This window comes from Micrococcus sp. (assembly GCF_034179925.1).
GTDB lineage: Bacteria > Actinomycetota > Actinomycetes > Actinomycetales > Micrococcaceae > Micrococcus.
The window spans coordinates 1-84775 of sequence record NZ_JAXFPG010000004.1 but is presented as its reverse complement, the minus strand read 5'-3'; the positions used below and the strand labels follow the sequence as shown (position 1 = coordinate 84775).

The 84775-nt window shown below is 72.6% G+C and carries 70 protein-coding genes and 1 tRNA gene; 18 read left to right on the top strand and 53 right to left on the bottom strand.

Translation table 11 applies throughout. The annotated features are described in order from the left end of the window. Positions 1-78: 78 nt before the first annotated feature. From SPI96_RS01130 to SPI96_RS01100, 7 genes are read right to left on the bottom strand one after another with little or no spacing between them, the layout of a single operon-like run. A complete protein-coding gene (locus SPI96_RS01130) occupies positions 79-480 on the bottom strand; it encodes a metal-sulfur cluster assembly factor (protein ID WP_321080526.1) in 402 nt (133 codons plus the stop codon). Further along, a complete protein-coding gene (gene sufU / locus SPI96_RS01125) occupies positions 477-923 on the bottom strand; it encodes a Fe-S cluster assembly sulfur transfer protein SufU (RefSeq protein WP_321080525.1) in 447 nt (148 codons plus the stop codon). The genes SPI96_RS01130 and sufU overlap by 4 nt, the downstream gene beginning before the upstream one ends. 1 nt (position 924) lies before the next feature. Beyond that, entirely contained in the window at positions 925-2169 is a 1245-nt protein-coding gene (locus SPI96_RS01120) for a cysteine desulfurase (protein WP_321080524.1), read from the bottom strand. Next, positions 2166-2924, bottom strand: a complete 759-nt coding sequence (sufC, locus tag SPI96_RS01115) for a Fe-S cluster assembly ATPase SufC (protein WP_321080523.1) — start codon at positions 2922-2924, stop codon at positions 2166-2168. The genes SPI96_RS01120 and sufC overlap by 4 nt, the downstream gene beginning before the upstream one ends. Positions 2925-2963: 39 nt before the next feature. Continuing rightward, positions 2964-4196 (bottom strand): Fe-S cluster assembly protein SufD, encoded by a 1233-nt coding sequence (gene sufD, locus SPI96_RS01110; RefSeq protein ID WP_321080522.1) that lies wholly within the window; start codon positions 4194-4196, stop codon positions 2964-2966. A gap of 1 nt (position 4197) precedes the next feature. Beyond that, positions 4198-5670, bottom strand: coding sequence for a Fe-S cluster assembly protein SufB (sufB, locus tag SPI96_RS01105; RefSeq protein ID WP_321080521.1), 1473 nt, complete (start codon positions 5668-5670; stop codon positions 4198-4200). Between the two features lies 1 nt (position 5671). Further along, entirely contained in the window at positions 5672-6400 is a 729-nt protein-coding gene (locus SPI96_RS01100) for a helix-turn-helix transcriptional regulator (RefSeq protein ID WP_321080520.1), read from the bottom strand. 116 nt (positions 6401-6516) lie between these two features. Here SPI96_RS01100 and SPI96_RS01095 point away from each other — a divergent pair, with 116 nt between their 5' ends. Genes SPI96_RS01095 through SPI96_RS01085 form a run of 3 tightly spaced genes read left to right on the top strand, consistent with a single transcriptional unit; the run spans position 6517 to position 9297 of the window. Further along, the gene (locus SPI96_RS01095; RefSeq protein WP_321080519.1) at positions 6517-7524 is read left to right on the top strand and encodes an ABC transporter ATP-binding protein; all 1008 of its coding nucleotides are present in this window, start codon (positions 6517-6519) and stop codon (positions 7522-7524) included. After that, a complete protein-coding gene (locus tag SPI96_RS01090) occupies positions 7521-8264 on the top strand; it encodes an ABC transporter permease (protein WP_321080518.1) in 744 nt (247 codons plus the stop codon). Before SPI96_RS01095 ends, SPI96_RS01090 begins: the two co-directional genes overlap by 4 nt. A gap of 52 nt (positions 8265-8316) precedes the next feature. Further along, entirely contained in the window at positions 8317-9297 is a 981-nt protein-coding gene (locus tag SPI96_RS01085; protein ID WP_321080517.1) for a COX15/CtaA family protein, read from the top strand. A gap of 97 nt (positions 9298-9394) precedes the next feature. Here SPI96_RS01085 and SPI96_RS01080 read toward each other — a convergent pair whose 3' ends face one another. After that, a complete protein-coding gene (locus SPI96_RS01080; RefSeq protein ID WP_321080516.1) occupies positions 9395-10390 on the bottom strand; it encodes a heme o synthase in 996 nt (331 codons plus the stop codon). 198 nt (positions 10391-10588) lie between these two features. Between SPI96_RS01080 and tkt the strand changes: the two genes are divergently transcribed. Genes tkt through SPI96_RS01055 form a run of 5 tightly spaced genes read left to right on the top strand, consistent with a single transcriptional unit; the run spans position 10589 to position 18097 of the window. Beyond that, entirely contained in the window at positions 10589-12754 is a 2166-nt protein-coding gene (tkt, locus tag SPI96_RS01075; RefSeq protein WP_321080515.1) for a transketolase, read from the top strand. 58 nt (positions 12755-12812) lie between these two features. After that, positions 12813-13961, top strand: coding sequence for a transaldolase (tal, locus tag SPI96_RS01070; RefSeq protein ID WP_321080514.1), 1149 nt, complete (start codon positions 12813-12815; stop codon positions 13959-13961). Between the two features lie 41 nt (positions 13962-14002). Further along, positions 14003-15607 carry a glucose-6-phosphate isomerase gene (locus SPI96_RS01065; RefSeq protein ID WP_321080513.1) on the top strand — a complete coding sequence of 535 codons (1605 nt, stop codon included), beginning with the start codon at positions 14003-14005 and terminating at the stop codon, positions 15605-15607. Then, the gene (zwf, locus tag SPI96_RS01060; protein WP_321080512.1) at positions 15597-17159 is read left to right on the top strand and encodes a glucose-6-phosphate dehydrogenase; all 1563 of its coding nucleotides are present in this window, start codon (positions 15597-15599) and stop codon (positions 17157-17159) included. The genes SPI96_RS01065 and zwf overlap by 11 nt, the downstream gene beginning before the upstream one ends. Next, positions 17156-18097: a glucose-6-phosphate dehydrogenase assembly protein OpcA gene (locus SPI96_RS01055; RefSeq protein ID WP_321080511.1), complete on the top strand. Its 942-nt coding sequence runs from the start codon at positions 17156-17158 to the stop codon at positions 18095-18097. The genes zwf and SPI96_RS01055 overlap by 4 nt, the downstream gene beginning before the upstream one ends. A gap of 104 nt (positions 18098-18201) precedes the next feature. Here SPI96_RS01055 and secG read toward each other — a convergent pair whose 3' ends face one another. From secG to uvrA, 11 genes are all read right to left on the bottom strand, one after another. Next, complete coding sequence (gene secG, locus SPI96_RS01050; protein WP_321080510.1) at positions 18202-18453, bottom strand: preprotein translocase subunit SecG; 252 nt, start codon at positions 18451-18453, stop codon at positions 18202-18204. Positions 18454-18510: 57 nt separating this feature from the next. Continuing rightward, entirely contained in the window at positions 18511-19299 is a 789-nt protein-coding gene (tpiA, locus tag SPI96_RS01045; protein ID WP_321080509.1) for a triose-phosphate isomerase, read from the bottom strand. A 2-nt stretch (positions 19300-19301) separates the two neighbouring features. After that, positions 19302-20549: a phosphoglycerate kinase gene (locus SPI96_RS01040; protein ID WP_321080508.1), complete on the bottom strand. Its 1248-nt coding sequence runs from the start codon at positions 20547-20549 to the stop codon at positions 19302-19304. Between the two features lie 167 nt (positions 20550-20716). Continuing rightward, positions 20717-21724: a type I glyceraldehyde-3-phosphate dehydrogenase gene (gene gap, locus SPI96_RS01035; protein WP_321080507.1), complete on the bottom strand. Its 1008-nt coding sequence runs from the start codon at positions 21722-21724 to the stop codon at positions 20717-20719. Between the two features lie 123 nt (positions 21725-21847). Beyond that, positions 21848-22474, bottom strand: coding sequence for a superoxide dismutase (locus SPI96_RS01030; protein WP_321080506.1), 627 nt, complete (start codon positions 22472-22474; stop codon positions 21848-21850). Between the two features lie 135 nt (positions 22475-22609). Beyond that, positions 22610-23581 carry a DNA-binding protein WhiA gene (whiA, locus tag SPI96_RS01025; protein ID WP_321080505.1) on the bottom strand — a complete coding sequence of 324 codons (972 nt, stop codon included), beginning with the start codon at positions 23579-23581 and terminating at the stop codon, positions 22610-22612. 32 nt (positions 23582-23613) lie between these two features. Continuing rightward, a complete protein-coding gene (locus SPI96_RS01020) occupies positions 23614-24657 on the bottom strand; it encodes a uridine diphosphate-N-acetylglucosamine-binding protein YvcK (RefSeq protein ID WP_321080504.1) in 1044 nt (347 codons plus the stop codon). Continuing rightward, positions 24654-25550 (bottom strand): RNase adapter RapZ, encoded by an 897-nt coding sequence (rapZ, locus tag SPI96_RS01015; protein WP_321080503.1) that lies wholly within the window; start codon positions 25548-25550, stop codon positions 24654-24656. The genes SPI96_RS01020 and rapZ overlap by 4 nt, the downstream gene beginning before the upstream one ends. Beyond that, positions 25547-27478 carry an excinuclease ABC subunit UvrC gene (uvrC, locus tag SPI96_RS01010; protein ID WP_321080502.1) on the bottom strand — a complete coding sequence of 644 codons (1932 nt, stop codon included), beginning with the start codon at positions 27476-27478 and terminating at the stop codon, positions 25547-25549. The genes rapZ and uvrC overlap by 4 nt, the downstream gene beginning before the upstream one ends. Next, the gene (locus SPI96_RS01005; RefSeq protein WP_321080501.1) at positions 27471-28142 is read right to left on the bottom strand and encodes a lysophospholipid acyltransferase family protein; all 672 of its coding nucleotides are present in this window, start codon (positions 28140-28142) and stop codon (positions 27471-27473) included. The genes uvrC and SPI96_RS01005 overlap by 8 nt, the downstream gene beginning before the upstream one ends. 63 nt (positions 28143-28205) lie before the next feature. Further along, positions 28206-31088 (bottom strand): excinuclease ABC subunit UvrA, encoded by a 2883-nt coding sequence (gene uvrA, locus SPI96_RS01000; RefSeq protein ID WP_321080529.1) that lies wholly within the window; start codon positions 31086-31088, stop codon positions 28206-28208. 211 nt (positions 31089-31299) lie between these two features. On the opposite strand from uvrA, the gene SPI96_RS00995 reads away from it, so the two are divergent. The 3 genes from SPI96_RS00995 to SPI96_RS00985 all read left to right on the top strand — a co-directional run bounded on the left by SPI96_RS00995 (position 31300) and on the right by SPI96_RS00985 (position 32736). Continuing rightward, on the top strand, positions 31300-31974 hold the full coding sequence (locus SPI96_RS00995) for an MBL fold metallo-hydrolase (RefSeq protein WP_321080500.1): 675 nt from the start codon (positions 31300-31302) through the stop codon (positions 31972-31974). Between the two features lie 148 nt (positions 31975-32122). Next, positions 32123-32350: a FitA-like ribbon-helix-helix domain-containing protein gene (locus SPI96_RS00990; protein WP_321080499.1), complete on the top strand. Its 228-nt coding sequence runs from the start codon at positions 32123-32125 to the stop codon at positions 32348-32350. A 5-nt stretch (positions 32351-32355) separates the two neighbouring features. Further along, positions 32356-32736 carry a VapC toxin family PIN domain ribonuclease gene (locus SPI96_RS00985; RefSeq protein ID WP_321080498.1) on the top strand — a complete coding sequence of 127 codons (381 nt, stop codon included), beginning with the start codon at positions 32356-32358 and terminating at the stop codon, positions 32734-32736. A gap of 8 nt (positions 32737-32744) precedes the next feature. Here the strand turns inward: SPI96_RS00985 and SPI96_RS00980 are convergent, their stop codons facing one another. The 4 genes from SPI96_RS00980 to SPI96_RS00965 all read right to left on the bottom strand — a co-directional run bounded on the left by SPI96_RS00980 (position 32745) and on the right by SPI96_RS00965 (position 36888). After that, positions 32745-33659 (bottom strand): methyltransferase domain-containing protein, encoded by a 915-nt coding sequence (locus SPI96_RS00980; protein WP_321080497.1) that lies wholly within the window; start codon positions 33657-33659, stop codon positions 32745-32747. A gap of 115 nt (positions 33660-33774) precedes the next feature. After that, positions 33775-35394, bottom strand: a complete 1620-nt coding sequence (locus SPI96_RS00975; protein WP_321080496.1) for a DUF6056 family protein — start codon at positions 35392-35394, stop codon at positions 33775-33777. Further along, positions 35391-35891: a GtrA family protein gene (locus SPI96_RS00970; RefSeq protein ID WP_321080495.1), complete on the bottom strand. Its 501-nt coding sequence runs from the start codon at positions 35889-35891 to the stop codon at positions 35391-35393. Before SPI96_RS00970 ends, SPI96_RS00975 begins: the two co-directional genes overlap by 4 nt. After that, positions 35878-36888, bottom strand: a complete 1011-nt coding sequence (locus SPI96_RS00965) for a glycosyltransferase family 2 protein (RefSeq protein ID WP_321080494.1) — start codon at positions 36886-36888, stop codon at positions 35878-35880. The genes SPI96_RS00970 and SPI96_RS00965 overlap by 14 nt, the downstream gene beginning before the upstream one ends. Positions 36889-36970: 82 nt before the next feature. On the opposite strand from SPI96_RS00965, the gene SPI96_RS00960 reads away from it, so the two are divergent. Then, positions 36971-39604: a DEAD/DEAH box helicase gene (locus SPI96_RS00960; RefSeq protein ID WP_321080493.1), complete on the top strand. Its 2634-nt coding sequence runs from the start codon at positions 36971-36973 to the stop codon at positions 39602-39604. Between the two features lie 23 nt (positions 39605-39627). Then, complete coding sequence (locus SPI96_RS00955; protein WP_414601883.1) at positions 39628-41052, top strand: alpha/beta fold hydrolase; 1425 nt, start codon at positions 39628-39630, stop codon at positions 41050-41052. Positions 41053-41316: 264 nt separating this feature from the next. Here the strand turns inward: SPI96_RS00955 and SPI96_RS00950 are convergent, their stop codons facing one another. The 8 genes from SPI96_RS00950 to coaE (SPI96_RS00915) form a co-directional block, all read right to left on the bottom strand. Beyond that, positions 41317-42570 (bottom strand): TerC family protein, encoded by a 1254-nt coding sequence (locus SPI96_RS00950; RefSeq protein WP_321080491.1) that lies wholly within the window; start codon positions 42568-42570, stop codon positions 41317-41319. Between the two features lie 250 nt (positions 42571-42820). Then, positions 42821-43606, bottom strand: a complete 786-nt coding sequence (locus SPI96_RS00945) for a hypothetical protein (RefSeq protein WP_321080490.1) — start codon at positions 43604-43606, stop codon at positions 42821-42823. After that, positions 43603-44313, bottom strand: a complete 711-nt coding sequence (locus SPI96_RS00940; RefSeq protein ID WP_321080489.1) for a SatD family protein — start codon at positions 44311-44313, stop codon at positions 43603-43605. The genes SPI96_RS00945 and SPI96_RS00940 overlap by 4 nt, the downstream gene beginning before the upstream one ends. Before the next feature lie 45 nt (positions 44314-44358). Next, positions 44359-45681, bottom strand: a complete 1323-nt coding sequence (locus tag SPI96_RS00935; protein ID WP_321080488.1) for an MFS transporter — start codon at positions 45679-45681, stop codon at positions 44359-44361. A 3-nt stretch (positions 45682-45684) separates the two neighbouring features. Further along, complete coding sequence (gene uvrB / locus SPI96_RS00930) at positions 45685-47829, bottom strand: excinuclease ABC subunit UvrB (RefSeq protein WP_321080487.1); 2145 nt, start codon at positions 47827-47829, stop codon at positions 45685-45687. 37 nt (positions 47830-47866) lie between these two features. Further along, positions 47867-48514, bottom strand: a complete 648-nt coding sequence (gene coaE / locus SPI96_RS00925) for a dephospho-CoA kinase (protein ID WP_321080486.1) — start codon at positions 48512-48514, stop codon at positions 47867-47869. A 91-nt stretch (positions 48515-48605) separates the two neighbouring features. Then, complete coding sequence (gene coaE / locus SPI96_RS00920; RefSeq protein WP_321080485.1) at positions 48606-50978, bottom strand: dephospho-CoA kinase; 2373 nt, start codon at positions 50976-50978, stop codon at positions 48606-48608. A 231-nt stretch (positions 50979-51209) separates the two neighbouring features. After that, a complete protein-coding gene (gene coaE, locus SPI96_RS00915; protein WP_321080484.1) occupies positions 51210-53582 on the bottom strand; it encodes a dephospho-CoA kinase in 2373 nt (790 codons plus the stop codon). A 63-nt stretch (positions 53583-53645) separates the two neighbouring features. On the opposite strand from coaE (SPI96_RS00915), the gene SPI96_RS00910 reads away from it, so the two are divergent. Further along, positions 53646-54344: a YigZ family protein gene (locus tag SPI96_RS00910; RefSeq protein ID WP_321080483.1), complete on the top strand. Its 699-nt coding sequence runs from the start codon at positions 53646-53648 to the stop codon at positions 54342-54344. Positions 54345-54354: 10 nt separating this feature from the next. Further along, positions 54355-55752, top strand: a complete 1398-nt coding sequence (locus SPI96_RS00905) for a class I SAM-dependent methyltransferase (protein WP_321080482.1) — start codon at positions 54355-54357, stop codon at positions 55750-55752. Between the two features lie 149 nt (positions 55753-55901). Here the strand turns inward: SPI96_RS00905 and rpsA are convergent, their stop codons facing one another. Genes rpsA through polA form a run of 4 tightly spaced genes read right to left on the bottom strand, consistent with a single transcriptional unit; the run spans position 55902 to position 60922 of the window. Continuing rightward, positions 55902-57356, bottom strand: coding sequence for a 30S ribosomal protein S1 (gene rpsA / locus SPI96_RS00900; RefSeq protein WP_321080481.1), 1455 nt, complete (start codon positions 57354-57356; stop codon positions 55902-55904). Next, positions 57353-58021 carry a GNAT family N-acetyltransferase gene (locus SPI96_RS09935; protein WP_414601882.1) on the bottom strand — a complete coding sequence of 223 codons (669 nt, stop codon included), beginning with the start codon at positions 58019-58021 and terminating at the stop codon, positions 57353-57355. The genes rpsA and SPI96_RS09935 overlap by 4 nt, the downstream gene beginning before the upstream one ends. After that, positions 57988-58140, bottom strand: a complete 153-nt coding sequence (locus tag SPI96_RS00890) for a hypothetical protein (RefSeq protein ID WP_321080480.1) — start codon at positions 58138-58140, stop codon at positions 57988-57990. Before SPI96_RS00890 ends, SPI96_RS09935 begins: the two co-directional genes overlap by 34 nt. Beyond that, a complete protein-coding gene (gene polA / locus SPI96_RS00885) occupies positions 58124-60922 on the bottom strand; it encodes a DNA polymerase I (protein WP_321080479.1) in 2799 nt (932 codons plus the stop codon). The genes SPI96_RS00890 and polA overlap by 17 nt, the downstream gene beginning before the upstream one ends. A gap of 40 nt (positions 60923-60962) precedes the next feature. Between polA and SPI96_RS00880 the strand changes: the two genes are divergently transcribed. Continuing rightward, on the top strand, positions 60963-61475 hold the full coding sequence (locus tag SPI96_RS00880; protein WP_414601881.1) for a hotdog fold thioesterase: 513 nt from the start codon (positions 60963-60965) through the stop codon (positions 61473-61475). Between the two features lie 51 nt (positions 61476-61526). Here SPI96_RS00880 and SPI96_RS00875 read toward each other — a convergent pair whose 3' ends face one another. The 7 genes from SPI96_RS00875 to SPI96_RS00845 all read right to left on the bottom strand — a co-directional run bounded on the left by SPI96_RS00875 (position 61527) and on the right by SPI96_RS00845 (position 67898). Continuing rightward, positions 61527-61904, bottom strand: coding sequence for a monovalent cation/H(+) antiporter subunit G (locus tag SPI96_RS00875; protein WP_321080477.1), 378 nt, complete (start codon positions 61902-61904; stop codon positions 61527-61529). A gap of 10 nt (positions 61905-61914) precedes the next feature. Continuing rightward, positions 61915-62205, bottom strand: a complete 291-nt coding sequence (locus tag SPI96_RS00870) for a monovalent cation/H+ antiporter complex subunit F (RefSeq protein WP_321080476.1) — start codon at positions 62203-62205, stop codon at positions 61915-61917. After that, the gene (locus SPI96_RS00865) at positions 62202-62657 is read right to left on the bottom strand and encodes a Na+/H+ antiporter subunit E (RefSeq protein ID WP_321080475.1); all 456 of its coding nucleotides are present in this window, start codon (positions 62655-62657) and stop codon (positions 62202-62204) included. Before SPI96_RS00865 ends, SPI96_RS00870 begins: the two co-directional genes overlap by 4 nt. Before the next feature lie 29 nt (positions 62658-62686). Further along, positions 62687-64372 (bottom strand): monovalent cation/H+ antiporter subunit D family protein, encoded by a 1686-nt coding sequence (locus SPI96_RS00860; protein ID WP_321080474.1) that lies wholly within the window; start codon positions 64370-64372, stop codon positions 62687-62689. Then, positions 64369-64845: a cation:proton antiporter subunit C gene (locus SPI96_RS00855; RefSeq protein WP_321080473.1), complete on the bottom strand. Its 477-nt coding sequence runs from the start codon at positions 64843-64845 to the stop codon at positions 64369-64371. The genes SPI96_RS00860 and SPI96_RS00855 overlap by 4 nt, the downstream gene beginning before the upstream one ends. Further along, positions 64842-67703 (bottom strand): DUF4040 family protein, encoded by a 2862-nt coding sequence (locus SPI96_RS00850; protein ID WP_321080472.1) that lies wholly within the window; start codon positions 67701-67703, stop codon positions 64842-64844. The genes SPI96_RS00855 and SPI96_RS00850 overlap by 4 nt, the downstream gene beginning before the upstream one ends. A gap of 113 nt (positions 67704-67816) precedes the next feature. Next, positions 67817-67898 (bottom strand) — tRNA-Leu (locus SPI96_RS00845). 138 nt (positions 67899-68036) lie between these two features. Here SPI96_RS00845 and SPI96_RS00840 point away from each other — a divergent pair. Further along, the gene (locus SPI96_RS00840) at positions 68037-68633 is read left to right on the top strand and encodes an ANTAR domain-containing response regulator (protein WP_321080471.1); all 597 of its coding nucleotides are present in this window, start codon (positions 68037-68039) and stop codon (positions 68631-68633) included. Positions 68634-68669: 36 nt separating this feature from the next. Here the strand turns inward: SPI96_RS00840 and pyk are convergent, their stop codons facing one another. The 11 genes from pyk to hisI all read right to left on the bottom strand — a co-directional run bounded on the left by pyk (position 68670) and on the right by hisI (position 83447). Further along, the gene (pyk, locus tag SPI96_RS00835) at positions 68670-70151 is read right to left on the bottom strand and encodes a pyruvate kinase (RefSeq protein WP_321080470.1); all 1482 of its coding nucleotides are present in this window, start codon (positions 70149-70151) and stop codon (positions 68670-68672) included. Between the two features lie 122 nt (positions 70152-70273). Next, complete coding sequence (locus SPI96_RS00830; RefSeq protein ID WP_321080469.1) at positions 70274-71734, bottom strand: glutamate synthase subunit beta; 1461 nt, start codon at positions 71732-71734, stop codon at positions 70274-70276. Continuing rightward, positions 71727-76385, bottom strand: a complete 4659-nt coding sequence (gene gltB, locus SPI96_RS00825) for a glutamate synthase large subunit (protein WP_321080468.1) — start codon at positions 76383-76385, stop codon at positions 71727-71729. Before gltB ends, SPI96_RS00830 begins: the two co-directional genes overlap by 8 nt. Positions 76386-76517: 132 nt before the next feature. After that, positions 76518-77438, bottom strand: a complete 921-nt coding sequence (lgt, locus tag SPI96_RS00820) for a prolipoprotein diacylglyceryl transferase (RefSeq protein WP_321080528.1) — start codon at positions 77436-77438, stop codon at positions 76518-76520. Between the two features lie 18 nt (positions 77439-77456). Next, positions 77457-78263: a tryptophan synthase subunit alpha gene (gene trpA / locus SPI96_RS00815; protein WP_321080527.1), complete on the bottom strand. Its 807-nt coding sequence runs from the start codon at positions 78261-78263 to the stop codon at positions 77457-77459. Between the two features lie 8 nt (positions 78264-78271). Then, complete coding sequence (trpB, locus tag SPI96_RS00810) at positions 78272-79582, bottom strand: tryptophan synthase subunit beta (RefSeq protein ID WP_321080467.1); 1311 nt, start codon at positions 79580-79582, stop codon at positions 78272-78274. A gap of 33 nt (positions 79583-79615) precedes the next feature. Beyond that, complete coding sequence (gene trpC, locus SPI96_RS00805) at positions 79616-80428, bottom strand: indole-3-glycerol phosphate synthase TrpC (RefSeq protein ID WP_321080466.1); 813 nt, start codon at positions 80426-80428, stop codon at positions 79616-79618. Then, on the bottom strand, positions 80428-80730 hold the full coding sequence (locus SPI96_RS00800; RefSeq protein WP_321080465.1) for an HGxxPAAW family protein: 303 nt from the start codon (positions 80728-80730) through the stop codon (positions 80428-80430). The genes trpC and SPI96_RS00800 overlap by 1 nt, the downstream gene beginning before the upstream one ends. A 115-nt stretch (positions 80731-80845) precedes the next feature. Then, complete coding sequence (locus SPI96_RS00795) at positions 80846-81508, bottom strand: Trp biosynthesis-associated membrane protein (protein WP_321080464.1); 663 nt, start codon at positions 81506-81508, stop codon at positions 80846-80848. Next, on the bottom strand, positions 81508-83064 hold the full coding sequence (locus SPI96_RS00790; protein ID WP_321080463.1) for a chorismate-binding protein: 1557 nt from the start codon (positions 83062-83064) through the stop codon (positions 81508-81510). Before SPI96_RS00790 ends, SPI96_RS00795 begins: the two co-directional genes overlap by 1 nt. Further along, positions 83061-83447, bottom strand: coding sequence for a phosphoribosyl-AMP cyclohydrolase (gene hisI, locus SPI96_RS00785; RefSeq protein WP_321080462.1), 387 nt, complete (start codon positions 83445-83447; stop codon positions 83061-83063). The genes SPI96_RS00790 and hisI overlap by 4 nt, the downstream gene beginning before the upstream one ends. A gap of 341 nt (positions 83448-83788) precedes the next feature. Here hisI and SPI96_RS00780 point away from each other — a divergent pair, with 341 nt between their 5' ends. Further along, the gene (locus SPI96_RS00780; protein ID WP_321080461.1) at positions 83789-84607 is read left to right on the top strand and encodes a DUF1648 domain-containing protein; all 819 of its coding nucleotides are present in this window, start codon (positions 83789-83791) and stop codon (positions 84605-84607) included. The last annotated feature ends 168 nt before the right edge of the window (positions 84608-84775 follow it).

Here is an 84775-nt window from a genome sequence, read left to right as displayed (position 1 = left end):
CCGGAATTCACCTGGAATTCCGGCCCCTTTCGCCCCCGGAGTGCTGGTGGGGCTGAGCGGTGGTGCTGCGAGCCAGGCTCAGATGTTGAAGCCCAGGGCCCGCATCTGGTCCTTGCCGTCCTCGGTGATCCGTTCGGGGCCCCACGGCGGCATCCACACCCAGTTCAGGCGCCACTCATCCACCATCGTGCCGATGGCACGGGACACCTGCTCCTCGATCTCATCGGTGAGCGGGCACGCCGCCGTCGTGAGGGTCATGTCCACGAGCAGGGCGCCGTCCTCGGCATAGTGGAGCCCGTAGAGCAACCCGAGGTCAACGACGTTCACGCCCAGCTCCGGGTCGATCACGTCCTTGAGGGCCTCGCGGACATCCTCCACGGGGGTCTGCCCCGCAGCAGAGGCAGGGGCATCGGCAGGGGCCTGGCCCTCCGGGGCGGCAGTCTTCCCTTCGGGGGTGTCGGGGCGGGGGTCGGCGGTCATGGCTTCTCCTTCGCTTCGGCCCGCAGGACGGCGTCTCGCACAGCGGACCATCCCAGCAGAGCACATTTGACGCGGGCCGGGAACCGTCCGACGCCGGTGAACGCGATAGCGTCCTCGAACCGGTCCTCGTCCAGGCTCTCCCGGCCGCGCGAGTGGATCATGTGCAGGAACTCGTCGTACATGGCCAGGACCTCCTGGGCCGAACGTCCGATCAGCAGGTCGGACATCACGGACAGCGAGGCCTGGGAGATGGAGCACCCCTCGGCCTGGTAGGACACGTCGGTGACGACGTCGTCCTCCACCTGCACGCGCAGGGTCACCTCGTCCCCGCAGGTGGGGTTCACATGGTGCACCTCCACGTCGAACGGCTCACGCAGTCCGCTGTGGTGCTTCTCCCGGTAGTGGTCGAGGATGATCCCCTGGTAGAGCTGGTCGACGTCCACCTCAGCCCCTCGCCCTCGGCGCGAAGTAGTCGCGCGTGTACACCAGGGCCTCGGCCAGCGCGTCGATCTCCTCCGGGCTCGTGTACAGGTACGAGCTGGCACGGGAGGTCGACTGCACCCCGAACCGGCGATGCAGCGGCCGGGCGCAGTGGTGACCGCCGCGCACGGCGACCCCCCGGCTGTTGAGCAGCTGCATCACATCGTGCGGGTGCACATCCGCCAGGGTGAACGCCAGCGCCGAACCACGGTCCACAGCCTCGGTCGGGCCGAGGATCCGCAGCCCCTCGATCGCCTGCAGGCGCTCGAGCGCGTAGGCGGTGAGCTGCTGCTCGTGAGCGGCCACGGCCTCCATGCCGAGTCCGTCCAGGAAGTCGCAGGCCGCGGCCAGGCCGACCGCCTGGGCGATCGGCGGGGTGCCGGCCTCGAACCGGTACGGCGGGGCCGCGAAGGTGGAACGCTCCATCTCCACGACCTCGATCATCTCCCCGCCACCCAGGAACGGCGGCAGGGTCTCGAGCAGCTCGTGCCGGCCCCAGAGCACTCCGATGCCGGTGGGCCCGCACATCTTGTGGCCGGTGAACGCCAGCAGGTCCGCACCCAGGGCAGTGACATCCGTGGGCTGGTGTGGCACGGCCTGAGAACCGTCGACGACGACCCTCGCCCCCACCGCATGGGCGCGGCGGGCGATCTCGGCCACCGGGTTGCAGGTGCCCAGCACGTTGGACACCCAGGTGAGGGTCACGATGCGGGTGCGCTCGTTGATCAGTCCCTCGGCCTCGGCCCCCTCCAGGTCGAGCCGGCCGTCCTCGGTGACATCGAACCAGCGCAGCCGGGCACCGGTGCGCTCGCACAGCAGCTGCCACGGCACGATGTTGGAGTGGTGCTCCATGACCGTGGTGACGATCTCGTCCCCCGGGCCGAGCCCGGCGCCGAGGGTGTGGGCGGCGAGGTTGAGCGCCTCGGAGGCGTTCTTCGTGAAGACGATCTCCTCGGGGCTGGCGGCACCGACGAACCGCCCGATGCGGGCCCGGGCCCCCTCGTAGGCGTCCGTGGCCTCCTCGCCGAGCATGTGCATGGCCCGGGCCACGTTGGCGTTGTGCCGCAGGTAGTGGTCGGCGACGGCGTCGACCACCTCCTGGGGCTTCTGGGAGGTGTTGGCCGAGTCGAGGTAGACCAGGGGCCGGTCCCCCATCTGACGGCGCAGGATGGGGAACCGGTCCCGGACGGCCTGGAGGTCGTAGGTCACTGTGCCGCCTGCTCGAAGCGAGCGTAGCCCTCCGCCTCGAGCTGGTCGGCGAGCTCGGGGCCGCCGGACTCCACGATGCGGCCGGCGACCATCACGTGCACGTGCTGCGGCTTGATGTAGTTGAGGATGCGCGTGTAGTGGGTGATCAGCAGGGTGCCCATCTCGTTGGCCTCCTGAGCGCGGTTCACGCCCTCGGAGACGATGCGCAGGGCGTCCACGTCGAGGCCGGAGTCGGTCTCGTCGAGCACCGCGAACTTCGGCTTGAACAGCTCGAGCTGGAGGATCTCGGCGCGCTTCTTCTCGCCGCCGGAGAAGCCCTCATTGACGTTGCGGTTCATGAACGCCGGGTCGATCTGCAGGGCCTCGAAGGCACCCTTGACGTCCTTCGTCCACGTGCGCAGCGAGGGTGCCTGGCCGTCGATCGCGGTCTTGGCGGTGCGCAGGAAGTTGGTCATGGTGACCCCGGGGATCTCCACCGGGTACTGCATGGCCAGGAACAGGCCGGCCTGGGCGCGCTCGTCCACGGACATCTCCAGCACGTCCTCGCCGTCGAGGGTGATGGACCCGGAGGTCACCTCGTAGCGGGGGTGGCCGGCGATGGTGGAGGCCAGCGTGGACTTGCCGGAGCCGTTGGGGCCCATGATGGCGTGGGTCTCGCCGGTGTTGATGGTCAGGGTGAGGCCCTTGAGGATCTCCTTGGGGCCGTTGTCGGTCTCGATCTGCACGTGCAGGTCGGTGATCTGCAGGGTTGCCATGGGGTGTGTCTCCTTGGGAAGGCGTGGGTGGGGCGGGGCTCAGAGCGCGGCGATGCGCAGCTCGGCCTCCATGACGTCGGTGAGCTCCTGCTCCACGTCGGCGATGCCGATCTTCTGCAGGATCTCGTTGAGGAAGCCGCGCACGATCAGCTTGCGGGCCTCGTTCTCCGGGATGCCCCGGGCCATCAGGTAGAACAGCTGGGTCTCGTCGAACCGGCCGGTCGCGGAGGCGTGTCCAGCGCCCTCGATCACCCCGGTCTCGATCTCCAGGTTCGGCACGGAGTCGGCGCGGGCGCCGTCCGAGAGCAGCAGGTTCTCGTTCTTCTCGTACGAGTCCGTGCCCTCGGCCTCCGAGCGGATCAGCACGTCGCCCACCCACACGGTGTGCGCGTCCTCGCCCTGCAGTGCGCCCTTGTACAGCACGTTGGAGACGCAGTTCGGGCGGTTGTGGTCCACGAACAGGCGGTTCTCCAGGTGCTGGCCGGCGTCGGCGAAGTACAGGCCGTACATCTCAGCCTCACCCCGCTCGGCCGCGAACCGGGCGGTGGGGGTCAGGCGCACGAGGTCGCCGCCGTGGGTCACGGTGACGTGCTTCAGGTGGGCGCCGGTGTCCACGGAGGCCTGGTGCGCGGCCACGTGCACGGCCTCGCGGTCCCAGGCCTGCACGGAGACGACGTTCAGGCGGGCGTCGCGGCGCACGTCGAACTCGACATTCGCGGCCACCACGGCGGTGCCGCGGTGGGTGATCACGACGTCGGCCTGTGCGTCGGCCTCGGCGATCACCGTCAGGTGCGCGGCGGCGGGCTCGCTGCCGCTGCCGGTCACCTCGATGCGCACGGGCTCGGCCGGACGGCCGACGACGGTCACGACGAGGGCCTGCTCGAACGAGGCCCATGCGGCGGCCGAGACGCGGTCGTCCGGGGTGAGCACGGAGCCCACGCGGGAGTCCTCGCGACCCACGGTCTCCACGGTCACGCCCTCCTGGGCGGCCACGGTGACCTCGGGGGCGGCACCGGTGAGGCGGGCGTCGTCGCCCTCGGGCAGGTGCAGGCCTCGCAGGCGGTCCAGCGGGGTGAAGCGCCAGTCCTCCTCCCGGCCGGTGAGCACGGGGAAGTCGGCGAGGTCCTTCGAGGCCACTCGGTCGGCACGGGACTGGCCGGCGCGGCGCGTGGCCACGCGGGTGCCGGCGTCCTGGCCGCCGGCGAGCTTCTCGCCCTCCTCCCCCATGCCGGGGATGAGGTGGCGGTCGGTGTTCTCCACGGTGTCGGTCAACTCAGCCCACCGATCCTTCCATCTGCAGTTCGATCAGCTTGTTCAGCTCGAGGGCGTACTCCATGGGCAGCTCGCGCGCGATCGGCTCGATGAAGCCGCGCACGATCATGGCCATGGCCTCGTCCTCGGAGAGGCCGCGGCTCATCAGGTAGAAGAGCTGTTCCTCGGACACGCGGGACACGGTGGCCTCGTGGCCGAGGGTGACGTCGTCCTCGCGGATGTCGATGTACGGGTAGGTGTCCGAGCGGGAGACGGTGTCCACGAGCAGGGCGTCGCACACCACGGAGTTCGCCGAGCCGTGGGCGCCCTCGTTCACCTGCACGAGCCCGCGGTAGGCCGCGCGGCCGCCGTTGCGGGCGATCGACTTCGAGACGATCGAGCTCGACGTGTTCGGGGCCATGTGGACCATCTTGGAGCCGGTGTCCTGGTGCTGGTCCTGGCCGGCGAAGGCCACGGAGAGGGTCTCGCCGGTGGCCCGCTCACCGGTGAGGTAGACCGCCGGGTACTTCATGGTGACCTTGGAGCCGATGTTGCCGTCCACCCACTCCATGGTGCCGCCGGCCTCGACCACGGCGCGCTTGGTCACGAGGTTGTACACGTTCGTGGACCAGTTCTGGATGGTGGTGTACCGGACGCGGGCGTTCTTCTTGACGACGATCTCCACGACCGCCGAGTGCAGCGAGTCGGTCTTGTAGATCGGCGCGGTGCAGCCCTCGATGTAGTGGACATAGGAGTCCTCGTCCGCGATGATCAGCGTCCGCTCGAACTGGCCCATGTTCTCCGTGTTGATGCGGAAGTAGGCCTGCAGCGGGATCTCCACGTGCACACCCTTGGGCACGTACACGAAGGAGCCGCCGGACCACACGGCGGTGTTCAGGGAGGCGAACTTGTTGTCCCCCACCGGGATCACGGTGCCGAAGTACTCCTCGAAGATCTCCGGGTGCTCCTTGAGGGCGGTGTCGGTGTCCAGGAACACCACGCCCTGGGCCTCGAGGTCCTCGCGGATCTGGTGGTACACCACCTCGGACTCGTACTGGGCGGCGACGCCGGCCACGAGGCGCTCACGCTCGGCCTCCGGGATGCCCAGACGCTCGTAGGTGTTGCGGATGTCCTCCGGCAGGTCCTCCCAGGTCTTGGCCTGGCCCTCGGTGGAGCGAACGAAGTACTTGATGTTGTCGAAGTCAATCCCGGACAGGTCCGGACCCCAGGCGGGCATCGGCTTGCGGTCGAAGTACTTGAGCGCCTTGAGGCGGAGCTTGGTCATCCACTCCGGCTCGGACTTCTTGGCGGAGATGTCGCGGACGACGTCCTCGTTGAGGCCGCGCTGCGCCGAGGCGCCGGCGGCGTCCGGGTCGGCCCAGCCGTACTGGTACGCGCCGATGGCGTTCAGTTCGGGGTTCTTCTCGAGGATCTCGTGGATGACGCCGGGGTCGGCGCCCTCCGCGGTGTCCCGCTGGACGATCTGGTCGGTCATCTCAGCCTCTCTGGTTCTCGGTCGGGTCTGATCGGTGGGAAGTGATGGTCTCGTCGCGGCCCAGGGGCACATGGGCGGTGCACACGTGCCCGCCCGTGGCCAGCGTGGACAGCCGGCGCACGTCCACGCCGAGCAGTCGCGCGAACAGCGCGGTCTCCTCCTCGCAGAACTGCGCGTGACGCTCGGGGATTCCCTGGAGCGGGCAGTGGCCCTGGCACACCTGGTCCGCTCGCAGCGTGGGGGCCAGACCGGCACCCACATGACGCACGAACCCGGCGTAGCCGTGGGCCTCCAGGACCTCGGCCAGCACGCGGGTGCGCTCGGGCAGGTCCGGGTCAGTCTGCCCGACGGCGGCCCGGTAGTCGCGCTCGACGGGGGCGAACGCTTCGCGCGCCAGGCGGCGCACCTCGTCCTCGCCGCCGAGCTCGGCCAGACGGTCGATGGCCTCCAGGGCCACGGTGAGGTGGTCGTCGCCGAGGCGGCGCTGGGCCTGCTCAGTGACCACATACCGGCGGGAGGGCCGGCCGGCCCCCCGGGAGGCGGTGACGGCCTTGACGGCCACGAGGCCCTCCTCCTCGAGCGCGTCGAGGTGGCGGCGCACTGCGGCGGCGGTGAGGTCGAGGTCTCGGCCGATCTCGGCCGCGCTCACGGGTCCGGCGGTGAGGACCTGCTCCAGCACGCGCTCGCGTGTGCCCGAGGGGGCAGGGGCGAGGGTCTGGTCGGAATACACAATCCCACTATGTCCTATTCATCTGGACCCGTTCAAGTCAGTCGATCCTCACCGGACAGCCCCGTTCTCCCCCGTCACGGAGCGGTCGGGGCGGGCTCCCGGCCTAGACTGGCCCGGTGCTCCCGACGACCTCCCCGACCGCCGCGACCGAGGCGCTCGCCCTCGACGGGGTCCACCGCACCCTGGGCCGGGGTCGTGCCGCCACACCCGTGCTGCGCGGGGTGGACCTGACCGCCCGCGCCGGCGCCGTCACGGTGCTCCTGGGCCCCAACGGGGCCGGCAAGTCCACGACCCTCGGCCTGTGCCACGGCCAGGACCGGCCCGACGCCGGCACCGTGCGCGTGCTCGGCCGCGACCCCTGGCACGCCCCCGCCGAGCTGCGCGCCCGGATCGGCGTGATGTGGCAGGAGGGCGGGCTGCCGCCGTCGGTGTCCGCCCGCCGCTTCGTACGCCATGTGGCCTCCCTGCACCGCCGGCCCGAGGACCCGGACGCCCTGCTCGAGCGGCTGCGGATCGCGGATGTGGCCCACCGCCCCCTGCGGCGGCTCTCCGGAGGGCAGCGCCGGCGCGCAGCCCTGGCTGCGGCCCTCGTGGGCCGTCCGGACGTGCTCTTCCTCGACGAGCCCACGGCCGGCCTGGACCCCGAGACCCGCCCCGTGGTGCACGAGGTGGTCCGCGAGCACACCCGGCGAGGGGCCGCCGTCGTGCTGACCACGCACCTGCTCGACGACGCCGAGCGCCTCGCGGACGACGTCGCCGTACTGCGGGCCGGGCGGATCGTCCGCTCCGGCCCCCTGGCCGAGATCACCCGGGTGGGCGGGGACGACGTCGTGGACGTGGACTTCGGCGACGCCGACCCGGCCGCCGTCGCCCGCTGGGCTGCCATGGCCGCCCCGCAATTCACCGTGCAGGTGACCCCTGCGGGGCATGGTGCCCGGATCACCGGCGTGGCCGACCCCGCCGACCTGACCGCCCTGGCCGAGGGCTGGAGCGCGCAGGGGCTGCTGCCGGTCCGCTGGGAGCGGGCCGTGCTCAGCCTCGAGCAAGTACTGCGTGAGCAGGCCGCCCCGGCCGGGTGCGAGACGCCCGTTGGGCCCGAAGAGTACGGACGGGGGCGCCCATGACCGCCTCCCCCACCGCCCGCGCGGCCTCGCTGCCCGTGCGGATCGCCCGCCAGAGCCTCTACGAGACCGGCGCCGCCCTGCGCAACGGTGAACAGCTGCTGGTGACCGTCCTGCTGCCCCTGCTGACCCTGGTCGGTGTGCACGCCTCCGGCCTTCTCGACAGCCCCGGCCGCTCCGGTCTGGACCTGGCCGTGCCCGGCGTGCTCGCCCTGGCCGTGGTCAGCTCCGGGTTCACCGCCACGGCCATCGCCACCGGCTTCGAACGCCGCTACGACGTGCTCGCCGCCCTGGCCACCACCCCGCTGGGCACCGGCGGGCTCGTCGCCGGCAAGGCCGTCTCCGTGGCCCTGCTGCTGCTCGTGCAGACCGCCCTGATCGGCGGGACCGGCCTGGCCCTGGGCTGGCGCCCGGACCCGGCCGGACTGCTGCCGGCCGGCCTCGCCCTCGTGCTGGGAGCCGCCGCCTTCACCGCCCTGGGCCTGCTGCTGGCCGGCACCGCCCGCCCCGAGGCGACCCTCGCGCTCGCCAACCTGCTGTGGGTGCTCGTCGGCGCCGTCGGCGGCACCGTCTTCCCCGCCCGCTGGCCCGCCCTCGAGCTGCTGCCACCCGGCGCGCTCGGGGCCGCACTGCGCGCCGGGCTGACCGAGGGCGCCTGGCACCCCGGCGCCCTGCTCGTGCTGGTCGCCTGGACCGCACTGGCGCTGCTGGCCGCCCTGCGCTGGTTCCGCTGGCGCCCCTGACCTCCCCTGAACCACCCCCGCCGACCCCTCCCCGACCGATCGGAGACCCACCGTGTCCGCCCCCTCCCCCGCCGAGCCCCGCACCGCCGACGCGGCACCGGAGTCCGCCGGCCTGCACCTGCCCGAGAGGATGGGCCCCTTCGCCCACCTGCTGGCCTGGCTGAACCTGCTGGCCAACATGACCATCGTCGTCACCGGCGGCGTGGTGCGCGTGACCGGCTCCGGGCTGGGCTGCCCCACCTGGCCCACGTGCACCCCCGAGTCCCTGACCACCACCCCGGAGATGGGCTGGCACGGACTCATCGAGTTCGGCAACCGCACCCTCACCGGCGTCCTGGCCGCGTTCGCCCTGCTGATGGTCCTGGCCGTGGTCCGCATGCGCCGCACCCACGGGGAGGTCGTCGCCCTGGCCTGGGCTGTGCTCGGCGGGGTCCTGTTCCAGGCCGTGCTCGGCGGCATCACGGTCCGCATGGGCCTGAACCCGTGGATCGTGGCCGCGCACTACATCGCCTCCGCCGTCATGATCGTTCTGGCCGCCATGCTGCTGCTGCGCGTGCGCACCGAGCTGCAGCACGGCCCCGGTGCCCGCGTGGCCGACGGCGCCACCACCCCCGCCAGCCGGGCCGCAGCCTGGACCGTGTTCCTGGCCGGGGCCGTCGTCGTGGTGCTGGGCACCGTGGTGACCGGCACCGGCCCCCACTCCGGCGACCCGGACGCCGCCCGCCACGCCTTCGACGCCCTCGTGATCACCCGCGCCCACGCCCTGCCCGCCTACCTCGTGCTCGGCGCGGCGATCGTGCTGCTCGTGCTCACCCGCCGCCAGCCCGGAGCCTCCGCGGCCCAGCGCTCCTCCGCCGTGTTCCTCGTGGCCGCCGTGGTGGCCCAGGCGGCCGTGGGCTACTGGCAGCACTTCACCGGTCTGCCCGTGGGCGTGGTGATCCTGCACCTGCTCGGCTCCACGCTCGTGATCCTCGCCTCCACCCTCGCCTGGCAGCGCCAGACCAGCCGGTACACCGTGCCCGCCACGGCCTGAGCCCCGGACCGCTCGGCCCACCACCGCGGCCACAGGCGGCGGCGCCCCCTCCACGTGGAGGGGGCGCCGTCGTCGTACGGGGCGGAGGACCGGGCCCTCAGCGCCCGGACGGGGAGGGCATCAACGGCTGCCCGACGAACGGGTCCACCGCCAGCGCGATGAACAGCAGCGTCAGGTACGTGATGGACAGGTGGAACACGCGCATCGCTCTGCGATCCTCGAAGTCCTCCCGCTGGGCCTGCCGCTGCAGCACATGCGACTCCCACACGAACCAGCCGCCCGCGGCCAGCGCCACCGCCGTGTACACGATCCCCGCCCAGCCCATCGGCACCAGCAGCAGCGAACACGCCACCGTGGCCCAGGCATACAACACCACCTGGTTGGACACCAGCCGGGCCGAGGCCACCGCACCCAACATCGGCACCCCGGCGTTCTGGTAGTCCCGCTTGTACTTCATGGACAGCGGCCAGTAGTGCGGCGGCGTCCACAGGAAGATCACCGTGAACAGGACGATCGCCGGCCACTCCACCGTGCCGCGCACCGCCGCCCAGCCGATCACCACGGGGAAGCATCCGGCGATCCCGCCCCACACGATGTTCTGCTCCGTGCGGCGTTTAAGGATCAGCGAGTACACCACCACGTAGAAGAAGATCGCCGCCACGCCCAGGGCCGCGGCCAACCAGTTCGCCCCGAACCCCAGGATCACCACGGACAGCACCGCCAGCGTCCACGCGAACACCAGCGCCTCCCTCGGGCTCACCTCCCCGGTGACCAGCGGACGCCGCTCGGTGCGCTTCATCACGCGGTCGATGTCCCGGTCGATGTAGCAGTTGAACGCCCCCGACGCGCCCGCCGCGAACGCCCCGCCGACGAGCGTGGCCGCCATCGTCAGCACGTCCGGGAAGCCGCGCTGGGCGAAGATCATGGTGGGCAGCGTGGTCACCAGCAGCAGTTCGATCACCTGCGGCTTGGTCAGCTGCAGATAGGCACGAGCCTTGCGGGCCAGGGGGACGCGCGGACGCGAGGACGCCGCGTCGGCGCGGTGGGCGCCGCGGGCGGGAGCGGGAGAGGGTGACTCCACGGAGGATGACATCGGGAACTCACGGTGAGGGGACGGGGCGCGCCGCGGACGGACCGGGCGTCGGCCCATCCTACTGGCCCCGACCCGTTCGCCGCCGGGGGAATCGCCGCGGAGGCCCCGGCAGCGCTCGCGGCACTAGGCTGGGGACCGGCGCCGTCCCGCCCGCCGGCGACCGCCGACCTCCCCGCCCCCACGCCAAGGAGCCACACCGTGACCGACGCACGCCAGGACACCTCGCTCGACCGCACCGCGCCTGCCCGGGAGTTCGTGTACGACGACGCCGACCAGCGGATGGTCGACACTCTCAAGGTGCTGGCAGCGGACGCCGTGGAGAAGGCCGGCCACGGCCACCCGGGGACGGCCATCTCCCTGGCGCCGGTGGCGTGGCAGCTCTACCAGAACGTGATGCACCTGGACCCGGCCGACGCCCGCTGGGCCGGCCGCGACCGCTTCATCCTCTCGGCCGGTCACGCCTCCGTCCTCCAGTATCTGCAGCTGTTCGCCGCCGGCATGGGCCTGGAGCTCGAGGACATCAAGGCCCTGCGCACCGAGGGCTCCAGGACCCCGGGCCACCCCGAGCACTTCATGACCGACGGCGTGGAGATGACCACCGGCCCTCTGGGTCAGGGGCTGTCCTCCGCCGTGGGCTTCGCCTACGACCAGCGCCGCGTGCGCGGCCTGCTGGACCCGGACGCCGCCCCGGGCACCTCGCCCTTCGACCACCACGTGTTCGTGATCGCCTCCGACGGCGACCTCCAGGAGGGCGTGTCCTCGGAGGCGTCCTCGCTGGCCGGCCACCAGGAGCTGGGCAACCTCGTAGTGATCTACGACGCCAACCGCATCTCCATCGAGGAGGACACGGACGTCGCCTTCACCGAGGACGTCGCCGCCCGCTACGAGGCCTACGGCTGGCACGTGCAGGAGGTCGACTGGACCCACGGCGCTGAGGGCCACGAGGTCACCGAGTACACGGAGGACGTGCGAGCCCTCTACGACGCCGTCGCCGCTGCCAAGGCCGAGACCGGCCGCCCCTCCCTCATCCGGCTGCGCACCGTGATCGGCTGGCCCTCCCCCACCAAGCAGAACACCGGCGGCATCCACGGCTCGAAGCTGGGCACGGACGAGGTCGCCGCCCTCAAGGAGCACCTGGGCTTCGACCCGCAGGAGAGCTTCGCCGTGGACCCGGATCTGCTCGCCCACGCCCGGTCCGTGGGTGAGCGCTCGGCCCGCTACCGCGCGGACTGGGAGCAGGCGTACCAGGCGTGGCGGCAGGCCCACCCCGAGCGGGCCCGCCTCTACGACCGCCTCCTCGCCCGTGAGTTGCCCGAGGGCTTCGCCGAGGCCTTCCCCACGTGGGAGCCGGACGAGAAGGGCGTGGCCACCCGTGCCGCCTCCGGCACCGTGCTCAACGCCCTGGCCCCCGTGATGCCCGAGCTCTGGGGCGGGTCCGCGGACCTGGCCGGCTCCAACAACACCACCATGAAGGGCGAGCCGTCCTTCCTCCCCGCGCATCGGTCCACCGCCACGTGGCAGGGCGACGAGCACGGCCGCGTGCTGCACTTCGGGATCCGCGAGTTCGCCGCCGGGGCGATCGTCAACGGCATCGCTCTGAGCGAGCTGACCCGCCCCTACGCCGGCACGTTCCTGCAGTTCTCCGACTACCAGCGCGCCGCCGTGCGCCTGGCCGCGCTGATGGGCACCCCCAGCGTGTACGTGTGGACCCACGACTCCGTGGGCCTGGGCGAGGACGGGCCCACCCACCAGCCTGTGGAGCACCTGGCCGCCCTGCGCGCCATCCCGGGGCTCGACGTCGTCCGCCCCGCCGACGCGAACGAGGTCGCCTGGGCCTGGCGCACCGTGCTCGAGCGCCACGAGCGCCCGGCCGGCCTGGTGCTCTCCCGCCAGAACGTGCCCGTGCTCCCCCGCGAGGAGGCCGGGTTCGCCTCCGCCGAGGGCGTGGCCCGCGGCGCGTACGTGCTGGTCGACGCCGCGGACGCCTCGGGTGCTGCGGCCCCGGCTCGCGTGGTGCTGATCGCCACCGGCTCCGAGGTGTCGGTGGCCGTGGCCGCCCGCGAGCTGCTGCAGGCCGAGGGCGTGCCCACACGGGTGGTCTCCGCCCCCTGCCTGGAGTGGTTCGAGGACCAGGACGAGCAGTACCGCGAGAGCGTGCTGCCCTCCGGTGCCGATGCCCCGGTGCGGGTCTCGGTGGAGGCCGGGATCGCCATGCCCTGGTACCGCTGGACGGCCACGGCAGGCTCCCTCGGCGCCCGTGTGAGCCTGGAGCACTTCGGCGAGTCCGCAGACGGCCCGGCGCTGCTGCGCAAGTACGGGTTCACCGCGCAGAACGTGGCCGAGACCGCCCGCGGACTCCTCTGAGCCCGCACCGCCACCCGGCAGCCCATCCCCGCAGACCCCCGCTGAGGAGCATCCGGACATGACCGACCAGAATCCCGCCGCCGCCGCCGTCCAGAGCCCCGCGACCACCGCCCTCGCCGAGGCCGGCGTGTCCGTGTGGCTGGACGACCTCTCCCGCACCCGCCTGGATGAGGGCTCCCTGGAGACCCTCATCCGCACCCGCACCGTGACGGGCGTGACCACCAACCCCTCGATCTTCGCCGCCGCCCTGGCCCATGCGGACGCCTACGAGGCCCAGCTGGCCGAGCTGGCGGCTGCCGGCGCGGACGTGGAGGAGGCGGTGACGGCGCTGACCACCACGGACGTGCGCCGCGCCGCCGATCTGCTCGCCCCCGTGCACGAGGCCACCGGCGGCCGGGACGGCTTCGTCTCCATCGAGGTGGACCCCCGCCTGGCGCGGGACACCGAGGCGACCGTGGCCCAGGCTCGCGCGCTGGCCGAGGAGATCGACCGCCCCAACCTCATGGTGAAGATCCCGGCCACCCGCGAGGGCCTGCCGGCCATCACCGCCGTGCTGGGCGCGGGCATCAGCGTCAACGTCACCCTGATCTTCTCCCTGCCCCGCTACCGTGAGGTGGTCAACGCCTGGCTGGCCGGGCTCGAGGAGGCCCAGCGCAACGGCCACAGCCTGGCCGGCATCCACTCGGTGGCCTCGTTCTTCGTCTCCCGCGTGGACACGGACGTCGACGCCCAGCTGCGCGCCCTGGCCGCCGAGGGCCACACGGAGGCGGCCGGGCTCACCGGCCGGGCCGGCCTGGCCAACGCACGCCTGGCCTACCGGATCTTCGAGCAGGTGCAGGACACCGAGCGCTGGCGCCTGCTGCAGGCGGCCGGCGCTCCCGTGCAGCGGCCCCTGTGGGCTTCCACGGGTGTGAAGGACCCGGCCCTGCCGGACACCCTGTACGTGACCGGGCTGGTGGCCCCGGACACCGTGAACACGATGCCGGAGAAGACCCTGCAGGCCTTCGCCGACCACGGCGAGGTCGTCCGCGGCGCCGTGACGGACTCCTACGCCCAGGCTGAGGCCGACCTGGACGCGATCGGCGCGCTCGGCGTGTCCTACGACGAGCTCGTGGAGCGCCTCGAGGCCGAGGGCCTGGCCAAGTTCGAGGATGCCTGGGCCGAGCTACTCGCCTCCGTCCGGGCCGGCCTGGCCGCCCACTCCTGATCCGACACCCCGACACTCCCGCCGCACCGGAAGGACCCCCCATGAGCTCTCTCGGCCTCACCGCCGCCGGATCCGCCCTCGAGGCGATCGACCGCCACGTCCCCTCCCTCGTGGAGGACCGCGTGGCCTCGCGCCTGGCCGCGCAGGACCCGGACCTGTGGGGTCCGGCCGCGCGGGACGAGGCCTCCCGCCGCCTGGGCTGGATCAGCCTGTTCGACGAGTCCCGCGAGGTCGCCCGCCGGGTCACGGACCTGGCCGAGCAGCTGCGCGCCGAGGGTCTGACCCGCGTGGTCCTGGCCGGCATGGGCGGCTCCTCCCTGGCCCCCGAGGTCATCGCCGCCACCGCCGGGGTGGAGCTCGAGGTCCTCGACTCCACGGACCCGGACCAGGTGGCCGCCGTCGTCGCCGAGGACCTCGAGCGCACCGTGCTGGTGGTGTCCTCCAAGTCCGGCTCCACCGTGGAGACCGACTCGCAGCGGCGGATTGTGGAGCACGCCCTCAAGGCCGCGGGCATCGACCCGACCCGCCGGGTCGTGGTGGTCACCGACCCGGGCTCGCCCCTGCACGAGGCCGCGCAGGAGGCCGGGTACCGGGCCGTGTTCACCGCGGACCCGACCGTCGGAGGCCGCTACTCGGCGCTCACCGCCTTCGGGCTGGTGCCCTCGGCCCTGGCCGGGGTGGACGTGCTGGCCCTGCTCGACGAGGCCGAGGACGCCCTGGGCGTGCTCGTGGAGGACGACGACGCCAACCCGGGCCTGCAGCTCGGCGCCGCCCTGGGCGGCACCACGCCCCTGCGGGACAAGGTGGTGCTCGAGGACCGCGGCTCCGGCATCGTGGGCCTGGGTGACTGGATCGAGCAGCTCATCGCCGAGTCCACGGGCAAGGACGGCACCGGCCTGCTGCCGGTCGTGGTGCAGGCCGGGGACCCGGAGACCACGTGGGACGCCGCGGACCTGCTGCAGGTGGCACTGGTGGCCGAGGAGGACGACGCCGAGGCCCCGGCCGACGGCGTGCGCCTGTCCGGCTCCCTCGGGGCCCTGCTGCTGACCTGGGAGGTGGCCACCGCCGTCGCCGGCCGCCTGCTCGGCATCAACCCGTTCGACCAGCCGGACGTGGAGGCCGCCAAGGCCGCCGCCCGCGGCCTGCTGGACGCGCCCGCCCAGGAGCGCTCCGCCGACGCCGTCGTCGAGGGCGTGGAGGTGTCCGGCCCGGCCGAGGTGGCCGGCGCCGAGGACCTCGCCGGGGTGCTCGCCGCCGCCGGCGCGCTCGTGCCCGAGGACGGCTACCTGGCCGTGCACGCCTACCTGGACCGCCACGCCGACGCCGACCTGGCCGAGATCCGTGCGGACCTCGCCCGGACCTTGGGCCGGCCGGTGACCTTCGGCTGGGGCCCCCGGTTCCTGCACTCCACCGGTCAGTACCACAAGGGTGGGCCTCGCACCGGTGTGTTCGTGCAGATCACCGGTGAGGCCGGCACCGACGTGCCCGTGCCCGGGCGCCCGTTCACCCTGGCCCAGCTGATCGCCGCCCAGGCCGCCGGTGACGCCCGTGTGCTGCGCGGGCAGGACCGTCCGGTGGTGACCCTGCACCTGCACGACCGCGCCGCCGGTGTGGCCGCGCTGAGGACCGCCGCCCGTGGCCGCTGAGCAGGGTGGGCGGCCGCGCAACCCGCTGCGCGACCCCCGCGACCGCCGCCTCACCCGGATCGCCGGGCCCTCCGCGCTCGTGCTCTTCGGCGTCACCGGGGACCTGGCGCGCAAGAAGCTGCTGCCGGCGATGTACGACCTCGCCCACCGCGGGCTGCTGCCGCCCTCGTTCTCCGTGGTCGGCTTCGGCCGCCGGGACTGGTCCGATGACGAGTTCGCCGAGTACGTGCGCGCCGCCGTGGAGGCCGGCTCCCGCACGCCCTTCGACGAGACCGTGTGGGACCAGTTCCGTGGGGGCCTGCGGTTCGTTTCCGGGGCCTTCGACGAGGCCGCCGCCTACGCGCGCCTGGATGAGGTCCTCACCGAGCTGGAGGCCTCCCGGGGAACCCTGGGCAACACGGCGTTCTACCTGTCCATCCCGCCGGACTGGTTCGAGGACGTCTGCCGGCACCTGGCCGACCAGGGCCTGGCCGACCGCCAGCAGCCCGACGACGGCCCCTGGCGCCGCGTGGTGATCGAGAAGCCCTTCGGGCATGACCTCGCCTCCGCCCAGGAGCTGAACGCGGTGATCGAGCGGGTGTTCCGCTCCGACGCCGTGTTCCGGATCGACCACTACCTCGGCAAGGAGACGGTCCAGAACATCCTGGCCTTCCGGTTCGCCAACCGGATCTTCGAGCCGCTGTGGAACGCCGAACACGTGGACCACGTGCAGATCACCATGGCTGAGGACATCGGCATCGGAGGCCGCGCCGGCTACTACGACGGCGTCGGCGCCGCCCGGGACGTCATCCAGAACCACCTGCTGCAGCTGCTCGCGCTCACCGCCATGGAGGAGCCGATCTCCTTCGCCGCGGACCACCTGCGGGCCGAGAAGGAGAAGGTGCTGGCCGCCGTCGCCGTCCCGGACACCCCGGAGGAGCTGGAGGCGGCCTCGGCCCGCGGCCAGTACGCCGGTGGCTGGCAGGGCGGCGAGGAGGTGACCGGCTTCCTCGAGGAGGAGGGGTTCAACCCGGAGTCCACCACGGAGACCTTCGCCGCGCTCAAGGTGGGCATCCGCACCCGCCGCTGGCAGGGCGTGCCGTTCTACCTGCGCGCCGGCAAGCGCCTGGGCCGGCGCGTCACGGAGATCGCCGTGGTGTTCAAGCACCCCCCGCACCTCGTGTTCCCGGCCCACCCGAGTGAGGGGTACGGGCAGAACGTGATCGTGATCCGCGTCCAGCCGGACGAGGGCGTCACCATCCGTTTCGCTTCGAAGGTGCCGGGCACCCAGTCCGAGGTGCGGGACGTGACCATGGACTTCGGCTACGGCCACGCCTTCACCGAGGACTCCCCCGAGGCCTACGAGCGGCTGATCCTCGATGTGCTGCTGGGCGAGCCCCCGCTGTTCCCCCGGCAGGAGGAGGTGGAGCTGTCGTGGCGGATCGTGGATCCCTTCGAGCTGCACTGGGCGTCCCTGCCGACCCCGCCGGAGCCCTACGCTCCGGGCACCTGGGGCCCGCCCTCGGCGGACGCGCTCATGGCCCGCGACGGACGAACCTGGAGGCGACCGTGAAGATCCGCATGCACGACACCGCCACCTCGCAGGTGGCCAAGCGCATCAGCGCGGTGCGCGAGGACTCCGGCGTGGTGGCCCTGGGCCGGGTGCTGACCCTGCTGATCGCCACAGACGACGCCGGCATCGAGCAGGCCGTGGACGCGGCCAACGCCGCCTCCCTCGAACACCCCTGCCGGGTGATCGTGCTGGCCCTGGGCGACCCCGAGGCCCCCACCCGCCTCGACGCGGAGATCCGCGTGGGCGGCGACGCCGGTGCCTCCGAGGTGGTCGTGCTGTGGTGCCAGGGCGCCAACGCCCGCGCCGACGAGTCCCTCGTGGCGGCCCTGCTGCTGCCGGATGCGCCGATCGTGGTGTGGTGGCCCGGGACCCCGCCGGCGGTGCCCTCGGAGACCCCGTTGGGCCGGCTGGCCCACCGCCGCATCACGGACTCCAGCAGCTGCGCGGACGCCGAGAAGGCCCTGTGGAGCCTACGCGAGGGCCACCGCGACGGCGACACCGACATGGCCTGGACCCGCCTGACCCTGTGGCGGATCCAGGTGGCCGGGATCCTCGACCACCTGGACCTGGACCGGGTCCGCTCGGTGACGGTGGACGGTGCCCCGGACTCCCCCAGCACCATGCTGCTGGCCGCCTGGCTCACCCGGGGGCTGCACCTGCCGGTGACGATCACCCACTCCAAGGCCGGCCACGGGATCCGCGCGGTCCGGCTGCGCTGCCCCGAGGGGGACGTGGTGCTCTCACGCTCCCAGTCCCAGGTGGCCCGCCTCTACCAGCACGGCCGCCCAGTGCAGCGCATCGCCCTGCCCCGGCGCACGGACCAGGACTGCCTGGCCGAGGAGCTGCGCCGGCTGGACCCGGACGAGGTCTACGGCGCCGTGCTCGCCGAGGGCCTGCCCATGGCGGACCTGGCGGCGGTGCAGGCCAGCGAACGCTGAGCCCGGCATCCCCCGGACACCACGACGGCCCCGACGCATCAGCGTCGGGGCCGCGGTGTCGGCGGGACCGGATCGGTGTGCGGCCGGTCAGGACTCGCCGTCGATCAGAACTCGAGGGAGAGCCGGGCGATCAGGCCGATGGCCACGATCGTCGCGCCCCACAGGACCGCGGTGGTCACGGTGACGCGGGTCAGCAGGCGCTGAGCGGAGCCGGAGGAGCTCATGGAGGAGGTCACCCCGCCGCCGAACATGTCCGACACACCGCCGCCGCGCCCCTTGTGCAGCAGCACGAGCAGGATCAGCACCACGCTGAGCAGGACGACGAGGATCTGCAGGATCAGCGTCACAACGTCCATGGGACCTCTTCTCGGGGTGTGCCGTCCGGCCCCGCGGTGCGGGCGCCGGGGCCCGCGTCAGCGGGCCGCGTCGAACCGGACGATCGTAGCAAACTCGTCGGCGTCGAGGCTGGCGCCGCCGACGAGCGCGCCGTCGACGTCCTCCTGGGCCAGCAGCTCCGGGGCGTTGGCACCCTTCACCGAGCCGCCGTAGAGGATCCGCAGACCCTCGGCGGTCTCGGCCCCGTGCAGCTCGGCCACACGGGCCCGCAGGGCCGCGCACATCTGCTGCGCGTCCTCGGGTCCGGCGACCTCGCCGGTGCCGATCGCCCACACCGGCTCGTAGGCGACGACGGTGCGGGCCACCTGCTCGGCGGAGAGCCCCTCGAGGGAGCCCTCCAGCTGAGCCACGGTGTGCTCCACATGGCGGCCGGCCTGGCGCACGTCCAGGCCCTCGCCCACACAGAGCACCGGGGACAGGCCGTGACGCAGCGCGGCGGCGGCCTTGGCGGCGACGACGTCGTCGGTCTCCGCGTGCAGGGTGCGGCGCTCGGAGTGGCCCACGATCGCATAGGTGCAGCCCAGGGCGGCCAGGAACGCGCCGGAGATGTCCCCGGTGTAGGCACCGGAGTCCTCCGGGGAGAGGTCCTGGGCGCCGTAGGCCAGGTCGATCCGGTCCCCCGTCACCAGGGTCTGCACGGCGCGCAGGTCCGTGAACGGCGGGAACACCGCCACCTCCACGGCCGTCTGGTCGTGGCCGGCGTCGCCCAGCAGCCAGGCCAGGCGCTGCACGAGGGTCACGGCCTCGCGGTGGTCCAGGTTCATCTTCCAGTTGCCCGCGATCAGCGGGGTGCGTGCGGCGGTCATGCTCAGGCCTCCACGCCGTCGGACAGGGCGCTCACGCCCGGCAGGGTCTTGCCCTCGAGGTACTCGAGGGAGGCACCGCCACCGGTGGAGATGTGCCCGAAGGCGTCGTCCTCGAAGCCCAGGGAGCGCACGGCGGCCGCGGAGTCGCCGCCACCCACCACGGAGAGCCCGCCGGCCGCCGTCGCCTCGGTGAGGGCGCGGGCCACAGTGGCGGTGCCCTCGGCGAACGCGGGGAACTCGAACACGCCCATCGGGCCGTTCCAGAACACGGTCTTCGCACCGGCGATGCGCTCGGCGAACGCGGCGGCAGACTCCGGACCGATGTCCAGGCCCATCGCGTCCGCCCCGTGGGCACCGGTGATGAGCGCGTCCACGGCCAGGACCTCGTGCTCGGCGTCCTTGGCGAAGCCGGAGGCCATGACGATGTCCGTGGGCAGCACGATCTCGGCGGCGTCCTTCCCGGAGCGGTCGAGGTAGCCGCGCACGGTGCCGAGCTGATCCTCCTCGAGCAGGGAGGCGCCGACCTCGTGGCCCTGGGCCTTCAGGAAGGTGTAGACCATGCCGCCGCCGATCAGCAGGGTATCGGCCTTCTCGAGCAGATTGTCGATCACGGCGAGCTTGTCCGAGACCTTCGAGCCGCCCAGCACCACCACGTAGGGGCGCTCAGGGGACTCGGTCAGGCGGGTGAGCACCTCGAGTTCGCCAGCCACCAGCGGGCCCTGGTGGGCGGGCAGCTGCGCGGCGATGTCGTATACGGAGGCGTGCCTGCGGTGCACGGCGCCGAAGGCGTCACCCACATAGGCGCCGTCCTCACCGGCCAGGGCGGCCATCTCGGCGGCGAGCTCGGCGCGCTCGGCGTCGTCCTTGGAGGTCTCACGGGCGTCGAAGCGCACGTTCTCCACGAGCAGGACCTGCCCCTCCTCCAGGGCGGCCGCCTTCTGCTGCGCGGACGGCCCGGTCACGTCCTCGGCGAGGTCCACCTCGGTGCCGAGCAGCTCCGCCATGCAGGCCGCCACCGGGGCCAGGGAGAACGCCGGGTCCGGCTGGCCCTTAGGACGCCCGAGGTGGGCCATGACGACGACCTTCGCGCCGGCGTCGGCGAGGTCCTTGATGGCCGGCAGCGAGGCGCGGATGCGCCCGTCGTCCGTGACGACGCCCCCGTCCAGCGGCACGTTCAGGTCCGAACGGATCAGCACGGTGCGTCCGCGCACTCCGGCGGAGAGCAGGTCGTTCAGGGTCTTGGCGGTCATCGGGCGTCCTCCTTGGCGCGACGGGAACCGGGGTGGGGTCTGTCCGGGCACGCACGCACGCACAGGGGCGGCGCCGGTGCCGTCATGTCGATTCTAGGCACCTGCGGACAGCGTGACGGCCCGCGCCGACGCAGTGTCGGTGCGGGCCGGGGCGGTCACGGGGCAGCTCAGAGCTTGGAGGCGATGAGCGCGGTGAGGTCCAACAGCTGGCAGGTGTAGCCGTACTCGTTGTCGTACCAGCCGATGATCTTCACGGTCTGGCCGATGGACTTGGTCAGCGGGGCGTCGAAGGTGCACGCGGCCTCGGTGGTGACGATGTCCGAGGAGACGATCGGGTCCTCGGAGTACACCAGGCGGCCCTTCATCGGGCCGGACTCGGCGGCCTTGCGGAAGGCCTCGTTCACCTCGTCCACGCTGACGTGGCGGGTGAGCTCCACGGTGAGGTCGGTGGCGGAGCCGGTGATGGTCGGCACGCGCATGGCGAAGCCGTCCAGCTTGCCCTCCAGCTCCGGGATCACCGCACCGATGGCCTTGGCGGCGCCGGTGGAGGTCGGGACCATGTTCTGCGCGGCCGCACGGGCACGGCGACGGTCCTTCTTGTGGACGTTGTCGTGCAGGTTCTGGTCACCGGTGTACGCGTGGATGGTGGTCATGATGCCGTCCACGATGCCGAACTCGTCGTTCAGCACCTTCACCATGGGTGCCAGGCAGTTCGTGGTGCAGGAGGCATTGGAGACGATGTGCATGGTCTCCGGGTCGTAGGTGTGCTCGTTCACACCCATCACGAACGTGCCGTCCACATCCTTGCCCGGGGCGGAGATGATGACCTTCTTCGCTCCGGCCTCCAGGTGGGCCCGGGCCTTCTCACCGGAGGTGAAGATGCCGGTGCAGTCGATCACGATCTCCACGCCCAGCTCACCCCACGGCAGCTTCGCCGGATCCGACTCAGCGAGCATCCGCACCGTCCGGCCGTTCACCACGAGGCCGTCCTCGGACATCTCCAGCTCGCCCGGGAAGGTGCCCAGGATGGTGTCGTACTTCGTCAGGTAGAACAGGTCCTCATTGTCCGCCAGGTCGTTGACGGCCACGAGTTCCAGCTCCGGGGTGCGCTCCAGGATGACGCGCAGCGCGTTGCGCCCGATGCGTCCGAATCCGTTGATGGCGATCTTGGTCATGGCAGGTCTCCCTCTCGTCGGTGTGTCGTCGGATGGGCAGGCGGCCACGTCGTTGGGGCGCACCCGGTTCAGTCCGGGGCCGCGGCGGACACTGCTGCCGCGGCCCCGGGCGGGTTCATTCGCTCAGGCAGGCAGAACCAGGGCGGAGGCACCGGAGCGGGCGGCCTCGAAGCGCCGCTGCACGTCCTCCCAGTTCACGATGTTCCACACGGCCTTGACGTAGTCGGCCTTCACGTTCTGGTAGTCCAGGTAGAAGGCGTGCTCCCACATGTCCAGCTGGAACAGCGGGATGGTGGCCACGGGCACACCGTTCTGCTGGTCGTAGAACTGCTCGATCACGAGGTTGCCGCCGATCGGCTCGTAGGCCAGCACGGCCCAGCCGGAGCCCTGGATGCCCAGGGCGGCGGCGGTGAAGTGCGCCTGGAACCTGTCGAAGGAGCCGAAGTGCTCATCGATCGCGGCGGCCAGCTCGCCGGTGGGCTTGTCCCCGCCGTCCGGGGAGAGGTTCTTCCAGAAGATCGAGTGGTTGGTGTGGCCGCCGAGGTTGAAGGCCAGATCCTTGGAGAGCTGGTTGATCGCGGAGAAGTCCTCGGCCTCACGGGCGGCGGCGAGCTTCTCGAGGGCCGTGTTGGCACCCTTCACGTAGGTGGCGTGGTGCTTGGAGTGGTGCAGCTCCATGATCCGGGCCGAGATGTGCGGCTCGAGCGCGGCGTAGTCGTAGTCCAGCTCCGGCAGAACGAATTCCGTCATGGTTCCTCCTAGGTCAGCCGAGGCCCAGCCGGTGCGCCGGGCCCTCGGTGGGGCGAACCCTGCCACCGGCAGGGGTATTCCACACCTGCACCATTGTGGCCGCACGGCCCGCCGGGGCGCCATGCCCGGGCGACCCTACCCCTGGGAGCCCGCCGCCGACGTCGTGCCCGGGATGCCCCTCGCGGCCGCCTGGCGATCCGCCAGCGCGAGCAGGCGACGGATCCGCCCGGCCACCGCATCCTTCGTCATCGGCGGGTCCGCGAGCCGGCCGAGCTCATCCAGCGAGGCCTGCTTGTGTTCCAGCCGCAGCCGCCCGGCATACCCCAGGTGCTCGGGGACCTCATCGCCCAGGATCTCCAGGGCCCGCTCCACCCGCGCCCCCGCCGCGACGGCGGCCTGGGCCGAACGCCGCAGGTTCGCGTCGTCGAAGTTCGCCAGCCGGTTGGCCGTGGCCCGCACCTCCTTGCGCTCGCGGCGCTCCCGCCACAGCGTGGCGGTCTGCTCGGCACCGACCTGGCTGAGCAGGGACGCGATAGCCTCGCCGTCCCGGACCACCACGCGGTCACCCTGGCGCACCTCCCGCGCTTTGGCCGCCACACCCAGACGACGCGCGGCCCCCACCAGGGCCAGGGCGGCCTCCGGGCCCGGGGTGGAGACCTCCAGGCAGGAGGAGCGGCCCGGCTCGGTGAGCGAGCCGTGGGCGAGCAGGGCGCCGCGCCACAGGGCGGCGGTCTCGGCGGTGCTGCCGCCCACCAGGGCCGCGGCCAGACCCCGCACCGGGCGGCCGCGCTGATCCAGCAGGCCGGTCTGGCGGGCGAGGTCCTCTCCCCCGCGCACCACCCGGATCACGTAGCGCTGACCGCGGCGCAGGTTGCCCCCGGAGATCACCACGATCTCCGTGACGTGGCCGTAGACCTCCGTGATCGACGCACGCAGACGCCGGGCGGAGGCACCGTGGTCCAGCTCGGCCTCGATGACGACCCGCCCCGAGACCAGGTGCAGGCCGCCGGCGAAGCGCAGCATGGCGGCCGTCTCCGCGCGTCGTTCGCCGAGGGTGCTGACCGGGACACGGGCCAGCTCCTCCTTGAGGGTCATCGTGAGCGCCAAGGGGCGCCTCCTTCGGATCGGTGCGCGGCGGCTCAGCCCTCCATCGCCTCCGCGAGGGCCACGGCGAGCCGCAGAGGATCGTGGACCTGGGGGTCGTGGGCGCTGCTCACTCTACTGAACGCCACCCGGGCGCCCAGCCGCCGGGCCTCCTGGACCACCGCGGCCCGGTCCGTCACGGCCTCGGCATCCGCGACGACGACGTCCAGGCCCAGCCCCGGAGCATGCGCACGCAGGGCCCGCAGGTGGTCCGCATGGGTCATGCCCGTGGTCTCCTGGGTGCCGGTGTGCAGGTTCAACACGAAGATCCGGCCGGCCGGGGTGCTCGTGAGCGCCTCGCGGACGTCCGGCATGAGCAGGTGCGGCAGCACCGAGGTGTACAGGGAGCCCGGCCCGATGACCACCCAGTCGGCCAGCTCGATGGCCGATAGCGCCTCCGGGGTGGCCGGGGCGTCCTCCGGGATCAGACCCAGCCCGGCCACCCGGCCCTCCCGGGCGGCCCGGGCCAGCGCCACCTGCCCCTGGACGCGCCGGGTGCGCAGGGCGCCGTCGGCGTCCGTGGTGAGCACGTCCCCGCCGATGGTCAACGGCACACGCGAAACCGGCAGCACCTCCCCGTGGGCGCGCAGCAGCGCCCCAGCCCAGCGCAGCCCGTCCACCGGGTCCCCCAGCAGCTCCCACAGGGCCACGATCAGCAGGTTGCCCAGGGCGTGGTTCTCCAGCGTGGACTCGTCCGAGGCCACCGCGGTGGCCCGGAACCTGTGCTGCATCACCTGGGCCCACGTGCGGCCCCAGTCGGTGTCATCGCACAGGGCGGCCAGGGCCATGCGCAGGTCCCCGGGCGGGAGCACGTCCATCTCCCGGCGGATGGTGCCGGAGGAACCGCCGTCGTCGGCCACCGTGACCACCGCAGTGAGGTGACCGGCCACCAAGCGCAGGGCCGTGAGTGAGGCCGACAGGCCGTGTCCGCCGCCCAGGGCGGTGACCCGCAGGTCCGGACGTGCGCTGCCGGTGGCACCGGGGCTGCGACGGATGATCGCCGGAGGCACCGGGAGCTGGCCGGTGAGCGGGGCGGTCATTCCCGCCCCACATCCCGGTGCTGCAGGTGCACCGTGACCCGGGGCCACTGGCCGAGGCGGCGGGCGATCTCCTCGGCCACCGCCACCGAGCGGTGCTTGCCGCCCGTGCAGCCGATCGCGAGGGTCGCGTAGTGCTTGTTCTCCCTCCGGTACCCCTCCAGCACCGGGCCGAGGGCCTGCAGGTAGGAGCCGATGAACTCCTCCACCCCGGGCCGGCCCAGCACGTACTCCGAGACCGGGGCGTCCAGGCCGGTGAGCGGGCGCAGCGCCGGCACCCAGTGCGGGTTGGGGATGAACCGCATGTCCGCCACGAAGTTGGCGTCCGAGGGCAGCCCGTACTTGAAGCCGAAGCTCATCACGTTCAGGCGCAGGGTCACCGGGCCGGACTCGGTGAACAGCTCGGTGATCTCCGTGGCCAGCCCGTGCACGTTGAGGTCACTGGTGTCCACGATGACGTCCGCGTTCTCGCGCAGACCCTCCAGGAGGTCCCGCTCGGCCTGGATGCCGTCCAGCAGGCGTGCGCTGCCCTGCAGCGGGTGCGGGCGTCGCCCGGCCTCGAAGCGGCGCACGAGGGTGTCGTCGTCCGCCTCGAGGAACACGATCCGATAGTCGATCCCGGTGGCGGCCAGCTGCGACAGGGCATGGTGCAGGTCCCCCGAGTAGGAGCGGGAGCGCACGTCCACCACGATGGCCAGGCGCTCGAAGGCCTCCGGGCTGCGGATCACGAGGTCTGCGAGGGTCACGAACAGCTGCGGCGGCATGTTCTCCACCACGTACCAGCCGTGGTCCTCGAGAGCATGGGCGGCGGTGGTGCGCCCCGCCCCGGACATGCCAGTGATCACGAGGATTTCCGTGGTCGGCGGTTTCTCGGGCTGCAGGGACTCCACATTCATGGGGACACTGTAGCCTCGCCCGCGGCGGGCTCCGCGAGGGCGTCGTACACCGCCTGCGCCAGGGCCGGGCCGATGCCGGCGACCTCCGTGAGCCGGTCCACCCCGGCGGTGCGGATGCGCTCGACGGATCCGAAGTGCGTCAGCAGCGCCTGGCGGCGGGCCGGGCCCAGGCCGGGGACGCCGTCGAGCGCCGAGCGCGTCATGGAGGTGCTGCGGCGGGCGCGGTGGCCGGCGATCGCGAACCGGTGGGACTCGTCGCGGATGCGCTGGAGCAGGTACAGGCCCTGCGAGGAGCGCGGCAGCACCAGCGGGAACTCGTCTCCCGGCAGCCAGACCTCCTCGAGGCGCTTGGCCAGGCCGATCACCGGAAGGTCGTCCAGCCCGAGCTCCTCGAGCACCTGCGCGGCCGCCGCCACCTGGGGCGGGCCGCCGTCGACGACGACGAGCGAGGGCGGGTACGCGAAGCGTCGTTCGGTCTCACCGGCCTCCTCGGCGTCCACCGCCCCGGAGAGCACCGCGCCGTCCTGCCGCTCGGCGGCCAGCCGGGCGAAGCGGCGGCGCAGCACGTCCCGCAGGGAGGCGGTGTCGTCCCGGGCGGCCTCCCCCGTGACGTTGAAGCGGCGGTAGTCCCGCTTCTTGGGCAGGCCGTCCTCCACCACCACCATGGAGCCGACCACGTTGGTGCCCTGGGAGTGGGAGATGTCGTAGCACTCGATGCGCAGCAGCGGCTCGTCCAGCTCGAGGGCCTCCTGGAGTTCGCGCAGCGCGGCCGAGCGGGCGGTGAGGTCCCCGGTGCGGCGGCTCTTGTGCAGGGCCAGGGCCATCTGGGCGTTCTCCCGCACGGTGTCCATGAGCTCCTGCTTGGCGCCGCGGCGGGGCACCCGGATGCTCACGCGGGCCCCGCGCAGCCCGGACAGCCACTCCTGGAGGGCCTCGGCGTCCGCCGGCTCGACCGGCACGAGCACCTCGTGGGGGATGCGGTCGTCCCCGGCGTGCTCGCCGTAGACCTGCTTGAGCAGCTCCTCCACCATGACGTCCTCGCCGACGTCCTCCACACGCTCCATAACCCAGCCGCGCTGGCCCCGGATGCGGCCCTGGCGCACGTGGAACACCTGCACGGCGGTCTCCAGCTCGTCCGAGTGCAGCGCGAAGATGTCCGCCTCGGTGTTCTCCGGCAGCACCACGGCGTTGCGCTCGAACACGCGGCGCAGGGCGGCGATGTCGTCCCGGAGGCGGGCGGCGTCCTCGTAGCGCAGCTCGGCGACGGCCTCGCCCATGGCCCTCTCCAGCCCGGCGATGAACCGGCCGGCGTCCCCGGCCATGAAGTCGCAGAAGTCCTGGGCCAGTGCGCGGTGCTCGGCCGGGGAGATCCGCCCGACGCACGGGGCCGAGCACTTGCCGATGTACCCCAGCAGGCAGGGGCGATCCTGGGCGCGGGCGCGCTTGAACACCCCAGCCGAGCAGGTGCGCACGGGGAAGACCCGCAGCATGAGGTCCACGGTCTCGCGGATGGCCTTGGCGGGGTGGAACGGGCCGAAGTACTTCACGCCGGGGCGGCGGTCCCCGCGCATCACCTGCACCCGCGGGAACTGCTCGTTCATGGTGACGGCGAGGTACGGGTAGGACTTGTCGTCCCGGTACATGATGTTGAACCGGGGCCGGTACTCCTTGATCCAGGTGTACTCGAGCTGCAGGGCCTCCAGTTCAGAGGCGACCACCGTCCACTCGACCGCGGCCGCCGTGAACACCATGGTGCGGGTCTTGGTGCTCAGCCGCGCCGGGTCCTGGAAGTAGGTGCTCAGCCGGGCCCGCAGGTTCTTGGCCTTGCCCACGTACACGACGCGGCCGTCGGCGTCCCGGAACCGGTATACGCCCGGGGACGTGGAGATCTCCCCCGGTGCCGGGCGGTAGGTGCGCGGATCAGCCACGCCGGGCGGGGGCGGCGTTGTAGGTGTCCACCCGCTCCTGCCCGGAGAGCGCGGCGATGGCCGCCATGATCGCCTCCGTGGCCTCCCGGCGCTGGGGCAGGCTGTGACGCCGGCCCGGGTGCCCGAAGTGCAGCGGCTCCCCCGCCGTCACCGTGAACCGGTGGGTGCGGAAACCGGAGGTGCCCGGCGGCTGCAGGCGCTCGGTGCCCGTCACGCCCACCGGCACCACGGGAGCGCCGGTGGTGAGCGAGAGCCAGGCCGCGCCCGTGCGCCCCCGGTAGAGGCGCCCGTCGCGGCTGCGCGTGCCCTCCGGGTAGATCCCCACACCCTGGCCGGCCTCCAACAGCTCCACCAGGGCGTCCAGGGCGGCCACGGCCTCGGCCTGCTCGCCGCGGCACACCGGGATGGAGCCCACGGACTCGAAGAACAGCCGCTGGGCGCGCCCGCGCACCCCCGTGCCGGTGAAGTACTCCGCCTTCGCGAAGAAGTGCACGGGCCGGGGGCACAGCGCCTGCAGAATCGGCGAGTCGAAGAAGGAGAGGTGGTTGGAGGCCAGGATGAACGGCCCCTGCGCGGGGACGTTCTCCAGGCCGCGCACCTGCGGGCGGCAGGTCAGGCGGAACAGCGCCGCGGCGGTGCGGCGGATCGGCTCCGAGGTGGCCATCTCTCCTCCAGTCTCGTGCACCCCGGACGGCCCGCGGACACGGGTGGGGGTGGGTCCTCCAGACTACGCGAGCAGCTCCGCCAGGAAGCGGCCGGTGTGGCTCTCGGGCACCTGCGCGACCTCCTCGGGCGTGCCCGTGGCCAGCACCGTGCCGCCGCCGGAGCCGCCCTCCGGGCCGAGGTCGATCACATGGTCCGCGCTCTTGACCACATCGAGGTTGTGCTCGATGGTCAGCACCGTGTTGCCCTTGTCCACGAGGGACTGCAGCACCTGCAGCAGCTTGCGGATGTCCTCGAAGTGCAGGCCCGTGGTGGGCTCGTCCAGCACGTAGATGGTCCGCCCGTTCGAGCGCTTCTGCAGCTCCGCGGCCAGCTTGACGCGCTGGGCCTCGCCGCCGGAGAGCGTGGTGGCCGGCTGGCCCAGGCGCACGTACCCCAGGCCCACGTCCACCAGGGTGGTCAGGTACCGGGAGATCCGCGTGTAGGCGCTGAAGAACTCCGCGGCCTCCTCGATCGGCATCTCCAGCACCTCGGCGATGTTCTTGCCCTTGTACCGGACCTCCAGGGTCTCCCGGTTGTACCGGGCCCCGTGGCACACCTCGCAGGGCACGTAGACGTCCGGCAGGAAGTTCATCTCGATCTTCAGCGTGCCGTCACCCGAGCACGCCTCGCAGCGCCCGCCCTTGATGTTGAAGGAGAACCGCCCCGGCTGGTAGCCGCGCACCTTCGCCTCCGGGGTCTGCGCGAACAGTTGGCGAATCGAGTCGAACACGCCGGTGTAGGTGGCCGGGTTGGACCGCGGTGTGCGCCCGATCGGGCTCTGGTCCACGTGGACTACCTTGTCCAGGTGCTCGAGCCCGTCCACGCCCCGGTGCCGGCCGGGCACCAGCTTGGCGCCGTTGAGCCGGTCCGCGAGCACCTTGTAGAGGATCTCGTTGATCAGCGTGGACTTGCCCGAGCCGGACACCCCCGTCACCGCCGTGAGCACACCCAGGGGGATGTCCACGGTGACGTCCTTGAGGTTGTTCTCCCGGGCCCCGCGCACGGTCAGCTTCCGCTTGGGGTCCAGCGCCCGCCGCTGCTCCGGCACCGGGATGCTCCGCCGCCCGGCCAGGTAGTCGCCGGTGATCGACCGCGTGTTCGCCTTCAGGTCCTCGAGGGAGCCGGAGTGCACCACCTCGCCGCCGCGTTCGCCGGCCATCGGGCCGATGTCCACGATCCAGTCGGCCTCGGCGATCGTGTCCTCGTCGTGCTCGACGACGATCAGCGTGTTCCCGAGGTCGCGCAGCCGCACGAGGGTCTCGATCAGGCGACGGTTGTCCCGCTGGTGCAGGCCGATCGAGGGCTCGTCCAGCACGTACAGCACACCCACGAGCCCGGAGCCGATCTGCGTGGCCAGGCGGATGCGCTGGGCCTCCCCGCCCGAGAGCGTGCCCGCCGGCCGCTCCAGGTTCAGGTACTCCAAGCCGACGTCGAGCAGGAACCGCAGGCGCGCACGGATCTCCTTGAGCACCTGGTCCGCGATGGCCCGCTCCCGCTCGGTCAGTTCCAGCGCCTCCATGAACGCCAGGCACTCGCGCATGGGCAGCGCGGCGGCCTCCGCGATGGACAGCCCGCCCACACGCACGTTCAGCACGGTCGGGTTCAGTCGTGCCCCTGCGCACACCGGGCACGGGATCTCGCGCATAAAGGACTCGTAGCGTTCACGGGCGTTGTCCGACTCGGTCTCCCCGTGCTTGCGCATCACGTACGGCAGCACGCCCTCGAAGCCCGTGGTGTAGCGACGCTCACGGCCGAACCGGTTGCGGAAGGAGACCTCCACCTTGAAGTCCTTGCCGTTGAGGATGGCGTCGCGCTGGGCCGCGGTGAGATCCCGCCAGGGTGTGGTGAGGCGGAAGCCCATCTCCTTGGCCAGCCCGCCGAGCACACGCAGCCAGTAGTCCGAGGTGGACTTGCCCAGGGACCACGGCACGATGGCTCCGTCCTGGAGGCTGAGCTCGTCGTTGGGGACCACGAGGTCCGGGTCCACCTGCAGGCGCGAGCCGATGCCGGTGCACTCCGGGCACGCGCCGAAGGGGTTGTTGAAGGAGAACGAGCGCGGCTCGATCTCGTCCACGGTCTGCTCGTGGCCGTTGGGGCAGGAGAGCTTCTCCGAGAACGTCCGGAACCGGGGGTTGCCCTCGGAGTCCCGGCCGCCCCACTCCCCCGTGTTCTTCTTGCCCTTCTGATCGACCACCTCGACGTCCACGAACTCGACGGCCACCAGGCCGTCGGCGAGCTTCAATGCCGTCTCCACCGAGTCGGTCAGACGCTGGCGGATGCCCTCCTTCATGGCCAGGCGGTCCACGACGACGGCGATGGTGTGCTTGACCTGCTTCTTCAGCGTGGGCGGGTCGGCCAGCTGCACGAGCTCGCCGTCCACGAGGGCACGCGAGTAGCCCTGCTGGGACAGCTGGGCGAACAGGTCCACGAACTCGCCCTTGCGGCCGCGCACCACGGGCGCGAGCACCTGGAAGCGGGTGCGCTCGGGCAGCTGCTCGAGCTGGTCCACGATCTGCTGAGGGGTCTGCCGGCTGACCACCTCCCCGCACTCGGGGCAGTGGGCCACGCCCACGCGGGCCCAGAGCAGGCGCATGTAGTCGTAGATCTCGGTGATCGTGCCCACCGTGGAACGCGGGTTGCGGTTGGTGGACTTCTGGTCGATGGAAACCGCCGGGGACAGCCCCTCGATGAAGTCCACGTCCGGCTTGTCCACCCGACCCAGGAACATGCGAGCGTAGGAGGACAGCGACTCCACGTAGCGGCGCTGGCCCTCGGCGAAGATCGTGTCGAAGGCCAGGGAGGACTTGCCCGAGCCGGACAGGCCGGTGAACACGACCATCGCGTTCCGCGGGATGGAGACGTCCACGTCCTTGAGGTTGTGCTCGCGGGCCCCCTGGACCACGATGCGGTCGTGCTCGGCGGAGCCCCGGCCCCGGCTGCCGGGCCCGGAGGCGAGCCCGCCGGCGTGGGCGGGGCCGGCGTCGTGACCGGTGGTGGCGGCGTCGGGACGGGCGGTGGCCTGGTTCGCGGAGGTGTTCTTCGGCACCGCGCCAGTCTAGGCGGAGGGGCGGACACGGTCCCGGGCCGGCCGGCGGCGTCTCCGTAGACTGTCCCCCATGTCCGACGCCGCTCCCCGCCTGCTGCATGATCTGCCCGCCGTGACAGTGCGTGCCGTCTCCGTCTCGGAGATGGACAACAACGTCTACCTGATCACGTCGAAGACCACCGGCACCCAGGTGCTCGTGGACGCGGCGGACGAGCCGGACACCCTGCACGCCCTGCTGGACTCCGCGGCGGCGGACACGCCTTGCCGCACCCGTCTGGAGCTGATCGTCACCACGCACCGGCACTGGGACCATATCCGGGCTCTGCCGGCGCTGGCCGAGGGCACCGGGGCATCCACCGCCGCCGGCGCGCAGGACGCCGCCGCGATCGCCGAGGACACCGGTGTCGCCCCGGACCTGCGGCTGCGGCACGGGGACACCGTCGGCGCGGACGGGATCGAGCTCGAGGTGATCGCCCTGCGCGGGCACACCCCCGGCTCCGTGGCCCTGGCGTACCGCCCCGAGGCGGACGAGCCCACGGTCCTGTTCACCGGGGACTCCCTCTTCCCCGGGGGCGTCGGCAAGACCGACAGCGACGACGACTTCCGCTCCCTGCTGGCCGACGTCACCGAGCGCCTGTTCGACGTCTACGAGGACGACACCCTCGTGCACCCCGGCCACGGCGACTCCACCACCCTCGGGGCCGAGCGCCCCCACCTCGACGACTGGGCCGCGCGAGGCTGGTGACACGGCGGCGGCCATAGGGCCGCATCGTCCCCGCCCCCTCATGTCGAGGCTGAGAGGTGGCATGTTCTCTGATGCATACGTCGCGACGGTCGTCGCGCGCCCAGACGACGTGCTAGCAAAGTGATTGCAGTGGTGATAGCGTCCTCGCATGCCCACGCTCTACATCCGTGACGTGCCCACCTCTGTGGTGGACACCCTCAAGGACCGCGCCGCCGCAGCCGGCCGCTCCCTTTCCGTCTACGTGGCCGGCGAGCTGACCCGGCTGGCCACCCGCCCCACCAACGCCGAGATCGTCGCCCGCCTGCGCGAGCGGGACCGGGGCGAGGGCCCCGACACCGCAGCCATCCTCGCCGAGCTCGGGCAGCGCGGCCGATGATCGTCGTGGACGCCTCCGCACTGCTGACCGCCCTCGTCGGCGCCGAGCCCTCCGCCGCCCTGCTGTCCGGGCTCGCCGGGGACGTGCACGCAGCCTCCCCCGTGGACCTCGAGGTGGTCGAGGCCCTGCGCGGGCTCGAAGCCTCCGGGGCGCTCAGCTCGGAACGGGCCGCGCAGGCCCTCGAGGACCTGCAGGGACTGGACCTCGTACGCCACGACCTCAGCCCCCTGCTGGAGCGGATCTGGGCCCTGCGGGACCGGTTCACGGTCTCCGCCGCGGCCGCAGCAGCCCTGGCCGAAGGGCTCGCCGCCCCGCTGTTCACCTGCGACCGTTCCCTCGCCACCGGCGGACACCGTGCCGCGGTCTGCCTGGCCGCCGAGGCCTGAGTCGACCGTCAGGCCCCGGGCTTGCGCCCCACCATGAAGAGGCGACGGGACGGGAAGATGGTGAGCGGGCCGCCGTCGTGCGCGGCGACCCCCGGAACCGGCGGGTAGGCCTCGCGCATGAGGGCCTTGTAGCGGGCAACGAAGTGCTCCAGCAGCCCGGCACCCTCAGCCGCGGCCTCCTCAGCGTCCCAGCGGGCCAGCGCCTGCAGGGACGGGCGCAGCGCCGCCCCCGAGGTCCACCGGTACACCGGGTCCTCACCCGTGAGCACCTGCTGATACTCGGTCTCCCACACCACCGGCGCCCAGCCGGCCTCCAGGAACAGGCGGGTGTACTCCTCCGGCGGGGCCACCGTGCGCGTGGACTCCACACCGTGCAGCGCCTCCGAGAACACCGGATCCTCGGCCAAAGCCAGGATCGCGGCGTGCGAGGGCTGCTGGTACGGGCGCGGGATCTGCGCGGCGAACCACGCCCCCGGCGCGAGGTCACCCAGCCAGCGGCGGATCAGGCGACGGTGCGTGGGAATCCACTGCAGCATCGCATTGGACACGACGACGTCGATCTCCGCCCCCGGCCGCCACACCGAGGCGTTCACCCGGTCGAAGCGCAGGTTAGCGGGGGCGCCGGGCTCCTCCAGGGAGGCCCGGGCGGTCTCCAGCATGGCCGGGGAGTCGTCCAGGCCGATGACCTCCGCCTCCGGCCAGCGCTCGGCGAGGGTCCGCGTCAGCGAGCCGGGCCCGCAGCCCAGATCCACGACGACGCGCGGCGCTTCCGCCCGGATGCGCCCCACGAGATCGTGGAATGGGCGGGCGCGGTGCTCCGCAAAGCCCTCGTACCGGGCCGGGTCCCACGTGAACCCGCCCGACTCCCGCCCGGTGGGCTCCTCGGTGGCGGTGGGGCTCGGCTGCACGTCGGTCTGACTCATGCCCGCAACCTATCCCGGATGGGACGCGGACCGTGCGCGGACACGACTTCCCCCGCAACGAAGCAGGGACCCCACGCGACGGTGCACGGTGAGCTCCGGCGCGGTGCCGCCGCGTTCACCGGGAGGTGGGGGCCGAGCGGTGGCGGATCTCCACGTCGGCGGGGATCTCGTAGTAGGAGCGGATGTAGCCGAACCGGGCCTCGTTCCACCCGTTGTGGTACACCAACGCCGGGGCGGGCATGCGCCGGGCATCGGGCAGGAACACGACGTCCCGTTCGCCCTGCCTGGCCTGCTCGATCTGCCGGGCGCTCACCTCCCACACGCGCGCGTTCGCGGCCAGACCGCGGTCGGTCTGCACCCCCGTGACGACGACGGTCCCCGCCGCGGCCAGGCAGGCCAGAGCAGCCAGCCCCAGCACCGGACCTCGACGGCCGGCCGCCCAGGCCTCGGTGAGCACAGGCAGGGCCAGGGCGAGAGCGAACGCGTAGGCGAAGAACGCCGCCGGCACGTGTCCGCGGTCCCAGGCGCCCAGCGCCACGGGGATCGCCGCCGCGCCCGCGGTGGCCGCCAGCAGCAGGGCCGGGGTGCGGCCGAGCTCGGCACCCACGCCCACCGCGTACCAGACCAGCAGGCCCAGCACCACGGCGAACAGGTACGGCTGGGCGCGGTCGATCCCCTCGGGGGCGTAGAGCTGGGCGGGGGTGGCCGCACCCAGGTGTCGAACGAGGGCCCACACCAGCAGCAGCACGGTCCCGGTCAGCAGGCTCAGCCCGGCGACGGTGCGTCGGGTGAGCAGGCGCACTGCCACCACGAGGGCGATGAGGACCAAGGCGGGCCAGACGAGGTTCAGCAGGACGATGGCGCCCCGCTCGACGTTCGCCAGATGCTGGGCCAGGCCGCCCTCGGCGGGCTCGGAGTCGTACCGGCTGAACCGCGAGAGCGCCCCCGGGGCAAGGGCGTTGGCCAGGAAGGCCGCCACGGACACCCCCGAGATCAGCAGGTTCTGACGGGTGCGCACGGCACGCCCGCCCAGGAGCCAGAACGCCGCCACGATCGCCATCAGCGCGAAGGAGGCGGTCTCGTGGAACAGATGGGTCAGCACCACGGCCGCCCCGGCGGCCACGGCCCATCCGCGGGCCACGGGCCGGCGCAGCGCCGTGGCGAAGTACAGCCCGGAGATCAGCGTGAGCAGGATCGCCGTGAGGTAGCCGATGGCCGCCGTAACCCAGAAGAACACCTGTCCACCGACCACAGGACGCACGGCCAGCAGGGCGAACGGGACCGCCGCGGCCAGCAGCAGGGCGGGCACCATCTGCACGCGGCGCAGCCCGCGGGGTGCGCCAAGAGTGGCCCAGAGGCCGATGCACGCGGTGATCGCGGTGATGACCACCGGGCCGAGGACCTGCCAGGTGTGGACGTCGTTCTGCAGGATCAGCCGTGCGAAGGCGTCAGCGGCGCGACCGTTCACCTGGGTGTAGTCGGTCACGTAGCTCTGCCAGATCTCGCCGGCGCTCATCCGCCCGCCAGGGTGGCCGCCGCGGCTGACGTGGTTGAAGTCGTCGCCGGTGAACAGCACGTTCCGGTACAGCAGTGCCCAGCCGAGCAGGGTCAGTGCGAGCACCGCCGCACAGGCTCCGCCGAGCAGGCGGTGGGCCGAGGCTCCCACCGGCAGTCCCGGGCGTGCGGCACGGGAGCCGGCGGACGGCGTCGGGGTGGGGACGGTGGGGCGGCTCATGGTCTCGGGGCGGGCCTCTCTGGGTGGGGGGCGGGGTCCGGGGTCTCGGTCGCTCCCGCGGCATCGGGGAGGTCACCCGGAGGGTCCTTCAGGATGAACTTGGTGAGGGCGTAGGTCGCCGGGATGGCGAGGATGCCCATGATCAGCGTGATGTAGCGCTGGTCCGCGTGGAACAGGTTCACGGCGATCAGTGAGCCCACGGAGGTGAACAGCAGGTTCACCAGGGAGGTCGCCGGGTACCGCACGAACTTGGACCAGGTGGGGCGGGTGCGGAAGGTGAAGCGCGCGTTCATGAAGAACGAGAACGTCACGGCCACCGCCCAGGCCACCAGGTTGGCCACCTGGTAGTTCACCACCAGCAGGAACAGGCGGTAGGTCAGGTAGTTGACCAGGGTGTTCGCCACCCCGGTGATGCCGAACCGCACGAGCCGGTGCAGCCCCTCCCGGTGGGTGGCATAGAGCCGGGGCAGGGCGGCACGGCGCTCAGTCGAGGCCACGGAAGCCCTCGGAGGTCTCCGGACGCGGACCCTGGTACGGCACGCCCTCGACCCCGGGCCGGGCCTCGGTGCGCCCGACGACGTCGGCCACCAGGTAGATCGGGCGGTGCTTGACCTCCTGGTGGATCCGGCCGATGTACTCCCCCGTGATGCCCAGGAGCATCATCTGCACGCCGCCGAGCACGATCACCGCGGCGATGGTCGTGTAGTAGCCAGCGGTGGCCCCTCCCCCGGTGAGCCACTGGACGAACATCCACGCCAGATAGAGCAGCCCAGCCAGGACGGACAGCACCCCCACATGGAAGGCGACCTGCAGGGGTTTGCGGGAGAACGCGATGACCCCGTCCAGGCCGTAGTCCAGCAGGGACCAGAAGCTCCAGGAGGACTCGCCGGCGTCGCGGCCGACGTTCGTGTAGTCGATGGTGACCTGCCGGAAGCCGATCCAGGCAAACAGGCCCTTGGAGAACCGGTTGGACTCGCTCATCTGCAGGATCGCGTCCACGGCGCGGCGCGAGAGCGCACGGAAGTCACCGACGCCGTCGCCGAGCTCCACCTCCACGAGCCGTTGCACAAGCCGGTAGTACAGCTGGGACATCCGCTTGCGCAGCCAGCCCTCGCCGTCCCGGGTGCGGCGGGCGATCACCTGATCGGCGCCGTCGGCGTCCATGCGCGCGATCATCTCGGGCAGCAGGGCCGGAGGGTGCTGCAGATCGGCGTCCATGATCACGACGGCGTCCCCGCGGGCGGCCTGCAGGCCCGCGTACATCGCGGACTCCTTGCCGAAGTTCCGGGACAGGTCGATCCCCACAACGCGCCCGTCGCGCGCGGCGGCAGCCTGGATCTCGGACCAGGTGGCATCCGGGGAGCCGTCGTTGACGAGGATCAGCTCATAGTCCCAGTCCTGGGCGGCGCAGGCGTCGTCGACGGCCTGCACGAGGGAGGCGATGTTCGCCTGCTCGCGATAACAGGGACTGACGATCGAGACGAAGCGGGGCATGGCTCTCCTTTGGCGGAGGCCACCCTATCACCGCCGCGAGCGCGGCCCTCGGGGGCGGGGTGGTGCGGATACGCTGGCGGTGATGACTTCTGATGCTGTGATCTCGCCGTCTCTGACCGCTCGTCTCCAGGCTCTGTCGGGCAGTCCTGACGCCGATGACGTCTTCGCCGCGTTCACGGCGTGGACGGATGAGCGTGGGATCGCGCTGTACCCGGCGCAGGAGGAGGCGGTCCTGGAGCTCGTCCAGGGCCGGCATGTGATCCTGGCGACGCCCACTGGCTCGGGCAAGTCCCTGGTGGCTCTGGGGGCGCACGCGGACGCGCTGGCTCATGGGAGGGTGTCCTACTACACGGCGCCCATCAAGGCTCTGGTCTCGGAGAAGTTCTTCGCGCTGGTGGATGTGTTCGGGGCGGAGAACGTGGGCATGGTGACGGGTGACTCGGCGGTGAACGCGGACGCGCCGATCATCTGCTGCACGGCGGAGATCCTGGCGAACCGGGCCCTGCGGGAGGGTTCCGGTATGCGGATCGGCACGGTTGTGATGGACGAGTTCCACTACTACGCGGACCCAGCCCGGGGCTGGGCGTGGCAGGTGCCGCTGCTGGAGCTGCCGCAGGCGCGGTTCCTGCTGATGTCCGCCACACTCGGGGACACCACCCGTCTCGAGGAGGACCTGGCCGGGCGCACCGGGCGGGAGGTGGCCGTCGTCGCGCATGCTGAGCGGCCGATCCCGCTGTCCTTCGAGTGGTCGGAGACGCCGCTGCAGGAGAAGGTGGAGGAGCTGGTGTCCACGCACCAGGCGCCGGTGTACATCGTGCACTTCTCGCAGCTGGACGCCGTGGAGACGGCGGTGGGGCTGGCGTCGGTCTCGGTGACCACGAAGGAGGAGAAGGAGGCGATCGCGGCCCGGATCGCGGGGTTCCGCTTCTCCGCCGGGTTCGGGAAGACCCTGAACCGGCTGGTCCGGGCGGGGATCGGCGTGCATCATGCGGGGATGCTGCCGAAGTATCGGCGGCTGGTGGAGAAGCTCGCCCAGGAGGGCCTGCTGAAGGTCATCTCCGGGACGGACACGCTGGGGGTGGGGATCAACGTGCCCATCCGCACGGTGCTGATCACGGCGTTGAGCAAGTTCGACGGCGAGCGGACGCGGATCCTGCAGTCCCGCGAGTTCCACCAGATCGCCGGGCGTGCGGGGCGGGCCGGGTTCGACACGCAGGGGTATGTGGTGGTGCAGGCTCCGGAGCATGTGATCGAGAACCGGGCGGCCGAGCGCAAGGCCGCCGCGAAGTTCGCCGGGGTCAAGGACGAGGCCGAGCGGGCCAAACGGATGAAGCAGTCCATGAAGGGCTCGAAGCGGAAGTCCCCGCCGCAGGGCTTCGTCTCCTGGGGCCCGGCGACCTTCGAGAAGCTCGTGGCCTCCGAGCCGGAGCCGTTGGTGAGCCGTATGCGGATCACTCATTCCATGCTGCTCAACATCCTCGACCGGCCCGGGGACCCGGTGCGTGCCGTGCGCCGCATGCTCCGCTCCTCGCATGAGACCCCGGCCCGACAGGCCCAGCTGATGCGCCGCGCCCTGGGGATCTTCCGGGAGCTGCTGGCGACCGGCGTCGTCGAGGTCCTGCCCGAGCCCGACGCCGAGGGCCGCACCGTGGACCTCACCGTGGACCTGCAGCCCGACTTCGCCCTGAACCAGCCGTTGTCCCCCTTCGCCCTGGCAGCACTGGATCTGCTGGACCCGGCCGCGCCCGATCACCACCTGGATGTGGTCTCGGTGATCGAGGCGACGCTGGACCCGCCCCGGCAGGTGCTCTCCGCGCAGGTGAAGAAGGCGAAGGCCGAGGCCGTCGCCGCAATGAAGGCCGAGGGCATGGACTACCAGGACCGGATGCGGGTGCTGGATGAGGTGACGCATCCGCGGCCGTTGGCGGAGCTGTTGGAGCAGCAGTTCGAGCTGTACCGGCAGGACGCCCCGTGGCTCGCGGAGTTCGAGCTCACCCCGAAGTCCGTGGTGCGGGACATGTTCGAGCGGGCCATGGGGTTCGGAGACTATGTGCAGTTCTACGGGCTGGCGCGGTCCGAGGGGGTGCTGCTGCGCTACCTCACCGACGCCGTCAAGGCGCTGCGCCAGACGGTGCCGCAGGACGACCGCACCGAGGACCTGCAGGTCCTGCTGGACTGGTTGGATGAGATGGTCAAGCAGACCGACTCCTCCCTTCTGGAGGAGTGGGAGGACCTCATGGCCGGGGACGTGGCGGAGCTGCGCCGCGACCACGAGGCTCTCGAGCCGCCGGCACCGCCGCGTCTGACGGACAACGGCCCGGTGTTCCGGGTGATGGTCCGCAATGCCATGTTCCGGCGGGTCCGGCTGTTCGGGGACGAGCAGGACGCCGCGCTGGCGGAGCTGTCCGGGGATCTGAGCGCGGACGACTGGGCCGACGCCCTGGACGTCTACTTCGACGACCATGAGGACATCGACGACGGCCCGGAGGCGCGCGGCCCGGAGCTGTTCCGGGTGGCCGAGGGGCCGGACTCCCCCGCCCCCGTGGACCTGGCCGGGGACCGCTGGTGGGCGGTGCGGCAGGTCCTCAAGGACCCGGAGGGCGACCTGGACCACGGGATCAACGCGGTGGTGGACCTGGACGCCTCCGACGACGCCGGCCACCCGGTGGTGCGGGTGGTCTCCGTCGGTGCGCCCGAGCCCGGGTGGGGGCTGTGAGCGCTCTCGCCGTCGATGCGCCGGTGCCTGGGGATCCGCGCGGGTTCGCCCCCGTCGGCCCCGCCGCACACCGCCGTGGCCCGGAGACGGTCCTCTCAGACGGCACGGTGACGGTGGAGCACTGGTTCACGGTGCCCATCGACCATGCCCTCACCCTCGACCAGGCGCGCGCCCAGGAGGAGGCCGGTGCCGGCGTCGGGCCTGGAGGGCGGGCGACCCTGCAGGTGTTCGCCCGCGAGGTGCGCGCCGCCGACGACCGGCACGGCACCCGACCCTGGCTGCTGTACCTGCAGGGCGGGCCGGGCTCGGGTGCGCCCCGTCCAGGCCGGATGGGCGGCTGGCAGGCCGCCCTGGCCGAGGGGCATCGCCTGCTGCTGCTGGACCAGCGCGGCACCGGCCGGTCCACCCCGGCGACGGCGGCCACCCTGGCCGGGCACGCCACGGACCGGGCGCGCGCCGAGCACCTGGTGCACCTGCGTGCCCCGTCGATCGTGCAGGACGCCGAGATGATCCGCCTGGCTCTGGGGTCGGGTCCGTGGACCACGCTGGGGCAGAGCTTCGGGGGCTTCTGCACGCTCAGCTACCTGTCCTGGCACCCCGAGGGGCTGGCCCGGTGCCTGGTGACCGGCGGGCTGGCCCCGCTCACCGGGCACGCCGACCGGGTGTATCGGGCCACCTACACACGGATGGCCGCCCGCGTGGCCCAGGTGTGGCGGCGTCACCCCGAGGACCGTGAGGCCTGGGCCGAGGCTCTGGCGCTGGTGCGCTCCGCCGAGGAGGTCGGGGATCCTGTGCGCCTGCCGGACGGGACAGCCCTGACCGTGGGGCGGGCCCAGCAGTTGGGCATGCTGCTGGGCGGGAACACCCGAGTGGACCGCTTCCACTGGGCCGTGGCCGAGGCCGTGGACCGCACCGGCCCGGCTCCGCGGATCTGCGAGACCTTCACCGCGGAGGTCGCCGCGCAGACCGGCCGCTGGACCAATCCCCTCTACGCGGTGCTGCACGAGGCGATCTACGCGCAGCCGGCGGCCCTGGCCGGAGGCCGTGCGGACACCGGCTGGTCCGCGGCACGGATGCTCGCCGAGCACCCCGAGTTCGACCCCGAGGCGGTGGCCGCTCCCCTGCCGACCGGCGAGCACGTGATGCCGTGGTCGTTCCGCACCGAGCCGGAGCTGCAGCCCCTGGTCGGGGTGGCCGCACTGCTGGCCAAGCGCACCGCGTGGGGGCCGCTGTACGACGTCGAACGTCTCGCCGTGAACGAGGTGCCCGTGGCCGCGGCCGTGTACACCGACGACGTCTACGTGGACCGGGACCTGTCCCTGGAGACCGCCTCCCGTGTGGCGGGCCTGCAGGTGTGGGAGACCGACGCCTTCCACCACGACGGCCTGGCCGATGACGGCCCCGGGATCGTCCGGCGGCTGCTGGGCATGCTCGACGGGGACGGCTGAGGGCCCCGCGACCTGTAGCGGCACGGAACATTCTCCCGTTTTCCGACCGGGAGTGATCCCTGGGCCTCCCGTTTCATGCACCGGAGCGGTGTGAAAGGCTCCCGTTTCTCGAACGGAAGCGCTCAGGGGTTTCGGTTCGAGAAACGGGAGGTCGCACGGGTGCTTTCGTTGACGACACGGGAGATGCCCCCAGAGACGGACGGGGCCCCCTCCCGGGTGGGAGGGGGCCCCGCTGCCGTGCCGGTGAGCTTCAGACGGTGTGGCTCAGATGGTGGGACCGTGCTGGGAGACGATCCGCTCGGAGACGCCGGAGGCGTCCGCGTCGCGCGGATCGGCCAGGCGGGTCTCGTGGGCGGTGCGGATGATCTCGGACCAGGTGTCCTTGTGGTCGAGCAGCTCGTCGCGCCACTTCTGGTCCAGGGACTCGGCCTTGGCGGTCCACTCGTCCATGCGGCGTGCGGCGGCCTCGCGCTCGGCAGGGGTGGCCGAGGTGTCCAGCTTGGAGTAGCGGAAGGAGAACTTCTCCGCGTTCTGCAGGGCGCGCAGCGCCTGACCCTTCGGGGACAGCAGGGACACCGCCACGGTGATCAGCAGGATCGCGACGACGACGATCAGCGACACCGGGGTCGGGATGGTGGCCACCGGCACGTTCTCGCCGCCGTTGATGAACGGCAGGTTGTTCTCGTGCAGGGCGTGGAGGATGAGCTTGACGCCGATGAACGCCAGGATCGCGGACAGACCGTAGGACAGGTACACCAGGCGGTCCAGCAGGCCGTCGATGAGGAAGTACAGCTGGCGCAGGCCCATGAGGGAGAACGCGGTGGCGGTGAAGACGATGTACGCCTCCTGCGTAACGCCGAAGATCGCGGGGATCGAGTCGAACGCGAAGAGGATGTCCGTGGCGCCGATGGCCACCATGACCAGCAGCATCGGGGTCATGACCCGCGTGCCGTTCTGGACCGAGAACAGCTTGTCCCCGTCGTAGGTGTCCGAGGCCGGCAGGAAGCGCTTGGCCAGGCGGACCATCACGTTGTCCGCCTCGTCCTCGGCGTCGTCGCCGGCGAGCTCGCCCTTGAGCTGGTTGCCCGCCACCAGGAGCAGGGCCAGGCCGAACAGGTAGAACACGTCCGACCACATGTTGATGATCGCCGCCCCGAGCAGGATGAACGCGGTGCGCGAGATCAGGGCGAAGGTGATGCCGAACAGCAGGACCTTCTGCTGGTAGTCACGGGGCACCTTGAAGGAGGCCATGATCACCAGGAACACGAAGAGGTTGTCGACGCTGAGCGCCTTCTCCAGGATGTAGCCGGTGTAGTACTCGACCGCGTGCTGGGTGTCCCCGAACGCGAAGAACACGAGGCCGAAGGCCAGGGCGAGGCCGATGTAGATCCCCGACCAGACGGCCGCTTCCTTGATGGTGGGGGTGTGCGCCTTGCGCACGTGTGCGAAGTAGTCGAACGCGAGCAGGCCGACGATCAGTGCGATCGTCAGCCCCCACGTCAATCCGTTGATCTCCATGATCGTCGGCCTTTCAGCTCCAGGACAGGTGGAAACGACCGCAAGTCTCTCCGCCCGGCGCTCCATGGCGCTCTCAGGCCTCTGCGTCCGGCGACCGGCGACGGCTGGCCCTGATGGCCACGCGTCCGGGTCGCGTGCTGACGTCCGCAGTGTTCGGGATACTCCCCTACGACGCGGACCAGTGTAGCGAAGCCCCGTCGGCGCCCCGGGCCGACGACGGCGGCGCACCCGCGAGCGCCGCGCCGGCACCTCAGAGCCGGACGGGGGCGGTGAGGGTGAGCAGGAGGACGGCGAGGAAGGCCAGGGACCAGCTGGTGAGGGAGCCGACGAGGAATTCCTCGGCGCGGGAGCCGTGGCCGGCATCGGCGTTGATCTCGGGGAAGCGGACGATGCCCTTGGCGGCCATGAGGGCGGCGACCACCGGGTAGGCGGCGGCGAGGCCGAGGCCGGTCATGAGGATGCGTTCGACGGGGCCGATGTAGCGGCCGCCCTTGAGGCCGGCGGCGGGGTCGGTGGCGGAGTCCACGGAGCCGGGCTCGGCCGGTGTGGGGTCAGCGGGGGTGCGCTCGGTGCGGGTGCGCTCAGCGGCCTGGAGGCGTTCGTCGCGGCGGCCGGCGAGTTCGAGCACGTCGCGGCTGATGCGGTTGGCGGGCTCGATGAGGAAGGCCAGGGTGCCGGCCAGGACGGGCCACCCGGTGCCCAGGGCCTGGTCGAGGGTGCCGTACGCGGCGAGTTCGAGGCCGGTCAGCACGGCGAGCACGGGGAGCAGCACCGGGGAGGCCCAGGGGCGGGTGCCTGCGGCGGTCCAGGCGGAGGTGAGGACCAGGGCCATCGAGGCGGCCAGGAGGAAGGGGGCGGGGTCGGCGGAGGCGGAGGGGGTGCCGGCGAGCAGGAGGGCGACCAGGGTGACGGCGGCACCGACACCCAGGCCGATGAGCCGGTGGCGGGCGGACGGGGCCAGGCCCGGGCCGCGGCCGGCCAGCAGGGCGACGGTGAGCTCGGTGGCGGCGATGCTGAGCAGGACGATGCCGATCATGCCGGCTCTCCTTCGGTGGTGGGGGCGGTGAGCAGGTGGTCCACGTCCAGGAGGGCGCGGCCGCCGGAGCGGGTCAGGGACTGGGAGACGGCCGACTGGCTGATGCCCTCGGCATCGGCGATCTCAGTCTGGACGGTGCCGTCCAGGGCGGCGCGGAGGATGCGGCGGGCGCGGGGGCGCATCTGGGCGACGATGTGCTCGAGCAGGCGGGCGGCAGCGGAGCCGATGCCGGCGGCGCCCACGCCGCCGGTGTCCATGCCGTCCCGGTCGGCCGGAACGGCGGCGCCCTGCGCGGCGCGGATCTCGAGGACGGCGCCGTGACGGTCGCGGTCGCGTCCGGCCTCGATCGCGGCGCGGGCGGCCCACCAGGCGTCTCCGTCCTGGATGGGGCCGGCCTCGCCGTGGTCCAGGGTGGTCACGGTGCCCAGGCCCAGGCCGAAGCGGAGGCGGACCGGGTCCTCGAGGGAGAGCATGAGCCGCAGCAGGGCGCGCAGGGCGGTGGGCAGGTCCGGGTAGACGGCCTGGAACTCGTCGCCCACGGTGGCCCACGGCGGGGTGCTCGCGGTGTCCGGGCCGAGGACCTGGGTGTGGGCGCGGGACCAGGCGGTGAGCACCTGCTCGTGGGCGCCGGCCCGGTCCGGCAGGGTGCGTGAGCCGACCAGGTCCGCGATCACGGCGGTCACTCGGGGCGTCTCGGCGGCACTCATGGAATCACGTCCTCACTGATACTGACGAGAGTATAAGCAGAACAGTCATGCCTCAGTGCGTGTGCGACGCAGGGCCAGCAGGACGGCGGCCAGCATCCCCAGGCTGATCAGTCCGCCGAGCAGGGCGAGGCCGTGGAAGCCTGTCAGCGCCATGATCGCGCCGGAGAGTGCGGCGGCTGTGGCGGCCCCGGCGCCCATGCCGGCGTCGGTGAGGCCTTGGACAAGGACGCGGTGCGGTCCTGCGGCGTGTTCGCTGATGTAGGTGGAGCCGGCCACGGTGACCAGGGACCAGCCCAGGCCGAGCAGGATGAGGGCCGTGGTGACCGCCGGCCGGCTGCCCGGCCACAGGGCCGCCGTCCCGCACGCGGCCAGGAGCACGCCCTCGCCCAGGGCAACGGTCCGCAGCCGCCCCCAGCGGTCGGCGAGCAGCCCGACCAGCGGGGACAGCGCGTACATGCCGGCGATGTGCAGGGAGATCACCAGGCCGATCAGCACGAGCGTGTCCGTGTCCGTGGCGTGGTGCCCGGCCGCGGCTGCCGGCTGCTCGGCCACGGCCAGCCGGGCCAGGTGCACGGAGGTCATGGCCATGAGCCCGACCATCACCGTGTGTGCGGCGACGACGGCACCCACCCCCAGCCGTAGGGGCCGGTGCGCGAGGGTCACCGTGAGTCCCTCGCGCAGCCGCGGCGCGGCCGGTGCGCCGGCGGGCCGCTCCCCCACCTCGACGTCCGGGCGCAGGTGCAGCGGGTCCGGGCGCAGGCCGATCTGCAGGACGGCCACGGCCAGGAGCATCCCGGCCAGGGAGAACAGGAACGGCCCGGCGGTTCCGGGCAGTCCAAGGCGTTCGGCGACGGCGGCTCCGGGGCCGATGAGGTTGGGCCCGGCCACCGCGCCCAGGGTGATGGACCAGACGACGACGCCCAGGTCCCGTCCGCGGGTGTGCCGGGCGGACAGGTCGGTGGCGGCGAAGCGGGCCTGCAGGTTGCCGGCGCCGCCGAGGCCGATGAGCAGGGCGGAGAGCACGAGCAGCGGGTACCCCAGGCCGGGGGCGGCCTGGTCCGCGCTCGGGGCCAGGGCCATGCCGGCCGCCCCGAGCGCGGCGATCCCGTAGGCGGCGGAGAGCGCGGTCCGCCGGCCCGTGGCCAGCGCCAGACGGGCCAGGGGCAGCGCGGACAGGGCGCCGGTCAGCGAGAGCGCCATGGTGGTGGTGCCGGCCAGGGCGTCGCGGCCGGAGAGCTCGGCGGCCAGGAGCGATCCCACCGCCAGGGCGGCCCCGTTGCCGATCCCGGAGAACACCTGGCTCAGGGCGAGGGTGGCCACCACCCTGCGCTGGTGCCGGGCCTGCCGGTCGTCGATGTCGGCGTGCACGGCTCAGCCCTCGCGCTTCATCTGGCGCAGCTCCTTCTTGAGCTCGCCGATCTCGTCGCGCAGGCGGGCGGCGAGCTCGAACTGGAGGTCGGCGGCGGCCTGGTGCATCTGCGCGGACATCTGGGCGATGAGGTCGCCGAGATCCTTGGCGGGCAGAGCCGCCGGGTCGATCCCCCCGACCCCGGCGCCGGTGCCCGTGCCGGGGTCGGTGCCGGCGTCGTCGCGGTCCAGGGAGGACAGGCCCCGGTGGCCCATCCCGTAGTCGAATCCGGCCTTGACGCCGCCCATGCCCTTGAGGAAGTCGGCGGAGTCGGCGTCCTCGCGGGCGAGCTGGTCGGTGATGTCGGCGATTCGCTTGCGCAGGGGGGCCGGGTCGATGCCGTGTTCGGTGTTGTAGGCGATCTGCACGGCGCGGCGGCGCTCGGTCTCGTCGATGGCACGGCGCATGGAGTCGGTGACCCGGTCCGCGTACATGTGAACTTCGCCGGTGACGTTGCGGGCGGCGCGGCCGATGGTCTGGATCAGGGAGGTGGTGGAGCGCAGGAAGCCTTCCTTGTCCGCATCGAGGATGGCCACGAGGGAGACCTCCGGCAGGTCGAGGCCCTCACGCAGCAGGTTGATGCCCACGAGGACGTCGAAGGTGCCCTTGCGCAGCTCGCGCAGCAGTTCGACCCGGCGCAGGGTGTCCACGTCCGAGTGCAGGTACTCGACCTTCACGCCGGCGTCGAGGAGGTACTCGGTGAGGTCCTCGGCCATGCGCTTGGTGAGGGTGGTGACCAGGATGCGCTCGTCCTTGTCCACGCGCAGGCGGATCTGCTCGAGCAGGTCGTCGATCTGGCCCTCGGTGGGCTTGACCACCACCTGCGGGTCCACGAGCCCGGTGGGGCGGATGATCTGCTCGACGACGCCGTCGGCCTGGGAGAGCTCGTACTGGCCGGGGGTCGCCGAGAGGTACACGGTCTGCCCGATGCGTTCGAGGAACTCGTCCCATTTCAGGGGGCGGTTGTCCATGGCGGAAGGCAGGCGGAAGCCGTGTTCGACGAGGGTGCGCTTGCGGGACATATCGCCCTCGTACATGGCGCCGATCTGCGGGATGGTCACATGGGACTCGTCCACCACCAGCAGGAAGTCGTCCGGGAAGTAGTCCAGAAGGCAGTGGGGGGCGGAGCCGGCCGGGCGGCCGTCGATGTGCCGGGAGTAGTTCTCGATGCCGTTGCAGTACCCCATCTCCTGCATCATCTCGAGGTCGTAGGTGGTGCGCATCCGCAAGCGCTGAGCCTCGAGCAGCCGGTCCTGGGACTCGAGTTCCTGGAGGCGTTCGCGCAGTTCGTCCTCGATGGAGGTGATGGCCCGGGCCATGCGTTCGTCGCCGGCCACGTAGTGGGAGGCCGGGAAGATGTACATCTCCTCTTCCTCGCGCACGACCTGCCCGGTGAGCGGGTGCAGGGTCTGGATGGACTCGACCTCGTCCCCGAAGAACTCGATGCGCACGGCGAGCTCCTCGTACATGGGGATGATCTCCACGGTGTCCCCGCGCACCCGGAACGTGCCGCGGTGGAAGTCGACGTCGTTGCGCACGTACTGCATGTGCACGAACCGTCGCAGCAGCTCGTCGCGGTCCATCTGCTCCCCCCGGCGCAGGGTGACCATCTGCTCGATGTACTCCTCGGGGGTGCCCAGGCCGTAGATGCAGGACACGGTGGCGACCACCACCACGTCCCGGCGGGTGAGCAGCGCGTTGGTGGCCGAGTGGCGCAGGCGCTCGACCTCCTCGTTGATCGAGGAGTCTTTCTCGATGAACGTGTCCGTCTGCGGCACGTACGCCTCGGGCTGGTAGTAGTCGTAGTAGGAGACGAAGTACTCGACCGCATTGTTCGGCAGCAGCTCGCGGAACTCGTTGGCCAGCTGCGCGGCGAGCGTCTTGTTCTGCACCATCACGAGTGTGGGCCGCTGCAGGCGCTCGATGAGCCAGGCGGTGGTGGCGGACTTGCCGGTGCCGGTGGCGCCCATGAGCACCACGTCCTTCTCCCCGGCCTGCACGCGCTCGGCGAGCTCGTCGATGGCCTTGGGCTGGTCCCCGGAGGGCTGGTACGGGGAGATGACCTCGAACGGGGCGACGACGCGGTTGATCTGCTTGGCCAGGCTCATGCGCGCCACCCTACGCGCCCGGGCCGGGCCGGGCGGGTCAGTCCGCCGCCGGCGGAGCCAGGAAGCGGTCCCACACCTGGCGGGTGGCCGAGCGCAGCCGCTCGAGGTCGGCGTCGTTGACGATCAGCACGTCCGCGGCGGCGCGGCGCTCGGCGTCGCTGGCCTGCGCGGCGATCCGGGCCTGGGCGTCCTCCACGCTCATGCCGCGGTCCTCCACCATGCGCCGGATCCGCTCCTGCAGGGGTGCCTCCACCACGATCACCAGGTCGAACGCGTCCGCCTGGCCGCTCTCCACGAGCAGCGGCACGTCCTGGACGACGACGGCGTCCGGGCCGGCCTCGGCGACGATCCGCCGGGCGGCCGCCCGGATCCGCGGGTGCATGATCCGGTTCAGGCGCTCGCGCGCGGCCGGGTCCGAGAACACGATGCGGGCCAGCGCCACCCGGTCCAGGGAGCCGTCCCCGGTGATCACCCGGTCCCCGAAGGCGTCCTGCACCGCGGCCAGGCCCTCGGTGCCGGGCTCGACCACCAGCCGGGCCAGGGCGTCGGAGTCCACGAGCAGCGCCCCGCACTCCTGCAACTGTGCGGCCACCGCGGACTTGCCGGCGGCGATGCCCCCGGTCAGGCCCACGTGCACGCGCGGGCGCACACTCGGGTCGATGGCGGGGTGGGCGGGCTCGGTCACGGGTCCTCCTGGGGCCGGGGCAAGCAGTGATCGGTGCGGACGGGGCGGCCCCACGCCGGCGGGCGGGGGCTGTCGCAGGGAGCCGGGCGGGTCAGACCGTCCGACGCCCCAGGGCCGTCTCCAGGGCCGGCTGGACCTTCTCGTCCCAGTATGCCCGCACCTGCTCGCGCAGCTGCTCCACGGTGCCGTCGTTGTGGATCACCGTGTCGGCGACCTGCTCGCGGGCGGCGTCGTCGGCGTCCTCGTCCACGAACGCCCAGGCCCGGGCCCGGCTCATGCCGTGCGAGGCCATCAGCCGCTCCACGCGGGTCTCCACGGGGGCGGAGACGGTCACCACCTGGTCGAACTGGCGGGCCGAGCCGGTCTCGGCCAGCAGGGCCAGGTCCACCACGAGCACCGCGTCCGGGCCCACGGCCTTGGCGCGGGCGTCGGCCTCGGCACGCACAACCGGGGCCACCACCTCGTACATCCGGGCGCGGGCCGCCCGGGACTCGGAGGTCAGCCGGTTCAGCGCGCGGGTGTCCAGGGTGCCGTCCGGGCGGACGATCTCCGGGCCGAACAGCGAGCGCAGCTCGTCCAGGACGGGGGCGCCGGGCACGAGGATGTCGGCGGCGATGTCGTCGAACTCCACGACGACGGCGCCCAGGCGCTCGAGCTCCTCGCCGACGGCGGTGCGTCCGGAGGCGACCGGGCCGGTCAGGCCGATGGACACGGCGGCGCGGCGGGCGAGCTCGCGCTGGTGGGCCCAGGTGTTGGGCACGTGGGTCTCGTACTCGGGCTCGGTGCCGGGTTCGAACTCGGGGCGGGTGACGTACTCGGCGATGGTGCCGTGGTCCTCGGCGGCGCGGCGGCGGTACTCCTCGGTGGGCAGGACCTTCTTCCACTGGCGGGTGCGCAGGGGCTGGGCGGCGCCGGCATCCTCGCGCAGGGCCTGCACGAGCATGACGGCCTGCAGGACGATCAGGCCGAGCACGGGCAGGCCGATGACGATGATGACCTCCTGGAGGGCTTCCAGGCCGCGTTCGCCGGCGGTAAGGATGATGGCCGCGCAGACCGCGCCGATGGACACGGCCCAGAACACGCTCTGCCGGCGGGCGGCAGGGTCCTCGTGGCCGTTGGCCATGGCATCCATGACGAGGGCGCCGGAGTCGATGGAGGTCACGAAGAACAGGGTGATCACGAACAGGGCCACCGCGGCCACGGGCAGGTACAGGGGCATGCCGTGCAGATGCTGGAACAGCGCCGCCTGGACGTTGCCGTCGGTGACGATGGTGGTGGTGAGGTCGCCGCCCTGGCCGGGGGCGGCGGCGGTGGCGCGGTCGGACTGGAACGCGGAGAACCCGTAGATGCCCATCCAGATGAGGGTGAAGCTGGTGGGCAGGCCGAGGCCGGCGGCGACGAACGCGCGGATGGTGCGGCCGCGGGAGATCTTGGCGACGAACATGCCCACGAAGGGTGCCCAGGTGACGGTCCAGGCCCAGTAGAACACGGTCCAGGCCCCGGACCAGCGGCCGGAGTGGAAGGCGTCGTTGAAGGTGGTCAGCAGCGGCAGCTGAGAGATGTAGCGGCCGGCGGATTCCACGGTGCCGCGCAGCACGTCCGAGGAGGACACGGAGAACATCAGCACGAACAGCATCAGGGCGACGGCCACGAGGATGTTGATGAAGGACAGGCGCTTGACGCCGCTGTCCATGCCGGCGAGCACGGAGGCCAGGCCACCGGCGGTGATGACGGCCAGGGTCAGGGCCTGCACCCAGCCGGCCACGGGCACGTCGAACACATAGTTCATGCCGGCGTTGATCTGCAGGGCGCCCAGCCCCACGGACACGGCCAGACCGAACACGGTGGCCACGATCGCGACGATGTCGATGGTCTTGCCGATGGGGCCGTGGATGCCGTCGCCGAGCAGCGGCTGGAACGCGGAGGACACCCGGGGTGGGAGCTTGCGCTTGTACGTGAAGTACCCGAAGCCGAGCCCGGGCATAAGCAGCATGGCCCACATGTGGATGCCGAAGTGGAAGTTCGCGATGCTCAGGGCGTCGCGGGCGGCCTTGTCTGAGAAGGCGAGGGTGTCGTCCAGGGGCGGGGTGGCGTAGTGGTTCATGGGTTCGGCGATGCCCCAGAACATCAGGACCGCGCCGATGCCGGCGGCGAACATCATGCCGAACCAGGCCACACCGGAGTATTCGGGGGTGGCGTCGTCGTCGCCGAGCTTGACCCGGCCGTAGCGGCTCACGGCCAGGCCGATGGTGAACAGCACGATCAGGGTGGCCGCCCCGGTGTAGATCCATCCGACGTCGTAGCGCAGCCAGGTGGCTGCGGCGCCGAACACCCGTTGCACGGGCTCCGGGAAGAGGCTCATCGCTGCCGTGAAGACGAGGATGGTCGCGGCGGCGCCGAAGAAGATGGCGGGGCTGGTGCGCAGCCCCAGGGCGTCGTGCAGACGCGTGAGCGGACGACTCATGGCGGTCCCGGAGGTCTCGACTGACACCCGCCGTGGCCGTTCCAAGGAGCCGCCGGCGGACCCGTGCCCGTCAGGCACGGCGCCACGGTAGTCGAGCCCGGGCGTCGGCCGCGAACTCGGCTGGCCCTGCGGGGTGTCTGTGGTCAGCGGAGGGCCGCCGGGGAGGCGGGGGAGACGGCGACGCCGGCCCGGGCGAGGTGGGGTGCCCGGGCCGGCGTCACTGGTGGGAGGTCAGTGACGGGCGGTCGTGCCGGCGTCGTCCAGCACCGGCTGGATCCTCTCGGCCCAGTAGGTGCGCACCTGCGCGTGCAGGTCCTCGAGGGAGCCGGTGTTCTCCAGCACGACGTCGGCGATCCGGGCGCGCTCGTCGTCCGGGGCCTCCTCATCGATGAACGCCCAAGCCCGCTCCCGGTCCATGCCGTGGGAGGCCATCAGACGCTCCACGCGTGCCTCAGCCGGGGCCTGGACGGCCAGGACCTGGTCGAAGTCCTTCGCGGAGCCGGTCTCGGCCAGCAGGGCCAGGTCCACCACGAGCACGGCGTTCTCGCCGATGGCCTTGGCCCGGCGGTCCGCCTCAGCACGCACCACGGGCGCGACGATCTCGTACATGCGGGCGCGGGCGGTCTGGGACTCCCCCGTCAGACGGTTCATCGCTGCGACGTCGAGCGTGCCGTCGGCGTGGACGATCTCCGGGCCGAACACCGCACGCAGCTCGCCCAGGACGGGGGCACCGGGCACGAGCAGGTCGCCCATGAGGTCGTCGAACTCCACGACGACGGCCCCCAGGCGCTCAAGCTCCTCACCGACAGCGGTGCGCCCCGAGGCGCTGCCGCCGGTGAGGCCGATGCTCACGAGGGCACGCTGGGCGACGGTGCGCTGCTGGTGCCACGTGTTGGGGGTGTGGGTGTCGAACTCGGGCTCGGTGCCGGGCTCGAACTCCGGGCGGATGACGTACTCGCCGATGTCCTGGCCCTCCTCCTGGGCGCGGCGGTGGTACTCCTCGGTGGGCAGGACCTTCTTCCACTGGCGGGTGCGCATCGGCTTGGCCGCGCCGGCATCCTCGCGCAGGGCCTGCAGCAGCAGGAACGCCTGCATCACGGTGATCAACAGGATCGGCAGGCCGATCACGATGATGACCTCCTGGAGGGCGGCCAGGCCGTTCTCCCCCGCGGTGAGGATGATCGCCGCGCAGACCGCGCCGATGGACAGGGACCAGAACACGCTCTGCCGGCGCGGGGCCGGGTCCTCGTGCCCGTTGGCCATCGCGTCCATCACGAGGGCGCCGGAGTCGATGGAGGTGATGAAGAACAGGGTGATCACGATCAGCGCGAGGACCGCCACCGGCAGGTACAGGGGCATGCCCTGCAGGTGCTGGAACAGGGCCGCCTGCACGTTGCCGTCGGTGACGATGGTCTGCGTCAGCTCACCGCCCTGGCCCGGGCCCGCCGCGGTGGCGCGGTCGGACTGGAACGCCGAGTACCCGTACACGCCCATCCACACGATCACGAACGCGGTGGGCAGGCCGAGGCCGGCCACGATGAACTCACGGATGGTGCGGCCGCGGGAGATGCGGGCGAAGAACATGCCCACGAACGGCGCCCAGGTGACCGTCCACGCCCAGTAGAAGACGGTCCAGTCACCGGACCAGTCCCCCGAACGGTAGGTGTCGTTGAAGGTGGACAGACGCGGCAGCGCCGAGAGGTACTCGCCGATCGCCTGCACGGTGCCGCGGACCACGTCCATCGAGGAGACCGCCCACATGAGCACGTAGACCAGCAGGGCGATCGCCAGCAGGATGTTCGCGTAGGACAGGCGCTTGACACCCCGGTCCATGCCGGCCAGCACGGAGGCCAGGCCCACGGCGGTGATCACCGCGAGGATCAGCGCCTGCACCCAGCCGGCCACGGGCGTGCCGAATACGTAGTCCATGCCCGCGTTGATCTGCAGGGCGCCCAGGCCCACGGACACCGCCAGGCCGAAGACGGTGGAGACCACGGCGATGATGTCAATGACCTTGCCGATGGGACCGTGGATGCGGTCGCCCAGCAGCGGCTGGAACGCCGAGGACATGCGCGGGGGCAGCTTCCGCTTGTACGTGAAGTACCCGAAGCACAGCCCGGGCAGCAGCAGGATCGCCCACATGTGGATGCCGAAGTGGAAGTTCGCGATGGCCATGGCCTCTGAGGCGGCCTGGTCGGAGAACGGCTCCGTGCCATACATCGGCGGGTTGGCGTAGTGGTTCATCGGCTCGGCGATGCCCCAGAACATCAGCACCGCACCGACGCCGGCGGCGAAGAGCATGCCGAACCAGGTCAGGCCCGAGTACTCGGGGGTGGCGTCGTCGTCGCCGAGCTTGACCCGCCCGTAGCGGCTGAAGGCCAGGGCGAGCAGGAAGGTGACGATGATCGTCAGGCTGAGGGTGTAGATCCAGCCGACGTCGTAGCGCAGCCAGGAGGCCACGACCCCGAACCCCGCCTGGACGGGGCCGGGGAACAGGCTCATCGCGGCCGTGAAGGCGATGACGACGACAGCCGATCCGAAGAAGATGGCGGGGGTGGTGCGCAGGCCGAGGCGATCGGCACCGCGCTGCAGTGGTGAGCTCATGTGCCTCGACGCTAGCAAGTCCCGGACGGGCCCCCGACCGGGCCGGGGCCTACGCTGGAGGGCATGCCCACCGACGACGCCCCCCGCTGCACTGTGCTCTCCCCCACCGCAGCGCACCCGGACGGCTGGGTGGTGCATGAGGAGGAGGTGCGCCGCAGCCGTTTCATGGCCGTGCTGGCCCGGGTGGAGCAGGAGGAGCAGGCCCGCGAGGTGGTCGCCACCCTGCGCCGGCGCCACCACGACTCCCGCCACGTGTGCAGCGCCTGGATCCTCGGCCCCGACCGTGGGCGCATGCGCTCCAACGACGACGGCGAGCCCGCCGGCACGGCCGGGGTGCCCATGCTCGAGGCCCTGGCCCTCCGGGAGACCGGACCCGGGCGGGCGGACCTGACGGACGTCGCGGCCGTCGTCGTGCGCTGGTTCGGCGGGGTCAAGCTCGGCGCCGGCGGCCTGGTGCGCGCCTACTCGGATGCCGTCTCCCGCGCCCTGGACGAGGCCGTGCTTCTGACCCGGGTGCGCACCGCGCGCCTGGAGATCCCCGCCCCGCACGCCGAGGCCGGCCGCTGGCAGCACGAGCTCGAGCTGGCCGGGGTGCCCGTCACCGACGCCCGCTACGGTGCCGAGGGCGTCACCCTGATCGCCGATGTGCCCGACTCCCCCGCCCGGGTGGCCGCCGCCCATGCCGCCGTCGCCCGGATCTCCGGGGGCACCGCCCAGGCCCAGCCGGCCGGCCACGGGTGGACGGACCTGCCCGCTTCCTAGGATGGACGCCATGCCCCACCCCCACGGCCCCCACGAGCACGAGCACGAGCACGACCACCATCCGGACGGTTCCCATCCTGGCGACGCCCCCCGCCCCCTGCGCCGCAGCACGGTGGGCCCCGAGGGGATCCTCACCCCGGACGTGGACGGGCGCGCCCTGCCGGGCACCTGGACGCGCGGGTTCGACTTCCACGTGCTGGACCGGGCCCCGCTGACGGCCTCCCGGGAGCGGCAGGCGCACGACGCCGCGGACTTGCTCCTGCTGGACACCCTCGCCGGGTGGGTGGCCGACGGTCGCGACCCGGGCCCGGTGGCCGTGCTCCACGACCAGCACGGGGCCGTGACGTTGCCGCTGCTCGCCGCCGGGCTGGACGTCGCCCTCGGTGTGGACGAGGCCTCCGCGGCCCGCTCCACCGCCGCGAACCTGGACCGCTTCCGGGACGAGGCCGGCGCCCTGCCGCCCGGGTGGGGGCGGCTGCGGATCGGCGGGGTGGACGAGACCGTCCTGGCTGGGGCCCGCACCGTGCTGATCCTGCTGCCCCGAGCCCTGGACGCCCTGCACCTCACAGCGGCCCGGGTGGCCCGCCTGGCCGCCCCGGACGTGCTCGTGCTGGCCGCCGGCCGGGACAAGCACATGAGCCCGGCCATGAACGAGGTGCTGGCCCGGTCCTTCACGCACGTGCTCGCCGGCCGCGGACGCGCCAAGTCCCGGGTGCTCACCGCCGCCGGACCCCGGCCAGGGGTCGCCGAACCCGAGCCCCGCCGCCGTGTGCACCGGATCACCGGGGTGGGTGAGGTGACCCTGGTGGGCGGCTGGGCGACCTTCGGCGGGGCCGCGGCGGATCCGGGCAGCGTGCTCCTGGCCCGCACCCTCGCCGAGCACTCCCCCGCCCTTCCCGTCCCCGCCGCGCGCCGGATGCGCACCGACTCCGGGCTCGAGGTCCAGGTGCCCTTCCGGCCCGTCCCCGGCGCCCCGGACGTGGTGGACGCCGGCAGTGGCAACGGTCTGCTGGCTGTCGTCGCCGCCCGGGTGTGGCCGCCGGCGAGGGTGCTGGCCTCGGACCAGTCCGCCGACGCCGTCGCCTCCTCCGCGGCCACGGCCGCCGCCAACGGCCTGGCCGAGCGCATCACCGCCGTGCAGGACGATGCGCTCTCCACGCTGGCCGACGGGTCCGTGCCGGTGGTGCTGCTGAACCCGCCCTTCCACGACGGCGCCGCCGTGGACCCGAGTGTGGGGCACCGGATGATCGAGGCCGCCGGCCGTGTGCTCGCCCCCGGCGGGCAGCTGTGGTGCGTGTGGAACTCCCATCTGCGCCACCGCCCCGTGCTGGAGGCGGCTGTGGGCCCCACCCGGCAGGTCGCCCGCAACCGCACCTTCACCGTGACGGTCTCCACCCGGCGGCCCTGAGCTGCCCCGAAGCCCCGGAGTCCCGGGGCCCGCGCCCACAGTCCCGGCGGCAGACAGACGCACGGACGCCCCGTCCCTCCCGAAGGAGGAGCGGGGCGTCCGTGTGAAGCGGGCCGGTCCGGCCGCTGGGGACGGCCAGACCGATCCGATCAGTTGCCGGTCAGCTTCTCGCGCAGCGCGGCGAGGGCCTCGTCGGAGGCCAGGGTGCCGCCGTCGGAGGCCGGAGCCTCGGAGGAGTAGGTGGAACCGAGGCCGGCGCCGGAGTCGGCGCCCTCGGCGGCCTCCTCCTCGAGCGAGCGGCGCACCTGCTCCTTGTGGGCCTCCCAGCGGGACTGAGCGTCGGCGTACTGCTGCTCCCAGGCGGCGCGCTCGGCCTCGAAGCCCTCCATCCACTCGTTGGTCTCGACGTCGAAGCCCTCGGGGTACTTGTAGTTCCCCTCCTCGTCGTACTCGGCGGCCATGCCGTAGAGCGCCGGGTCGAACTCGGTGCCGTCCGGGTCCACGCCCTCGTTGGCCTGCTTGAGGGACAGGGAGATGCGGCGACGCTCGAGGTCGATGTCGATGACCTTGACGAACAGCTGGTCGCCCACGGACACGACCTGCTCGGCGGTGTCGATGTGGCGCGAGGCCAGCTCGGAGATGTGCACGAGGCCCTCGATGCCGTCCTCGACGCGCACGAACGCACCGAACGGGACGAGCTTGGTGACCTTGCCCGGCACGACCTGGCCCAGGGCGTGGGTGCGGGCGAACAGCTGCCACGGGTCCTCCTGGGTCGCCTTCAGCGACAGGGAGACGCGCTCGCGGTCCATGTCGACCTCGAGGACCTCGACGGTGACCTCCTGACCGACCTCGACGACCTCGGACGGGTGGTCGATGTGCTTCCAGGACAGCTCGGAGACGTGCACGAGGCCGTCCACGCCGCCCAGGTCGACGAACGCACCGAAGTTGACGATCGAGGACACGACACCCTGGCGGACCTGGCCCTTCTCCAGCTTGTGAAGGAAGTTGGAGCGGACCTCGGACTGGGTCTGCTCGAGCCAGGCACGGCGGGAGAGCACCACGTTGTTGCGGTTCTTGTCGAGCTCGATGATCTTCGCCTCGAGCTTCTGGCCGATGTAGGGGGCCAGGTCGCGCACGCGGCGCATCTCCACCAGCGAGGCGGGCAGGAAGCCGCGCAGGCCGATGTCGAGGATGAGGCCACCCTTGACGACCTCGATGACGGTGCCCTCGACGACGCCGTCCTCCTCCTTGATCTTCTCGATGTCGCCCCAGGCGCGCTCGTACTGGGCGCGCTTCTTGGAGAGGATCAGACGACCCTCCTTGTCCTCCTTGGTGAGGACCAGGGCCTCGACGGTGTCGCCCACGGCCACGACCTCGTCCGGGTCCACGTCGTGCTTGATGGACAGCTCGCGGGACGGGATGACGCCCTCGGTCTTGTAGCCGATGTCGAGCAGGACCTCGTCGCGGTCCACCTTGACGATGGTGCCCTCGACGAGGTCGCCATCGTTGAAGTACTTGATGGTCGCGTCGATCGCGGCGAGCAGGTCCTCAGACGAGCCGATGTCGTTGACGGCGACCTGCGGGGCGTTGGAAGTGGTGGTCATGTAGGAGGGACTCCGATTGGTGTGATGATCACGCCGGGAGGCGGCCCTGGAGAGGACCGTCGGGCGCGCGCGACGCCCCGGACCCGGCGTGGGTCGGTCTGGACAGGTGTTCTCGGCCCGCGACCAGGCGCGACCCGAGGCGCACAAAGGCGCGCGGACAGACTATCAGAGGGGGGAGATCTCAGAAACCGGCCAGGGTGTGCGGCGGACGGGCCGGACGGAGCATCCCGTCCAGCCGCTCCCCCGCGGCCGACGCCGGGCCCAGCCGCTGCGCGCTCCCCTCGCCGCCGGCGGTGCGGATCCGCCAGACCCCATCGATCGGGCCCCACGGGTCGCGTACAGGCCGGTGCCCCGGCCCGCGTCACGGACCTCTCGGCCTCCTCTCCGGTGAGGCCGGGCTCCCCGGCCACGTCCAGGGCTGTCTCCCGCCAGCGGGTGGCCGCGCCGAAGCCGAACCGCCCGTAGATGCCGGCTTCCGAGGCCGTCAGGGCGGCCACGGGGACCCCGGCCGCGAGCGCGTCCGCGAGGGAGCGCAGCATGAGGGCCCGCAGCACGCCGCGGCGCCGGTGGTCCGGGGAGACGGTGACGTCGCTGATGAGCCAGGCCGGCAGGGTGCGGCCGGGTGAGGTGGTCAGGGGCTGGACGAAGTCCTCGAAGGTGCCCACCGGGTCCGTCCGGCGCGGGTCTGCGCCGGCGGGGTGGACGGCGAGGCGGCGGCGTCGGCGTGGGCGCGCAGGGCGGCGGCGCCGTCGTCGGAGGCCTGGGGGTCAGTGGGCGGCGTCATGCCAGCTCCTGCCCTGGCCCACGTGCACGTCCAGCGGCACGGACAGCTCCGCTGCCCGGCCCATGCGCTCGCGCACCAGCTCGGTGGTGGCGTCCAGCTCGTCTTCCGGGACCTCGAGGATGAGCTCGTCGTGGACCTGCAGCAGCAGCCGGGCGTCCAGCCCCTGTTCAGTCAGGCCGGCCTGGACGTCGAGCATGGCCCGCTTGATGATGTCCGCAGCGGAGCCCTGGATGGGCGCGTTCAGGGCCGCCCGCTCAGCCATGTCCCGCAGCTGGCGGTTGTCCGAGTTCAGGTCCGGCAAGTACCGCCGGCGGCCCTCAATGGTGGAGGTGTACCCATCCTGCCGGGCCTGGGCGACGACGTCCCGCAGGTAGTCCCGCACGCCACCGAAGCGGCCGAAGTAGCCCTTCATGAGGCCGCGGGCCTCGTCCACGGGGATCTTCAGCTGCTTGGACAGGCCGAAGGAGCTGAGCCCGTAGGCCAGGCCGTAGCTCATGGCCTTGACCTTGGAACGCTGCTCGGCGGACACCTCCTCCGGCTCCACCCCGAACACCTGGGATCCCACGAAGGAGTGCAGGTCCTCCCCGGAGCGGAAGGCGTCGATCAGGCCGGCGTCCTCGGACAGGTGCGCCATGATGCGCATCTCGATCTGCGAGTAGTCCGCTGAGAGCAGCACGGCCTCACGCTCGGCCACGCGGTCGGCGACGAACGCGGCACGGATCCGGCGGCCGGCCTCGGTGCGCACCGGGATGTTCTGCAGGTTCGGGTGCAGGGAGGACAACCGCCCGGTGGCGGCGGCGGTCTGGGAGTAGGTGGTGTGGATGCGCCCGTCGGGGGCGACGGACTCGCGCAGGCCCTCCACGGTCTGCTTGAGCTTGGTGGCGTCGCGGTGCGCCATGAGGTTCTCGAGGAAGGGGTGCTGGGTCTTCTCGAGCAGGTCTTGGAGGGAGTCGACGTCCGTGGAGTAGCCGGTCTTGGTCTTGCGGGTCTTGGGCATGTCCAGGTGCTCGAAGAGGACCTGCTGGAGCTGCTTGGGCGAGCCCAGGTTGACCTGCATGCCGCCGGTGGCCTCAGCCACGCAGGCCCAGGCGGATTCCTGGGCGGCGGTGGCGGCGGCGGTGAAGTCCTCGTGGAGGCCGTCCAGGGCGGGGCGGTCCACAGCGATGCCGGTGAGCTCCATGCGGGCCAGCAGGCGGGACAGGGGGATCTCCATCTCCTGGAGCAGGCGCTGGGCGCCGCGCTCGAGGACCTCGGGGGTGAACCGGGTGGAGAGGCGGCGGATCAGCCAGGCGGCACGGCCGGCGCGGGCGGCCCGCTCGGCCAGGGCGGCGCCGCCGTCGAGGTCGAGCTCACCCTGGGCGGAGTCCGTGGCGGGGACCGGGGCCTCCAGGGGGGTGCCGAGGTGGGCCTGGGCGAGGGCGGCGAGGCCGCCGTCGCGCCGGTCGGGCTGGATCAGGTACGCGGAGAGCAGCACGTCGTCCACGACGCCGTCCAGCTCGGCGCCGGCGCCCAGGGCGGTGGGACCGGTGGGGGCGGAGAAGGCCTTGAGGGTGCGCTTGAGGTCGTGCACGGCCTTGTCCCGGCCGGCCTCGGCGAGCACCTCACGGACCGCGTCGACGAGGTCCGGGTCGGCGTCCGGAGCCTGCAGGTCCACGAACACGGCGGCGTCCTCGGAGGCCAGGGCCACGCCCACGGGGGTGCCGTGGGTGCCGGGCACGGGCACCTTGCGCTTGGGCAGCAGCTCGGGGCCGTCGATCTCCACGTGCAGGCCCAGCAGCACGCCCGGGTGGGCGGCGAGGAACTCGCGCAGCTGAGCGCCGGTGGTGGCGACGGTCGCCTCGGGGGCGGCCTCGATCTCCGGCTCGGGGGCGTCGGCCCCGAGACGCTCAGCCAGCACGTCGAACACGCGCTCACGGATGCGGTGGAACTGCAGGGCGTCGAAGAGCTCCTCGACCGGCTCCCGGGCGGGCATGGTCAGTGCGGTGGCCTCGAGGTCGATGCCGAGGTCGAGATCCCGCACGAGGGCATTGAGGCGGCGGTTGCGGCGGACGTCGTCGAGGTGGGCGCGCAGGGACTCGCCCTTCTTGCCCTTGATCTCGTCCGCGTGGGCGATCACGGCGTCGAGGTCGCCGTACTGGGCGAGCCACTTGGCGGCGAAGCCGGGGCCCACACCGGGCACGCCGGGCAGGTTGTCCGCGGACTCGCCCACGAGGGCGGCCAGCTCGGGGTACTGGGCCGGGCCCACCCCGTACTTGGCCATGACGGCGTCCGCGTCCATGGGCGGGATCTCCGAGACGCCCCGGGTCGGGTAGAGCACGAGGGTGCTCTCAGTGATCAGCTGGAAGGCATCCCGGTCCCCCGAGACCACACGCACTTCCCAGCCGGCGTCCTCGGCGCGGGTGGCGAGGGTGGCGACGATGTCGTCGGCCTCGTACCCCTCCACGGTGAGGGTGGGGATGCCCAGGGCCTCCATGACCTTCACGGTCAGCTCGATCTGCCCGGCGAACTCGGCGGGGGTCTCGGAGCGGCCGGCCTTGTACTCGCCGTACTCCTCGGAACGGAAGGTGGGCCCGGACAGGTCGAAGGCGACCGCCACGTGGGTGGGGCGCTGCTCGCGGATCATGGTCAGCAGCATCGAGGTGAACCCGTAGACGGCGTTGGTGTGCTGCCCGGTGTCCGTGGTGAAGTTCTCCGCCGGCAACGCGTAGAAGGCGCGGAAGGCCATGGAGTGGCCGTCCAGCACCAGCAGGCGCGGACGTGTGGGGGCGGTGCGGTCTGCCATGTCGTTGCTCCTCTCGGGGTCCCGTGCCAGCCTAGTGGGCATGGCCGATCCCGCTGCCCACCCCTTCGCGCACCTGTCCTTCACCCCGGGGGCGACGCCGTCGTTCCCGCCTGAGCAGGCCGAGGCCCTGGCCCGCACAGCCGGGATCCCGCCGGAGCTGGCGGGGCGGCTGGACTCGCGGGGCCTGAGCCCGCTGGCCCTGAAGCTGGGCATCGTGTTCCTGGAGGTCTCCGCGCAGCGCACAGTGGCGACCATGCCCGTGGCCGGCAACGAGCAGCCCGTGGGGCTGCTGCACGGCGGCGCCCACCTGGTGCTTGCCGAGACCCTCGGCTCGGTGGCCGCGGCCATGCACGCTGGCCCGGACCGCGGCGTGGTCGGCACAGAGATCGGCGCCACCCACCACCGTGCCGCCCGCTCCGGCCTGGTGACGGGCACGGCCACCGCCGTGCACCTGGGCCGGACCCTCACCACGCACGAGATCGTGATGACGGACGAGCAGGGCCGGCGGCTGTCCACCGCCCGCATGACCAACATGGTGCTCGAGCCCCGCTGAGTGGGGCCCGGCCGGGTCAGCGCGAGCCGGTTCGGGGTCGGTCAGGTCAGGTCAGCGCTGATCGTCGACGTCGACGCCCGCCGAGCCGGCCGCCTGCGCTGGGGTGTCCTCGGCGAGGTCGTCATAGTGGCCCTCGCGCATGGGCACCCCCGTGAGGTAGGCCGAACGGGCCAGGGCCATCGTGGCCACCGAGGCAGTGCCCAGCTGCAGCACCACGATCAACACCACCTTCACGGTGTTCGCCACCGAGGGCATGAGCGTCAGCGCGCCCACCGTCACCAGGATCATGCCGACGCCGCCGGCGGTGCCGGTGGCCGAGATGCGAGTGTACGGGTCCGGGAAGTGGATCAGGCCGACGGCCGCACCCAGGAAGACGAGCGCGCCGAGCACCACGAGCACGGAGCCGATCACGGTCAGGACCAGGTCCACGGGAGCCTCCTCAACGTCGGCCGCGCGTGAGCGCGCGGGCCAGGGACATGCCGGACAGGAACCCCACGATCGCGGCGACGAGCACGAGGTCGAATGTGAACGCGATGCCCGCGCGCACACCCAGCAGCGTCAGCATGCTGATGACGCTGAAGGTGAGCAGATCACCGGAGACGGCCCGGTCGGCGTCGCGCGGACCCTTCAGGATCCGGTAGGCGGCCGCCAAGGCCGAGAGCAGCAGCAGGGCCAGGGCGAGGTCGATGCCCACGAGGGACCAGTCCCCGTGCTCGAACAGGCGGTTCACCGGGCCACCCCCGTCCGGCGCATCGCATGCAGCATGCGGGCCTCCATGTCGTGGATCTCGGTGCGCAGGGCAGCGGCGTCCTCCGCGTACAGGCCGTGGACGTACAGCAGGCGCCGCGCCTGCCGGTCACCGTCCTCCTCCCCCACGGCGCCCTCCCGGCGCGTGCCGAGGGTCAGGGTGCCCGGGGTCAGGGTGATCAGTGCAGACAGCAGCGTGACCTCGGCATCCGTGCGGCAGTTGCTGCGCACACGCGCGATGCCGGGACGGGACTGGTCTCCGGGGGTGAACAGGTCCTGGAGCACAGCCTCCGAGGAGGTCACGAGCGCCCAGGCGTACCAGCACCAGAACACGAGCCACCGCCAGGGCCAGGACAGCGCCGAGGCGGTGCCCGGGGCGAGGTCGACGGTGCCCTCGAGCGGCGCGGCCGAGGGGGCGGGATGCGGGGCGGACATGGCCTCCTCCGGGGTCGGGTGGGCGTGACTCACGGGTTCAGCACCGCCTCGATGTAGGCGTGAGGGTCCTCGAGGCCGGCCGCGGCGACGTCGGTCAGCGCCACCAGGCCCTGGGCGCCCAGGCCCAGGGCCAGCGTGGCCGCCGCCATGAGCACCGCCGGGGCTGTCAGACTCCACGGGATCCGCGGGGCACGGACGTCCCCGCCCGGGCCGACGGCGGCCGGCAACACCACGGTGGGCGCCGCCAGGGTCTCGGACGAGGCCCAGGACTCGGTGCGCTCGACATCCGTGCTGGAGCCGGCCCCCGAGGAGCGGGCGCCGGCAGCCTGGACGTGGCGCCCCTGCGCGGCCGCGATCGGCCGCGCCGCGGTCGCCAGGCGCTCGCGGTGCCCGTGCGGGGCCACCGGCTCGCCGAGGAACCAGGCGTTCCACACGCGCAGCAACGCCCACAGGGTGACGAGCGAGGCCAGCAGCAGCAGGACGACCGTCGTCGTGCGCCCGGCCTCCACGCCGGCCACCACGAGCGCGAGCTTGCCCGGGAACCCGGAGAACGGCGGGATCCCCGCCAGCGAGAGCGCGCCGACGCCGAAGGCGGCGGCCAGGACCGGCTCCCGGCGGGCCAGGCCCTGCAGGTCCGCCAGGCGCCCGGTGCCGTAGCGCACCTCGACGGCGCCGGTGGCCGTGAGCAGGCAGGTCATGACCACCATGTGGTGCACCAGGTAGAACAGCCCCGCGGACAGGCCCTGGACGCTCGCCACGCCCAGGCCCACGAGGATGCCGCCGATGCCGCTGACCATCTGCCAGGCCAGCACCGGGCGTGGGCCGTGCTCGCCCGCCGAGGCGAGCGCACCGAGCACGAGGGTCACGCAGCTGACGGTGAGGATCAACGGCAGGAAGCGGGCGTCGAGGTCGAACGCCACCGCGTACACCCGGTACAGGGCGTAGACGGCGACCTTCGTGTGCAGGGCCGCAAAGATGCCCGTCACGGCCGGGGAGGTGGACGGGTACGCCCGGGAGAGCCAGCCGTGCATGGGGAACAGGGAGGCCTTGATGGACAGGGCGAACAGGACCATCGCCCCGGCCAGGGCGGCGCGGTCGTCCTGCGCGGCGGCCCCGGCCAGCACGGCCAGGTTCACCGAGCCGGTGACCGCGTACAGGAACGCCACCCCGACCACGAGGATCGTGGAGGTCAGCAGGTTCAGCGTGACGAACAGGCGGGCCCCGTCCACACGGCGCAGCGGCTCGCGACGGTTGGCCGAGAGCACATACAGCCCGTAGGAGGGCAGCAGCATGACCTCGATGAACACGAACAGGTTGAACAGGTCCGCGGTGAGCAGCGCCCCGTTGACCCCCGCCATGAGGATCAGCAGGAACGGGGCGAAGAACATCGAATTGGCCACACGGGAGCCGTAGGCGAAGCGGGCCCCCACGAGGGTCAGGCCGTTGGTGAGCACGAGCATCAGCGCGCTGAGCATATCCGCGGCCATGCCGATGGCGATGCCTCCCGGCCAGCCGCCCACGTTCACGGCCACGACGGAGCCGTCCAGGGAGCGGGCGGTCAGCAGGGCACCGGCCACCATGCCGGCGGTGAGCACCACGGCCACCGCGGCGCGGTGCAGGCGGGGGCGGTCCCCTGCCACGACGATCAGGCCCGCGGTCAGCAGCGGGACGGCGACGAACAGGGGCAGCAGCTGCCCCACAGCGGTGGCGCTCATGCCTGGGCCTCCTCGGCGGCGTCGGTGCGGCGGTGGTGCCGGCCGCCGTCGGTGCCGCGGCCGGTATCCGGCACGGCCCCGGTGGTGGCGGCGACGGCGGCACGCAGCTGCTCGCGCGGGAAGCGGGCGTCCGCAGCGGACTGCTCGAGGGCATCGGCTCCCTCCCCCGCGGCGGCGACGGCGTCGTCGGAGCGTCCGGTGACGGCCAGCACGAGCAGCAGGACGGTCACGGCGAAGGCGATCACGATCGCCGTCAGCACGAACGCCTGCGGCAGCGGGTCGGCCTGCAGGGCCAGGTCCCCGGAGTGCTCGAACGGCAGGTCCCGGCGGTCAGTGCCGCCGGCGGCCAGGATCGCGAGGTTGGCCGCGTGGCCCAGGAGCACCATGCCCAGGATCACGCGGAGCAGCTCCCGCTTGGAGAACAGGTAGAAGGCCCCGAAGGTCAGCAGGCCCACGGTGAGTGCGAGGGTCATCGCAGGCTCTCCTCTCGGTCGGCGGCCTCGGCCGCGGCGACGGATGCGGTGGGGGTGTCCGGGTCTCGACGGCGCCCGTGCGTGGCCGAGGTGTCCGGGCCCAGGAGGGTGAACGCGGCCACGACGAGGCCGAGCACGGCCAGGTAGACGCCCATGTCGAAGGCGAGGGTGGTGGACAGGCCGTAGCCGAGGACCTTCGTGGAGGCGGCCCCGAGGAAGCCCTTGCCCGTGAGGTACCCGGCCAGGCCGGTGGCCGCACCCAGGGCCACACCCGAGCCGATCAGCGCCCGGTAGGGCCAGCGCAGGCCGGGGGCGTCGTCCGTGGCGGAGGCCAGGTACATCAGCGCGTACCCGGCGCCGGCCACGAGCGCGGCGATGAAGCCGCCGCCGGGCTCGTAGTGCCCGCGCAGCAGCAGCACCAGGGAGACCACCACGATGACCGGGCCGAGCACCCGGCCGAACACCCGCGCGTAGACGAGGTTCTCCCGGGCGTGGGCCAGTGGGGAGCGCTCGTCCACGGCCGAGGGCAGCGGCGGGGCGGGGCGGCGGTTCATCAGCAGAGCGGCCACGGCCAGGCCGGTGACGCCCAGGACGGTCATCTCCCCCAACGTGTCCAGGGCCCGGAAGTCCACGAGGATCACGTTGACCACGTTCAGACCGCCGGCGAGGTCATAGGTCTGCGTGAGGTAGTACTCCGCGATCTCGGACATCGGCTGACGCCCGGTGAAGGTGAGCACCCCGGCGGTGGCGGCCACACCTGCGGCGGCGGCGGTCACCAGGGCCACCGCCCGGTGGGGCACCGCATCCTCCTGGAAGCGGGCCGGCAGGCGGCGCAGCAGCAGCACCATGACGCACACCGTGAGGACCTCCACGAGCAGCTGCGTCAGGGCCACGTCCACCGCACCGAGCGAGAAGAACCACAGGGTGACGCCGAAGCCGACCGTGCCGACCACGACCATCGCCGAGATCCGGGACTTCGCACGCAGGGTGGCGACCATGCCGGCGGCCACGAGCACCACGAGCACCCAGTCCTGCAGGCGCGAGGACGCCCCGACGACGGCGGGCAGGTCCTCCAGGCCGACCAGGCCCACCAGGCCCAGCACCGCCAGCGCCACGGCCGGGACCATCAGGTGCGCGCGGGGGGCGATCGAGCCGGCCGAGCGGGAGACCAGCGCCCCCGAACGCACCAGCCAGGCCCGGGAGGCGTCCACGGCGGCCAGCCCGGACAGCGGCAGCGCGCTGCGCTGGGCGATGCGCTCCACGGGCCCGCGCAGCAGGATCAGCGCCGCACCCGCGGCGAGGACGCCGGCGGTGATCAGCAAGGCCGGGGTGATCCCGTGCCACAGGGCCAGGTGGGCGCCCACGCCGGTACCGGCCGCGGCCCCGGCGGCCGCCGAGACCGAGCCGTCCAGCACGCCGGGCACCAGGCCCAGGGCCACGGACGCCAGCACGGCGAGCACGGGCACCGCCCAGAAGGCGGCGGGTGCCTCGGGCACCGGCGCCCCGGCCCCGGAGGTCCAGGTGGTGCGGGCACCGGCGGGGGCCGGGCCCCACAGGCCCAGGGCGCCGAGCACGAGACGGCCCGAGTAGGCCACGGTGAACACGGAGGTCAGGGCGATGCCGGCGGTCACCACCCCGGGCAGCCAGGCCGGGCCGTGGGCGTGCAGGGAGGCCTCGAGCAGGCCCTCCTTGGACACGAAGCCCAGCAGCGGGGGCAGTCCGGCCATGGAGGCGGCGGCCACGGCCAGGGCGGTGCCGGTGACGGGCATGCGCACGCGGCGGGCGGCCAGATCGCGCAGGTCGCGGGTGCCGGCGGCGTGGTCCACCACGCCGATCAGCATGAATAGGGCCGCCTTGAACAGGGCGTGGGCCACGGTATGCACCACGGCGGCCAGCAGCGCGGCCTCGGTGCCGACTCCCACGGCCGCGACGATCAGGCCGAGCTGGCTCATGGTCGAGTACGCCAGCAGGCCCTTGAGGTCGTGACGGCGCAGGGCCGCCACGGCGCCGAAGACGGCGGTGATCAGGCCGCTGCCGATCAGCAGGGCGGACCACGTGGGGTGGCCGGCGAGCACGGGGCTGAACAGCAGCAGCAGGAAGATGCCGGCCTTCACCATCGCGGCTGCGTGCAGGTACGCGGACACCGGGGAGATCGCCACCATCGAGTCCGGCAGCCACGCCTGGAAGGGGAACTGCGCGGACTTGGTGAACGCGGCCACCGCCAGCAGCACCGCCACGAGGGTGCTGGTGGCCGGGTCCTGCCACATCGGGGAAGCCAGCACCCCGGTCACCGAGCCGGTGCCGGCGGCGCTCATCATCACGGCCACGGCCGCCAGCAGGGCCAGGCCGCCGCCCATGGTGACCAGCAGGGTCCGCACGGCCGAGTCCCGGGCGTGATCGCCGGAGCGACCGATCAGGAAGTAGGAGGCGAAGGTGGTGAACTCCCACGCCACGAACAGCACCACGAGGTTGTCCGCGAGCACGAGCAGCAGCATGGAGGCCGCGAAGAACGTCATCAGCAGGTAGAACCCGCCGGGGCGGGCGTGGGCGCGGTCCCGGGCCAGGTAGCGGCTGGAGTAGGCCAGCACACCGGCGCCGATCACGAGGACGAGCATCGCGAAGGTCAGCCCGAGCCCGTCCAGGCGCAGGTCCAGGTCCGCTCCGAGGGAGGGCAGCCACGGGACGTGCTCGCGCACCACGGTGCCGGCGGCCACCTGAGGCCAGGCCGTGGCCAGCAGGGCCGCTGCACCGAGCAGGGGCAGGGCCAGCACCCACCCGGCGTCCCGGCCGAGCACACGGCCGAGGGGAACGGCCGCGGCCATGGCAACGACGGTGAGCAGGAGGCTGAGAAGGAGCATGGGCACCCCGGGGGCTGGGCGGACGGGACGGCGAGGCGTCGACGCCGAGCGCGGCGCAGACGACTGCAGGGGCACCGGTGCCCATCCGGCCTGCGACGACGACGTCCACGACGTGCCCGAAGTGGGACTTGAACCCACACGCCTTGCGGCACCGCATTTTGAGTGCGGCGTGTCTACCGATTCCACCATTCGGGCCTGCCCGTCGAACCCGACGGACCCGCGCCACTGTACCAGCGGCCACACACGGGATTCCGCAGAAGACATGGACGGTACCCTGGTGGCACTGCGGCGGACGCTGTGCGCCGCCGCCTCCCATCGTCCAGAGGAGGGCCCATGACCACCGCCGCTGCCGAGACCCCCCGCCTGCGGGCCGTCGTCGCCGAGGACGAGGCCCTGATCCGCCTCGACATCGTGGAGATGCTCTCCGGGGCGGGCTACGACGTGGTCGCCGAGGTCGGGGACGGCCAGGCCGCCGTCGCCGCCGTGCGCGAGCACCGCCCGGACGTCGTCGTGATGGATGTGATGATGCCCGTGATGGACGGGATCGCCGCCGCCCAGGAGGTCGCCCGCGAGCGCCTGGCACCCGTGGTGATGCTCACCGCGTTCTCGCAGCGGGACCTCGTGGAGCGTGCCCGGTCGGCCGGGGCGATGGCGTATGTGGTCAAGCCGTTCACCGAGGCGGACGTGGTGCCGGCCATCGAGCTGGCCGTGGCGCGCTTCGACGAGCTGCGCGGTCTCGAGGCGGAGGTCCGGGACCTCGGGGACCGGCTGGAGACGCGCAAGCTCGTGGACCGGGCGAAGTCCCTGCTGGAGAGCCGGATGGGGCTGACCGAGGCCGAGGCGTTCCGGTGGATCCAGAAGACCTCGATGGACCGCCGTCTGACGATGCGCCAGGTGGCGCAGGCCGTGGTGGACCAGGTCGGGGGCTGAGCGCCCCCTCCCCGGTCGGGGTTCCCCGCCCCCTGGTCAGTGGTCGGTTCCGGCGGACCAGAAGGCGATCGGCTCCTTGTCGACGGCGGCGCCGTCGGCCCCGGTGACCTGGTCGCCCACGCGGTGCACGCGCAGGGTGTTCGTGGAGCCGACCTGCCCGGGGGGCGATCCGGCGGCGATGACGACGAGGTCGCCGGTGTGGGCGATGCCCTCGCGGGTCAGGGAGGCCTCCACCTGCAGGGTCATCTCGTCCGTGGAGGCGGCGAACGGGACCATCTTCGGGTAGACGCCCCAGGTGAGGCAGAGGATGTTGTGGGTGTGCTCCTGGTGGGTGAACGCGTAGATGGGCTGGCGGGGGCGCAGCCGGGACAGGCGGCGGGCGGAGTCCCCGGACTCGGTGAAGGTCGCCAGGAACGGGATGTCCAGGGTGTCGGCCACTTCCACGGCGGCGCGGGTGAGGGCGCCGCCGCGGGTGCGGGGGCGTGAGCCGAGCGGGTGGATCATCTCGAGGCCGTGGGTCTCGGTGGACTCGATGATCCTCGCCATGGTCTCCACGGTGGTCACGGGGTGGGCGCCCACGGAGGTCTCGCCGGAGAGCATGACGGCGTCGGCGCCGTCGAGTACGGCGTTGGCGCAGTCGGAGGCCTCGGCGCGGGTGGGGCGGGGGTTCTCGATCATGGACTCGAGCACCTGGGTGGCCACGATCGCCGGCTTGGCCCAGCGGCGGGCGAGGTCCACGGCGCGCTTCTGCACCACGGGGACCTCCTCCAGGGGCAGCTCCACGCCGAGGTCGCCGCGGGCCACCATGATGGCGTCGAAGGCGTCGACGATGGCCTCGAGGTTCTCCACGGCCTGGGGCTTCTCGATCTTGGCGATCACGGGGATCCGGCGGCCCTCCTCGTCCATGATCTCGTGGACGCGGGAGATGTCCGCGGCGTCGCGCACGAAGGACAGGGCGATCATGTCCACGCCGACGCCCAGGGCCCAGCGCAGGTCCTGCTCGTCCTTTTCGGACAGGGCGGGCACGTTCACGGCCACGCCGGGCAGGTTGATGCCCTTGTTGTCGGAGACGGTGCCGGCGACCTCGACCTCGGTGACGACGTCGGTGTCGGTCACCTCGACGGCACGCAGGCGCACCTTGCCGTCGTCCACCAGAAGGGTGTCCCCGGGGGCGACGTCCCCGGGCAGGCCGCGGTGGGTGGTGCCCACGAGCCGTGCGTCGCCGGGGACCTCGCGGGTGGTGATGGTGAACCGGTCCCCCACCTCGAGCCGGTGCGGGCCGTCGGCGAAGCGGCCCAGGCGGATCTTCGGGCCCTGCAGGTCCGCGAAGATCGCAACGGGGCGCTCCTCCTCCACGCTCAGGCGGCGGACCCGCTCCACGGCGTCGGCGTGCACGGTGTGCTCGCCGTGGCTCATGTTGAGGCGGATGACGTCGGCCCCCGCCCGGATGATCGCTCGGGTGGTCTCGTCGGTGGCGGTGGCGGGCCCGAAGGTGGCGATGATCTTGGCGTGTCGCATGTTCGCCACTCTAGGCCCCCGCCCGGCTCGGATCCGACAGTGGACGCGCTGTGCCGGGCGTGCAGGCCGTCGGCCGGGACACGCGGGCCGCCGGCCGGGGCGGCGGACCGCCCCGGCACGGCTCACTGCAGCACGATCCCCCGGTCCGTGGGGGCCACGGGGGCGTCCAGGCGGGTCTGCCCGGTGAGCCAGGCGTCCACGGCCGCGGCCGTGGCCCGGCCCTCGGCGATGGCCCACACCACGAGCGAGGCGCCCCGGCCGGCGTCGCCGCAAACGAACACGCCGGGCTCGGCCGTCATGTAGGTGGCGTCACGGGTGGGCAGGCCGCGCGGAGCCTCGGCACGGGTCTGCTCGGTGAGCTGGCCGGTCTCGGCACCGGTGAAGCCCAGGGCGAGCAGCACGAGGTCCGCGGGGATCTCCCGCTCCGTGCCGGCCTTGGGGCCGCGGGTGCCGTCGGGCAGGTACTCGGTCTCGGCCACCACCAGTGCCCGGACCCGGCCGTTCTCGTCGCCGAGGAAGCGGACGGTGGAGGCCAGGAAGGTGCGCTCGCCGCCCTCGGCGTGGGCCGAAGAGACCTCGAACAGGGTCGGCACGGTGGGCCAGGGCTGGTGCGCCGGACGCTCCTCAGGGGGGCGGCGGCCGATGGCCAGGGTGGTCACGGAGGCGGCACCCTGGCGGTGGGCGGTGCCGAGGCAGTCAGCACCGGTGTCGCCGCCGCCGAGGATCACCACGTGGCGGCCGCGGGCGTCCACGGGCACCTCCTCGACGTCCCCGGCCTGCTGCCGGTTCACGGGCACCAGGTAGTCCATGGCCAGGTGGATGCCGTCCAGGCCACGGCCCGGGATGGGCAGGTCGCGGGCCACGGGGGCACCGGTGGCCACGACCACCGCGTCGAACCGGCGGCGCAGCTCATCCCAGGTGATGTCCTCGCCGATCTCCACACCGGTGCGGAAGCGGGTGCCCTCGGCGCGCAGCTGCTCCAGGCGGCGGTCGATCAGGTCCTTCTCCAGCTTGAAGTCCGGGATGCCGTAGCGCAGCAGGCCGCCGGGGCGGTTCTCCTTCTCGTACACCACCACCGTGTACCCGGCACGGGTGAGCTGTTGGGCGGCGGCCAGCCCGGCCGGGCCGGAGCCCACCACGGCCACCGTGCGCCCGTTCTTGCGGGCCGGCACCACGGGGGTGAGCATGTCGACGTCGAACGCGTGGTCGGCCACCGCCAGCTCCACCTGCTTGATGGTCACCGGCTGCTGGTTGATGCCCAGCACGCAGGAAGCCTCACAGGGGGCCGGGCAGATCCGCCCGGTCACCTCGGGCAGGGTGTTCGTGGCGTGCAAACGGTGCACGGCCCTGTCCCAGTCGCCCCGGTAGACGAGATCGTTCCATTCGGGGATGAGGTTGCCCAGCGGGCAGCCGGCGTGGCAGAACGGCACACCGCAGTCCATGCAGCGGCTGGCCTGGGTGGACACCACAGCCTCGTCCTGGCGCAGGTGGACGTCTTTGAAGTCCAGGATGCGCACCGGCACGGGCCGGTAGGGACGCTCCTGGCGCTCACGGTGGGTCAGGAATCCTCGGGGGTCAGCCACGGGTCGCCTCCAGCAGTCGTGCCCAGCCGGCCTCGCCGTCCGGGTCCAGTCCTTCGTCCTCGAGCTCCGCGAGCGCGGCCACCACGGCGGCGTAGCTGCGGGGCACGAGGGTGGTGAACCGCTCCCAGAAGCCCTGGAGGGCGGTGTCGTCGCCGGCGGCGTCGGCGAGCTCGTCGAGCAGGCGGGCGGCGACGGCGGAGCCGGTCTCGTCGCGGTGGCGGCGCAGCAGCTGCTCCACGGTGCGGCGGTCGTCGGCGTCGGGGGTGTGCAGGAGCAGGTCGTGCTCGGCGGCCACGGGGTTCAGGCGGGTGCGGTCGAGGTCCAGGACCCAGGCGGTGCCGCCGGACATGCCGGCGGCGAGGTTGCGCCCGGTGGGGCCGAGCACGAGGGCGCGGCCGCCGGTCATGTACTCGAGGCCGTGGTCGCCGATGCCCTCGACGACGGCCGTGGCGCCGGAGTTGCGCACCAGGAAGCGCTCGCCGACCCGGCCGCGCAGCAGCAGCTCACCGGAGGTGGCGCCGTAGCCGACGACGTTGCCGGCCACGATGTTCTCCTCCGCGGCGAAGGGTGCTGCGGGGTCGGGGCGCAACACCACACGGCCGCCGGACAGGCCCTTGCCGACGTAGTCGTTGGCGTCGCCGGACAGGCGCAGGGTCACGCCGGCGGGCAGGAACGCGGCCAGGGACTGGCCTGCCTCGCCGCGCAGGTCCACGGTGATGGCGTCCTCGGGCAGGTCCTCGCGCAGGCGGGCGCGGGTCACGTGGTAGCCGAGCAGGGTGCCGACGGAGCGGTCGGTGTTGATCACCGTCTCCTCGAGGCGGACGGGCGCGCCGCCGTCAAGGACGTCCCCGAGGCGGGCGATCATGCGGTTGTCGATGTGGCCCTCGATGCCGTGGTCCTGGAAGACGCCGCGGCGCAGCGGTGCGTCCTCGCCCTCGCCGGGGCGGCGGCCGACCTCCGGCGGGGCGAGCACCCCGCTCAGGTCCAGGCCCTCGGTCTTGAAGTGGTGCAGGGCGGCGTCCACGTCCAGCAGCTCGCGGTGGCCGATGGCCTCGTCGAGGGTGCGGAAGCCGAGTTCGGCCAGCAGCTCGCGGACCTCCTGGGCGATGAATTCGAAGAAGCTCACCACGTACTCGGGCCGGCCCGTGAAGCGCTTGCGCAGCTCGGGGTTCTGGGTGGCCACGCCCACCGGGCAGGTGTCCAGGTGGCACACGCGCATCATGATGCAGCCGGAGACCACCAGGGGGGCTGTGGCGAAGCCGAACTCCTCGGCGCCGAGCAGGGCGGCGATCACCACGTCCCGGCCGGTCTTGAGCTGGCCGTCGACCTGCACGGTGACTCGTTCGCGCAGGCCGTTGAGCATGAGGGTCTGCTGGGCCTCGGCCAGGCCGAGCTCCCAGGGGGTGCCGGCGTGCTTGAGGGAGTTCAGCGGGGAGGCGCCGGTGCCGCCGTCGTGCCCGGAGATCAGCACGACGTCGGCCTTGGCCTTGGCCACGCCCGCGGCCACGGTGCCCACACCGGACTCGGAGACCAGCTTCACGTGCACGCGGGCCTCGGGGTTGGCGCGCTTGAGGTCGTGGATGAGCTGGGCGAGGTCCTCGATGGAGTAGATGTCGTGGTGCGGGGGTGGGGACACCAGGGACACGCCGGGGGTGGAGTGCCGGGTGCGGGCCACCCACGGGTACACCTTGGTGCCCATGAGCTGGCCGCCCTCGCCGGGCTTGGCGCCCTGGGCCATCTTGATCTGGATGTCGTCCGCGGTGGCCAGGTAGAGGCTGGTCACCCCGAACCGGCCGGAGGCGACCTGCTTGACGGCGCTGCGGCGCTCGGGGTCGAGGAGGCGCTCGGGGTCCTCGCCGCCCTCACCGGAGTTGGAGCGGGCGCCGAGCCGGTTCATGGCCACGGCGAGGGTCTCGTGGGCCTCCTGGGAGATGGAGCCGTAGGACATCGCACCCGTGGCGAAGCGGCGGACGATCTCGGAGACCGGCTCCACCTCGGACAGCGGAACCGGGGTCCGCTCCCCCGCGTTCAGCCGGAACAGTCCGCGCAGGGTCATCAGGGATGCGGCCTGCTCGTCCACGCGGCGGGTGTAGTCCTTGAAGATGTCGTAGCGGCGCTCGCGGGTGGAGTGCTGCAGCCGGAACACGGTCTCGGGGTCGAACAGGTGGGGGGCGCCGTCGCGGCGCCACTGGTATTCGCCGCCAGTCTCGAGCTCACGGGCCGGGTTCGGGTCGTTGCCGTCGGCGGGGAAGGCGTGCTCGTGGCGGGCGGCGACCTCGGCGGCGATCACCTCGAGGCCGACGCCATCGAGCGGGGAGACGGTGCCGGCGAAGTAGCGGTCCACGAGCCGGCGGGACAGGCCCACGGCCTCGAAGGTCTGGGCCCCGCAGTAGGAGGCGACCGTGGAGATGCCCATCTTGGACATGATCTTCTGCACGCCCTTGCCCAGGGCGCGCAGGAGGTTGCCCACGGCCTGCTCGGCGGTGACGCCGGTGAGCACGCCCTCGCGCACGAGGTCCTCGGCGGACTCCATGGCCAGGTAGGGGTTCACGGCGGAGGCGCCGTAGCCGATGAGCGTGGCCACATGGTGGACCTCGCGGACGTCGCCGGCCTCCACCACCAGGGAGGTGGCGGTGCGGCTGGCGGCGGCGAGCAGGTGGTGGTGGACGGCGGAGGTCAGCAGCAGCGAGGGGATCGGCGCCCACTGGCCGCTGGCGTCCCGGTCGGAGAGCACCACGTAGCGCACGCCGCGCCGCACCGCCGAGGAGACCTTCTCGCAGATCTCCTGGATGCGGGCGCGCAGCTCCTCGGCGCCGCCGGCCACCCGGTAGAGCCCGCGCACGCGCAGGGTCAGGGCGGTGCCGTCGTCGTCGCGCAGGTGGACGATCCGGGCGAGCTCCTCGTTGTCGATCACCGGGTGGGGCAGGTCGATCACCGGGCAGGCCAGGCGGCCCTCGGCCAGCAGGTCCCCGCTGGGGCCGATCGCAGTGCGCATGGAGGTGACCTGCTCCTCGCGGATCGCGTCGAGCGGCGGGTTGGTGACCTGCGCGAAGGTCTGCGTGAAGTAGTCGAACAGCAGGCGCGGGCGCTGGGAGAGCACGGCGATCGGGGTGTCCGAGCCCATCGCGCCCAGCGGCTCGGCGCCGGTGGCGGCCATGGGACCGACCAGCAGGCGCAGCTCCTCGGTGGTGTACCCGAACACGCGCTGGCGCAGGCGCACAGACTCGGCGCCGTGCTCCACATGCTCGCGCTGGGGCAGATCGTCCATGCGTGTCAGGCTCTCGCGCACCCACTGGCCCCACGGGCGGGAGCGGGCCAGGCCGTCCTTGACCTCGTCGTCCTCCACGATCCGCCCCTCGGCGGTGTCCACGAGGAACATGCGCCCGGGGGCCACCCGGCCCTTGCGCACGATCGACGACGGCGCCAGCGGCAGCACCCCGACCTCGGAGGCCAGCACCACCAGGCCCTCGTCGGTGACCCAGTAGCGGGCCGGGCGCAGGCCGTTGCGGTCGAGCACGGCGCCGACCTGCACGCCGTCGGTGAAGGCCACGGCGGCGGGCCCGTCCCAGGGCTCCATGAGCAGGGAGTGGTACTCGTAGAAGTCCCGCCGCGCCTGGTCCATGGCGTGGTCGTTCTCCCAGGCCTCGGGGATGAGCATGGCCATCACCTCGGGCAGGGGCCGTCCGGCCAGCAGCAGCAGCTCGGCGACCTCGTCCAGGGAGGCCGAGTCCGAGCCGTTCGGGCTGACGATCGGGAACAGCTCCTCGGGGACGTCGCCGAGCAGCGGGTGGCGCAGCTGACCCTGGCGGGCGCGCATCCAGTTGCGGTTGCCGCGCACCGTGTTGATCTCGCCGTTGTGGGCGATCATCCGGAAGGGCTGGGCCAGCGGCCAGGAGGGGAAGGTGTTGGTGGAGAAGCGTGAGTGCACGATGCCGATGCGCGTGGTGAAGCGCTCATCGGACAGGTCCGGGTAGAACGGCTCGAGCTGCGCGGTGCTGAGCATGCCCTTGTACACCAGGGTGCGCGAGCTCAGCGAGGGGAAGTAGACGCCCAGACGCTGCATGCGCCGACGCAGACGCCAGGCCCGCTGGTCCAGGCTGCGGCCGGGGGCCTGGAGGTCCTCCCCCGCCTGAGGGGCGAGGAACACCTGGCGGAACACGGGCATCGCCTGGCGGGCGCCCTCGCCGATGGCGCTGGGGTCCGTGGGCAGGTCGCGCCAGCCCAGCAGGTCCAGGCCCTCGGCTGCGGCCAGGCGGGCGAGGTCGGCCTCGGCCTCGGCTCGTTCGCCCTCCTCGGTCGGCAGGAAGGCGGTGCCCACCGCGTAGCCGCCCTCGGCGGGCAGGTCGACGTCCACGACGGCCCGCAGGAAGGCGTCCGGGATCTGGGTGAGCAGGCCGGCGCCGTCGCCGGTGCCCTCGTCCGCGCCGATGGCGCCGCGGTGCTCGAGGGCCCGCAGGGCGGTCAGGGCGTGCTGGACGATGTCGTGGCCCGGGGTGCCGCGCAGGGTGGTGATGACGGCCAGGCCGCAGGCGTCGCGCTCCCGGGCCGGGTCGTAGAGGCCCTGGGCCGGCGGCAGGCCGGCGAAGCGCACGAACGGGTCGCGCTCCGGGCGGGCCGGGGTGGGGAGGGTGGATGCGTCGGCGTGGTGCATGGCCGTCCTTCCGCTGCGGAGTGGATCGGTTCGGGGACGGCGCTGGCCCCGGGCCGACCTCAGGACGGTCGGCGCGGGGCCAGCGTAGCCGCAGCCGCGCCCGGGCGGGCCGGAGGCGGGGCGGAGTCTCATTCAGTGGACGGCGGGGGTCTCCCGGTCCGCCTCGAGCCCCCGGTGGACGTCCTCGTGGGCGCGGGGACCGATGGCGCTCGCACCACGACGCACGGCGATCGCCACCAGGAAGCCGACGGCAACGAGGAACAGCAGCACCGAGGTCCACACGTTGAGACGAGCGGTCATGCCGAGCACGGTGACCATCTGGGCGTCGTCGATGCGCAGCATCTCGATCCAGACCCGACCGGCGGTGTACCAGGCCACATAGGACCAGATCATCATGCCGTGCCGCAGGCGCAGCCGGTGGTCCAACAACAGCAGCAGAGCCACGCCGAGCAGGTTCCACAGGCACTCGTAGAGGAAGGCGGGGTGGAACAGGGTGTCGGCCGGGTACCCGGCCGGGAAGTTCGGGTGGGTCGAGTCCACGCGCAGGCCCCAGGGCAGGGTGGTCGGGCCCCCGAAGAGCTCCTGGTTGAACCAGTTGCCCCAGCGGCCCACGGCCTGGGCCAGCAACAGACCCGGGGCCACGACGTCCGCGAAGGCCGTCAGGCGCAGACCGTACCGGCGGCACGCGATCCACGCACCCACCGCGCCCAGGGCCACAGCACCCCAGATGCCCAGGCCGCCGTTCCACACGTGGAGGATCTTGACCGGGTCCCCGGTGCCGTCATAGTTCGGGCCGAAGTAGCGGTCCGGCGAGGTGAACACGTGGTAGAGCCGACCGCCGACGAAGCCGAAGACGATCGCCCAGATAGCGATGTCCAGCACGCGTCCCTCGGGGCCACCGCGCTCCCTCCAGCGCCGCTCGGACAGCCACAGGGCCAGCACGATGCCGGCAATGATGCACAACGCGTAGGCGTGGATCTTCACGGGGCCGATCTGGAAGCCGTCCCAGATCGGCGCCGGGATCGCCCCGACCGGGGCCGTGAGGGAGGTCAGCAGGGCCTGGCCCACAGCTCAGCCCTCCCGGACGGTGCCGGCGGCGAGCTCGCGCGTCAGCGCACCCACCGCGTCCGGGCCGCCGGTGGACAGGGCCTTGACCAGGGCGGTACCCACGATCGCCCCGTCCGCGTAGCGCCCGATCTCCCGCACGTGCTCGGCCCGGGAGACACCCAGGCCCACGCACACATGCTCGGCGCCAGCCTCCTTGGCCCGGCGCACCACGGCCTCGGCGGCATCGGACACAGCATCACGGGCGCCGGTGACGCCCATCACGGACACCCCGTAGACGAACCCGCGCGAGGACTCCACGGTCAGGCGGACCCGCGCGTCGGTCGAGGAGGGGGCGGTGAGGAACACACGGTCCAGGCCGAACTCCTCGGAGGCCTCGAGCCAGGTGGCCGCCTCCTCCGGCACGAGGTCCGGGGTGATCAGCCCGGCCCCGCCGGCCTCGGCCAGGCGGCGGGCGAACTCGCGCACACCCATGCGGTCCACGAGGTTCCAGTAGGTCATCACAAGCACGGCGGCGCCGGTGCGCTCGGCCACCGCACGCACCACCTCGAACACGTCGGCCACGCGGAAGCCCGCGGCCAGGGCGCGCTGGGTGGCGTCCTGGATCACGGGGCCGTCCATCACCGGGTCCGTGTAGGGCAGGCCGATCTCGATGATGTCGGCACCGTTGAGGCCCAGCTGCACGGCCGCCTCGATGCTCTCGGCCACGGAGGGGAACCCGGCCGGCAGGTAGCCGACCAGGGCGGTCCGCCCCGCGGCGTGGGCGGCCTGAATGGCGGCGGCGGTCTTCGAGGCCGCGGACGGGGTCTGCATGGCGGGGCTCACTGCTCCTCTCCGGGGGTCATCTCCTCGAGCGGGTCCTTCTCCTCGTGGGCGCGGCCGAGGTGGAACCACTCGGCGGCCGTGGCGACGTCCTTGTCGCCGCGCCCGGAGAGCGAGACCACGATGATCCGCTCCTCGCCCTCGGGGGTGTCCTCCCCCACCAGGCCCTCCTCGTGCCAGCGGTGGGCCAGGCGCAGGGCACCGGCCAGGGCGTGGGCGGACTCGATGGCGGGCATGATGCCCTCGGTGCGGGTCAGGCGCAGCAGCGCGTCCATGCACTCGGTGTCGGTGACAGGCTCGTACACGGCGCGGCCGGTCTCCGCCAGGTAGGCGTGCTCGGGGCCGACGGCCGGGTAGTCCAGGCCGGCGGAGATCGAGTGGGAGTCGATGGTCTGCCCGTCCTCGTCCTGCATCAGGTAGGTGCGGGCCCCGTGCAGCACACCGGTGCGGCCCAGGGTGATGGAGGCGGCGTGGCGGCCGGTCTCCAGGCCGTCGCCGCCGGCCTCGAAGCCGTAGAGCTCCACGCCGGCGTCGTCCAGGAACCCGTGGAACAGACCCATGGCGTTCGACCCGCCGCCCACACAGGCGGCCACGGCCGCCGGCAGCCGGCCGGTCTGCTCGAGCACCTGGGCGCGGGCCTCATCGCCGATCACCGAGTGGAACCAGTGGACCATCGCGGGGAACGGGTGCGGGCCGGTGACGGTGCCCAGCAGGTAGTGGGTGGTGTCCACGGAGGCCACCCAGTCGCGCAGCGCCTCATTGATGGCGTCCTTGAGGGTGCGGGCGCCGATGGTCACCGGGATCACCTCGGCGCCAAGCATCTGCATGCGGGCCACGTTCAGGGCCTGGCGGCGGGTGTCCTCCTCCCCCATGTACACGGTGCAGTCCATGCCGAACAGGGCGGCGGCGGTGGCCGTGGCCACGCCGTGCTGGCCGGCGCCGGTCTCCGCGATCAGGCGGGTCTTGCCCATCCGGCGGGCCAGCAGGGCCTGGCCGATCACGTTGTTGATCTTGTGGGAGCCGGTGTGGTTGAGGTCCTCGCGCTTGAGGAAGATCCGCACACCCGGGCAGTCCGCCGCGAAGCGCGGGGCCTCGGTGAGCAGGGAGGGGCGGTTGACGTAGTCGCGGTAGTAGCCGCGCAGCTCCTCCTCGAAGGCCGGGTCCTCACGGGCGGCCTCATAGGTGCGCGTGACCTCCTCGAGGGCGGCCATGAGGGACTCCGGCATCCACGCCCCTCCGAAGGACCCGAAGTACGGGCCGCGCTGGGCACTGTAGGGGCCCGCAGGGTCGGTGGGCGGGGTGGGGCTCATGGGAGCGTCCTCCTGGTGGGTCGGTCGGTTGGGTCAGCGCGCGGTGGCGGCGCGGAAGGCGCGCACGGCCCCGGCGGGGTCGCCGTGGCGCACGAGGGCCTCGCCCACGAGCACGGCGTCCGCGCCGGCGTCGGCGTAGGCACGCACCTGGGCGTCGGACTCGACGCCGGACTCGGCCACGCGCACGACGTCCTCCGGCAGCTGCCCGGCGAGGGCGGCGTAGCGGGCCGGGTCGACGTCGAGGGTCTTCAGGTCCCGCACGTTCACGCCGAGAATCCGGGCGCCAACGGCCACGGCCCGCTCGATCTCCTCGGGTGTGTGGGCCTCGACGAGCGCGTGCATGCCGAGGGACTCGGTCAGCTGCAGGAACCCGGTGAGGCGGGCGTCGTCGAGGGCGGCGACGATCAGCAGCACGAGGTCCGCACCGTGGGCCCGGGCCTCGTGGATCTGGAACTCGGTGACCGTGAAGTCCTTGCGGAGCACGGGCAGGTCCACACGGGCGCGCACGGCGTCCAGGTCCGCCAGACTGCCGCCGAAGCGGCGCTGCTCGGTGAGCACGGACACCACGGAGGCACCGCCGCGCTCGTACTCGGCGGCCAGGGCGGCCGGCTCCGGGATCTCGGCCAGCGTCCCCTTGGAGGGGCTGGCGCGCTTGACCTCGGAGATCACCCGGATGCCGGCCGGGTCGTACCGGCCGCCGGCCAGCGCCGCGTGGGCGTCACGAGGGGCCGGTGCGGCGGCCACGAACTCGGCCAGGCGGGCGTCGGAGAGCGTGCGCCGACGCGTCTCGAGGTCTTCGAGGACCCCGGCGACGATCGAGTCCAGGACGGTGGAGCCTGCGGACATCAGTGGGCGTCGTCGGCGGGCTTGGGGGCCACAATGCCGACGACGGCGCCCGCGACGATCATCGCGACGCCCGCCCACACGAGGAACGGCAGGTCGGCCAGCAGGCCGACGCAGCCGGCAGCGAAGCCGACCACGACGAGGGCGGCCATGAGCCAGCCCCCGGTGGAGTTGCCGTGGCCGATGGGCCGGGCGTGAGTCGGGTCGTTGAGCACGCGGCCGTCCTCGAGCACGGTCAGCTCGGTCTCGGCGGCGTGCGAACCTGCCCCGGGGGTGGAGTGCGCGGTGGTGTGCGGGTGGGTCATGGAGGTCCCTCGTTCTGCGTGATGGCTGGCGTCGGTGGTGCGGTGACGACTGCCCCTCATTGTGCCACGGCCGCCCCCGCCGGGGCCCGGCGCGACGTGCCCCGCCCGGTGCGGCTCAGGTGGGATCGTTGCCCCGGGAGAGCTCGTCCCAGGCGTCCATCCGGTCCAGGGTCTCGTCGGGGCTGGCAGCCGCAGTGGAGGCGGAGGCCACGGACGAGCCGGAGGCGGCGGAGGGCCCGGCCCGGCCGGCGTCGTCCCCGGTGGCGGAGGCCGCACCGGTCGCAGACCCCGTGCCCGAGGTGCCGCCGGCGGCCTCATAGCGGCGGCCCTGCCTCCAGCGGCGGCCGACCACCAAGGTGATCACCCCGAGAATGGAGACGGCCACACCGCCGGCGGCGGCGACCCACGGCCAGGCGCTCACGCTGTGCTCGCGGGCGCCTGCGGTGGTGCCCGTGGCCTCGGCGACCGCCCCGGCAGCCGTGCCGACCGGGTCCAGGCCGGCGCCCACCGCCCCGGCGGCGATCACCACCCCCGCCAGTACGAGCACGACGGCCACCACGGTGCGGCCGAACCGGCGCACCGTAGTCAGGGCCAGCGCGGCCGCCATCACCACCAGGGCCAGCGCCGCGGCCGCCGGGGACGCCTGACGGCCGGTGGTCACGGCGGTCTCGGCCACGGTGCCCTCGAGCCCAGAGGCCGCAACCCAGGGCTGGCCCGCGGCCACCAGGACCACGGCACCGGCCGCGAGCGCGGCGAGCACCACGGTGCGGCGGCGCATCACAGTTCCTGCATGGCGGTGGCGGCCAGGACGGCCCGCAGCGGGGCGGTGGCCTTGGTGACGGTCTCGGCGGCCTCGGCCTCCGGGTTGGAGTCCGCGACGATCCCGGCACCGGCCTGCACGTGGGCGCGGCCGCCGGCGAGGGTGACGGAGCGGATGTTGATGGCCATGTCCATGTCCCCGGCGAGGTCGAAGTAGCCGACCACTCCCCCGTAGGGGCCGCGGTCGGTGGGCTCCCACTCGTCCAGCAGCTGCAGGGCGCGGGGCTTGGGGGCCCCGGAGAGGGTGCCGGCGGGGAAGGCGGCGCGCAGGGCGTCGAGGGCGGTGACGTCCTCGCGCAGGCGGGCCTCCACATGGGAGACCAGGTGCAGGATGTGGCTGAAGGCCTCCAGCTCCATGAACTGGGTGACCTCCACGGAGCCGGCCTCGCTGACGCGGGAGAGGTCGTTGCGGGCCAGGTCCACGAGCATGAGGTGCTCGGCGCGCTCCTTCTCGTCCGCGGCGAGCTCCTTGCCGAGCAGGGCGTCGTCCTCGGCGGTGGCGCCGCGGCGGCGGGAGCCGGCGATGGGGTGGGTGACCACGCGGCGGCCCTCGACGGTCACGAGGGCCTCGGGCGAGGAGCCGACGATCTCGTAGGGCTCACCCTCGGGGGTCTCGAAGGAGAACAGGTACATGTAGGGGCTGGGGTTGACCATGCGCAGCACCCGGTAGACGTCGACGCCGGAGACGGGGGTCGGCACGGACAGCCGGCGGGAGACCACGGCCTGGAACACCTCGCCGTCGCGGATGGCCTGCTGGGCCTGGGCGACGGCGGCGCGGAACCCGGCGGCGCCCCAGCGGTCCTCGGCCTGGGCGGCGATGTCCTCGGCGGAGGCCTCGAACCAGTGGGACGGGACCTCGTCCACGGGGTCCTCGACGCCCGAGCGCAGGGAGGCGACCATCGCGTCCAGGCGGGCGACGGCGTCGTCGTAGGCCTGTTCGGCGCCGGTGGACAGGCCGTTGGCGTTCACGGCGTTGGCCACGAGGGTGACGGTGCCGTCGAGGGCGTCGTGCACGGCGAGGTCGGTGACGAGGTTCAGGGCGAGGGCGGGCAGGCCGAGGTCGTCCTGGGGCGGGTGGGGCAGGCGCTCCCAGGAGCGCACCACCGGCCAGCCCAGGAAGCCGACGAACCCGGAGACCAGGTGGGGCAGGTCGGGCCCGACGTGGGCGCGTGCGTCGGTGGCGAGCAGGCGCAGGGATTCGGCGAGGACCTCGAGCGCGTCCCCGGTGGTGGGCAGCCCTTCCGGAGGGGTGCCCTGCCACACGGCCTCGCTGCCGCGGGCGGTGAGGGTGACGGCGGAGCCGGCCCCCACGAAGCTGTACCGGGACCACGCCGCGCCGGGGGCGGCGGACTCCATGAGGAAGGTGCCCGGCCGGGAGTCGGCCAGTCGGCGGTGCAGGCCCAGGGGGGTCAGGCCGTCGGCCAGCACGGTGCGGACGACCGGGATCACCCGGGCGGTGTCCGCCAGGGCGAGGAACTGTTCACGGGTGGGGCTCACGCCCGCCGGGCGGCTCATCGGGTGCCCTCCGCGGCCGGGGCGGGCAGCTCCACGGTGCGGCCGGTGAAGCAGGTGCGGGTGCCGGTGTGGCAGGCGGGGCCGGTCTGGTCCACGCGCAGCAGCACGGTGTCGGCGTCGCAGTCCAGGGCGACCTCGACCACACGCTGGCGGTGCCCGGAGGTGTCCCCCTTGCGCCAGAGCTCCCCCCGGGAGCGGGACCAGTACGTGGCCCAGCCGGACTCCAGGGTGAGGCGCCAGGCCTCGGCGTTCATCCACGCCATCATCAGCACCTCGCCGGTGTCGTGCTGCTGGGCGATCGCGGGCACCAGGCCGCGGGCGTTGAAGGCGGGGGTGGGGGGCGCGGCGGGGGTCGGATCCACGGCGGCACGGGAGTCGCTCATGGCAGACCATTCTAGGTGTGGTGTCCAGGGGGCCTGCCGGGGCTGTGAACCGCCGGGAGCTGGCGTGGGGCTCGGCCGTTCCGGGTGGCTTCAGCGCTCCGGAGGCCTCAACGCTCCGGAAGCCTCAACGCTCCGTGGGCCTCAACGCTCCGGGGGCGAAAGGGGCCGTTATTCGGGCGGAATTCCGGCCCCTTTCGCCCTCGGAGCGTGGGGAGTGAGGGCGATGGGCTGTGTGGCGTGCTGGCGTGGTGGCCTGCTGGCGTGGGGCGGGAGAGGAAAAGGGGTGGCGGGGGCAGGGAGAGAGCCGACGGCGGCGAGGTCCTGCTCTTTAGCATGGGCCCATGAGCCGCACCCACCCCGCTCCCAGCACCCCGTCTCCCGACGCCGACCCCCACGCCGCCGCCTTGCGCGCCGGACGTGGGCGCACCTGGTGGCCGATGCTGGCGGCCGCGGTGCTGAACGCCGTCCTGATCCTGCTGGTCTGGCGGGCGCTGCCGACCCTGCACGAGCAGATCCCCACACACTGGGACGCCGCCGGACGCCCGGATGCTTGGGAGCCCACGAACCTAGGGACGGCGGCGGCGGTCCCGCTCATCGGACTGGGAATGACGGTCGTGCTGACTGGGGTGCTCGCCCTGATCCGCCGGTTCGTGGCCGCGTACGGCCCTGCTGACCCCAGCACCTGGCGCCGCTTCCAGGCCGAGGGCACCGCACGGGCCGTCACGCTCCTGCTGGGCTGGATCTGCCTGGGGACGGCCCTGTTCGGTGTGGAGGCCACCTGGTCGGTGCCCGCCGACGGGGCGGGCACGGGCCGCTGGTGGGCCATGCCCCTACTGATCACGCTCGTGACCGCCGTGGCACTGTTCGGCCTCGGCCCGCTCACGGCGGGCCAGCACCGCCGCATGGCCGAGCGCGCCCGCGCCGCCGGCATCCACCCCACCGCCGAGGAGGAGGCCGAGGACGCCCGCTGGACCGCCACCGGCCTGCTGGACGACCCCTCAGTCCCGGAGGTGCTGGTCTCGAAGCGCCCCGGCTACGGCATGGGCCTGACGATCAACGTGGGCACGCGCGTCGGGCGAGTGCTGGTGGTCGGGTTCGTGGCCGCCGTCGGCGTCCTGCTGCCGGCGGGGCTCTGGGCCGCGGCTCTCGCCGCCCGCTGAGGGACGACGCTGGGCCTCACCCGCGCTTCCCCCTCACCTCCACCCCCGCTTTCTCCTTCTCCTCCACCCCGCCCATGCGTGGCTCCGGGGGCGGAAGGGGGGGGGGAGTACAACCCCAAACGGCCCCGGTAGCCCCCCGGGGGCCGGGGGGGGGGGGGGGGGGGGCCC

What these genes read in the sequence shown, in the direction of transcription:
- SPI96_RS01130 (WP_321080526.1), bottom strand. Translation starts at nt 480, where the DNA reads ATGACCGCCGACCCCCGCCCCGACACCCCCGAAGGGAAGACTGCCGCC.
- sufC (WP_321080523.1), bottom strand. Translation starts at nt 2,924, where the DNA reads ATGGCAACCCTGCAGATCACCGACCTGCACGTGCAGATCGAGACCGAC.
- sufB (WP_321080521.1), bottom strand. Translation starts at nt 5,670, where the DNA reads ATGACCGACCAGATCGTCCAGCGGGACACCGCGGAGGGCGCCGACCCC.
- SPI96_RS01090 (WP_321080518.1), top strand. Translation starts at nt 7,521, where the DNA reads ATGACCGCCTCCCCCACCGCCCGCGCGGCCTCGCTGCCCGTGCGGATC.
- SPI96_RS01080 (WP_321080516.1), bottom strand. Translation starts at nt 10,390, where the DNA reads ATGTCATCCTCCGTGGAGTCACCCTCTCCCGCTCCCGCCCGCGGCGCC.
- tal (WP_321080514.1), top strand. Translation starts at nt 12,813, where the DNA reads ATGACCGACCAGAATCCCGCCGCCGCCGCCGTCCAGAGCCCCGCGACC.
- SPI96_RS01065 (WP_321080513.1), top strand. Translation starts at nt 14,003, where the DNA reads ATGAGCTCTCTCGGCCTCACCGCCGCCGGATCCGCCCTCGAGGCGATC.
- secG (WP_321080510.1), bottom strand. Translation starts at nt 18,453, where the DNA reads ATGGACGTTGTGACGCTGATCCTGCAGATCCTCGTCGTCCTGCTCAGC.
- tpiA (WP_321080509.1), bottom strand. Translation starts at nt 19,299, where the DNA reads ATGACCGCCGCACGCACCCCGCTGATCGCGGGCAACTGGAAGATGAAC.
- SPI96_RS01040 (WP_321080508.1), bottom strand. Translation starts at nt 20,549, where the DNA reads ATGACCGCCAAGACCCTGAACGACCTGCTCTCCGCCGGAGTGCGCGGA.
- gap (WP_321080507.1), bottom strand. Translation starts at nt 21,724, where the DNA reads ATGACCAAGATCGCCATCAACGGATTCGGACGCATCGGGCGCAACGCG.
- SPI96_RS01030 (WP_321080506.1), bottom strand. Translation starts at nt 22,474, where the DNA reads ATGACGGAATTCGTTCTGCCGGAGCTGGACTACGACTACGCCGCGCTC.
- SPI96_RS01020 (WP_321080504.1), bottom strand. Translation starts at nt 24,657, where the DNA reads ATGACCGCCCCGCTCACCGGCCAGCTCCCGGTGCCTCCGGCGATCATC.
- rapZ (WP_321080503.1), bottom strand. Translation starts at nt 25,550, where the DNA reads ATGAATGTGGAGTCCCTGCAGCCCGAGAAACCGCCGACCACGGAAATC.
- SPI96_RS01005 (WP_321080501.1), bottom strand. Translation starts at nt 28,142, where the DNA reads ATGGCCACCTCGGAGCCGATCCGCCGCACCGCCGCGGCGCTGTTCCGC.
- SPI96_RS00995 (WP_321080500.1), top strand. Translation starts at nt 31,300, where the DNA reads ATGTCCGACGCCGCTCCCCGCCTGCTGCATGATCTGCCCGCCGTGACA.
- SPI96_RS00990 (WP_321080499.1), top strand. Translation starts at nt 32,123, where the DNA reads ATGCCCACGCTCTACATCCGTGACGTGCCCACCTCTGTGGTGGACACC.
- SPI96_RS00980 (WP_321080497.1), bottom strand. Translation starts at nt 33,659, where the DNA reads ATGAGTCAGACCGACGTGCAGCCGAGCCCCACCGCCACCGAGGAGCCC.
- SPI96_RS00975 (WP_321080496.1), bottom strand. Translation starts at nt 35,394, where the DNA reads ATGAGCCGCCCCACCGTCCCCACCCCGACGCCGTCCGCCGGCTCCCGT.
- SPI96_RS00965 (WP_321080494.1), bottom strand. Translation starts at nt 36,888, where the DNA reads ATGCCCCGCTTCGTCTCGATCGTCAGTCCCTGTTATCGCGAGCAGGCG.
- SPI96_RS00960 (WP_321080493.1), top strand. Translation starts at nt 36,971, where the DNA reads ATGACTTCTGATGCTGTGATCTCGCCGTCTCTGACCGCTCGTCTCCAG.
- SPI96_RS00950 (WP_321080491.1), bottom strand. Translation starts at nt 42,570, where the DNA reads ATGGAGATCAACGGATTGACGTGGGGGCTGACGATCGCACTGATCGTC.
- SPI96_RS00945 (WP_321080490.1), bottom strand. Translation starts at nt 43,606, where the DNA reads ATGATCGGCATCGTCCTGCTCAGCATCGCCGCCACCGAGCTCACCGTC.
- SPI96_RS00940 (WP_321080489.1), bottom strand. Translation starts at nt 44,313, where the DNA reads ATGAGTGCCGCCGAGACGCCCCGAGTGACCGCCGTGATCGCGGACCTG.
- uvrB (WP_321080487.1), bottom strand. Translation starts at nt 47,829, where the DNA reads ATGAGCCTGGCCAAGCAGATCAACCGCGTCGTCGCCCCGTTCGAGGTC.
- coaE (WP_321080485.1), bottom strand. Translation starts at nt 50,978, where the DNA reads ATGAGTCGTCCGCTCACGCGTCTGCACGACGCCCTGGGGCTGCGCACC.
- coaE (WP_321080484.1), bottom strand. Translation starts at nt 53,582, where the DNA reads ATGAGCTCACCACTGCAGCGCGGTGCCGATCGCCTCGGCCTGCGCACC.
- SPI96_RS00910 (WP_321080483.1), top strand. Translation starts at nt 53,646, where the DNA reads ATGCCCACCGACGACGCCCCCCGCTGCACTGTGCTCTCCCCCACCGCA.
- SPI96_RS00905 (WP_321080482.1), top strand. Translation starts at nt 54,355, where the DNA reads ATGCCCCACCCCCACGGCCCCCACGAGCACGAGCACGAGCACGACCAC.
- rpsA (WP_321080481.1), bottom strand. Translation starts at nt 57,356, where the DNA reads ATGACCACCACTTCCAACGCCCCGCAGGTCGCCGTCAACGACATCGGC.
- SPI96_RS00890 (WP_321080480.1), bottom strand. Translation starts at nt 58,140, where the DNA reads ATGACGCCGCCCACTGACCCCCAGGCCTCCGACGACGGCGCCGCCGCC.
- polA (WP_321080479.1), bottom strand. Translation starts at nt 60,922, where the DNA reads ATGGCAGACCGCACCGCCCCCACACGTCCGCGCCTGCTGGTGCTGGAC.
- SPI96_RS00880 (WP_414601881.1), top strand. Translation starts at nt 60,963, where the DNA reads ATGGCCGATCCCGCTGCCCACCCCTTCGCGCACCTGTCCTTCACCCCG.
- SPI96_RS00865 (WP_321080475.1), bottom strand. Translation starts at nt 62,657, where the DNA reads ATGTCCGCCCCGCATCCCGCCCCCTCGGCCGCGCCGCTCGAGGGCACC.
- SPI96_RS00860 (WP_321080474.1), bottom strand. Translation starts at nt 64,372, where the DNA reads ATGAGCGCCACCGCTGTGGGGCAGCTGCTGCCCCTGTTCGTCGCCGTC.
- SPI96_RS00855 (WP_321080473.1), bottom strand. Translation starts at nt 64,845, where the DNA reads ATGACCCTCGCACTCACCGTGGGCCTGCTGACCTTCGGGGCCTTCTAC.
- SPI96_RS00850 (WP_321080472.1), bottom strand. Translation starts at nt 67,703, where the DNA reads ATGCTCCTTCTCAGCCTCCTGCTCACCGTCGTTGCCATGGCCGCGGCC.
- SPI96_RS00840 (WP_321080471.1), top strand. Translation starts at nt 68,037, where the DNA reads ATGACCACCGCCGCTGCCGAGACCCCCCGCCTGCGGGCCGTCGTCGCC.
- pyk (WP_321080470.1), bottom strand. Translation starts at nt 70,151, where the DNA reads ATGCGACACGCCAAGATCATCGCCACCTTCGGGCCCGCCACCGCCACC.
- gltB (WP_321080468.1), bottom strand. Translation starts at nt 76,385, where the DNA reads ATGCACCACGCCGACGCATCCACCCTCCCCACCCCGGCCCGCCCGGAG.
- trpA (WP_321080527.1), bottom strand. Translation starts at nt 78,263, where the DNA reads ATGCAGACCCCGTCCGCGGCCTCGAAGACCGCCGCCGCCATTCAGGCC.
- trpB (WP_321080467.1), bottom strand. Translation starts at nt 79,582, where the DNA reads ATGAGCCCCACCCCGCCCACCGACCCTGCGGGCCCCTACAGTGCCCAG.
- trpC (WP_321080466.1), bottom strand. Translation starts at nt 80,428, where the DNA reads ATGTCCGCAGGCTCCACCGTCCTGGACTCGATCGTCGCCGGGGTCCTC.
- SPI96_RS00800 (WP_321080465.1), bottom strand. Translation starts at nt 80,730, where the DNA reads ATGACCCACCCGCACACCACCGCGCACTCCACCCCCGGGGCAGGTTCG.
- SPI96_RS00795 (WP_321080464.1), bottom strand. Translation starts at nt 81,508, where the DNA reads ATGCGCCGCCGCACCGTGGTGCTCGCCGCGCTCGCGGCCGGTGCCGTG.
- SPI96_RS00790 (WP_321080463.1), bottom strand. Translation starts at nt 83,064, where the DNA reads ATGAGCCGCCCGGCGGGCGTGAGCCCCACCCGTGAACAGTTCCTCGCC.
- hisI (WP_321080462.1), bottom strand. Translation starts at nt 83,447, where the DNA reads ATGAGCGACTCCCGTGCCGCCGTGGATCCGACCCCCGCCGCGCCCCCC.
- SPI96_RS00780 (WP_321080461.1), top strand. Translation starts at nt 83,789, where the DNA reads ATGAGCCGCACCCACCCCGCTCCCAGCACCCCGTCTCCCGACGCCGAC.